Annotated in this window: 47 protein-coding genes (1 of these 47 cut by a window edge); 41 read left to right on the forward strand and 6 right to left on the reverse strand. The window is 34.0% G+C overall.

Translation table 11 applies throughout. The features are described 5' to 3' along the window. The 33 genes from EV196_RS10540 to EV196_RS10700 form a co-directional block, all read left to right on the forward strand. Positions 1–409 carry the 3' end of an arylsulfatase gene (locus tag EV196_RS10540; RefSeq protein WP_132217715.1) on the forward strand. 1469 nt of this gene lie to the left of the window's left edge, so 409 of the gene's 1878 nt are visible here — the last part of the coding sequence; its start codon lies off the left edge, out of view; it ends in the stop codon at positions 407–409. 188 nt (positions 410–597) lie between these two features. Then, positions 598–2502: a DUF1565 domain-containing protein gene (locus EV196_RS10545; protein WP_132217716.1), complete on the forward strand. Its 1905-nt coding sequence runs from the start codon at positions 598–600 to the stop codon at positions 2500–2502. Positions 2503–2735: 233 nt separating this feature from the next. Beyond that, positions 2736–4538 carry an arylsulfatase gene (locus EV196_RS10550; protein WP_132217717.1) on the forward strand — a complete coding sequence of 601 codons (1803 nt, stop codon included), beginning with the start codon at positions 2736–2738 and terminating at the stop codon, positions 4536–4538. 61 nt (positions 4539–4599) lie between these two features. Continuing rightward, a complete protein-coding gene (locus EV196_RS10555) occupies positions 4600–6108 on the forward strand; it encodes a sialate O-acetylesterase (protein ID WP_165876141.1) in 1509 nt (502 codons plus the stop codon). A 33-nt stretch (positions 6109–6141) separates the two neighbouring features. Next, entirely contained in the window at positions 6142–7707 is a 1566-nt protein-coding gene (locus EV196_RS10560) for a sulfatase-like hydrolase/transferase (RefSeq protein WP_207902856.1), read from the forward strand. Positions 7708–7741: 34 nt separating this feature from the next. Continuing rightward, positions 7742–8566 carry a 3-keto-disaccharide hydrolase gene (locus EV196_RS10565; RefSeq protein ID WP_132217720.1) on the forward strand — a complete coding sequence of 275 codons (825 nt, stop codon included), beginning with the start codon at positions 7742–7744 and terminating at the stop codon, positions 8564–8566. Between the two features lie 183 nt (positions 8567–8749). Next, positions 8750–10219, forward strand: coding sequence for a sulfatase-like hydrolase/transferase (locus EV196_RS10570; protein WP_132217721.1), 1470 nt, complete (start codon positions 8750–8752; stop codon positions 10217–10219). Between the two features lie 247 nt (positions 10220–10466). Next, entirely contained in the window at positions 10467–13415 is a 2949-nt protein-coding gene (locus tag EV196_RS10575) for a CBM96 family carbohydrate-binding protein (protein ID WP_132217722.1), read from the forward strand. Between the two features lie 239 nt (positions 13416–13654). After that, entirely contained in the window at positions 13655–16354 is a 2700-nt protein-coding gene (locus tag EV196_RS10580; RefSeq protein ID WP_132217723.1) for a carbohydrate-binding protein, read from the forward strand. 45 nt (positions 16355–16399) lie between these two features. Continuing rightward, a complete protein-coding gene (locus EV196_RS10585; protein WP_132217724.1) occupies positions 16400–18709 on the forward strand; it encodes a leucine-rich repeat domain-containing protein in 2310 nt (769 codons plus the stop codon). A gap of 212 nt (positions 18710–18921) precedes the next feature. Beyond that, the gene (locus tag EV196_RS10590; protein WP_132217725.1) at positions 18922–21375 is read left to right on the forward strand and encodes a leucine-rich repeat domain-containing protein; all 2454 of its coding nucleotides are present in this window, start codon (positions 18922–18924) and stop codon (positions 21373–21375) included. A gap of 4 nt (positions 21376–21379) precedes the next feature. Continuing rightward, entirely contained in the window at positions 21380–24337 is a 2958-nt protein-coding gene (locus tag EV196_RS10595) for a carbohydrate-binding protein (RefSeq protein WP_132217726.1), read from the forward strand. A gap of 160 nt (positions 24338–24497) precedes the next feature. After that, on the forward strand, positions 24498–25625 hold the full coding sequence (locus tag EV196_RS10600; protein ID WP_165876142.1) for a leucine-rich repeat domain-containing protein: 1128 nt from the start codon (positions 24498–24500) through the stop codon (positions 25623–25625). Positions 25626–25841: 216 nt separating this feature from the next. Next, on the forward strand, positions 25842–26723 hold the full coding sequence (locus tag EV196_RS10605; protein ID WP_165876143.1) for a leucine-rich repeat domain-containing protein: 882 nt from the start codon (positions 25842–25844) through the stop codon (positions 26721–26723). A 276-nt stretch (positions 26724–26999) separates the two neighbouring features. Continuing rightward, positions 27000–28676, forward strand: coding sequence for a leucine-rich repeat domain-containing protein (locus EV196_RS10610; protein WP_132217729.1), 1677 nt, complete (start codon positions 27000–27002; stop codon positions 28674–28676). 348 nt (positions 28677–29024) lie between these two features. Continuing rightward, positions 29025–30620: a sialate O-acetylesterase gene (locus tag EV196_RS10615; protein ID WP_132217730.1), complete on the forward strand. Its 1596-nt coding sequence runs from the start codon at positions 29025–29027 to the stop codon at positions 30618–30620. A 27-nt stretch (positions 30621–30647) separates the two neighbouring features. Continuing rightward, a complete protein-coding gene (locus tag EV196_RS10620; protein ID WP_207902857.1) occupies positions 30648–32099 on the forward strand; it encodes a glycoside hydrolase family 30 protein in 1452 nt (483 codons plus the stop codon). Between the two features lie 18 nt (positions 32100–32117). Continuing rightward, positions 32118–33752 carry a GH39 family glycosyl hydrolase gene (locus EV196_RS10625; protein WP_132217731.1) on the forward strand — a complete coding sequence of 545 codons (1635 nt, stop codon included), beginning with the start codon at positions 32118–32120 and terminating at the stop codon, positions 33750–33752. Then, entirely contained in the window at positions 33753–34502 is a 750-nt protein-coding gene (locus tag EV196_RS10630; protein WP_132217732.1) for a DUF6250 domain-containing protein, read from the forward strand. Between the two features lie 83 nt (positions 34503–34585). Beyond that, the gene (locus tag EV196_RS10635) at positions 34586–34915 is read left to right on the forward strand and encodes an L-rhamnose mutarotase (protein WP_132217733.1); all 330 of its coding nucleotides are present in this window, start codon (positions 34586–34588) and stop codon (positions 34913–34915) included. A gap of 143 nt (positions 34916–35058) precedes the next feature. After that, the gene (gene kduI, locus EV196_RS10640) at positions 35059–35901 is read left to right on the forward strand and encodes a 5-dehydro-4-deoxy-D-glucuronate isomerase (protein WP_132217734.1); all 843 of its coding nucleotides are present in this window, start codon (positions 35059–35061) and stop codon (positions 35899–35901) included. 4 nt (positions 35902–35905) lie between these two features. After that, a complete protein-coding gene (locus tag EV196_RS10645) occupies positions 35906–36700 on the forward strand; it encodes a gluconate 5-dehydrogenase (RefSeq protein ID WP_132217735.1) in 795 nt (264 codons plus the stop codon). Position 36701: 1 nt separating this feature from the next. Beyond that, complete coding sequence (locus tag EV196_RS10650) at positions 36702–37892, forward strand: DUF4861 domain-containing protein (RefSeq protein WP_132217736.1); 1191 nt, start codon at positions 36702–36704, stop codon at positions 37890–37892. A gap of 15 nt (positions 37893–37907) precedes the next feature. Then, complete coding sequence (locus tag EV196_RS10655; protein WP_132217737.1) at positions 37908–38879, forward strand: type I phosphomannose isomerase catalytic subunit; 972 nt, start codon at positions 37908–37910, stop codon at positions 38877–38879. 823 nt (positions 38880–39702) lie between these two features. Further along, complete coding sequence (locus EV196_RS10660) at positions 39703–41991, forward strand: fasciclin domain-containing protein (RefSeq protein WP_165876144.1); 2289 nt, start codon at positions 39703–39705, stop codon at positions 41989–41991. A 91-nt stretch (positions 41992–42082) separates the two neighbouring features. Further along, positions 42083–45253: a SusC/RagA family TonB-linked outer membrane protein gene (locus EV196_RS10665; protein WP_165876145.1), complete on the forward strand. Its 3171-nt coding sequence runs from the start codon at positions 42083–42085 to the stop codon at positions 45251–45253. Between the two features lie 22 nt (positions 45254–45275). Next, the gene (locus EV196_RS10670) at positions 45276–46736 is read left to right on the forward strand and encodes a RagB/SusD family nutrient uptake outer membrane protein (protein WP_132217740.1); all 1461 of its coding nucleotides are present in this window, start codon (positions 45276–45278) and stop codon (positions 46734–46736) included. 36 nt (positions 46737–46772) lie between these two features. Then, on the forward strand, positions 46773–48449 hold the full coding sequence (locus tag EV196_RS10675; protein ID WP_132217741.1) for a fasciclin domain-containing protein: 1677 nt from the start codon (positions 46773–46775) through the stop codon (positions 48447–48449). Positions 48450–48688: 239 nt separating this feature from the next. Then, a complete protein-coding gene (locus tag EV196_RS10680) occupies positions 48689–50353 on the forward strand; it encodes a fasciclin domain-containing protein (protein ID WP_132217742.1) in 1665 nt (554 codons plus the stop codon). Between the two features lie 83 nt (positions 50354–50436). Then, positions 50437–51963, forward strand: coding sequence for a fasciclin domain-containing protein (locus tag EV196_RS10685; RefSeq protein WP_132217743.1), 1527 nt, complete (start codon positions 50437–50439; stop codon positions 51961–51963). A gap of 34 nt (positions 51964–51997) precedes the next feature. Next, on the forward strand, positions 51998–55111 hold the full coding sequence (locus EV196_RS10690; protein WP_165876146.1) for a SusC/RagA family TonB-linked outer membrane protein: 3114 nt from the start codon (positions 51998–52000) through the stop codon (positions 55109–55111). Positions 55112–55153: 42 nt separating this feature from the next. Then, positions 55154–56776: a RagB/SusD family nutrient uptake outer membrane protein gene (locus tag EV196_RS10695; RefSeq protein ID WP_165876147.1), complete on the forward strand. Its 1623-nt coding sequence runs from the start codon at positions 55154–55156 to the stop codon at positions 56774–56776. A 111-nt stretch (positions 56777–56887) separates the two neighbouring features. Next, positions 56888–59299: a glycoside hydrolase family 3 N-terminal domain-containing protein gene (locus EV196_RS10700; RefSeq protein WP_132217746.1), complete on the forward strand. Its 2412-nt coding sequence runs from the start codon at positions 56888–56890 to the stop codon at positions 59297–59299. A 205-nt stretch (positions 59300–59504) separates the two neighbouring features. On the opposite strand, the gene EV196_RS10705 is transcribed toward EV196_RS10700, so the two are convergent. The 4 genes from EV196_RS10705 to EV196_RS10720 form a co-directional block, all read right to left on the reverse strand. After that, on the reverse strand, positions 59505–61340 hold the full coding sequence (locus tag EV196_RS10705; RefSeq protein ID WP_132217747.1) for an alpha-L-rhamnosidase-related protein: 1836 nt from the start codon (positions 61338–61340) through the stop codon (positions 59505–59507). An 80-nt stretch (positions 61341–61420) separates the two neighbouring features. After that, positions 61421–62605: a Gfo/Idh/MocA family protein gene (locus EV196_RS10710; protein ID WP_132217748.1), complete on the reverse strand. Its 1185-nt coding sequence runs from the start codon at positions 62603–62605 to the stop codon at positions 61421–61423. Between the two features lie 48 nt (positions 62606–62653). Continuing rightward, positions 62654–64003, reverse strand: a complete 1350-nt coding sequence (locus EV196_RS10715; RefSeq protein WP_132217749.1) for a Gfo/Idh/MocA family protein — start codon at positions 64001–64003, stop codon at positions 62654–62656. 16 nt (positions 64004–64019) lie between these two features. Beyond that, a complete protein-coding gene (locus EV196_RS10720; RefSeq protein ID WP_132217750.1) occupies positions 64020–65396 on the reverse strand; it encodes a 3-keto-disaccharide hydrolase in 1377 nt (458 codons plus the stop codon). Between the two features lie 280 nt (positions 65397–65676). On the opposite strand from EV196_RS10720, the gene EV196_RS10725 reads away from it, so the two are divergent. From EV196_RS10725 to EV196_RS10760, 8 genes are all read left to right on the forward strand, one after another. Further along, positions 65677–68754, forward strand: a complete 3078-nt coding sequence (locus EV196_RS10725) for a SusC/RagA family TonB-linked outer membrane protein (protein ID WP_132217751.1) — start codon at positions 65677–65679, stop codon at positions 68752–68754. A gap of 18 nt (positions 68755–68772) precedes the next feature. Next, entirely contained in the window at positions 68773–70416 is a 1644-nt protein-coding gene (locus EV196_RS10730) for a RagB/SusD family nutrient uptake outer membrane protein (RefSeq protein WP_132217752.1), read from the forward strand. 123 nt (positions 70417–70539) lie between these two features. Beyond that, positions 70540–72597, forward strand: coding sequence for a glycosyl hydrolase 115 family protein (locus EV196_RS10735; RefSeq protein WP_132217753.1), 2058 nt, complete (start codon positions 70540–70542; stop codon positions 72595–72597). A gap of 10 nt (positions 72598–72607) precedes the next feature. Beyond that, positions 72608–74938 carry a GH92 family glycosyl hydrolase gene (locus EV196_RS10740; RefSeq protein ID WP_132217754.1) on the forward strand — a complete coding sequence of 777 codons (2331 nt, stop codon included), beginning with the start codon at positions 72608–72610 and terminating at the stop codon, positions 74936–74938. Further along, a complete protein-coding gene (locus EV196_RS10745; protein ID WP_132217755.1) occupies positions 74938–76245 on the forward strand; it encodes an alpha-L-fucosidase in 1308 nt (435 codons plus the stop codon). Before EV196_RS10740 ends, EV196_RS10745 begins: the two co-directional genes overlap by 1 nt. 51 nt (positions 76246–76296) lie before the next feature. Beyond that, positions 76297–77598, forward strand: coding sequence for an alpha-L-fucosidase (locus EV196_RS10750; RefSeq protein WP_132217756.1), 1302 nt, complete (start codon positions 76297–76299; stop codon positions 77596–77598). A gap of 129 nt (positions 77599–77727) precedes the next feature. Beyond that, positions 77728–79062 carry an alpha-L-fucosidase gene (locus EV196_RS10755; protein ID WP_165876148.1) on the forward strand — a complete coding sequence of 445 codons (1335 nt, stop codon included), beginning with the start codon at positions 77728–77730 and terminating at the stop codon, positions 79060–79062. Positions 79063–79107: 45 nt separating this feature from the next. Next, a complete protein-coding gene (locus EV196_RS10760; RefSeq protein ID WP_132217758.1) occupies positions 79108–83136 on the forward strand; it encodes a hybrid sensor histidine kinase/response regulator transcription factor in 4029 nt (1342 codons plus the stop codon). Positions 83137–83161: 25 nt separating this feature from the next. Here the strand turns inward: EV196_RS10760 and EV196_RS10765 are convergent, their stop codons facing one another. Both EV196_RS10765 and EV196_RS10770 read right to left on the reverse strand, forming a co-directional pair. Continuing rightward, the gene (locus tag EV196_RS10765; RefSeq protein ID WP_132217759.1) at positions 83162–84484 is read right to left on the reverse strand and encodes a family 43 glycosylhydrolase; all 1323 of its coding nucleotides are present in this window, start codon (positions 84482–84484) and stop codon (positions 83162–83164) included. A gap of 103 nt (positions 84485–84587) precedes the next feature. Then, complete coding sequence (locus EV196_RS10770) at positions 84588–86036, reverse strand: MFS transporter (RefSeq protein WP_132217760.1); 1449 nt, start codon at positions 86034–86036, stop codon at positions 84588–84590. Positions 86037–86888 lie beyond the last annotated feature (852 nt).

Below are 86888 nucleotides of genomic sequence, written 5' to 3' on the forward strand. Positions count from 1 at the left end.
TCATGATTGGCATAGCGAAACCTTTACGCCTTGGCAACAGAATCATATACGGGAAGGACAAATAAATAATGGTTTTTGGCGTGTTAAGGTGGCAGAAACTGGAACTTACACGATAAAGCTTCGTCGTTGGCCAGTAGAAACACGTTTGGCTCTAAATGCCATAGCACCTCTGCGTCCCGCAATTCCAGGAACAAGTGTTACCGAAAGTAAAAAGAGCAAAGTTTTAACTATCAAAAAGGCTAAAATTAAAATTCAAAATATAGAGCTTGACAAAGATGTAAATCCGAATGATGAATATGTAGCATTTGAAGTCAATCTTGAAAAAGGAGAAACACATCTTGATACTTTGTTTACTTTAGATTCAAATGAAGAGTTAGGTGCATATTATGCAACTATCGAAAAAATATAGATTGAACCTAGCAGAGTTTCCTTTGAAATAAAGAATAATTGGTTGCTTGTTATGCATTCGTCGAAAAAATAAAACAAAAAAAATATAAACTGTTATTTTTGAAAATAACCACCCCATTCTAATTCTATAGCAATATGAAAAAAATCCAATTCTTTATCGCTTTTTTATGTATTCTAACTACGATGCTTATGCAAGCAAAAGAATATCATGTTGCTAAAACAGGAAACGATTTTAATACAGGAACTAAAGAGGCACCGTTTAAAACAATTTCAAAAGCAGCTAAAATTGCACAACCGGGCGATGTTATAACCGTTCACGAAGGCGTGTATAGAGAATGGGTTAACCCTGCGTATGCAGGTATGAATGATCTGAATCGAATAGTTTATCAGGCTGCCGAAAATGAAAATGTTTGGATTAAAGGGTCTGAAGAAATTAAGACTTGGAAAAAGCATAAAGGTACTGTTTGGAAAGTCGTTATAAATAACACGTTTTTTGGTGAATTTAATCCGTATCAAGAAATTCTTTATGGCGATTGGGTCACTAAAACCTATGGCAGAGACCATCACTTAGGCGAAGTATATGTAAATGGCAAAGCACTGTACGAAATTGATAGTTTATCGAAAGTGTTTTTAGAAAAGTCGTTGGATAGAGCAGAAGATACCGAAGGTTCAAAATATAAATGGTATTGTGAAAGTAATCAAGAAACAACTACTATCTACGCTAATTTTCAAGGCAAAAACCCCAATCAAGAATTAGTCGAAATAAATGTGCGTCCGACCGTATTTTTTCCTAGAAAAACAGGAATGGATTATATTACCGTTCGAGGTTTTAAAATGTGTCAGGCAGCCACACAATGGGCACCTCCAACAGCAGAACAAGAAGGTTTAATCGGGCCTAATTGGAGTAAAGGATGGATTATTGAAAACAACCTGATTTCCGATTCAAAATGTTCCGGAATTGTTATTGGTAAAGAAAGAGCTTCGGGTCAGAATTTATGGAAACGCGACCAGAAAAAACACGGAACTCAACGTGAACGCGAAGTCGTTTTTAAAGCTTTGCAATTAGGTTGGTCCAAAGAAACCATTGGCTCACATATCATTAGAAATAACACGATTAAAGACTGCGAACAAGGTGGTATTATTGGTCATTTAGGATGCGTTTTTAGTGAAATAAGTGGGAATCATATTTATAATATTAATGTAAAAAAACAGTTTGATGGCTGGGAAATTGCAGGCATTAAATTGCATGCAGCGATTGATGTGCTTATTAAAAATAACTTTATTCACGATAATCATAGAGGCATTTGGCTCGATTGGCAAGCACAAGGCGCCCGTGTATCTGGAAATCTTTTGATTAATAATAAAGATCAAGATTTATTTATAGAAGTAAATCATGGCCCCATGATTATCGATAACAATATTTTACTTTCTGAAAGAGGTATTCTTAATGCATCACAAGGAACTGCGTTTGTAAATAATTTAGTAGCAGGAAATATTCATATGCGAACAGCTTTGAATAGATTTACACATTATCATTTTCCGCATTCAACTCAAGTGCTTGGAATGATGACGGTTATATTGGGAGACGATCGTTTTTACAACAATATTTTTGCAGCTAATAACGATACCTTGGAAAAGGACCAATATTATGGATTAAATGCTTACGATAATTTTCCGTCGGCAACATACCAGTGGAAATCTCCGGGAGGGCTTAATAATTTTAACGAACAAAAATTTCCAGTTTTTATAGATGCAAATCTATATTTAAATAAAGCGTTGCCATCAAAAATTGAAACCAATTATGTTGAAAATAGAACGTTAAATCCAGAAATAAGTCTGAGTAAAGAAAATGATATCTATTATTTAAATATTACTACAGATGAAAGTTTTAAGAACGTCCAAACAAAACTGGCAACTACAGCGTTACTAGGAGCTGCTTTTCAATCTGAAACACCTTTTGAAAACCCAGATGGCTCTCCAGTAACCATCAATGAAGACTATTTTGGCAATAAAAGAGCCACCGATACGCCTTTTATTGGTCCGTTTGAAGACTTAAAAATAGGAAAAAACAAAATTAAGGTCTGGGGAAATTAATTGAGGCAGATAAACTTAAATAACCATAAAATTGAAACAGCAATAATTTATTCCAAATAATGGACTAAATATATAAAAACCATGTTTTAACTATATAAAGAAGAAGATTGGAGTTTTAATATGTGATTATACGATTTAAAATATCTCAAAATCAATAATTTAACTAAAAAGGAATAGAGCAAAGAAGTAATGAAAATAATTGCCAAAAACTATAGAAATCAAAATATATAAAAATGAAAAAATCAATTAGACTATTTTCAATATTGTTAATCACATTATTGTGTAATACTCATTTGTTATTGGCTCAAGCTAATAGTAAATCAACCCAAAAACCAAACGTCATTATCGTAATTACCGACGATCAAGGGAAAGGTGATTTAGCTTGTGAGGGTAATCAATATATTAAAACCCCAAATATTGATAAATTTAATGCAGATGCCGTGCGGTTTACGAATTACCATGTGTCAACCACTTGTGCACCAACACGAGGCGCGTTAATGTCGGGTAGACACAGTAACCGAGTTAACGTTTTCCATACCATAAATGGGCGCTCTATTTTGTTTGAGGATGAAGTGATTTTGCCGCAAATTTTTGCTCAAAATGGCTATACCAATGCTATGTTTGGAAAATGGCATTTAGGTGATAATTATCCGTACCGTCCAGAAGATAGAGGTTTTCACGAAGTGGTTCGCCATGGCGGTGGTGGTTTAGGTCAAGGACCCGATTATTGGGGGAACGATTATTTTGATGATACCTATTGGCATAACGGAAAATTACAGAAATACGAAGGGTATTGTACCGACGTTTTCTTTTCAGAGGCTTTAAATTTTATTGAAACAAATAAGGACAAACCATTTTTCTGTTACATATCTACCAATGCGCCACATTCGCCATACAACTTGCCAAAAAAATATTTTGATTTATACCAAGGTGCAAAGTTTAAGGATATAGACTCTAGAGCATTGAGATTTTACGGAATGATTACAAATCTGGATGATAACTTTAAGAAATTAGAAGATAAATTAAAAGCTTTAGGAATAGCCGATAATACCATATTGATTTTTACCACTGATAACGGAACCGCCGCAGGGCGCAGTGTTTACAATGCAGGTATGAAAGGTGGAAAAGGAAGTCAATACGAAGGTGGTCATCGCGTTCCGCTTTATATTAGATGGCCTAACGGACAGTTAACTGGCGGAAAAGATATTGATGCTTTGGTAGCGCATTACGATGTGTTACCAACATTTGTCGATCTACTTGGTTTGGATTTTAATCCCGTTAAAAAATTGGATGGGAAAAGCTTAAAACCATTGCTTAAAAATGGAAACGTAGCTTGGGAAAACAGGATTTTATACATGGATACCCAAAGAGAGCAAAACTTAATCAAATACAAAAAGTATACGGTTATGGATGATAACTGGCGTTTAATTGATGGTACTGAGCTTTATGATATGCGAACCGATTTAGGTCAAGAAAACAACGTTATTGCAACACATCAAGAAATAGCAGATCGTTTAGCGGTAGGGTATGAAACATGGTGGAAATCGTTTGTAGATGAAGGTGTGAATGAACGCTATGCGTATATAAAAGTGGGGTCGCCAAAAGAGAATCCAACACGAATTTCAGCACACGATATGATTATTGGAAAATACAGTGATGCATGGCATCAAAATGGCGCCATTCAAGGGGCTCAAGCAGCTGGAAAATGGAAAATAGAATTTGTTGAAGATGGCGACTATACCATAAGTCTTCGTAGGTTTCCAAGAGAAAGCAACTTAGCGATTAACGAGACCTTTCCAGCTCAAAAAGAAGCCATTGAATATGATAGAACTTCTCCAGCAAGTATAAAAACCGATTTTAAAGAGGCCTTTTTATATGTTGCCAATATTTCTAAAACCATGGAAATTAAAAAAGATCAAGATGAAGTAACCTTTACAGGAAAAATACCAGCAGGGAAATACGATATGGAAGCTCAATTAATTGATGAAGTTGGTAGGGTACATCCTGCATACTACGTTTATATTGAAAAAAAATAAGATGATTAAAACGTTGATTTATAGGCTAAAATCCAGTCGCTCAAAGTGTTTTTTATTCATTTTGTTTTTTTGCGCCTTTAATTTTAGTGATGCCCAAAACAGTATAAATGAAGGTGCTGTAAAATTAGCTTCTGTTTTTGGGAATTCTATGGTGTTACAACAAAACGAACCTATTAACATATGGGGTGAATCAACTCCCGGAACGACAATTAAAGCACAATTAGGTGTAGAAGAACAAGCAACAATTACTGATAGTAATGGGAAATGGCAAGTGACTTTTAAAGCATTAAAAGCATCATTCAGGCCAATTGTTCTCAATGTGAATAATTTAAAGATTGAAAACATTTTAATAGGCGAAGTGTGGCTTTGTTCAGGACAATCGAACATGGCATTTCAATTGAAAAACATGGCAGGTTATGATACCATTGCAAATCAGGTTCCTAATAAAAACATCCGATTTTTAAAACACAGTAACATTCGTATTGTAGCAAAAAACGGATACACCGAAGAAGAATTGGCACGATGTAATACACAAAATTTTTTTCAAGCCAAATGGGAAGAAAGCACTTTAGAAACTTCTGAAATGTTTTCAGCGGTTGCATGGGTATTCGCAAATGGTTTACATAAAAAATTAAAGGTTCCTATAGGAATTATACAAGTAGCTGTGGGAGGTTCCGCAATTAATAATTGGATACCAAAAGACGCTCTTCAATCCAATCCTTTAACAGCCCATTTATTTAAAACAGATTGGTTAAGTAATGAACATGTAAAAGTAGAACATCGCAACAGAGCCAAAGAGGCATTTCAAAAAGTATTAAATGCTAACGAACCTTATAGGGCGGGTCAGTTCAAATACCGTTGGCTATGCGAACCCAGTTTTTTGTTTGAAGCGGGCATTGCGCCTTTAAAAAACATGGCTTTTCGAGGTGTCTTGTGGTATCAAGGGGAATCTGATACTGATACTATGGAAACGGTTAATAATACTAAAACGCTTTTTCCGCTTATGGTTAATGAATGGCGGAAGTATTTTAATATAGGCGATTTTCCATTTTTGTATGTTCAATTGCCAGCATATAAAAGCCAATTTTGGCCAGAATTTAGAGAAATACAACAACAAACCTTAGAAGAAGTAGAAAATACAAGTATGGTGGTGACGATTGATTTAGGTTTAGAAACTAACATCCACCCTACGGATAAATATCCTGTGGGAGATAGAGCCTCTAAATTGGCATTAAAAAACGTTTATGGTTTTGATGAAATTATTGGTTTTCCTAAATTAAAAAAATGGACCTTAAATAATCAAGAAATTGCATTGACTTTTGAAGAATCTGGGAAAGGAATTTTTTCATCGTCAAATCATATTGCCGGTTTTGAAATAGGGAATCAATTAGGGGAATTTTATATGGCAGAAACAAAATTAGTTGATGGCAAGGTTATTGTAAAAAGCCCTATTGAAAATCCAGCTAGTTTACGTTATGGTTGGACTGGATTTCCCAAACCTGCGTTGAGTTTGTTCAATAGTGCAAATTTACCATTGGGACCTTTTTTTATTCAATTTAACAAGTTTTAAACGAAATAAATATCAACAAAAATGCATAAACAAATGAAAATTAACAGAATAACATTGTTTTTAATAAGCGGTTTTCTTCTTATTGGTCTTTCAGGGTTTGCTCAAAAAACCAAACCCAATATCGTAATTATTTACACAGACGATCAAGGGTATGGCGATGTAAGTGCCTTAAATCCGGAAGCAAAATTTAAAACACCAAACATGGACCGATTGGCCAATGAGGGGTTAATATTTACCGATGGCCACAGTAGCGATGCCGTTTGTACGCCTTCCAGATATAGTTTGTTGACTGGTAGATACAGTTGGAGAACCACATTAAAAGAAAATGTGTTGCATGCAGATGGTCCCTGTTTAATTGAAAAAAATAGAATGACCATAGCTTCGCTTCTTAAAGAAAACGGTTATAATACAGCCATGATTGGTAAGTGGCATTTGCAAATGGAGTTTGTTGGAGATGTTAAGGATGGTGATCGCGATTGGTCTAAACCATTTACCGATGGACCTATTGAAAAAGGGTTTGATTATTACTTCGGAATTGCCGCCTCCATGAATTATGGCATTTTGACTTTTTTGGAAAATGACCACGTAGTAGATCCTCCAACATTATACACCAAAAAGAAATTGGATGTTACTCCAAGAACTTACAGGATGACACCGCCTTATGAAACAGAACAAAAAAAAGGGTATGTGGAAGTAGCACCATCTTTTAATGATGAATTAGTGTTGGAAACATTAGCGAATAAAGCTGTTAATTATATTAATGATGTTTCAAAAGAAGCTAAAAGCGGCAAACCTTTCTTTTTGTACTTTCCATTAACGAGTCCGCATTTACCACATTGCACGCACCCCGATTTTCAAGGACGAAGCAACTGTGGAAATTATGGCGATTTTATGGAAGAAACCGATTATCGTGTTGGGCAAGTACTAGATGCTTTAAAAGCAAATGGTTTAGAAGATAACACTTTGGTTATTTTTTCTTCAGATAATGGTGCTGAAATCAACTATGTATATCAAAGAGATACCTATCAACATTACAGCTGCATGAATTTTAAAGGTGGTAAACGCGATATTTATGAAGGTGGCCACCGCGTGCCATTTTTAATGCGTTGGCCTCAAGTTATTAAAGCGGGAGGGAAAGTGAATGATCCAGTTTGTCAAACCGATTATTTAGCCACTATTGCCGATATTGTTGGCGCTAAACTTCCTGATGATGGAGGTGTAGATAGTTATAGCTTATACCCCATGATGAAAAATACAGAGGTTCGTCAAAAGGCTGATAGACCTGTAATTCATCATTCGTTTACAGGGCATTTTGCCATTCGTGAAGGAAAATGGAAATTGAATATGCTTAGAGGCTCAGGAGGTTCACTAGAACCCGTAATGATTGAGCCTAAGCCAGGTGAAGCTCTTTACGAGTTGTATGACATTGAAAACGACCCAGGTGAAACTACAAATCTTTATTTTCAACATCCAGAAATTGTAAATCGACTCAAAGATAAAATTTCTAAAATAATTTTAAATGGACGTTCAACAGAAGGCGAACCACAACCTTTTGTAATGGGCGATTGGGAACAATTAACGTGGATGACTCTAAATTAAGCGAACTAAATCAAAATAATCAAAACCAACTAAAATGAAATATCAACTAATGAATCTTTCAAAGCTTTTTATCTTCATATGTAGCTTTTCAACAATTATTTCAACAGCACAAGAAAAAAAATCAAAAGATGGTTTTGTGAAAATATTTAATGGTAAAAATTGGGATGGTTGGCATCTTAAATTGAAAAATGGCGATGAGGAATTAGCTAAAAAAGTATATGCCATAGAAGATGGGATAGTACATGTTTTTAAAGATTTTCCAGATGAATATGAATTGGGAACAGGTAAAAATGAAACCCATGGACTTTTTTATACAAACAAAAAATACAGTAAATATATTTTTAGATTTGAATATAAATGGGGTGAAAAAATAGCGAATAATTTTGAACAATGGCAATATGATGCAGGTGTTTACTATCATGTAATTGACGATAAAATATGGCCAGTTGGCATTGAATATCAAATACGATATGACCATACAAAATCGCGCAATCATACAGGGGATTTAATCCGACCAGGAGGTGTGAATTATGATTGGTTTACTTCTGATGATAATACATTTTTGCATCCTAATGAAGGGGGAAAACCAGAAAATAAAAAAGACTGGATGCACTTGGCAACACCTACAAAAAACTATAATGCCTTGAACGGTAAATGGAACCAATGTGAAATTATCGTTATGGGAGATCAATACACAATTCATAAATTGAATGGTGATATTGTTAACATGGCTTTTAACCTAAATCCAAGCGAAGGAATTATAGGTTTACAATCGGAAACAGCTGAAATATATTATAGAAATATAGAAATTAAGGAATTTGATGAAATTATTCCGATTGAAGAATTTTTGAAAAAATAAATTTAATTTTAAGCGAGATAAATTTTTAAGATTACAAACTTAGGTGACATTAAATTAAAGCTTCAGTATAAAAATGAGTTATAATTTATAATGAAAGTATCATAGTTTACAATTTTTAAAAGATTCTATTTATAAACTTGCATATGAAATCTATAAATCTTAATTATAAAATAAAACAAGTAAATGAAGCTCTTTAAAATTATCCCATTAGTATTAATTTTAATCACCGTTAGCTGTAAAAATGCTAAAAGTGAACCAAAAGAAGAAAAACGTCCTAATTTTTTATTTGTATTGGTTGATGATCAATCTCCATTCGATTTAAAGGTCTATGACGCCAAATCAATTTTGGAAACTCCAACCATTAGCAAATTAGCAAGTGAAGGTATGGTTTTTGACCAAGCGCGCCACATGGGTTCTATGAATGGCGCTGTTTGTACACCTTCTAGACACATGATCATGTCTGGACGTACGCTGTGGCATTTACCACCAAGTGCCGAATTTCAAAAACAAACAGAACCTCATGAAATAGACGATCAAACCATTGGAGCTGTTTTTAATAGAGCAGGCTATAAAACCATGCGTACTTGTAAAGCAGGTAATTCATACCCAGGCGCCAATAAGCAATTTACAGTGGTGCACGATGCGACTAAACGTGGCGGAACAGAAGAAAGTGGTAGCGCATGGCACTCTAAACAAGTATTAGAATATTTAGGTGAAAGAGAACAAGGAAAAGAAAAAGATCCGTTTTTTATCTATTTTGGTTTTTCACATCCACATGATACACGTAATGGAACTCCAGAACTTCTAGAAAAGTATGGTGCGGTAAATCATAAAGATCCTAATACACTTCCAGAACTAAATGAAAAACAGCCTCAGCTTCCTCCAAACTATTTGGAAAAACATCCGTTTTTTCATGGACATCCAGATCTTAGGGATGAAGAAAGAGTAAGTGGTGTATGGAAAAATAGAGATGAAAACACCATTAGAAATGAATTAGGTCGAGAATTTGCATGCTCTGAAAATATTGATATTCAATTAGCTAAAGTCCTTAAAAAGTTAGAGGCCATGGGCGAATTAGATAACACTTACATTATTTATACTGCAGACCATGGAATGGCCATAGGAAGACATGGTTTACAAGGGAAGCAAAATCTTTACGAGCATACATGGCGCGTTCCTTTCATCATAAAAGGTCCTGGCATTGAAGCAGGAAAACGAGTAAAAGGAAATATGTATCTTTTAGATGTATTACCAACCTTATGTGATTTGGCAGGTATTGATGCTCCTAAAACAGTAGATGGCAAAAGTTTTGTGCCTGTTCTTAAAGGAAAACAAGAAGTTATTAGAGATGTGATGTATGGAGTTTATGCTGGCGGAACAAAACCAGGTATGCGTACCGTGAAAAAAGGTGATTGGAAATTAATAAAATATGATGTTATGGATGGCACGATTCATGAAACGCAGCTTTTTAATTTAGCCGAAAACCCAAATGAGTATTTACCAGAGCATCATAAAACGGGCGCTATGGAAACCAATTTAGCAAACAACCCAAAATATGCCGATAAGTTAGCAGAAATGGAAGCGTTGTTGTTGGAACAAATGATAGCTAATGATGATCCTTATAGACTTTGGAATCAACCTAAAATAAAGTAAGAATAAAATTTTATTTGTATTGAAAAAGCGCTGTGCCTAAGTTGGGTACAGTGCTTTTTTGTGTTTAATAATACTTTGAAAATTTGTTTTTTATGAACGACAGAAAATCATCATGAAGTTAGTTTTTGGTTCAAAAAGTATTAAATCAATTAAATATGGGTAATAAGTTAAAGCTAAAGCATCATAATTTACATATTTTTTAGCAAACAAATTGTAAAATTACTTCTCAACTAAACTATAAATTTTTATGAATAAAAAAACTACTCAAAAGGAATTAGCAAATCCGAATTTAAACAAGAAAATAATAAGCATCATAGGTTTTCTGTTTTTTATAATCACTTCGGTTCATGCACAATTTGTGCATCCAGGAATTACACATAAAAAATCCGATTTAGACCGTATGAAATATATGGTGGAAGCTCAAATCGATCCGTGGTACACATCGTATCAAAATATGGTAGCCGATTCTAAATCGAGTTACGATTATGTAGTACTTGGCGACGCAAGTTTTACAGAACTAGGGAGAGATTCAGGAGTTAATGAAGGTGCATGGAATAGCGATATTAGAGCTGCCTATTATAATGCCGTTAGATGGTATATAACAGGAGATTCTAGGCATGCGGAAAAAGCGATTGAAATATTCAAAGCATGGAGTAATCTTACTTCTGTTACCAGTGGTGGAACCGATTCGTTAAGTGGAGGAATTGGTTATATCATGATTGAAGCCGCTGAAATTATTAAGAGTACCTATCCTAATTGGGCACCTGCCGATTTGCAAGCTTTTCAAGACATGTTGGTATATCCAGGCTATTCTGATACAACACCAGTAACAGGTGCAAATAAAACCTTTTATTGGATGTCTTACCAAGGCGATCCAGGGCGTCATGGAAATCAAGGGTTATCTGGCTGGCGTACCGTAATGGCCATGGGGATATTTTTAGATAATGAAAAAATGTATGACCGTGCACTTAAATATGTACAAGGCGATTTAGCTTCTCATTTAAATGATATAGCGTATCCCGCTGGCCCGCGCACCACTAAAGATTTAGTGTACGAAAATGATTACGAAATCACGTATAGTACCAATAACTTTACCACCATCCAAAATTATGGGTATAACGAAGTTATGACCAATTATATTTGGGAAAATGGTCAATGTCAAGAAAGTTCAAGAGACCAACAACACACGGCGTTTGGAATTGGTTTACTTACTTCCATGGCGGAAATGGCGTGGAATCAAGGAGTAGACTTATATAGTCATGAAAGTGATAGGTTGTTGCTGGGGTTAGAGTATAATTTGAGATATAACGTTTCAGCCATTCAATCGTACCCAGATCAAATGACACCTTGGGTTCCAACAGTAGGTTCTGGAGAATTCATTCAACGTTTGGATAGAACAGCCCGTTGGTATTCAAAAGCAATTGATCCAGATGGAATTGGCGATTATGCTGGAGTTAGAACCGTGTTTGAAATGCCGGTTGCCCACTATATTGGTAGAGGTCTAAAAACAGAAGCAGAAGTTAAGTGGACACAACGTGCACGTGATAAATATATTGAATTAAGCGGTTATGAAAAAGCAGGATGGACCAATGATGCAATTGGTTGGGGCGGACTTTCAGCACGCAGACCAGCATTTTGTTATGGCGACCCTATTAGTGGGTTTGATTCTAATAGTTTGCCTGTGTATGATATGCATGTTATTACAAACGTTATTGAAGCTGAAAATTTTGATTATGACCCGATTAATCAAGGTGAAGGTCGTGTGTATCACGATTTAAGCGGAAGTAATACTGGTGGTGCCTACCGTACTATGGATAATGTAGATGTTGAAGCTACTGCAGGTGGCGGTTATAACCTTACTTCTATAGAATCTGGTGAATGGCTTACATATACAGTTTCGGTTCCGGAAACAGCTGTATATGGTATTACTATTAAATATGCAGCATCTCAAACAGGAGGTACTATTAAATTTAGTGCAGGAGGTGTAGATATAACTACAGATTTAGCTGTGCCATTTGGTGCTCCAAATTCAACAGGGGATAGCGATTGGAAAGAATATGTCATTTCAAGTGATGTTATTCTAAATAAAGGTGTGCAAAGTTTAAAAATCACCTTCGGTGGTATTTCAGGATCATTCAAACTTGATAATTTTTCATTAGCACAGACGGGTATCGTTAAACAAGACCAAAGTATTAAGTTTTTTACCATTCCAGTTAAATTAATAAGTAGCACCGATTTTGATCCTGAAGCAACTGCAAGTTCTGGGTTACCTGTAAGTTACTCAAGTTCAAACACAGCAGTGGCAACCATTGTTAGTGGTAAAATACATATAGTAGGAGAAGGAAGCGCTACAATTACTGCTACACAAGCTGGTGATGCTTATAATAATGCCGCTAATAATGTTTCTCAAGAATTGCGTGTTGTAAGTGCTGTTGCTGGTACTATTAATTTAAATGTGGGTGCTGATACTTACGTAAGAGATGCGGGAAATGCTAATACTAATTATGGTTCTGATGAAAATATAGTAACAGTTGCAACAGGGCGTTATGGATATTTGAAATTTGATTTAAGCTCTGTTCCTGGACCAATAATATCTGCAAAACTAAGAATATATCAAAGAACAACTTTCAAATTTTATCGCAGTATTTATGATGTTGCTGACGATAATTGGACAGAATCAGAAATTACTTGGAACAACAAACCAGCGTTTGAAAACGAACGAGCTCGTATTACAACCAGTTCAGCTTGGAATGAATGGGATATTTCTTCATACACCGCCCAAGAATATAATAATGATAAAATAATAACTCTAGTTGTTAAAGACCCAATAGATCCCCTAGCTAGTGAAAAAGGTATTGATTTCCGTACTAAAGAATATGATTCTGGTAGTGTTGCACCTGTTCTAGTTATCGAATATTCTAGCGTACCATTAAGTGTTACTTCCGAAGAAGCTGTTAAAATAAAAATGTACCCTAATCCAGTTCAAAATGACCTTTATATGTCCTTGGAAGCTGCCAATTTAAGTTTAAAGGATACCAAAATAACCATTTATACTTTAAACGGACAAAAAGTGATGCAAACGAATCCTATTGAAACGAAGGTTAAAATGGATGTTTCTAAACTAAGTAGTGGCGTTTATATTTTAAAAATAAATGACTCATCTAAAAGCATCACTCGGAAAATAGTGAAATTATAATGTTATTTAAAAATAATCTATGACAATTAAGAAGTTCTGCATATCAAAATTTGTAGAACTTTTTTTCTAACATACATAGCGAAGAAATACGTTAAAATGATTTATAAGTTAAAGCCATAGCACGCTGGTTTACACTTTTTTTAATCAGTTTGGTAATATGGAATGCTATTGTTAACCTTTTTTCTAAAAAAAACTATTCAATTTATAAAATTTACCAACAACCAAAAATAGCATAGCACATGAAAACTAATAAAAATATACTTCAGTTTATTAAGAGTACTGTTTACATTGTATTATTGATGAGCGGTTATATAATTACAGCTCAGTCTATTACAGTAAATTCAACCAATTACAAGCAAATTATCGATATGATAGGGGGCGATATGGAACGCAGTTCTTCAGCTATTCAAAATGCTCAGAATAAAGCAGACATTATTCAATGGGGTTTTGGTGATATTAATTTTAACGTTTGTAGGGTTCAATATGATAAAAACCAAGAAATAACAGAGGGCGTTAAAAACTGGTCGTTTTACAATAAACAAGTGGCTACCATGCAGGCTATTAAAGCTATTAACCCCAATATTAAGTTTTTTGGAACCATGCGATCTGATTATGACGGGTATGGCGATGATAATAATATGCCAGATTGGATACAAACTTACAGCACAAAAGCAACCGATGTTGTAAAATATGGGAAGTTTTTAGCAGATTACTGCGAGTATATGAGTCAGCAAGGGGTGCCAATTTCTATTCTCTCAACGGCAAAAGAATGGATGTGGCATGTGAGAGCATCAGAAGCCAAAGACATTATTAATACATTATATACCGAATTAGATGCACGAGGTATTCAGAAGCCTTTAATTTCAGACCAAGGTTTTTGGAGTATTTCTCAAGGAATTACCTATTTAAACAATGTAGAAGACTTAGGGACTAAAGATTTATATGACTCTTTTTGTAGCCACAATTACGATAATGAAGCCCCTGAAAAGTGGGTAGAGATTATCCAGAAGTCGGTTGCTTTGGGTAAACCCATGTACGATGATGAAACCAGTACAGGTAGCGGGTCTCCAACCTATGGGGTAGAAAGAGAAATGTATAAACAAATAGATGAATATATTGAAAAAGCTGAAAGATATGAAGCTGGTTTAAGTGGTGAAGTTTATTTTGAAATATGGTCTAGAGGTATCGATAAAGAAACCAGAGCTATATATTTTCCTTCTTCGGGAGAAGGTAGAAGGCTTAGAGGGTACTATATGATGAAACAATTTTCTAATAATATTTTAAATCATACCTATATTACGTCTTCAGTAAATGCTGTTTCAAAGGTTTATACCATTACTTTTAGAAAAGATGATAAAATAGTACTTTGGGTTATAAATGAAGGCACCTCTGAATACACCATGCCAATAACTATGGATCAGTCTACCATTACAAGTGAGGTGGCTACACATTATTGGACCAATAACACACCTATTGAAGGTTCTACAACAACCTACACCGCTTCCGGCAATACGTTCATTCCAACGGTAAAAGGTGAAAGTATGAATTGCTATATTTTTAATGTGACTGAAGATGCTGTAGATACTTGTAATTTATCACAATCCTCTTTTATTGAAGCAGAGTGTTACGATGTGATGTTAGGCGTTGAAACAGAAGCAAGCAGTGAAGGAACAGCTAACGTAACCGCTATTGAAAATGGCGATTGGCTTAAATTTGAAGCTATAGATTTAGGTGCTGGTGCCACTCAATTGGGTGCCAGAGTGTCTAGTAATACAACAGGAGGAAGTATAGAACTTAGAACTGATAGCCCAACAGGAAATTTAATTGGAACTTTGGCTGTATCAAACACAGGAGGTTTGCAAAACTGGGAAACCGTTACGGTAGCTATCCCGAAACTTTCGGGTGTTAAAGATTTATATTTCGTTTTTACAGGAGCAACAGGCAGCCTTTTTAATGTGAATTGGTTTCAGCTTAAAGCAACACCGCCTAAGGTAGCTTTAAATGCTTCGACTGGTAACAAATCGGTAGCTTTAACCTGGACTTTAGATAACTTAGAATTAGGAACTCAAAATATCTACAGAAACGCCTATTTAAGTGAATCTGGCAAAACATTAATTGCTGAAAATGTAAGCGGTTTAAACTATTCAGATACGACTGTAAACAACGGTGAAACTTATTATTATTGGGTGGAGGTTACAGATGCAGCTTCTAAAATAACCAATTCTAATATTATTGAAGCAACACCAACAATTCCCAATCTTGCTCTGGCTTCACATGGTAGTATGGCTACACAATCATCAACTTATGCCACGGCTGTTGCAGGGTTAGCAATAGATGGTAACTCAGATGGTAATTATAATAGTGGGTCTGTAACACATACTTCAGCAGATGCTGTAGCAGATCCAGAACCATGGTGGCAAGTAGATTTACAAGCCAATTATAAGATAGAAACCATTAATATTTATAATAGAACAGGTAGTAATTATGGAGATAGATTAAATAATTTTACGGTTACAGTTAAAGATGCCAGTGGCAACATAACGTTTAGTAAGTTTTACACCGAGCAACCTGACCCTCCATTATTAAGTATTGAAACAGGAAGTGTTGTAGGTAGGGTTATAATAATTTCTAAAACATCATCTTCGGCTTTATCTCTTGCAGAAGTTGAGGTTTATGGTGTAGATACCGTACTATCTAATCAAAAGTTTGAAAAAAACAATGTTGAAATATATCCAAACCCTGTTACTAATAATTTCATTATTACCAATAGCATAAATGCAGTTGTTGAGGTTTATAATATTTTAGGTGAATTAGTGCTTAATAACAACATAGAAAACAACAAGCAATCTATTGACATTAAAAATCTATCTCAAGGACTTTATGTAGTAAAGATTGTTAAAGAGGGGCATACCACCACAAAAAAAATTATAAAAGATTAAACAAAGAATTGCTAACGACTTAATTAGTCAAAAACTTTATGAATTATGAAAAAGAAATTACCACAAATCAAATTACATAAAAATATGTTTTCGTTTAAAAGCATATTTTTTATTTTATCATTATTGTTCGCTTCGGCGTCTTATTCCCAGGTTGATGTTACAGTCAGTTCATTAGCTGAATTAAAGTCGCACCTTGCCGATAGCAATATAAATCTAACCATGACGCCGGGTGTATATAGAGTCACTTCTGCTGTTGGTGCTACGACGGTTACCTATGGAAGTAACGACCGAAAAGTGCTTTTTTATTTTGAAGGAAACAATAATACATTTGACTTTACTGATGTAACATTTATTGTAGAAACAGCCGTTTTTAGAGCATTTGGTAACTTTGATGTTTATGAGTTTAACATCGTTGGAAACAATAACGTGCTTAAAAACTTAACCTTGGTAGACGAAGGTGATTCAGTTCCAAGAGACAGTGCTATAAATTATGTTATTGATGGTAAGGAAAACCGATTAGAAGGTTTTCACTCAACTATTAGAGGATCATTTCCGTATGGTTATGGAGATGCTTTTGGAAAAGGAGGAGGTCCTGTTATTAAACATTATAAACATAGTGCTTGTTTAGTTCGTGGTAGAGATAACCAAGTAATAAACTCTACGTTTATTCATAGATCGTATGGGCATTGCATATTTTTTCAAGCTGCAGAACGTCCATATGTTGATGGGTGTTATGTGGAAGGAGAAATGCGTAGTACCGATGATATGCTTGCTGAAGCAGGAACAGGTTCTCCTGCAGATTTAGTTAATTTTGATACAGTATGGGGTTACAAACTACCTGCTGGATTTATGATGAGTCTTGGAGAAGCAGGAATACGAGCATATAATGGGGGTAATACCGTAATTGATGGGGTAGCGTATGCGCGTGAAACTAGTGATCCCACGGTAAAAAATTGTACTGTAAAATACATGAGAACCGCTTATGGTTTACACCAAGCATCAGGAACGGAAACTATTGAAAATTGCATATCCATAGGTAGTGAAAGTGCCTTTGATGGCGGGATTGTTAAAAACTGTACAGCAGATATATCATACGGACCTGCATTTAATGTATCTGAAAACAATCTAGATATGGAAGTTAAAATAATTCAGACGCTTTCAACAACTTATAACGGCGAGGGAAGAATTGCATCAATAGCAGGAAAAAACAGTACTTATAAGATTACTAGCGATGGTAGTATTATAGACCCATCTTTAAAAATCCAAATAGGTGGTGGTTTAAATTCCATTCGCCACCAACCGGGTTCAAATTTAGAATATCAAATTACATATACGGCTTCTGATAACTATGTTAGTAACGAAACCTCTTCAGACCTTGTTTTAGAAGCTCGAAGCTCAAACATTAGTGGGGTTTCCTGCGGAACCATATTTGATGATGGTTCTAATAATTCAGTCGTCGCAGTTTCAAATTGCGACTTTAGTAATGTAGGTTTAAAAGTAGGGGATACTTTTACCACTGGTGAAATTAGTTACGAAGTAATATCTGTAAATCCTAACGAGGTAACCGTAACAGGCAGTACTTTAGTAGCATTAAATATACCCGCTACAGCAGTAGATCCAATATATTCAGAAATATATACTGTCACTAAAATTAGAAGTGTTGCTTTTTTAAATAATAAAATTATTACATCATTAGTAACACCTAGTACACTAACAGAAATTGGAGCTCCTGTTGGTAATGATGGTACTTTTAGAGGTACAACTAACTTGAAGTCTGCCGATTTTTCTGCATCTACATCACTTATAGCGCTTCCTAATGTTTTGTTTAGAGGTTCTGCAATTCAATCAGTAATTCTTCCATCTTCTTTAACTACTTATGGACTTAATTGTTTTAGAGAATGTTTTAGCTTAACATCTGTAGAAGTTCAAAATTCTACACCAGTAGATATAGGAATTTTAGGTAATAATGTATTTAATGATGTAACGCTTTCAGGTGTCACATTAACAGTTCCTGCAACAACAAAAACAGCTTATCAAAGCGCTGCTGTATGGCAAAATTTTGCTCCAATAAATGAAGCTTCTGCATTAAGTACAAAAGAGATAGAACAAGAATTAGGTTTTAGCATGTATCCTAACCCGGTAAAAGATGAACTTCATGTATCTTTAAATAAGGCAGACCTTAATGACAAAGCAGTTATTACTTTGTATAACCTAACAGGCCAAGTAGTAAAAAAAGCAAATTTTAAAAATTCAACGGAAACTGTTTTAGAATTATCAGATTTAAGTAGTGGACTATATATTTTACGCTATAGCGATCAAAATAAAACAATTACTAAAAAAGTAATAAAGGAATAAAACAAATCCCTTTTAAGGCGCATTATATTTCATCAGATTAACAAAACCCTTGAATAAAAAAACTTTAATCAAGGGTTTTTTGTTTTGTATTATGACCAATATGCTAGCGTTTTTTCATTGAATTAACCTATAATTTATAGTGAATGCATTATAATTTATAATCTTCTATATTCTAATGGATTAATTTTACAATACAATTAAACTAAAAATTTATGATAACAAAACTACACACCTCAATTTGTAAAAAAGAGTTCAATTTTTCAAAGAGAAATTATTTTTTCTTTTGGACATTTTTCCTTTTAACATGCTTTAGTGTCTCAGCACAAGTAACAGTTACAAGTGTAGCAGAATTAGCTACAGTGGCGGCTCAATCAGATCAAACAGTTACTATGACCCCTGGTGTTTATAATATGACAGATTACCTATCGTCATCAACGGTTATAGCCAACGTTACACCTGCCGATGCTTATGACAGAAGAGCCATGATTCGTTTCAGCGGAAGTAATAATACATTTGTTTTTACCGGAGTAACCATCAATGTGGATACAGCTTTATTAAACGATTTAGGGGGAAATGTTATTGAATTTCACCTAACAGGTAATAACATAAATTTTAAAGGATTAACAGTTACAGATATAGGATATGAACCTACTGCCAGTGGCGGTCAGTCGTTCGTGGTATCTGGAGATGATACGGTTGTTGAAAACGTAACATTGAATATGAAAGGGTCTTCGCCTTATGGCTATGGAGATTTGCTTGGTAAAGGTGGCGGAAGTTTAGTGGCTATGCGAAAACACAGTGGCTTATTAGTAGGTGGCAAAAATGTAACTATTAAAGGTTGCTCTATATATTCCGAATCATTTGGGCATTTGTTTTTTGTTCAAGGTGGGCGTAATGTGCTTTTTGAAGATTGTTATGCAGAAGCGGTTACTAGAACTACCGATGCCATGTTAGCTGAAACTTCAGGGCCTGCTTTTAATTTGAACTTTGAAGCTGTATATAAAAATTATGAAGGGAATAGCGTTATTACCCCAGGTTACACAAAATCGCTAAGCGAAGTGGGCTTTCGTACCTATGGTTCAGGAGCAGAAGGTTTCGATACTGCAGGGGTAACACTTATAAATTGTACTGCTAGAAATGCACGTGTTGGTTTTGCTTTAGAAGTTGGTGGTCCCATATTAATTCAAAATTGTGAAGCAACCGGATGTGAATCAGGTTTTAATATCACGGAAGGTAAAGTTGAAAATAGCCGTGGCGATGCGGTTAACGGCCCCTTATTGTATTTAAGTGGTTCGGATACGGAGGTAGAATTGGAGTTAATGCCAACACTTCCAACAACTATCGTTCATGCTGTAGCAACTATTTCGGGAACTAACCATCAAGTGACTTTAACCAAGTGGAACGACGAAACCAGAACACAAGACCATAAAATTTTAGTAGGAGCCACCAGACCTGCTGGAACCAATCCGTTTTCGCCTTTAGGATCGGAAACAACTTCGGGTATTACTTTAAACAACTGTACCGAAATGCCCATAGAAATCCTTTCAACTACAAGTGCGAGTACAATTAATACAACAGGTTCGGTTATTAATGATGGCACCGGAAATACCGTTATCACCAATTCGTGTGTAGGTATAGCAAATTTAAATTTTGATGATGGCATGTATACGTACACTGTTTTAGGCACAAACCCCAATCAATGTAAAGTAACAGGATTTGTTTCTGGACAAGAAACTGCCACTGCAGTAATACCAGCGGTTGCCAATAATAACTCGATACCATTCAGTGTTGTTTCAGTTGGTGATTCGGCTTTTACTGCAAAGACGATTATGACATCGGTTTCACTTCCTAGTTCAGTCACTTCCGTAGGAAATGATGCTTTTTCTTTATGTACCAGTTTAGAAACTATAAACCTTACAAACATTGTAACCTACGGATCTAATAGTTTCAGTGGCTGTTCTGAGTTAGCCTTAGCACCATTAGATTTAACAAATGCCGTAAGTGTTGGCAATTATGCTTTTTATAACTGTGTTAAAATTACATCGGTAGTTGTTCCTGGTACGGTGACTTTTGGTGATGGTGTTTTAAGAAATACAGGAATCACATCTTTTACTATTCCTAGTGAATGGACTGTTTTACCAGTTCAAATGATAAGAGATTGTAAGTCCATCACCTCTATTAATATTCCGAGTACGGTAACAACCATGGGCATTGCAGCTTTTAGAGGGTGTACGGGTTTAACAGATGTACAAGTAAACTGGACAACATCTAGTGCTATTCCTAGCGCCACCGTAAGTAATTTGTTTACTGGTTTAACCTTAAGCAGTATAAATTTATTGGTGCCAACCAATACAGCAGCATTTTATGAGGCCGCAGCTGTTTGGACTGATTTTAATATTGGAGTTGGTACGCTAAGTAAAGGTGAGAACAAATTAACAAATAGCAATGTAAAACTATATCCTAATCCCGCCACTAATACCGTTAATATTAGTAATGCTTTTGATACATCTTTGGAAATTTATAATATTCAAGGTGTTTTAGAAATAACAGTTAAAATATCTGAAAACGAAAAAGTCATTTCTTTAGAAAAACTTAATTCTGGAGTTCACTTCCTAAAATTCACAAGTAATCAAGGTACCATAGTGAAAAAACTAATTAAATTGTAAGAAAATGAAAAAACTGATATTAATTTTTCCTGTCCTCTTTCTTTGGGTGGGTAATATACAAGCTCAAACAATATTAAACACATTACAGGAATTAGTGCCTTATTTGGATGATGACAATGCAAATGTAAAAGTAGCACCAGGCACTTATACCATTACCGCTGCCGATATTACTGCTGGAACTTATGGATCAGTAGTTCCAGGGGTACTTGCTTCAACACAATACGCCGTATTTCTTTTTTCAGGAAATAATAGCACGTATGATTTTACAGGAGTAACCATAAATTTTAAGACAGAAATTTTAAGCGCATTTGGCGTGAATGATACACGAGAAATTCAAATTATTGGAAATAATAACGTGCTATTGAACTTAACGATGGTTGATGATGGGTCTGTAAATGATGCGCCTGCTGATAGAGCCACTAACATTGTAATAGATGGTGCCAATAATCGTGTTGAAGGATTTCACGTTTCCGTAAAAGGTTCTTATCCTTATGGATACGGAGATATTTTTGGAAAAGGAGGAGGTTCTGTAATTAATCATCATAAACATAGTGCGTGTTTGGTAAGAGGAAACTCGAACCACCTTAAAAATTGTACATTTATCCATAGATCTTATGGTCATGGCATTTTCATGCAAGCGGCAAACGATGCTTTAATTGAAGGTTGTCATGTAGAAGGAGAATTAAGAACCATTGCCGAGGTATTAGCGGAAGAAGGAACAGGAAGTCCAGCAGATAATGTTAACTTTTTAACTGTTTGGGGTTACGATTTAAGAAATTTAACTAATAATTACAGATTTAGTCTACATGAAGATGGCATACGTGATTATAATGGAGGCACCACCATAATTGATGGAGTAGAGTACGAACGAACTGTTTATAATACAACCGTTATTAATTGTACTATTATAAAAATGCGAAGTGGTGTTACCTTAGGTTTAGGTAGAGGAACTCAAAATGTAACTAATTGTACGGCATTAGCTTGTGAATCTGGTTTTTGGGTAAGAGATAATGGAAACATTGTTAATAGCAGAGGGGATGCATCAGTTGGACCTTTGTATTCTGAAGATGCTTCACGAAGTGGTGTTACAGCAGATCTTACTTTGCTAGATAATTATGTGGACAAAATAGGTAATACCCCAAGTTTATACATGGGCGGTTCTAACCATAATTTTACGCTTCACGATGGCACAACGTCTTTTAATAACGAAATAGAAATTTTAATAGGTGGAAAAAGATACGCTCATCGGTTTTTAGAAGGCTCCGGAGAAGAGCCAGCATATCGCGACACAAATAATGTCACTCTTATTAACAACACACAATATCCTATTGTTTTAGGAGATAATGCCACTAATAATAATGTAACCACTTGTGGTATTGTTACTGATAATGGCTCTGGAAATACAATTACAAATTCAACCACTTGCGATTATGATAGGCCATGTGACAACACAGCAGATAACCTTCAGGCAGAATGTTATGATACGATGTTTGGTGTTGCCATACAAGATATAGCTGGAGGTTCTAATGAACGCGAGGTTTTTGATATCAATGCAGGAGATTGGTTAAGTTTTAATACTATCGATTTAACGGGTGTGGTCTCAATAGAGGTTAAAGCATCTGGGGTTAAAAACGATGTTTCATTAGAAGTGAGGCAAGGAAGCCAAACAGGAACATTATTAGCTACGATTCCTATTTCCAGCACAAGTAGTTACTCAACCTATCAAACATTTTCTGCGGATTTAAACCAGGCGGTTAATGGCTTATCCAATGTTTATTTTGTAGCAAATACAGGAAGTCAAACTGGGGAATTATTCAATATAGATATGCTTCGTTTTGCTGAAGATCCGTGTGGAAAAAGCATAGACAATCCTTTTGCTCGCGTAAATGCAGAAGATTTCTGCGATTCCTCAGGTGTTGTTGTTGAAGACCTTTCCGTTTTTAACAAAGTAGTTAGCAATATTGAAAATACAGACTATATAAAATTCCCTAATGTCAACTTTGGAACTGATACTGTTTACAACACGATTAACATTTTAGCTGCTTCGGCTACAACGGGTGGCACCCTTGAAATAAGAAGTGATGCCATTGATGGTAATATACTCGCAACGGTAACTATCGAAAATACGGGAGATTGGAACCAATATAATAGTTTTTCTGGCACGGTTTCAAATCCTATCACAGGAGTTCACGACTTATATTTTATATTTAAAGGAACAAGTGGGTATTTATTTAAGTTAGATTGGTTTCAATTTACTCAATATATTCCCGAATTAACCAATTTAGCCTTAGCTACAAACGGAGGTATTGCGTCGCAATCAACTACAGATTATAGTGGAGAAGCCAGTAGAGGTAACGATGGTAATACCAATGGTAATTTTGGTGGTAATTCCGTAACCCATACCGCGCACGGAACCAATGGATCTAACACCCTTAAATGGTGGCAAGTAGATTTAGGTGCAAACAAGGCCATTTGGGAGATTGTAATTTATGGTAGAACAGGTAGTAATTACATAAATGACTTAAACAACTTTACCGTAGAAGTTTTAAACGCTCATGGAGATGTTACATTCACCCAATTTTACGCAAACTATCCATCAGTCCGCCCATTAACCATAGATACTGGAAATATTACAGGTAAAATTGTAAGGGTATCAAAAACTTCAGATCGAGGCTTGTCCCTTGCCGAGGTTGAAGTTTATGGTACAAGCACTTTAAGTGTTAACAATGAAGTGGTAAACAATATTAAAATTTACCCAAACCCAGTTTCAGATGTATTCAGAATTACTGAAAGTGTAGGTGCTTCGGTTGAAATTTACAACATAGATGGTAAATTACTTTTGAAAAAAGCCATTGAAAACAACAATCAAGCACTTGATATAAGCAATTTTACAAGTGGATTGTACTTTGCCAAAATAGAAAATGAAGGTAAGGTTGTCATTAAAAAAATCATTAAACACTAACTTTGTTTTATTTTTAAAATAAAGTGTTTTAAGTACTTAATATTAAACGTTCATTTTTTTTAATATAAAATGAGCGTTTTTTTATACATTTTGGGTGATAGTTTACATGTTAACAATATGTTTTTACTACTTTAGAAGCATAACTAAAACTTTAAATATTATGAAAAAAACATTACAATTATTATGCATGGTTGTTTTTGCAACAGCTACAATTCAAGCTCAAGTAGTAGCAATTGGAGGTACAGTTAATATTAATGGTGTACTTTATACGGTTACCAATGACGCTGTAGGTTTAGAAACTGTGAATGCCGGGAATTATGCTAACGAAGGAGCTACCTCTGGCACAGACGGTACTGCTATTGGTGCTTTGGTAATACCTGCAAGTATAACGTCTGCAGGGATAACCTATAATGTAACGGGTCTTGAATGGCAAGCATTTGCAGGAAATACAAGCATAACTTCTGTAGATTTATCGGCATTAACAATTACCGAACTTCCTCAACAGGCTTTTTACGGAAACCCTATTACTTCTGTTATTTTGCCAAGTACAGTGACAAAAATCGGGCAATCTTGTTTCCAAAACTGTAGTGCAGTTAAATCTATAAATACAGGTAACATAACGGATCTTAGTTCACAAAGTGCCATGGGTGAAATGGCGGCTTTAACTTCTGTTGATTTTTCGAAAGTAACAACTATTGGTAAAAGATCATTTAGAAGTTCTAATGCTATAACTACGCTTGCACTTCCAAGTATTACTTCTCTTGGGGATAGTTCAATAAATAGTACGTCTTTGACTACTTTAAGTATAGGTTCAGGTCTTACTTCTGTGAATTCAAATACTTTTAATAGTTTACCTGCTTTAACAGCTTTATACTGGAATGTTGTCGATCCTACAACGCTTAGTCCTACTTTTACTGGTTCAACTTTGGGTAATGTAACTTTATATGTGCCAACAGAGGCAGATGTAACGGCTTATAAGGCAAATGCGTATTGGTTTGGTCTTGGTTTTAAAGCGATTGTAGCAGGCACATTAAGCACAAACAACCTAGAACAAGAATTAGGTTTCAGTTTCTATCCAAACCCAACCAATGGTGTTGTTTCAATAAAAAGCAAACAACTTAATAATGCAAGCGTTGGTGTTTACGACTTAAACGGTAGAGTAATATTAAATAAAACTATTAGTGGTACATCATCAGAAATTAATATGTCAAATTTAGCTTCAGGTATTTATTTATTTAAAGTTCAAGTTGAAGATGCTGCATTCACAAAACGTATTGTAAAACAATAGGTTTTAAAAATTAGTCATTCTTTAAAACCCGTTTCAACAATATATTGTTGAAACGGTTTTTTTTTATTTAGTAAAAACAATATTTAAATTTATTACATTATTTTAACGAAAATTCATGCAAAATGAACTTTTTTTTATAAAATTTGAATGATAATTTATATAATAAAGCCAGATAAAACACTAATTTTAAGCATTAACTTAAAAATTTTATTTATTATGAAAAAAACATTACAATTATTTGTTGCCTTAATGGTAACAGCAACAATGAGCGCGCAATTTACTGTTGATAATATTAGTTATTCGATAGTTTCTGGTACCGATGTTCAGGTAACAGGAAGTACTTTGGCAGCAGTATTAATTCCATCTACAGTAGATGATTCGGGAACAACTTATACAGTCACTACAATTGCCACAAGTGCTTTTCAGAATAATACTACAATTGCGTCAGTAGTGACACCTAGTACGTTAACAACAATTGGTGCCAATACTTTTAGAAGTACTACTAATTTAGTGTCTGTTGATTTTTCTGCATCTAATTTCACCGTACTTCCTGGAGTTACATTTAGACAGTCTGGAATTCAATCTATAAAACTCCCAGCTTCATTAACTACAATTGAAAATAATGCTTTTAGACAATGTACAAAATTAACATCTGTAACAGTTTTGAATGATACACCAATAACTATAAATCAATATGCGTTTAATAGTTTTGTAGATGATGGTGCTGCTGGTACAAATCTACCAGGTGCTACTTTAAATGTTCCTTCAGGTAAAACAGGTGCTTACGACTTAGCCGCATATTGGACAGAATTTGGTATAATTACTGATGGTGTAGTTACATTAAGCACAAACAAACTAGAACAAGAATTAGGTTTCAGTTTCTATCCAAACCCAACCAATGGTGTTGTTTCAATAAAAAGCAAACAACTTAATAATGCTAACGTAGGTGTTTACGATTTAAACGGCAGAGAATTATTAAATAAAACAATTAGTGGTACATCTTCAGAAATTAATATCTCAAACTTAGCTTCAGGTATTTATTTATTTAAAGTTCAAGTTGAAGATGCTGCATTCACAAAACGTATTGTAAAACAATAGGTTTTTAGTAAATCATTCATTTACAGAAGGCTGTCTGATAAGTATATATAATACACTTTTCAGATAGCCTCTTTTTTTTTAATAAACTTCTATTAGTAATAAACTTTCTTTAAATATACTTTTTTCTCCCTTTTAACTTAAATTAATAAGAAATGAGCGTTTTTTTATAGGGTTTGGGCTATAATTTATAGATTTTTTATAGTTTTTTTAAGATTTTAGCATAACAACTAAAACTTTTTTATTATGAAAAAAACATTATAATTATTTGTTGCCTTATTGGTAACAACAACGCTTAGTGCACAAACGGTAGGAGACGTTTTTACTGATGGCGATTATAGTTATGAGGTAACAAGTGTTGCGCCCAATGAAGCTGCAGTTACAGGAAGTACCTTAACGGCTGATATAGTGATACCAGATACGGCAACAGATGCTGCAACCACAACAACTTACAATGTTACTTCAATTGGAGGATCCGCTTTTGAGAGTTCAAGTATCACTACTGTAGTACTATCATCAAATGTCGTGAGATTAGAAATTAAAGCCTTTGCAGCTTGTGCCGCTTTAACGAGTATAGAAGGCACATCAAATGTAACTTATATAGGGAATTACTGTTTTAATAACTGTAAAGCTCTCACAAAGCTGGAATTTCCTTCTCTTATAGAAATAGGGACAGGTGCGATTTATAATTCAGTTATTGGGCCAGGAGGTATTAGTAGGTTTAATATTCCAAGTTCTGTAACAACGATTAGAAATATTTTATTAGGACGACTTCAAAACTTAACTGCAGTTCAAGTGAATTGGCAAGATCCTGCTACTGAAGTTACGGTAGACCCAGCAAATTTTTTTAGAAATATAGCTATTGGAACAGAAGGTACGGTAAAATTATATGTACCATCAGGAAAAAAATCAACTTATGAAACTACGGCGCCATGGAATCTATTTCATGTTAATAATATTATAGAAGGAACAATGCCACCAGAACCATTAGATCCAGTTGGAACCTTATTTACTATAGATGACATTGAGTATAGAGTAACAAGTGTTGATAATCTACAGGTAGAAGTAGCGTCTAGTACATTAACAGCTATAACAGTACCACCAACTGTTACAAAATTAGATGGTGATGCTAATACGTATAGTGTTACTGCCATTGGTAATGGTGCCTTTTTAGATAATACTACCGTAACATCTGTGGCACTTCCTACTTCGGTAACGGTGTTAAAAGGCGATGCGTTTAGTGGAGCTGTGAATTTAGAAACAATAAACCTTGAGAATATTGTCACCATTGAAACTCAAAATGTGTTTTTTAATTGTCCAAAACTTACAACTGCTAATCTTGCAGCAGCAACTTCTATAGGTAATTTTGCATTTCATGGTTTAGCAAATAGTACGTTATCATCAATTAGTATACCTAGTATGGTAACTATTGGTGGTTCTGCGTTTAGAACAAGTGTAATACCATCTATAGATATTCCAGCGACTGTTACTAGTATAGGAAATAACGCATTTCAGGATTGTACGTCTTTAACAGGCATTCAAGTTAACTGGGATACAGCTGGTGCTATTCCGGTAATTGATACTTCTGTATTTACAAATTTAACAGTTAGCGGTATTACATTATATGTGCCAACAGGTTCAAGTGCTTTGTATCAAGCAGCAGATGTTTGGAAAGATTTTACAATTGTAGAAGGCACATTAAGCACAAACAACCTAGAACAAGAATTAGGTTTCAGTATCTATCCAAACCCAACAAACAGTATTGTTTCAATAAAAAGCAAACAACTTAATAATGCAAGTGTAGGTGTTTACGATTTAAACGGTAGAGCTTTATTAAGCCAAACTATTAGTGGTACATCTTCAGAAGTTAATATTTCTAACTTAGCTTCTGGTATCTATTTATTTAAAGTTCAAGTGGAAGATGCTGCATTTACAAAACGTATTGTAAAACAATAGGTTTTTAAAAAATTAGTCATTCTTTTAAAAGAGTCTGTCTGAAAAGTGTTATTCTGAGTCATATTGAGCTCGTCGAAATATTTTATCTTATTGATATAAATATCGATTTCGACTAGCTCAACCAGACAAAGTAAATACAATACACTTTTCAGGCAGACTCTTTTTTTTATTTCGGCATAATTCTGTAAAAATTATCTCAAAAAAAAGAAATATAAATAGAAGTATAGCTAAATGAACCATCGTTTATAGTATATGGATAATTAGTTATACACTTAATCTAAATTTATTGCAAAATTGCATGGTAAATCAAATCATTCATAAAATCATTCAATTCTTAATTTAATTTTGATGAAGTTAAAAGTTAAAATATTACTTTTTATAGTAGCAGTCTTGCCAAAAGCATTGTTTGCCGATGTAAAAGTTAATGCCATATTTTCCAACCACATGGTAGTACAACGTGATACTAAAATTCCTGTTTGGGGTTGGGCAGATCCTAACGAAAAAGTTGAGGTTACAGGCAGTTGGGGTAAAACTGCTGCAGTAGTCACTGGAGCAAATGGTAGATGGCGCGTAGATTTACAAACACCCAAAGCTGGTGGCCCATATACCATTACTATTTCTGGGAAAAACAAAATAGTAATAAACGATGTGTTGTCGGGCGAAGTTTGGTTGTGCACAGGACAATCCAATATGGATTTTGCCTTAGGAAAATTCTTGAACGACTCCAGGGAACCGCAGTATCAGCCTTTAGTTGAACATATAAGAAACGAAGTTGCCAATGCGAATGATGACCAACTTCGGCATATAGAAGTGCTTCAAAACACCTCATTATTCGAAAAACAAACCGAATTTAAAGGAGAATGGATAAGTGCTGTTCCAAATCAAGTAAATAAAATTACGGCAACGGGTTATTTCTTTGCTAAAGAATTAAGGAAACGATTAAATGTGCCTATTGGTTTGGTGGAATGTTCTTGGGGTGGTACACGCGTGCAACCTTGGATTTCGGAAGAAACGTATATGTTAGACAAAGACCTGAAAGATTATTTTGAAGCCACTAGAAAGGAAATTAATGAAACCATAAAAAAAATGGATGCTAAAGATTACGTGGATGCCGATTATGAGCATGCTTTAGCCATTTGGAAAGAAAAAGGAGAGAAAGGCAACAAACCAAAACCTACCAAACACCCAAAGGATGATATGCAACTTCCTGCAACCTTATACAATGGTATGTTGAATTCGATAATCCCTTATGCTATAAAAGGTGCCATTTGGTACCAAGGTGAAAGTAATGGGGTGTATATGCCTAATGAATATGAAGATTATTTTACTGCCATGATAAACGGTTGGAGATCTGACTGGAATCAAGGTGATTTTTCATTTTACTGGGTGCAATTAGCAGGTTGTGAAAGAGCAAATGATGAAGCTGATAAAGGTTGGGCAACCGTAAACGATAAATTAAGAAGAAGCTTAAAACTACCAAATACAGGAATGGCTGTTTTGTACGATATTGGTGAAGCAAGTGATATACACCCACACAATAAAATGGATGCAGGGAAACGATTGGCACTTTGGGCTTTAGAAAAAGATTATAATAAAAAAGTGGATGCGGTAAGTGGTCCATTATACAAATCGAAAAAAGTAAAAGGAAACAAAATACAGTTACAATTTACCGAAGTTGGTTCTGGTTTAACCGTCGCCAATAAGCATCTTCTAAATGAAGCAGTTTCAGTTAACGAGCCATTAAAAACCTTTGAAATAGTTGGTGAAGATGGTAAATGGCAACCCGCCGAAGCCAAAATAATTTCAAAAAATAAAATTGAAGTTTGGAATGCAGCAGTTTCAAATCCAACTAACGTGCGTTATGCTTGGGCTGGCTATCCAGAAGGTGCTAATTTATACAATAAAGAAGGTTTGCCAGCGGCCGTATTTTCAACAGAAAAATAATTTTTTCAACAGAATAGATATTTAACCATGATGAATAACAAAACATTTAAAGCCATTTCAAAATCTTTTTTGTTGGCTGCTTTGTGCTTTTCTTTTAATACGCTTTTTGCTCAAAAAGTAGAGTTGGTTTACACTACAGCGTCTCTGCGTTGGGTAAATTCCAAAAAGTTTATTAAAAAAAACAATGGCACTGCTACGCCAGATATTACTGTATATACCGATAGTCCATTACAAAAAGTAGATGGTATTGGTGGCGCATTTAACGAGTTGGGCTGGGAAGCCATTAAAGCGCTAGACACAAAAGGGTCGCAAGAAGTTATGGATGCCTTATTTTCAAAAGAAGGCTGTAATTTTTCAATGTGCCGAATTCCGTTAGGTGCTTCAGATTACTCATTAAGTTATTATTCAAGTAACGATGTTCCTGAGGATTTCGAAATGCGCGATTTTAATATAGATAGAGATCGCTATATATTAATTCCGTATTTAAAAGAAGCCCTAAAAGTGCGACCAGATTTACAAATCTGGGCATCACCATGGTCGCCACCAGCATGGATGAAAGTAAACGAGCATTATGCCATGAGAAGTGGTGATTTTGAAAATGCTAAAGAGGGGAATAAAATGAATATTGGAGCTGAAATTAATAATAACGCTACGGCCTTCAAAATGCAAGAACGTTACTTAAAAGCTTATGCCTTATACTTTTCAAAATTTGTTCAGTCGTATGCCAAAGCGGGCGTTCCGTTGTTCGCCATCATGCCTCAAAACGAAATTGCTTTTCAACCAAACTGGCCAAGTTGTACTTGGAGACCAGAAGATATGGCTTATTTTATTGATGGATTTCTGGGACCTCAATTTAGAAATGATAAATTAGATACGGAGATTTGGCTGGGTACTGTTAATTCAAGTAATCCTAATTATGTAAAAACAATATTGGAATACAAAACGGCGGCTAAGCACATTTCAGGTGTAGGGTTTCAGTGGGGAGGCGCAAAAGCCATTCCAACCGTTCATAAAGAATTTCCAGATTTAAAATTGATGCAAACAGAAAATAAATGTGGTGAACATGAAAACGATTGGACTTCGGTTGAAAGATCATGGAGCGATTTGGTTCACTATTTCAATAATGGGGCTGGATCTTACATGTACTGGAACATGGTTTTAGACGAAACAGGAAAAAGTGCTTGGGGATGGCCTCAAAACTCGATGGTGGTTATCGATAAAAATTCAAAAGCCATAACCTATACCGATGAGTTTTATTTATTTAAACACCTATCGCATTTTGTACAACCAGGCGATCAGTTATTAAAATCTTCCGAAGGAAAAAACCATTTAGCGTTCCAGTTAAAAGATGGGCGTACGTTGGTTTTGCTTAATAACCCGGAGAAAGATTTAAAAACAGTAACTATAAAGGTAGGTAATCAACTAGTGAGTGTAGAGGTTCAACCCGTATCAATTAATACGATCATTTTAAACAATTAAGAATATATATAAAAAAGAATGAAAATTTTAAAGAAACTTATTTTAGGATTAATTTTCGGAAGCACTTTAATCACGAATGCGCAAAAAAGCATTCAAATTGATGTTCAAAAGCATGGCGAAAAATTCGACCATTACTGGAGTAAAATGGTGGGAGCAGGACGCGCTAATGAAGGCTTGCGTGCAGGTTGGTTAGAACAATTACAACAAGTTCAAGAAAATTGCGGATTTGAATACGTGCGTTTCCACGGGCTTTTTCATGATGATATGTTTCCTATTGTGGAAGAAAGAGGCAAGCTTATTTACAATTGGCAATATATTGACGATTTGTTCGATCGTATGCTAGATTTAAACGTAAAACCGTTTGTAGAATTGGCCTTTTTCCCATCAAGTATGGCTGCAGAAGGTGGTAAAACCCAGTTTTGGTGGAAAGCGAACATTACCCCGAACGACGCGTCTTTTGAGAAATTTCACGATTTGGTAAAAGCCTTCACACAGCACTGTGTAGACCGTTATGGCATTGATGAAGTATTGACTTGGTATTTTGAAGTTTGGAACGAGCCAAACCTTTATACCTTATTTTGGGATGGTACTAAATCACAATATTTTGAATTATATAAACAATCTGTAACAGCGGTTAGGTCTGTAGATAATAGGCTTAAAGTTGGTGGCCCATCAACAAGTAATTTTGTTCCAGATGCCCGTTTTGCTGGTGAAACAACCGATAATGAAGTGTCTGAAGCTGTTTTTAATACAGAGGACATCAATGCTTTGAAATGGCATGGCGTATGGATAGAAGATTTTCTTAAATATTGTAAAAAAGAAAATCTACCGGTCGATTTTATTAGTACACATCCTTATCCAACCGATTATGCCTTTAATCCTGAAACAGGAAAAGGAAAAGGGCTTACCCGTTATGTGCATTCTATTAAAGATGATTTAGAATGGTTAAAAAGTACCATTGCTAAAAGCAATTTTCCAAATGTGGAATTGCATCTTACGGAATGGCATACAAGCCCGAGTAGTAGAGATCCTATGCACGATAGACTTCCAGCTGCTACTTATATTGTAAAATCAAATTTAGATTGTATTGGGTTAACAAATTCATTAGCATTATGGACATTTACCGATATTTTTGAAGAAAAAGGGGGCGCATCAAGCATTTTTCACGGTGGTTTTGGGATGATTAATTTTCAAGGGTTGGTAAAACCATCCTACCACGCATACCGCATGTTGCATCAATTAGGTGATGAAAAATTGTATAAAGATGATTATCTTTTCGTTAGCAAAAATTCTAAGAATAATAACATTATTGCTTTAGCTTATAATTATCCTAAAGAATATGAAAATGCGGTACCCGCTGGTTCAGATAAACGTGAAACGGGAACTGCTAAAAAACTTAATTTCACTTTAAAAGGATTAAAAGCAGGAAGTAATTTTGTAGTAGAAATTTTAGATAAAGACCACGGGAATATTCATAACTTTTGGGAAGAAGTGGGTAAACCAGAACCACCTACAAGAGAAGAAATTAAAGTAATGAAAGATTATGCAAATACCATGAAAACCGTTTATTTGAAAGCAGATAAAAATGGTGTGTTAACCATCAATCAAGAACTTACCCCATGGAGTGTGGTATTAATTAAACAAATAAAATAAATGAATTTTTTAAAATTAAATAAAATTAAAGGAGCTGCTATATGTATGGTATCTCTTTTGTTGATTTTTTTAAGTGCTTGTTCCAGTAAAAAAAGTACAGTAAGTATTAAAGGCGAAACCTTAAAAACCGAGTTGATTTTTCAAGAAAATTTTGATAACGGTTTGGATAATTGGGTAGTTGAACAAATGCCAAAAGGAACTGTAGAAGTAAAAAACAGTAAGTTAGAAATTGATGATGTTTCTGGGTGTACCGTTTGGTTAAATAAAAAATTTGAAGGTCCGATTATGATTGAATACGATGTATTTATGATTAAAAACGGGGGTCCAAATGATCGTGTTTCCGATTTAAATTGTTTTTGGATGGCTACAGATCCTGAAAACCCAAATAACTTATTCGCTAATTCAGAAAAAAGAGGTGGTAAATTTTCAAATTATGACTCTTTGAAACTTTATTATATGGGAGTTGGTGGTAACGATAATGGAACAACTCGATTTAGAAGATATGTTGGTAATGGTGAACGCCCTTTGTTACCGCAACACGATTTAAAGGATTCTAAATACATGCTAGAGCCTAATAAAACCTATCACATCAAAATTATTGCGAACGACGGTATTATTCAGTATTTTAGAGATGACGTTTTGTTGGCAGAACTGGAAGACGCCAACCCTTATACATCTGGTTATTTCGGCTTTAGAACAGTTAACAACCACATGACGGCAGATAACTTTAAGGTGTATAAAATAAAATAGCATTAGAAATACAGGGGTTTTGTAATAGATTCATCAGTATCTATGTTATTTTTGTGTAATCAATGAATAATTATTTAGTTTAAATGAAACGCTATTGCTTTGCACTCGATCTTAAAAATGATCAAAATTTAATAAATGAATACGCTGGTTATCATAAAAATGTATGGCCAGAAATTCTAGAAAGTATTAAAGATTCTGGGATTATGGATGCTGAGATTTATTTAGTTCAAGATCGGTTGTTTATGATAGTGGAAGCTAAAGATTCCTTTTCATTAGAAAAAAAAGGAGAAATGGATTCTAAGAATGAAACCGTTCAAAAATGGGAAACCCTTATGTGGGACTATCAAAAAGCATTGCCAAACTCTAAACCAGGAGAAAAATGGAAGCTTATGGATTGCATATTTAAATTATAACCAAAATTTCACTTGCTAAATAATTTAAAATTTATGGTTGAAATGAAAAAGATGATTTAATTAGAAACATTTCTGAATGGAGGTATTTTCAATTAGAATCAAATCAATTAATAAAAAATATTAATAAATAAAAAACAATAAAAATGAGTACAATTTATGAAAGCCGTTATGCATCAAGTCCGCAAGCGGTAAAAAAGTACGATACTAAAGAGTTGCGCGATGAGTTTTTAATCGATAACTTAATGCAAACAGATAAAATTATTTTAACATATACTCATTACGATCGTTATATTGCTGGATCTGCAGTACCTGTTGCAGGAACATTAAAACTGGAAACCATCGATCCATTAAAAGCGCCTTATTTTTTAGAGCGTAGAGAGTTAGGTGTTATAAACGTAGGGGGCAATGGTACCATTACTGTTGATGGAACTGTGCATAAATTAGGTTTAAAAGATGCGCTTTATGTAGGTATGGGGAATAAAGAAGTTGTTTTTGCAAGTGAAGACGCTAAAAACCCTGCTAAATTCTATTTTAATTCGGCACCGGCACATACCAATTATCCAACAAAGAAAGTGAGTAAAGCAGAAGCGAACAAACTGGAATTAGGGTCTTTAGAAACTGCTAACCATCGTACGGTAAATCAAATGATTATTGGTGGTATTGTTACCACATGCCAATTACAAATGGGAATGACAGAATTAAAAACTGGTAGTGTATGGAATACGATGCCAGCACATGTTCACGACCGTAGAATGGAAATTTATTATTATCTGGATATTCCACAAGATCAAGCTGTTTGTCACTTTATGGGCGAACCACAAGAAACACGCCATATCTGGATGCAAAATGATCAAGCAGTTATTTCACCACCATGGTCTATTCATTCAGGATCAGGAACATCTAATTATACCTTTATTTGGGGAATGGCAGGAGAAAATTTAGATTATGGTGATATGGATGTTGCAAAAATAGTCGATCTAAGATAAATATATGAGCGTTAGTTTATTTGATGTAAAAGGAAAGGTAGCATTAATAACAGGAAGCACCCATGGCTTAGGAATGGCCATGTCAAGAGGCTTGGGGTTGGCGGGTGCCACTATTATTGTAAATGGCAATTCTTCTCAAGAGAAAATTGATGCAGCTGTTGCTGAACATCAAAGAGAAGGTATTAAAGCCGTAGGTTATAAATTTAATGTGACTGATGAAGCAGCAGTTATAGAAGCCATCGCTAAAATTGAAGCTGAAGTTGGTGCTATAGATATTTTAATCAATAACGCAGGAATTATTAAACGCACACCATTGTTGGAAATGGAAGTAGCCGATTTTAGAGATGTAATAGACATCGATTTGGTGAGTCCGTTTATCGTCTCTAAACATGTGGTTAAAAACATGGTGAAAAGAAAGCAAGGAAAAGTGATTAACATTTGTTCGATGATGAGCGAGTTAGGTAGAGATCGAGTTGGTGCTTATGCAGCAGCCAAAGGCGGGCTTAAAATGTTAACTAAAAATATGGCTACTGAATGGGCCAAATATAACATTCAAGTAAATGGTTTAGGTCCCGGTTATTTTGCAACTTCGCAAACAGAACCCATTCGGGTAGCGGGACACCCATTTAACGATTTCATTGTTAATAGAACCCCAGCAGCAAAATGGGGTGACCCAAACGATTTGGTTGGAGCAGCGATCTTTTTAAGTTCAAAAGCCAGCGATTTTGTAAACGGTCACGTTATGTATGTTGACGGTGGAATTTTAGCAACTATAGGAAAACCTTTAAACGAAAATTAAGATGAAAAAAAGTTTATTTTATGTATGTGCCTTAGTAATTACAACATTTTTGAGTTGTGGAGTAAAGCAAAAAGGAAATGCAGTTATTACTGTTAAAAATAATTTAGATATTCCGCGTGCTTTTGAAACGGTAGAAATTTTAAAAGCAGATTTAAATTTAACTGAAAACCAAAATTTTGAAGCCGTAGAGGTGCGAGATAAGTTAAAACAAGTGCTTGTTGTATCTCAATTTGTAGATCAGGATGGTGATGGAGCTGCAGATGTATTGTTGTTTCAACCTAAATTAGAACCTAATTCTGAAAAACAATACGAGTTAGTTTTGGTCGAAGCTGGCACAGCACCTGTGGCCAAGGAATACTGCTATTCGCGATTTGTTCCAGAACGTACAGATGATTACGCATGGGAAAATAACAAAGTAGCTTTTAGAACCTACGGGCCAACAGCACAGAAAATGATAGAAGATTCTGTTCCAGGTGGTACGTTATCTTCTGGAATTGATGCTTGGTTAAAAAAAGTAGACTATCCTATTATTAATAAATGGTATGCTGCAAATGTTAAAGAAATAGGATATTATCATAAAGACCACGGTGAAGGTTTAGATAATTTCCACGTAGGCTCAAGTAGGGGTGTGGGTGGAACCGCTGTAAAAAAAGATTCAACTTATTATATTTCAAAAAATTTCACCGAATGGAAAACCATTACTAATGGTCCCATTAGAACAAGTTTTGTTTTAAATTATGCAGATTGGGATGCAGATGGACAAAAAATTACTGAAGAAAAGCATATTTCATTGGATTATGGAAACAATTTTTCAAAATTTGAAATTCACGTTACAGGAACCGATGTGCTATCGGTAGGTTTAACACTTCATGAAAATGATGGTGAAATAACTGAAAACCCTGAGAAAGGTTGGATTTCTTATTGGGAACCTAATTACTTCGATTCAGAAATTGGAACCGCCATTGTTGCCAAAAAAGAGAACATGATAGCTTCAGAATATTATGTAACCTCAATGAAAGACAGAAGTAATTTATATTCACAATTAAAAGTAGATAACAATAAAGTGGTATATTACGCCGGTTTTGCTTGGAAAAAATCAAACCAATATCCTACTAAAGCATCATGGGAAAAATATTTAGACGAATTTGCACTTAAAATTAATAACCCTTTAGAAGTTGTTTTAAAAAAATAAAAAAAAAGCAATAGCATGACATTATATCCAATAAAATTCACACCTCTTTTTAAATATAGAATTTGGGGAGGAAATAAATTAAAAACAGTATTGAATAAAAACTATACTGAAGAAAACATAGGCGAATCCTGGGAGATTTCAGATGTGAAAGGCGATGAAACGCTGGTAAGCGAAGGTCCTTTAGCCGGAAAATCTTTAAGAGATTTAATTAAAGATTTTAAAGAAGAGGTTGTTGGAGCTCATGTTTACAAAACGTTTGGTGAAGAATTTCCATTGCTAATTAAGTTTATCGACGCTAAAACACCTTTATCCATTCAAGTGCATCCTAGTAATGAGATCGCTAAACAACGTCACAATTCGTTTGGTAAAAATGAAATGTGGTATGTTATGGAAGCTGAAAAAGATGCTGAATTGATAGTTGGATTTAATCAAAAAGTTGATAAAGCATCCTATATAAAAGCATTAGAAACGGGTAAAATTTTAGAAGTATTAAATAACGATACTGTTTCTAAGGGTGATACTTATTACATTCCAACGGGGCGTATTCATGCCATTGGTGCAGGTGTTATGTTAGCGGAAATTCAGCAAACATCTGATATTACCTATAGAATTTACGATTATGATCGTGTAGATGCAACCACAGGTAAAACTAGGGAATTGCATACCGATTTAGCGGTAGATGTGATAGATTATAGTTTTGATAGTAATTACAAAACTAATTATACAATAGCTGAAAACGCAACAAATACCTTAGTGCATTCTCCATATTTTAAAACCAATATTTTAAACATCCAAGGAGACATTAAAAAAGATTTTACAGATTTAGACTCTTTCGTTATCTACATATGTGTAGAAGGGTCTTTAGATTTGGTTTGTAGCGGTAAAACTTACACAGTGGCAAAAGGTGAAACCATCTTTTTACCAGCAGCTATAAATGATATTGTATTAAAAGCAAGTAATGCCGATGTATTAGAGGTTTATTATTAACTTCTTTAGGCATTAAATCATTAGATTTATAACACAAAACTTCTAATAAAATATAGTTAATCTTCAGAGGCTGTCTGAAAAGTGTAACTCTATGTTATATTGAGCTTGTCGAAATATTTTGACTTACTGATAATCAATATCAGTTTCGACAAGCTCAACCTGACAAAGTAAATACAATACACTTTTCATACAGCCTTTTTGTATTTTAATAACAAAGAGAATTTAATAGCCAACAATAGTATTTTTGAGGTAAAAATCTGTAATAAAAAAAAGAAATTACAATATTTTAACACGTTTATTGCTTAAGAATTATCCATCAAACGGTTTCAATATTTATAATGGAGAAGATGATGAATTTATTTGTCTGAAAATGTGCTATTTAGTTGGATTCGTATGATATATATCCTTTGAAATTTGCGGATAATTGCGTAATTTAACCTATAAAGAAAATGCTATAGGTTATATGTGGGATGCAAAGAGAATTATATTTCTTTTTTTAATTTTTAGTCAAAATTTTTTCTGAGTAAGAAAGTACATTAAAACCATCTCATTGCAGGTAAATATTAGGGAAATGCTATAAAAATGAAGTAAAAAGGGCGATAATTTATTATATAAGAACCATAATTTATTAAATAAGGCTGTAGTTTTTCCCAAATTGCATTAACAAAAATTAACATTTACAATAACCTAATGTTAAAATATTGCTAACTTTAATTAAACTAATATTAACAGTAAAAACAAAAACTAATTACATGAAATTTTTTACTAATCTCAATTACATTAAAATATGGTAAAAAGAATAACAAAAAGAACAAGTATAATTATGTTGCTCATAATTATGTCAACTTTTGGCTGTAAGCCTGATCCGCTAGAATATGCAAGACCAAGTGATTTGGCGGGTACTATTTATACACAGCTAGAATCGATGGGGAATTTTAATTACTATTTGCAATGCCTTGATAAAACAGAATATAAAGAGCCACTAGTAAAAGGAGGATCTTGGACTGTTTTTGCTCCTACGGATGAAGCTTTTGAAAAATTTATGCAAGAAGAAGGTTATACAACTGTTGATGATATTCCATCTAGCAGATTGTTGCATTTAGTACAGTATTCAATCATTATTAGTGGTTGGAACACAACGACCTTAACCTATGGGGTAAATAATACCGGTTTTTATGCTGGTAGTAATTTTAAGCGTGATACACAGTATAGAGATACTATTGTAGAAATAAATACAGCAGATTATAATTTACATCCAACTGAAAATAAATTTCCAGACGGTGTTTATAAAGTAGCAGAAAGTTATCTTAGAATTAAACCAACCGCTTTTTTTCTACAACCTTACTTTGATGCTAAACCACGTTTTCAAACCTCCGATTATTCATTTTTATTCCCAGGCGAAACGTTTACCGAAAATGGGATGAAAGTATTTGATGCTAACGTATCTCAAACTAATGTTGTGGCAGAAAACGGGATGATTTATGCTTTAGACAAGGTTATTGAACCAAGAAAAACTCAATATCAAAACCTTACTTCAGAAGAGTATGGTGAAAAATACACCACTTTTAAACGTTTATTAGAACGATTTGCATTTTTAAAAGAAAGAGGTGATGTTGTAAATGAAGTTACTGGTGAAACGGAAACAATTTATAATTTATTATTTTCAACAGGAATTACATTAAATAATTTACCCTTCAACCCTTATGATGAATCGTATCCCAAACTACTTAATAACGTAGATAGAACTTTAGCAAACGGAACAGGTTTAGCAGTACCAACTAATGATGCTTTAGAGCAATACTTATTAGGAGATAGCATACTTGGGCAGTTTTATAGCTCGTATGATGATATGCCGTTGGATGTTCTTGGTAAATTTCTTAGTACATTCTTCTTTACAGATTTTTGGGATTTATGCCCAAGTAATCAAGGCTCCGAAGTTTTAAACGTAGGTTTAAATCCGGTAAATTATAAAATAGAAGATGTTGTAGATCAAAAGTTTTGTAGTAATGGGTTTTTTGTAGGTGTTAATAAAGTTTATGAAAACGCCAATTTCTCAACCATTTTAGGCCCATTATTATTAGATCCTGAATATACCATCATGCTGAAAGCAGTACAAGATGCAGAAATTGATAACGCATTGCAAAGTGTTAGTACTCAATTTTCAATATTTGGTATTAAGAATGATCAATTTATCGACATAAAAGATCCAAATAGTGCGACAAGAACAATAACGGTAGTAGATTATCTTCCAGACTTATCTGTAATACAAATTGAAGTGAAAGAGAATGGAGTAGTTGATCGTCTTTATCCGTTAGATATGAATAGTCCTACTTCTGCAGATGTGAGCTATGTAACTACAACGTTGCAAGATATCGTTCTAAACCAAATAGTAGAAGCAAATGTAGATCTTACTGATAATAACTATTATCAAACAAAAAGTGGAGAATTTATTTATGGATCTCAAGGAAATCAAGTTGCTGGTGGAGGTGATATCTCTAGAAACGATCCTGCGTTAGTTGTATCTGTTAGAGATACAGACAATGGTAAGTTTTATGATATGTCTCATGCTATTGAAAGACCATTAGTATTTACATATGGTGCTTTAGTTGAAAACTCAACAACGTTTTCACGCTTTATCGAGGTACTTACAGCAGCTGATGCTTTAGTGGCAATACCTAACGTTTCTGATGACAAATTGATAAGTTTCCTAAACTTATCTCGTACATTTACTTTATTGGCACCAAATAATAGTGCCATTGAGCAAGCTATAGCAGATGGCGTTATTTTAGACCCAAATAATTTAAGTGGTTTAACGCCTCTAGAATTGGCTATTGCTAAGCAAGATCTTTTAAATTTTGCTAAAAAACATTTTATACAACAAGCAATTGCTACCAATGGTATCACTGCAGGAACATTTTCGTCCATGTACTTTGGTAAAGTAATAGACTTTGTGCCAGTTTATGATCAGTTTTTATTTGAAAACAGCCATGTTCCATCAAATTTAACAGTAAAAAATGCTACTACTGGAGCGGTAATTACCGAAACAGGCGCTTTGACTAATATATTGTCTAATAGAGTAGTCATTCACGAAATTGAAAATTATTTAAAATAGAAAACATAAAAGCTTGATTAATATGAAGGATATACACAAGTCATATTCATATGCCTTAATAATAGTGTTTGCATTGTTTTCAATGTACAACATGTCAGCACAGTCTAAAACAATTATAACAGGTGTAATTACCTCAGAATCAGACAATATGCCCTTGGCTGGAGCGACAATTGCTGAAAAAGATAAAAATAATCGTATCATTAATGGTGTGGTTGCAGATTTTAACGGTAATTATTCCTTAAGAGTCTCAGACCAAAATAATACCATAACCTTTTCTTATGTAGGTTTTGTCACTAAACAATTAGTTCCAGGAACAAAGACCCAATTTAATGTTGCATTAAAAGAGGATATCTCTGAATTGGATGCTATTGTAATACGAGGCACCAGAAAGGTTTCTACAGGTGATTTTGAAATAGATAAACGCCGTATAGCTACAGCTATTGAAACTGTAGATATGAAAGCGATTAGTGAAACGGCTTCTGCAGGTATTGTCGATCAGTTACAAGGACGCTTAAGTGGTGTTGATATTGTAGCGAGTTCTGGTGAGCCTGGTGCAGGAATGTCCATAAGAATTCGTGGAACTTCTTCCTTAAACGCATCTTCAGAACCTTTAATAGTTATTAATGGTGTGCCTTTTGAAACAGAAATTGATGCTCTTTTCGATTTTGGTTCTGCTGATGAACAACAATATGCAGCCATGATTGGGGTATCACCTGATGATATTGAGGAAATTTCAGTATTAAAAGATGCCGCAGCAACCGCTCAATATGGTTCGCGTGCAGCTAATGGTGTTTTACTTATTAAAACAAAAAGAGGTGCAAAAGGTAAAGCTAGATTTTCTTATAGTTACAGAGGTAGTGTGGGGTGGCAGCCAAAAGGTATACCAATGTTAAATGGTGACCAATACTCAACCTTAATAAAAGAAGAGCTTACTGCAGTGAACGATTTAGTGAGTCGTCCACAAATTGAGTACGATCCAAGTTACGAACAATACAACCTGTATAACAAAAATGTAGATTGGCTTGACGAAATTACCCAATTAGGTAATACACACGAAAACTTTTTAAGTGTATCTGGTGGTGGTGAAAAATCTGCTTACCGTGTTTCTGGAAGTTACAAAAGCCAACAAGGTACTACACTAGGGAGTAATTTGGAGCAATTTACAACCAGAACCGTTTTAGATTACAACATATCAGATAAAATTAAGATTTCTACTGAATTGTCTTATACGCATGGATCGTTAGATAAGTCCTTTACATTGAATAAAATAGGAATTAGGGAATTGGCTCTTAAAAAGATGCCTAATCAATCTATTTACGAAATAGATGAATTTGGAAACCCAACCGATGTGTATTTTACACCTTCAGATGCATTTCAAGGTAACGGATCTACTTATTATAATCCTGTAGCCATGGCAAAATTATCAAAAACGAATACAGAAAATAATAGAATATCACCATTATTTAGACTTAGATACACGCCAATGAAGCAATTAATGTTCGATGGCTATGTGGCATTCGATATTAATACAGATAAATCTTCAAGTTTTATTCCTGAAGCCGCTTTTGGTGCAGCATGGACAAATGCTAATGCTAACCAAGCTACATTTTCTGATGCAGAATTTTTTGTAATGCGTACGGAAAACAAGGTGGTTTGGAATCCAGAATTAGGTGAAAATCATTCTATTTTTGCAAGTGGACTGATTCAAACGTATGAAAAAACAAGTCAAGGATATGCTATAGAAACTAGTAATTCACCTAGTAGTTTAATACAAACACCTATTGCACAAACTAGAATAGAAGGTTCTGGAAATTCATTGCAATCTACATTCACACAAAACAGGTCTTTGGCTTATAACTTTGCGTTTAATTACCAATATTTAGATCGTTATATCTTAAGTGGAGGTGTGCGTTCCGAAGGAAACTCGAAATTTGGTAGTAGCTATAGATATGGAACGTTTCCTAGTATAGCAGCTAAATGGATATTTTCAGATGAACCTTTCATGAAATCTTTTGAATTTATTGATGAGTTAGGCCTTAGAGCTAGTTATGGTGTAAATGGTAACTCACCAAACTTTAACTACGGTCAATACAATACGTATTCTACTTATAATTATAATTATCTTGGCGAGCGTCCCGTATTACCAGATAATATGGAGTTAACCGATTTAAGATGGGAAACCATCATACAAAAAAACTTAGGGCTTACCTATTCCTTCTTGGATAACCGCATTAGTGGAGATTTAGAGTTTTATGAAAAAGAAACTAAAGATTTATTAGGTAAAAATACTAAGATACCTTCAACATCAGGTTTTTCAAGTGTACCTTATCTTAATCTAGGAAATATTACTAATAGAGGTTTCGAGTTAAGTGTAAGAACGCGAATAGTTCAAACCGAAGATTTTTCATTGGAGTTTAACTTCAACGTTGCCCGTAATGAAAACCTTATTACAAAAATTACGCAAGCAGATGATAATGAAGCTGGTGATTTTAGATCTACTGGTAAAGATGGTTACTTAAAACGAATTATAGAAGGAAACCCTATTGGCTCTTTCTATGGTTACCGTTATTTAGGTGTGTATAGCACAACTGATGAATTGGTTGCACGCGATGGAAGTGGGGAGATCATTTACGATTTAAATGGTGTGCCTAAAACAATGGTGTTCAATGAAAGTAGAGCGTTTCAAGCAGGTGAGGCTAAGTACGAAGATGTAAATAAAGATGGTAGTATAGATGGTTTAGATGTTGTTTATCTTGGTAATGCCAACCCTTTAATGTACGGTGGTTTCGGTCCAACAATTAGGTATAAAAACGTAAGTTTAAATGCATTCTTTAACTTTAGATATAACCAAAAAGTTATAAATATTGCTAGAATGGAAACTGAAAGTATGGATAGTTATGATAACCAAAGTACAGCAGTTTTACGCCGTTGGAGGTTTGAAGGAGATGTAACCGATATTCCTAGAGCTGTTTTAAATAGCCCAGTAAACACACTGGGGTCAGATCGTTTTCTTGAAGATGCTTCTTTCTTAAGAATGAAATATATTACCTTTAAATACGATTTGCCAAAAGCTTTTTTACAAAAAATTAACTTTAATAGTGCATCTGTATTTATTACAGGAAACGACTTGTTAACCTTTACAAAATATTCTGGACCAGATCCAGAAACAGGTAATAGTAGTAACTGGAAAGAAATTGGTTTTGATGACAGTCAAACACCAAGATCTCAACAAATAACTTTAGGGGTTAATTTGTCATTCTAAACTGAAACATTTAAAAAATATTATGAAACGAAACATAATTAAAATATACGCAATCATTCCAATACTTTTTATAACATTGTTTTCATGTGATACGTATTTGGAATTGGAACCACAAGATAGTTTAATACAACAAGAGTTTTGGAAAAACAAAGAACAGGTTTCTGCGGCTCTTGCAGGGTGTTATGCCTCAATGAACCAGTCCGCTTTTACTGAGAGAGTATTATTGTGGGGAGAATTAAGAGGTGAAATGCTGGTTTCTGCTAGAGCAGGAAACAACTATTTGAACATGCTAAAAAACTACATGTTCCCTGCTAATGGATTTGTTGATTGGAGTAGTTTTTACAAAACCATTAACCATTGTAATTTAGTTTTAACTTTTGCAGATGAGGCTCAAGCAAACGATTTGTCTTTTTCTGAACAAGAGTTAAGTAGAATTAAAGCTGAAGCCATAACCATTCGTGCTTTGGTATATTCTATACTTGTAAAAAACTTTAAAGAAGTACCATTGGTGTTAATTGCTACATCAAGTACAGAAGCAGATTTTTATCCTCCAAAAAACACAGAGGAAGAAATTATAGCACAAATTACAGCAGATCTTGAAGCAGCAGTAGATGGGCTTAGTTTAGGCTTTGCACAATCTACCGCACACGATAAAGGTAAAATGACTAAAGGAGCTGCATTAGCAATTTTAGCCGATATCTATTTATGGGATGAGCAGTACGATAAATGTATTGATGCTACTAACCGACTTGTAGCCTTAAATAAGTACAGTTTAGTGAATGGTGCAGATTGGTTTGATAGTATATTTTTCCAAGGCAATTCTCAGGAAGGCATTTTTGAACTTCAATTTAGTGATATCAATACTACTTTAAAAAATTCATTTTATTATGGGAATCCTACATATTTACCATATAACGGAATACAACAATTGTATAGCGATTTTCCAGATGATGTAAGAGGAAACCTTGGTACTTTTGATAGAGACTTTAACAGTGTATTTAAGTATGCAGGCGTAAATAATCTTGGTTTTTATAGAGCTGAAGATCAGTTTTATAACACACTGATATTTTTTAGATATGCCGATGTTTTATTAATGCAAGCAGAAGCCTATATTTTATCTACAGATAATAAAGATTTAGATAAAGCCTATACGCTTATAAACCAAGTACATGAACGTGCAACGGGAATTCCATTAGAAGCAGCTCAATCAGAGGGCGATTTGTTAAGTGCTTTATTAGTAGAGCGCCAAAAAGAATTCGCCTTTGAAGGTAAAAGATGGTACGATTTATTACGCTTTGCTAAGCGAAATAATTTTGAAAATCAGTATCTTATGCTAGATTTGGCATTTGAGAAAGCGGGTCCTGATGATTATGATCAAATTTTAAGTTATTATACAGATACAGAATCTTATTATTTACCAATTTATCAAAATGAGATTAATTTGAATCCTAATTTAATTCAAAATCCGTATTACGAAAACTAATACAAAAAAACTAAAACTAAATTAAAACTATATATTATGAGAACTAATAAATTTATTACTTGGCTAAGCATGGCCGTATTAATTATGGTCGTCAGTGTAGGGTGTAAAGACAAACTGGAAGATTCAACGTACTTTACATCAGATGATTTGAGTGTTATTCAAACGTTGGAAGCAAATCCAGAGGTGTTTTCGTCTTACGTTGAGATTCTATTAAAAACAGGATCTTATAATGCCCTTAAAAGTTATGGGAATTATACCTGCTTTGCACCAACAAATGAAGCTGTAAAAACCTTCTTAAAAGAAAAATTTAATGTAGAAACGGTTGCTGAAATTAGCAGTCCTGAAGATATTGAATATTTAAGAACAGTTGTGAAATTTCAAACCATACCAACTGGTAGAGGTACAAGTGGTTTTGTTGAAGGAAGAATTTCAGATACCACTTATACAGGAGATTTCCTTACAACCTCATTTTTAAAAGGTGGTGGTATCGCTAATGTTGAAATTAACAGAGAAGTTGGTTTGACGGAATACGATATAAAAGCTACTAACGGTATTATTCATGCTATTAATGGTGTATTACATCCTTATGTAGATCCGGTAACTGTTGTTATGGAAAAAGCAGGCAAGCATACTATTTTTGTTGAGGCCTTAAAGCAAACAGGTTATTTTGATAAACTTTCTGTTATTTATGATGAGACGGGTTCAAAAAATAGTTTTACCGTTTTAGCAGAATCAGACGAAGTTTATGCTCAAGAAGGTATTAATTCTTTTGATGATTTGGTAAATAGAATATCACCAGGTGCTTTAGATTTTAGCGACTCTGAAAACGAATTAAATAGATTTGTTGCTTATCATGTAGCCGAAAATTTCTTGTATTCAATAAATTTTCCTAATGAAGGTTTTATAACAACCATATTACCAAGAAATGCATGGAAAGTTTTTAAAACAGATAAAGAACTTAAAATAAATGAAACAGAAACTGGTGTTGATGATACCTGGACATCTTTAATAAGTGCAGGAAGCAACCTGCCGGCTAAAAATGGCGTTTATCATACAGTAGATAAATTAATGCCCATTTTTACACCAAAAGCGAAGTACCTTATTTTTGATTTGGTAACAGACCAACCTGAATATCAACAGGGAATAGTGAAAAGTGGTGGGCAATATACTAGCGATGTTTATTCGGGTGTAAGGTGGTATCCTGAAGGTACTAGACGTTTTTGGAAACGTGGTAAAGAACTTAACTATAAAAACTCATTTTTTGATGTTGGTGGTTATGCTTGGATTGAATTTGATACCCCAATAATACCTAAAGGAAAATATGAAATGTTGATATTAGGTAATGGAGGTAACAACGCCAGGGCTATAATACAAGTATATTGGGATGGTGAGCCAATAGGATCCCTTTTTGATATGACTAAAAAAGGAACAAGTATAGGCTGGCCAGATGAAGCCATAATGGAGTCTAATGGATGGCGTCATGGTTATAAATGTATTACAGATAACAAAGGTAATATCCAATATGACAATAGTAATAAAAACAGGTTTATTATAACCAAAGAGTTATTATGTCCAGAACAAAAAAGCCATGTTGTGAGGTTACAAGCGATTAAAGCAGGTAATGGAGGTTTAGATTTTATAGAGTTTATTCCTGTTATAGACAATGCGCCGGCCGATGATTCTTCTTGCCCTCCTAGTGGAGATGGAAGTTAGGAAATTAAGAATTTAAGATCCTGTAATTTAATAAGATAAATAATTAAAAATTTAAAATGAGTATTAGAAATATGGCAAAGTAAATTTCAAAAGCTTAAAGTAGTACCTAACCTTGTGAAGGAGAAAGCAAGGTTAGCAGTACTCCAAAACAATATAAGCAATTTTCAGCGCCTTATTTTATTCTCCATTGTATTAAAAAAAAACATTTAACCCTAATTTAATTCAAAACTCATATTGTTATGAAAACAAATAAATTTATTGCTTGGACAGGAGGGATTGTACTAATATTGCTTAGCATAGTTAGTTGCGATGATAAACTGGATGGAACTACGTTCTTTACCAGTGATGATATGACAATTATTCAAACATTAGAAGCTAACCCAGAGAAGTTTTCTTCTTATATAGAAATTTTAGAAAAAACAGACTTTTACAATGCTTTTAAAAGCTACGGAAATTATACTTGTTTTGCACCAACTAACGAGGCTGTTAAAGCCTATATAAAAGAAAAATTTAATGTAGAATCTGTAAGCGAAATAACGAACCCAGAAGATATTGAATTTTTAAAACTAGTTGTAAAATTTCAAACCATAAAAACCGCTAGAGGAACTAGTGGCTTTACAGAAGGAAGGCTTGCAGATACAACGTATACTGGCGATTATCTTACCACATCCTTTTTAAAAGGAGGCGGTATAGCTAACGTAGAAATTAACCGTACTGTAGGACTGGAAGAGTACGACATAAGTGCTAGTAATGGTATTATTCATACTATAAACGGTGTGTTAGATCCTTATGTAGATCCAGTACCTGTCGTTTTGGATAAAGCTGGTAAACACACCATTTTTGTTGAAGCGTTAAAACAAACAGGTTATTATGATACGTTTTCGGTTATTTTTAATGAGTTTGGTTCAAAAACAAACTTTACCATTTTAGCTGAATCTGATGTTATTTACGCTCAAGAAGGTATCAATTCGTTTAATGATTTGGTAGAGAGATTTTCACCTAATGATACTGATTTTACCAATCCAGAAAATGAATTGAACAGGTTTGTTGCATACCATGCCACTCAAAACTTCTTGTATTCTAGGAATTTTCCGGATGATGCGTTTATAAATACCGTATTAACAAGAAATGCTTGGAAATCATTTAAAACAGATACAGAACTTAAAATAAATGAAAGCGAAACAGGAGAGAATGATACCTGGACGTCATTAATTATTAGTGAAAGTAACTATCCTGCTAAAAACGGGGTTTACCATTCTGTAAACAGATTACTTACCGTATTTACACCAAAAGCAAAGCACATTATTTTTGATGTGGTTAGCGACCAACCCGAATACCAATCTAAATTAGTTAAAGCAGGCACAGGATATCCAGGTGGGACCTATGCAGGTATAAGATGGTATCCAGAAGCTAATAGACGCTATTTACAACAATCAAACAGGATAAACTTAAACAATAACGTTTTAGATGTTGGTGGTTATTCTTGGATAGAATTTGATACACCAGTAATACCTAAAGGAAAATATGAAATGTTAGTATCTAGTAATGGTGGGAACAATGCTAGAGCAATTCTTCAAGTATATTGGGATGGTGAACCAATTGGTTCTCTGTATGATTTAACAAAAAATGATGCTAAAAAAGGATTTCCAGATGAAACACTTATGGAAGCTAATGGATGGAGACATGGTTACAAATGTATTACCAATAATGCAGGTGTAAGTCAATATGATACTGGTGCAGCAAGTAGGTTTATTATTACTAAAGAGTTACTATGCCCAGAACAAAAGAGTCACGTTATTAGGTTTACAGCTGTTAAGGCAGGAGGTAGCCCTTTAGATTATATAGAATGGATACCTGTGGTTGATAATGCACCAGCTGACGATTCAAACTGTTATAATGATTAGAAACTATTAAACTAGAAGGAATCCAATTTGGATAACCCATTGGATTCCTTCATATTAAGAAAAGAATAATTAAACAATTTATAATGAAGAACAAAAACATTTGCATATTTAATTTCAGTCGATTACTGGTAATCGTTTGTATTTTCCTTACAGTTAGCTGTAAAGAAGAAGCTTGGGATGACCATTACGACCAGCAAGACTCAAGATTGGAAAAGAGTATATTAACTGTACTGTCTGAAAACCCAGAATATTCAACATTTGTTACCTATTTAGAGCAAACCGGGTACAGTAGTCAATTACAAACATCGCAGGCGTTTACTGTTTGGGCACCAACTAATGCTGCTTTTGCAGAAGTGTCTAGTACCATATTAAACAATCCAGATTTATTAAAAGAACTCATTGGGAATCATGTAAGCTCATTCTCTTATAACACATCAAGTAATCCAGATGTACTGGTAAAGATGTTTAATAATAAATATGTTCAGTTTATCAATGCAAATGGAACCTCAACTTTTGGTGGTCTAAATTTAAAGGATAAAGACATGTTAACTGCCAATGGTGTTTTGCATACTATTAACGAAGTTTTGCTAGTTAGTCCAAATATTTGGGGATACCTTAATAATAATGCTAGTGAATTTCCTTCATTAATGGAATTTCTTACACAATACAACGAAACGATTTTCGATGAACAAAATAGTGTTAAAACAGGAACAAACTCATTAGGGCAATCTGTTTACGATTCTATTTTTATACCATCAAACACCTTCTTTAAAACCATTGGGGATTTAAGTTCTGAAGAAAGACGTTATACCTTTATTGGTTTAACAGAACCTGCTTATACGGGTATTTATGATACGTTTAAAGATTTCTATAACTATCCTGTTGCCGATTCTATAAAAGCAAATACGGATAGAACCATATTTAGTAATTTGAATTTTTTAGGTACAGCAGAAGAAATTAACGATTTAAGTGGCACACCAATATATACCACGACAGGAGGTTTAGTAACCCTAGACCCAAGTAGTATTACAGAAAATGTAGCTTTAAGTAATGGTAATGTATTTGTTGTTAATCAATTAAATTATGATCCAAAAAGTTTAATTTATAAAAATATACGTTATGAAATTGAAAATGCTGAAAGAAGAACCATTGGTGATATAGTCGCTTTAACAATTCAGAAAAAATTCAGTACATCTTCATCAGGTTTATTTTATAATACGGTTAGTTTAGACCAAAATCCAAATGCTGGATCAACTAATAACTATTTCGAAATAGCTTTTACCAATGTATTATCAGCGAGTTACACCTTACACTTAAAATTTGTACCTGTAGGAGCTTCTAAAAAGACTAAATTAAGATTTGAGTTTAGTTATACAGATGCTAATAAAAACAAAGTGGTTAAACAAATACCCGCTATAGAAGTTGGCAATCAAGAAGATGGTGTTATACAAATAGGGGATGTATTCGATATACCAGTATATATAAATAAGGAAGTAAACAATAATTATTCTGTAAAATTAAAAGTGTTTGTTGATGTTAGTGAGCCAGAGTTAATACTATACGATCGCAGATTTGGCATTGATTACGCAGAATTAAAACCTGTAGAATAAACCAACAAAAATTAATATGAATTATTATTTGACTATGATGAAATTAAAAAATACATATACCCTGTTTTGCATTTTATTTTTAGGGATTACTTTGGCATTACAAGCACAAGTTAAATCTGGGAATATTGTAACAGGATCGGTGGTAGATGCAGCCAGTAAACAAAAATTAGCAGGGATTAATGTTAGGATAGGTTCTTTTGCATCTGTACTAACCGATACAGATGGTAAGTTTTCAATAAAAATTCCAGATTCTAGAGCAACACTTATAATAAGCAGTCCTAATCACCAAACCAAAGAAGTTGCATTAAAAGGACGTAAAAATGTGGAGATTGCAATTTATAACAACGATTTTAACTCGTATTATAAAGCAGTTGATATGCCTGTGGGACAACAATCAAACGCATCTATTGTGAGCGCTGTAGCGACTAAAAAAGTGGATATTTCTACACCTAAAGAATCGGTAGCGAATATACTAAATGGAGAAATAAGCGGTACCAGAGCTATCATGCGTTCGGGTGTTCCTGGTATTGGAGCCAATATATTTATTAGAGGATATAATACTTTAAACGGTGCTACACAACCTTTAATTATAGTTGATGGGATGATGCTTGAAACAAATACCTTTACTAATAACTCTTTAATAAACGGTTATAGTTATGATCCTTTATCGGATATGAATCCAAAAGATATTGCTAATATTACAGTTATTAAAGATGCAGCATCTATTTATGGATCTAGAGGTGCCAATGGAGTTATATTAATTGAAACCAATAAAACCACAGATGTATCTACCAAAATAGATTTCTATGTTCAAGGAGGGTTAAATTTTGCACCTAAAAACCTTCCAATGATGAATAATAACCAATACCGTTCTTATTTATCAGATCAAGTAAAGAACTCGGGTCGTTATACAAGCAGTCAAATAAGCAACTTACCGTATTTTAACGAAAATCCTGCTTTTCAAGATTATCAAAAATATCATAACGCCACAGATTGGCAAAATGAAGTATTTAACAACGATTTTGTAAATGAGTATTACCTACGTGTAACAGGAGGAGATGAAGTTGCAAAATATGGATTATCTATAGGGTATTCATCTAACCAAGGGGTGGTTTCTAATGCGGATTTTAACAGGTTTACAACCCGTTTTAATGCTGAAACAAACATTACTGAAAGATTGTCGTTAAAAACAAACTTAAGTGTAAGTTATACAACACGTAATTTATTTGATGATGGTTTATTAAGTACATCACCAATTTATTCAGCGCTTAATAAATCACCATTTTTAGCGCCATTTATTCCAAATGCAGATGGTATTATAACAGAATCTTATGAAGATATTGATAATATAGGTGGTTTTAGTAACCCTAGAGCTATTACAGATAATGCTACGTTTCAAGCTAAAGATTATAACTTATATGGTCATTTAGATTTTGGATACAAAATATCAAATAATATGAATATACATTCTTTGATAGGTGTTAACTATATTAAAAACAGACAAAATGTGTTTTTACCAAATTTAGGGCTTTCTACCGAATATAATGAGTATGGAGATGCACAGGTAAGAACCTCGAAAGTAAATGCAGAAAGTTTGTTTGCTATTTATAACGATACAAGATTAAACTACAAATTAAATGTAGATCATATTCATGATTTCTCTTTTAATGTAGGGTTCCGTTTTAATTCAAATCAATATGAAAATTCATATTCAACAAGTGGTAACTCTGGAGATGATCAATTTACTTCTCTAGGAGATGGTGATAAATTAACAAATGTTACTTCAGGAAGTATAGGTAACTGGAAATATGGTTCTATGTACGGTAATGCAAATTATTCGTTTTTAAATAAATATTTTGTAAGTTATAATATTTCTGCCGATGCTTCTTCACGTTTTGGAGACGATAAATCGGTAGGTATATTTCCAGCAGTTAGTGCTGGTTGGTTAATTTCTTCCGAGGGTTTTATGGCAAACAACGCAACTGTAGATATGCTTAAATTGCGTGCTAGCTATGGTTTAACTGGTAACGATGGTATTGGAAACAACAATGCAGAATCTTACTTTGTTTCTACTAGATTTCTAGAAGGTGCAGGTCTTGTAAACGGCAATATTGGAAATAGCTCTCTTAGTTGGGAAGAAACAGCTAAAACAAATTTAGGTTTAGACATAGGTTTATTTAACGAACGTTTATCTTTTAACATCGATTATTTTAACAATGTAACCGAAGGATTGATTAACTTCAATCAAACAGATCCTGTTTTTGGGGGAGGAAGTTACATGTCGAATGATGGAAGACTTAAAAATATTGGATTAGAATTTAGTATGAATGCTCGTATATTCAATACCCCTAGTTTTACTTGGGATATTGGAGGTAACATTTCTACTTATAAAAATGAAATTACATCACTTCCTGGTGATAGACAAATTATTGATATAGAAGGTATAAATGCTACAATTTTAAATGAGGAATTTAGTCCATTAGGGTTGTTTTACGGTTATAAAACAGACGGAATTTATAACAATGCTGCCGAAGCTTCTGCAGATGGTTTAGTATGGAGAGATTTTGCAGGGTTTAATCAACCTTTTGTTGCTGGTGATGTTCGTTTTGTAAATACAAATGGCTCTGATAATGTTATTAATGAAGATGATAGAGTAGTAATAGGTAATCCTAATCCAGATTTTACTGGAATGTTTTACAATACATTCACTTATAAAAAACTGACACTATCAACTGTGTTCTCATTCAGTCAAGGTAACGATGTGTACAATGCTTTAAGATGGAAAACGGAATCTATGTCAGGTTTCTCTAACCAAAGTTTAGCGACGGTAAATCGTTGGACGGTCGATAATCAAGACACAAACATCCCACGTGCCGTATATGGAGATGCTGTTGGAAATTCAAGATTTTCAGACAGATGGATAGAAGATGGTTCTTACATCCGTCTTAAAACAATATCATTATCATACAGTCCAGAAATTTATAACGTAACGTTTTATGTTACCGCAAATAACATATTTACAATTACAGATTATTTAGGATACGATCCAGAAGTAAGTACTTCACAAACAAGTTATTTACAAGGTATCGATGCAGGGTTTACACCGCAATACAGTTCTGTATTAGTTGGTATTAGATTAGGACTATAATTTTTATTGAATATGAAAATTGAAATCATTAAAAAACAACAAATGAAACAGTATATAAATATTTTTTTAAGCCTATTTTTAATTTTAATATTATTTTCTTCTTGCGAAAGCCTTTTAGAGGTTGAACCCGAAGAAGTATTGTTAGAAGAAGACTATTTAGGCGATAATAAGTTAGATGCAAGATCTGCACTATTTGGAGTTCTATCACAATTGCAAGATGTTGTAGAGCAATATGTGGTGCTAGGTGAGATGAGAGCCGATTTAGTAGATGTAACCACGCAATCTGGAGACGATATCAGACAAATTAGTAATCATAACATAACAGCAAATAATAGTTATGTAAATCCCACAAATTTATTTTCTATCATCAACAATTGTAATTTTGCGTTAGCAGGTATAGATACTGCTGCTTACGATGGTATTTTAGAAGATGATTATGCGTCTATTATGCGTATTAGAACATGGGCACAAATGCAAATTTTAATAAATTACGGTAAGTTGCCTTATGTAACAAAACCAATTTCAACTACAGAGAATTTGGATGAAGAATATCCATTACTTACTTACGAGCAAGGGATCGATCAATTAATTCAAAATTTAGAATCTGTTGCAGGCATTGAAAATGTTACTAAATATGATGGCTCTTTAGGATACACCATATTTAATATGATACCAGATAATGATGTGCTTTTAGGTGATTTGCACCTTTGGAAAAAGAACTATGTAACAGCGGCCACTTATTACAAAGCTTTTTTAGATAAAAATGTAGCGAACGTTGGTTCTCTTTATAATTTATCGGCTTACACTGCAAATACAACACTTAGTGGAGGTAATTACACAGTAACAAACAGTTGGATATCTATTTTTGTTAACACAGCCCCAGCTTCGGCAGAAATAATTAATTATGTAGCATTTAGCGAAGATTATAGACAGCCAAATAGTGGTTATGATGTTTTAAGAACTCAAACAAAACCTTCAGCTTTAATAATAAATAACTGGCTATCTCAAGAGAGAAGTTATGAAGGAGTTGCTTATGTGTCTGAAATTCCAGGAGATAATAGACTTACAAGTTCTGTTATAGGGTACACCTATGAAACTCCTATAATCCGTAAGTATAATTATGAATATTTTTCATGGAACAGAGCGGCTAGAATTTATCTTCGTTTTGCAGAAGCAATTAATTATGCGGGATATCCACAACAAGCTTTAGCTATTGTTAATGGAATTTTTAATACTACCGATTCACCAAAAGATGCGCCTTTATTTTTAAATCCTGAAAGCTATTTGAACTTTCCGATAAATAAATATTATACAGCTAATTCTAGTGGGGTGCCAACTGCAGGTAACCAAGGGATTAGAGGTCGAGTTGATATGGCACCTGTAAGTGTAGATGCTACTTTAAATGAAGCTGATACTATTGAAGCTGTTGGGCAATTAATTCTTGAAGAAGCAGCTTTAGAGTTGGCTTTTGAAGGAACTAGATGGGAAGATTTATTGCGTTTTGCTATGCGTAATAATAACCCAAGTATATTGGCAGATGCTGTGGCAAGTAAATTCGCAGCAGCAGAAGATTTTGGAACAGCTAGCCAAGTTCAACAAAAATTAATGAATCCGGAAAATTGGTTTTTACCATTAACCATTCCAGAAAATTTTAAGTCTAACTAAACATAATTAGTTTACTTAATTAAATATGAACGTCACTCTTAAGTAAATTTTGAGTGACGTTTTTTTTAAGCCCAATTGAATTTCGTTAAAACTACATAATCAATAATAAAAATGAAGGCATTTAAAATCATATTCATTATTTCTTTTCTGTCTATAGGAATGAAAACCGATGCACAATCTATTTACAAAAAAGGTTGGATAGATTTCAATAAAAACGGTATTAAAGATGTTTTTGAAGATCCCAAAGCAGCTATGGATGCAAGGGTTTCTAATCTGTTATCCTTAATGAATGTTGAAGAAAAAACATGTCAATTAACCACACTGTATGGTTTTGCACGTGTTTTAGAAGATGAATTTCCCACACCAAACTGGAAAAACCGGGTTTGGAAAGATGGTATTGCGAATATTGACGAACATTTAAACACTATTTGGAATCAAGAAAAAACACATACACCCTACGCATATCCGTATAGTGTACATGCTGAATCTATAAATAAAGTTCAAAAATGGTTTATTGAAGAAACCAGAATGGGAATTCCAGTCGATTTCACCAACGAAGGCGTGCACGGTTTATGCCATGAAAAAGCAACCCCTTTACCAGCACCTATTGGTATTGGCAGTACTTGGAATAAAGCCTTGGTTTACAAAGCTGGAACCGTTGTTGGGCGTGAAGCAAAGGCTTTGGGTTACACCAACGTGTATGCACCCATTTTAGATGTAGCACGCGACCAACGTTGGGGACGCGTTTTAGAATGCTATGGCGAAGAACCGTATCACATTGCGGAAATGGGAAAACAAATGGTGTCAGGCATTCAGTCACAAGGCGTAGCTTCCACCATAAAACATTTTGCGGTTTATAGCATTCCAAAAGGTGCTAGAGATGGTGATGCTAGAACCGATCCGCATGTGGCTCCGCACGAAATGCATCAATTGCATTTGTACCCTTTTAAACGTGTTATTGAAGAAGCTTCTCCCATGGGAGTTATGAGTAGTTATAACGATTATGATGGCGTACCAGTAACGGCAAGTCATTATTTTTTAACCGAATTGTTGCGAGAACAATATGGTTTTGATGGGTATGTCGTGTCCGATAGTGAAGCCGTAGAATATGTTTCAGAAAAGCACCATGTGGCTAAAGATTATAAAGAAGCCGTGCGTCAAGTTATTGAAGCTGGTTTGAATGTACGTACTACGTTTAGAACACCAGAATCGTTTATAGAACCTTTACGTGAGTTAATTGCTGAAGGTAAACTTTCTATGAAAACCATAGATGCTCGTGTTGCCGATGTGTTGCGAGTGAAATTTAGATTAGGGTTATTTAATAATCCTTATGTTGAAAATCCAAAAGAAGCCGATAAATTGGTACATACTAAAGCCGATGAAGATTTCTCTAAACAGATAAATAGAGAATCGTTGGTGCTTCTAAAAAACGAAAATAATTTATTGCCGCTTGATATCAATAAAGTGAAAAACATATTGGTAACAGGACCTTTAGCAGACGAATTGAATTTTACTTTTAGTCGTTATGGACCCGCATTCAATCCCTCAACATCCGTATATCAAGGTATAAAAAAATATGCTGGAAGTAAAGCACAGGTCAATTACGAAAAAGGCTGTGATATTGTAGATCCCGATTGGCCTGGTAGCGAGATTATTCCAACACCACTTTCAAAAGATGAACAAGCGAGTATTGATGCAGCTGTTGAAAAAGCAAAACAATCGGATGTTATTATTGCTGTAGTTGGTGAAGATGAAAAGCGCGTGGGCGAAACCAAATCACGAACCAGTTTAGGACTTCCGGGACGTCAATTTCAATTAGTTCAAGCGTTATACGCTACAGGGAAACCAGTCGTTTTAGTACTTATAAATGGACAACCCTTAACCATTAATTGGGAGAATAAATTTTTACCAGCTATTTTAGAAGCATGGTTTCCAAGTACCGAAGCAGGGAACGTCATTGCTGAAACCTTGTTTGGTGATTATAACCCTGGTGGAAAATTATCGGTAACATTTCCTAAATCTGTTGGTCAAATTCCTTTAAACTTCCCATTCAAACCGGGTTCGCAAGCAGGACAACCAGGTGCAGGACCTAATGGATATGGAAACACACGTGTCTTAGGATCGTTGTATCCGTTTGGCTATGGTTTGAGTTATACTACTTTTGAATACAGTGATTTGGTTGTAAGCCAAAAAACAAAACAAGCACAGAGTACTATCGACGTATCATTTAAAGTAAAAAATACAGGAAAAAGAGCAGGGGATGAAGTGGTGCAACTGTATTTAAAAGATAAAGTGAGTAGTGTAACTACTTATGAATCCCAACTTCGTGGTTTCGAGCGTGTGCCTTTATTGCCAGGAGAAACGAAAACCATAAACATGACTCTAACCCCAGATGATTTAAAAATTCTTGACATTAATATGAATTGGACAGTAGAACCGGGAATTTTTGAGGTTTTAATAGGAAGTTCTTCAGAAGCTATTCATTTGCAAAAAGAGTTTGAAATATTGCCTTTGAATGATTAAAAAAATAGTTTGATTTGTTTCTTAAATGAAGCTCTATTTTTTAGATAGAGATAAGGCTGTCTGAAAAGTGTATTATATTTACTACCTCAGGTTGAGCTTGTCGAAACCGATATTTATTATCAATAAGGCTAAATATTTCGACAAGCTCAATATGACACTGAATGGCACTTTTCAGTCAGCCTCATTTATTAAATCGCTTATTTTTTTAGAGAAATACTTCTATGATATGCAAGCCACTTTCAAGCATCAAAGAAGTTGATTTCTTTTTCACTTTCTTCATGTTTAAAGTAATTCTTGAAGCTGTTTTTGGTAGCATAAATTCAGCTTGCATCCCTTCAGGAATCGTTATTTTATAAGTGGTTTTGTTATTTTCTTTTACATGTTCAGCATAAATAAAGCCCATTTTTGTTGGAACTTTTATTTTAGAAAATCTTAAATCACCCAATTTCGGATTTATTTCAGCAACAGCAAATCCTGGTGTTTTTGGTTTTATACCCCACATATATCGGGTCATGGTATTAAGTGGCGCCGTTCCCCAGGCATGGTTCCAATCGGAGTTTGGTTTGTATTTCATGTCCCAAGCTTCCATGGTCATGGTAGAGCCTACTTTAATCATATTCCACCAATTACGATCACCCATAGTGTCGCTTATTAATGCAGAGGCATAGCGTTCTTCATTATTCTTATATAAACCTTCTAATAAATATTGAGCACCGTAAACACTACAAGCCATACCTCTAGATTTTATAAATTCGGTAACAGTTTTTATATGTTCTTCAGGAACCAAATCGAAGGCCAATGGTAGCATGTTAGCATGTAATGAAGCGTGCGTGGAAGTTTCTCCATCTAAATAATAACCTTTTGAATGATTAAATAGTTTTGAATTGATAGAAGCTTTAACTGTTTCTGCTTTATTTTTAAAGAAAATAGCATCGTCTGTTTTATTAATAGCTTTAGCAATATCGCCCATTAATTTTAAATTGTAGTAGTAAAATGAATTAACGGCAGTGTTCACAGGTACAATATCGTAGCCATCGCGTTCGCCTTCTGGGGTTGCTAGTTTCCAGCCCGTATCTTTTTGGGCTGGTGGCCAATCGATGATATCTTTTATTTTAGTATTTGCTTTTTCAAAACCTAATTTCAAAACTAATGCTTCATTTAAATTAGGGGATTTTGAACTTATTAATCCATCTTCGCGCTCTAAATCCATTAATGTTTTTAGTTTCAAGTTTTCGTAATGGTCTTTTAAAGGTTCAACATCACCTGTATACATATAATCTTCATAAAACATTAAAACGGTATGTAGTAGCCATTCGGTTGGCCATGTAGGGTTATCTATAAAATAGGCATTGGTTCTTCTGGCCATGGTGTACTCATTGTCTACGCTGTAATGGCTTAATTGGTTAATGTAAGCATCTGCTTCATACGGAATGCGTTCTCTGTCGCCATCTACATAATACCCCATAAAACTGGTTGCTTTAATAGTATGTTTACATAGTTGCCAAATAGAATCCATCACTTTATTGGATGATGAAAAATAACTGGCATCGTCATTAAACTTATAATGAATAGCTTTTTGTGAAATATTGAGATCCTCAATAGGAATTTTTAAGTTTTCAATTTCCAAATATCTGAAAGGCATAATAATACCTATACTTTCGGGAAGTTTTATAGCGGCAGGACCTGTGTTACGTTTATCGGGTGTAAGATGTAATGATACTGTTTGATTTGCTGTTAAATTTTGAAGTGTAACTTCTTGATAGCGAATGGTGCCTTCAGGTTTTCGGTCTATTTTATTAGGAAGCTCTAATTTTTCACCTAAACGGAAAAAAAGGGAATCCGTTTGATTTGTTTTAGAAGTGATTTCTACATTTCCAAAATAGGCTTTTCCGAAATCTATAAAATAATGCCCGTTACCTAGTTTTGTGATTTTTTGCGGACTTATTAAAGATGTTTCTAAGCTTAAATCCTCTGTTTTATTTTGAGATTGAGTTACTGCATAAGTGACTATTAAACAGAGTAATAGAATTTGTTTTTTCATAAAAATTAGTGTTTAAATAAGAACAGCTTGCTATAAAATAAGCAAGCTGTTTCTTAAATGATGCCATGCAATTTTTTTGTTTAATAAAATTCAGGGCTACTTACTATTTTGTTTTCGTACATCGCATCTAGTCCCATTTGAATACAAATAGCAGTATTAGCTCCTGTAATAACATCTGAAATAGGTTTTTTGTTATTTAAGATACTATCTTTAAAATCAATTAAAGCCTGTTCGCTAGGTTCTGTATGCTCTAATTCAATAGGATAACCTAGATCTTTATTAAATTTAGAAGTTGCTCCCGAAACACCATCAACAATACCTAATTCTTTTTTATTACCACCTTCGGGATAAAACCAAGCTTTGGTGTATTCTAAAATAATGGTGCCTTTATCTCCTTGTACTTTTATTTGATAGCCATCTTTGGCATTACTTGTAAGGCAGGTAAATTTAGCTTTAACTCCGCTTGGGTAATTGTATATTAAGTGGATATTGTCGTAAGTTTCACGACCGTCCTTGTAATAATCAACTCCACCAGTTCCCATAACTTGATTTGGTTTTTCACCTAAAACCCAATTAGCAAAATCTATTTGATGCGAGCAAAGTTCTGCAATTAAGCCACCAGAGAATTCGCGGTACATTCTCCAATTTATTTGTTTTTCTAATTCAGGACTTGGTACAGAGCGCCTCCAGTTTCCATGACGATTCCATTGACATTCAAAAGCAACTATTTTGCCTATTTTGCCATCTTTTATGAGGTCTACAACATGGGTGTACAATCTAGAACTATGGTATTGATGTCCTGTTTGAAATATTGTTTTAGATTGATTAACTTTATTTGTTAGGTTATGAATACCATCAAAACCTTTAGCCATGGTTTTTTCGCAATATACATGTTTGCCAGCATCAACGGCATCTATGGCAACTTGTGAGTGCAAATGGAAAGGCGTTGATACCAATATGGCATCAATGTTTTTATTGTCTAATAATTTGCGATAATCATTATAACCTTTCGCTTTTCCATTTGCAGCTTTTAATCCGTTTTCCAATCTAAAAGGCAAAATATCGCAACAACCAATAACATTAAAGTTTTCAATTTTATTGATATTTGACATCATACCGGTACCTCTATCACCAGTACCAATAATGCCTATGTTTAAAGTGCTATTTGCATGTTTAAAATCAAAAACATTTCCAAATGCTAAAGCAGATGTTGTAACTGCTGCGGTAGCTACGGAGCTTTTGATTATAAATTCTCTTCTTTTCATTTATTTTTTGTGATTTTTATTGAACTAAGATACGAGAAAATCTAAGTTTTAAACAGGTTTAATTTCCCAACCTGGTTCGTATGTTCTAGACCATAATTTCATAGCTTCTCTGTTATAGATGCGTCCTGTGTTTTCATCCACATCGAAAGAATCATCAATTCTAGAAGCAATGTTTGCATAATGTGTTAAAGTTTGGCTAATAGCTCCCTGTTCAATAGGAGAAGTTAGTTCCGCTTTTCCTCTAATAGCATCAAAAAAGTTAAGAGTATGTGCCGCAGAAAGTTGGCCGCCACCACCAAGGGCATTGCCATCTTCTATACCAGGAACTACATTTTCTTTTATAAGTTTTCCTTGAAGATCATATAATTTATACCCATCGCGATCTATCATAGTTGATCCTTTAGAACCATAAATAAGCGTGCCTCTACCAGCTCCGTATTTGTCATAACCGTTTCTACTGCGCCCATCCCATTGAATGGTTCTGTTTCCTGCAAAACGGAAGGTAGCTTCCATAGTATCATACATTTCCCAACCATCATCTTTATACTGGAATTTCCCAGCTTTTACATCTACATGCTCTGGAAATTTAACATCCAAAGCCCAACGTGCAATGTCTAATTCGTGGGTCGCATTGTTGCCCATTTCGGCAGTTCCGTAATCCCAACCGTACCAATGCCAGTTGTAATCCCAAGTGTTATCGGTGTAATCTCTTCTTGGTGCGGGCCCTTGAAAAAGTTCCCAATCCAATCCTTCTGGTGGTGCTGTTTTAGTTTGGTGCGGTACAGAACCACGTTTACTGGTGTAAAAAGCAATGGCATTGTAAACATCGCCAATAACGCCGTTGTGAATGTCTTTTATAATTTCCTGCGATTGTAATGAGGAACGTTGTTGGTTACCCATTTGCACCACTTTATTATATTTTTTTTGGTAAGCAACTAATAATTCGCCCTCTTCAAGGTTGTGGCTACATGGTTTTTCTAGGTAAACATGTTTTCCAGCTTGCATCGCCATACAGGCTCCAGGTGCGTGCCAATGGTCTGGTGTTGCCATAATTATAGCATCAACATTTTTGTCGTTTATGATGTTCCGAATGTCGTTTTCTAATTTAGGTTTGTTACTAATTTTAGAAGCGAGGTTACCAGCAGCTTTATCGCGCTGGCTTTTCATGACATCGCATAAATGACTTATTTCTATATTGTTTTTTTTGTCTATAATGGGGGGTAGATAGGCACCATAACGTCTGCCTAAACCTTGAAGTGCCACATGTATTCTATCGTTAGATCCAATTATTTTCGAATAACTTTTAGCTGTCATGGCATTGGCACTATTGGAAACAATGGTAGCACCTATAGCACCTAAAGCTGTTTTTTTTATAAAATCTCTTCTGTTTGAACTCATTATGTAGTCTTTAGTATTAATTAATTGGGCGAATTTTTACGTTTTTGAACGAAACTAAATCACCATGATCTTGCAACAAGATTTGTCCTTTATCTAATTCACCAAAATTAGGCCATATTTTATATTTACTTTCTGAAACTAATTTTTTGTAATCATCACTTTTTCTTTCATATTCCAAAACTTTCACACCGTTTAACCAATGCTCTACATGATTGTTTTTCGAAATAATATAAGCCGTATTCCATTCGCCAATAGGGTTTATTGGTTTATTTACATCGGCTTTAATTAAATCGTAAAGCGAACTAACGGTTCTACTGCCTTCATGGTTACCTAATTTAGCATCTGGATGGATATCATCATCTAAAATTTGATATTCTAATCCAATTGAAGAGCCTTCACCTTTATTTATGTTGGAATCTACATAATATTTTATACCGCTATTGGCACCAGGAGTTAATTTAAAATCTACTGATAATTCAAAATCACCAAATAATTCGGTAGTTACAATATCGCCACCATTTCTTGCTTCTCCTCCGCCAGATGATAAAACACTCAGTATGCCATCTTCCATTTTCCAGCCTTCAGTAGGGAATTCATCTAATTTAGCACCACGCCAACCATTGGTGGTTTTTCCATCCCATAATAATTTCCAACCATTTTTAGCTTCATCAACAGTTAATTGATTTTTAGTGTTAATTGGTTTTAATGTAGATTTTTGAGAATATTTAGAAAGACTATCTGTAAGAATGTTTATGTTTTTCCAGATAATTTCAGTGCCCGCTTTTTTATCAGCATGTATGGAATGCACTTGTAAACAAATAAATCCACTCGCTGTTTTATCATCTATCAAGTATGCAGCAGGTACATTGTTAATCCAAGTTTTAATGGTGTCTCCAATAGCTTCAATGCGGTAATGGTTCCAATCGTTTTGTTTAAACGCTTTTTGAGCTTCAGGGTTATTATCTAAAGTGCTTAACCAACCACGTCTTGCTTCATCATAAATACCGGCACTCCAAGCACGCTCTGAAGGGTCGATTTCTACTTGATATCCATGAACACGACCTTCTTTGTAATATGGAAAACTGTTACTGCGTATTTGAATACCGGAATTCATAGTAGAATCTACTTTATAATCCAATTCTAAAATAAAATCACCATACATGTTATCGGTAGTTAAGAACGAGTTTGGTGTATCATGAACGGTGCTTCCAACTATGGTACCGTCTCTTACGGTGTATTTAGCTTCACCACCTTTTTGGTGCCATCCATTTAAGGTTTTACCATCAAATAACGGAGTCCAAGGCGTTGTGTCTTTTGGTTTTTCTGCACAGCTAAAAAATAAAGAGATACTAAATAATAGTATTACTTTATTAAGGAAAATAGATTTTTTCATTTTAAAATTTAAGTTAATTAATATTCTACTAATATACTTTTTTTAGAGGTTTTTTGCATGGATTTTTAGCTCAAAAGTATGGATTGTTTTATGTTAAAATTTATCAGTTATCATGCGATTCTCAATTTGTTTAAGCAGTTCGTTATTTAACTTTTATTAAAAACTAAAGTTTAATGAATTTTTATAATTAAATAAAATGTCCATATATAAGAATAAATAGTCCATTCATTAAGAAATCTTTAACATTAGATTAGCGAACAATTAACTAAACAATTTAAATATGGAAAAAATTAAACTTTTATTATTTGCCTTATTAATAGGTTGTATTGGCACATCGTGGGCACAATCTAAAGTGTCTGGTGTAGTTACAGATAATCAGAATATTCCTGTTCCAGGGGTAAATGTTATTATTAAAGGGACATCTTCGGGTGCTGCTACAGATTTTGATGGTAAATATCAAATTAGTGCTAAAAAAGGAGATGTTTTAGTGTTTTCTTTTCTTGGTTTTCAAACTAAGGAAGTTGCCTATAACGGTCAGTCATCTTTAAATGTAAAGTTGACTGAAGATACCTCTCTACTAGATGAAGTGGTGGTTATTGGTTATGGTTCTGTTAAAAGAACAGATTTAACAGGTGCTGTAGAATCACTAGATACTAAGACGTTAACAGAACAAAAGAAAACCGATTTGGGTCAAGCATTGCAAGGGCGTATAGCAGGTGTAGATGTTAAAACAATCAATAATAAACCAGGTGCTCCTATGTCTATTGATATTAGAGGAAATACGGTTATTCAAAACAATAATGAAACACGTGACGGTTTAACAGAGAGTCTTGATGACGATTTATCTGCGCCATTGTTTGTTGTAGACGGTGTGTTTTTTGATGATATTAATATATTGAATCCAGCTGATATTCAACAAATGGATATTTTAAAAGATGCTTCTGCAACAGCTATTTATGGAGCTAGAGGTGCCAATGGGGTGGTTATTATTACCACTAAAAATGGTATAGAAGGAAAAACGGTATTCACTTACGAAGCTACTTTGGGGGTGAATTCAGCTACCAACGTGCCAGATATGTACAACGGCGATGAGTATGTAGATTTTGTAGATAAAGCTCTAAGAAGTAATGCTTGGAGAGGGTTATTTAAACCTACAGCAAGTCCTGCTGTTTATCCAACTGTTGCCGACTATAATAATTTAACTGTTAATATGGCAAGTGAAATTATGCCAGGCACTGAGGCAGATAATGTAGCTAACCGTCGTTATACAGATTGGCAGAATGACTATTTAAAATCAGGTATTCAAACCAGTCATAACTTAGGAATGTCGGGTGGGTCCAATGGATTAACATACAATGGTTCTATTGGTTACTTGAGCAATGAAGGTATTATGGGAATTGAAGGCTTTGAGCGCTATAATTTAAGTATGTCTTTAACCAAAAAGGTGTCAGATAAATTTACAGTGGGTCTAAAATCTTATTTAGCATTGTCTGAACGTGAAACAGGAAGTAATGAATTATTTAGAAGCACCTTGCGTTTAGCCCCTACGCTAAGTTCACGAGATGAAGATGGTAACCTTATTATGTTTCCAGATGCTTCAGATGGACGTTTTACAAATCCTTATTATGAAGCTAACGAAAATGCTTGGTTAAACAATACCAGAACATTAAATGTTATAGCGAACGTGTTTTTAAATTATAAGCCTGCAGAATGGGTTAGTTTTAAAACCCAATTTTCACCAAATATTGGAAATAGACGCCAAGGGCAACAATTTGGTTTGTTAACAAAATCGGCATATAATCTTCCAAGCAGAACAAGAGCTTATTATGATACGTATTTTGATACCTCTTATACATGGGATAACACGGTAGATTTTAATTTTGATCTAGCAGAAGGTCATAATTTAAAAACAACGTTAATATCTTCAGTATACTATAATCAAAATGAAGGTTCTAAAACTGAAGTTTGGGGGTTTGATACCGATGCGTTTAAGTACTACAATACAATGGCCAGTACAGATGTGAGAGCTTATAGTACTGCTTTTCAGAAAGAAACCTTAGCATCTTTTGCGGGAAGGTTAAATTATAACTTATTAGATAAATACTTATTCACCTTTACGGGAAGATATGATGGGGCATCCATGTTGGCAGTAGGTCATAAGTGGGCTTTCTTTCCATCAGCAGCATTTGCATGGAAAGCCAGCGAAGAATCCTTTTTACAAGATACCAATTGGTTAAGCAATCTTAAATTACGCTTAAGTTATGGTGAATCTGGAAATAAAGGTTCAGTAGAACCATATGATACTTTAGCATATTTAGAAGGATCCGGTTATGTGTTCGGAGACACGCATACCAATGGGGTGAAAGTAATTGGGTTACCTAATTACGATTTAACATGGGAACGTTCAAAAGAGTTTAATATAGGTTTAGATTTAGCGGTATTAGAAAATAGAATTCGTTTAGGGTTAGAATTATATAACAAAAAAACAGTGGATGCTATTTTAGATAAAACATTATCTTCTATTACAGGGTATAGTGGTGCTGTAGGAAACTTTGGGTCTGTAAGAAATAGTGGTGTAGAGATTACATTAAACACGGTAAACATTCAAACCAATAATTTTAAATGGACAACAAATTTAAATTATGCTAGAAACAAAAATGAAATTTTAGAGCTAGATGGTTTAGATAAAATACCTTATGGAAATCATGGTGTGCGTCAGGTAGGGAAACCTGTAGATGCTATTTATGCGAGACAAATAGAAGGTATCTGGCAATTGGATGAAGCTGCGGCAGCGTATGCTTTTGATGGTAGCTACCCTGGTATGTATAAATATAAAGATATAGACGGTAACGGTAAGGGAGATAACAATGATAAAACTGTAATAGGACAACTATCACCAGACTGGATTGGAGGTATGACTAATACTTTTACATATAAAAACTTCGATTTTTCAGTTCAAATGTATACAAGACAAGGGTCGTATGGACATTCAGAATTCTATAACAACTTTGTGCCTTGGCAAAACGATGTCTCTAAATTCAATAAAGTAGATTTAGATTATTGGACACCAAATAATCCTGATGCTAAATATCCAGCATTAAACTATGGAAGAACAGGAGATAACTACTATACCAGTTACGACTTTGTAAAAATTGGGAATATAGGTTTGGGGTATCAATTTTCAAAACCAATGTTGGAAAAACTAAAAATGTCTAGTTTAAGATTGACTTTGGATATCCAAAACCCATTTACATTTACCGATTATGCAGGGCCAGACCCAGAAACAGGGATGCAGAATACGTACAATGCAGGTTATATGATGAAAACAGTATTGTTTGGACTTAAATTATCTTACTAATTATAAATTTATTAAAAGATGAAAATATTTAAAAATATAAAACAAGTTGTAGCATTATTGGCTTTGCCATTATTATTTAATGCTTGTAACGACTATATTGAAGAAGAATTTTACTCTGGTGTAACCAGTGAAAACTTTCTAAACGAAGATACTGCCGATCAACTTATTGTAGGTGTATATGCAGCTACTAGGGCAGCTTATAATAACCACAGTTACAGATATGCAGGAACCGATGTTTTTACCGTACAGTCTGAGATTTTCTCGGTATCGAGTGAAAATGATTACACGAGCTTTAATGCACCTGAAACCAATGGACTTTGGACTACTAACTATCAAGTAATTGCAAAAGCAAATACCGCTATAAACAGATATGAAAACCAAATTAATTGGAGTGCAGGCAAGCAAACAGAGAAAGCATATGGCATAGCGCAGGCTAGAGCATTAAGAGCTTTTGCTTACTACAATTTAGTACAACAATATGGAGGTGTGCCTTTAGAGTTGGTCGAGCCATTAAGTATTAGAAATGATTATACACGTGAAACCGAGGAGGCTATATACAAGGTAGTAATTGAAGAATTAGAAGCGGCTATTCCAAATCTGATAGATGCGCCGGAAACGGGACGTTTTTCAAAACGCGCCGCACAACATTTACTTTCTGAAGTGTATTTAACCAGAGCGTATAAAACTTATGCACTTGCTACCGATTTTCAAACAGCCGCCAATTTAGCAGTACAAGCTATTGGGACTTATGATATTAGAAGCCAATCCTTTGCTAGAGTATTTGACTATGATAATCAAGTAAACCCAGAAGTTCTTTTTGCGGCTCAATGGGATGGTGCTATTGATGCGGATAGAGGTAATAATATGCATTCTTTATTTATGACAGCCGTACAAGTATTGCCAGGTATGAGTGTAATAAATAAATATGGTAAGCCAGGTAATAATTTAATGCCTACACCTTATTTTTATTCGTTATTTGCAGCTAATGATACCAGAGAAGACGTAACAGTTCATAGAGTTTTATATGCTGATAAAACAGATATAGTAGGAACTGATAATATTGTAGCGGGAGATACTTTGGTTTATTTTCCAAAACAAGCTCTTGATATAACGAAACTTACAGATAAATTAAATCGTTATTGGGTTTATCAACCAGATCAATATTTATATGGAAGACCTGACGATATTCCAGGTGTTAACTATTTATATTCAAAAAATAACTTGTTTACAAACTTTCCGATATTCAAAAAGTTTGATGATGAAATCTTTTTTGAAGAAGGAAGTGGTGCAAGAGATGCATTTATTTTTAGAGTAGCAGAAACCCATCTACTTGCTGCCGAAGCATTTCTAGGAGCAGGAAACGCAACTCAAGCTTTATTTCATATAAATAGAGTTAGAGAACGAGCTACTGGCGTGGCAGATTACTATACTACCATTAATTTAGATGCTATTCTGGTAGAACGTGCATTGGAATTGGCAGGTGAAGAAAATAGATGGGCTGTTTTAAAACGTATGGGGAAATTGGAAGAACGCATCGAACTTTACAACCCTCACGTTATTGACCATGGTGATTTTGATGCCACTAAACATTTATTGCGACCAATTCCAACTAGAGAAATAGAGCTTTCTCCAACCACAATGACACAAAACCCTAAATATTAATAGCACAATTAAAATAGTTAGTTTTGAGTTAGTTTTAGTTTGAATTATAGGCAGGTTAGTATCAATACCTGCCTATATTTTTAAATAATAAAACTTTATTTTTAGTGTTTAAACACTCCATAAATGATGAAAAAATATAAAAAAAAATTAGTATTTCTATTCAGTCTTATATTAGGGTTTATAACTGTTATCTTCTCATGTTCAAGTCAAATTGATCCCGAAAATTGTTACTTAATTGTAAGTGCTTCTGCATCAAATGTTGAAATAAACACTATTAATGATTTAAAAAATGATTTATCAAAAGTTATAACCAACAACGTTCATGTAATTTCAGAAAAAGATAAATTACCAGAAGTTGGAACGTTTTTTATTTTAGGAACAACAAAATCTAATAGCTTAATAAAAGAATTAGCAACACAAAGAAAAATAAATTTATCTACCGAATTGCCAGGTTCAAGAGGCGGCATTTGGGAAAAAATCACATTGCCAAACGGTAAAAATGCCATTGTGATAGGGGGTTCAGACACTCAAGGTCTGCAATATGCCATTTATGACTATTCAAAAGAAGTTTTAGGAGTTGATCCCTTTGAATATTGGACAGGTAAACTGCCAAATAAAAAATCAAAAGAAGATTTATTCAACTTTACTCCAAAAACAATAGCACCACCAAAAGTACCTATATTAACCTATTTTGAAAATGATGTAGACGAGTTAGCAAACTACAGAGGACAATTACTGGAATACGATTGGGAAAGTTATACCGAAATGATTAATTCATTGGTACGATTACGCTATAATGCCATTCAATTATTCGATATGTTAGGTAGACCAGAGTTTTTTATTCGTCCAGAATACAAAACATTAAAACCAGACTACCAAGTGGATATTGCTTATGTTGAAAAAATGATAGATTACGCCCACGAAAAAGGTATGAAAGTAGCCATCGATTTTGCCTTAGGCTATCAAATTCACCCTATGGATGCAGCAAAAGCCGATTGCTGGAAAACCTATAACGAAGATTGGTTAAAAGCGTGGAGATACTATTTTGAAAACACACCGTTATCAAAAACCGATATTTTTATTTTGAGACCACGCCATCAAGTATGGGACTGGAAATATGAAAGTAGTTGTGGTGAAAATAAAATAGAAGTATTTAATGAGGTTTATGAAGCCTTCGGTAAGTTGGTAGATGAATATAAACCAAATTCACCAAAAGTTTTAGTTTGTTATTCGGATGGGATGGACATGTGGAATGAGGGTTTTCGTCCACCAAAAGACTGGACAGTACTTTGGTCTGATCATGGATTTGGAGAATTTAACAATTTACCAAACACCACCGATAATTACAATTTTGGAACCTATATGCATGCAGGTTATTGGTTAAACCATACTGTACATGATCCTTATCCAAATGTAGTGGAATCGGTTATGAAAGATATGTTTGAAACATATAATGCCGATAAATTTTGTTTAGTAAACGGACAAAATTTTAGACCATTTTTATTTAATCTAGAAGCATATAGTGAAGTTTGCAACAACCCAGAAACCTTTAAAGGGGAAGCTTTTTATAAATCTTGGACAGAACGTTATTTCTCAAAAGAAGTTGCAGAACATGCGGTTGCTTCCATGAAATGGTTACACAATGCCCAAGAAGGCAGAAAAGGTTATGTAGAACATTTAGGTGGATTACGCGAAGTAATTGCTTATTTATCTAATAAACCACTTACAAGACCAGGCAAACCCTCAATTCCTTTCGATTATAAAAGAGTTGAAGTTAATTATGAAACAACGGCCCGTTGCGCTAAAAATTTAAACAACGCGTTAGTTGAAGCAGAAAAAGGATGGCATATAGAACAAAGTAATTTTTACCATAGTTACATTTTGCTACCAGTACAATTGTTTTCAGATTTAATTACTTTTGAAACCACACTCCAAAATATGTCTAAATTAAAGAAGGAATTTGAAGAAACAAAAAATGAAAAGTTTTTAGTAGAAGCTAAAAAAATGATTCCAGAAGCCAAAAATCAACTTGAAAAAATATTAGAACGAAGAGATTCAGGTGATTTGGATGCGAAATGGAAAGGCTGGTATGCCATAAAAAACAGAAGACAAAACAATGGTTTCCCTACTACAGAAATGTTAGAGGATATCGAAGCCAACTTAAATAAAATAACACTTTAAGAAAACAAGTATGAAGCTAACCCAAAGTATTATAAACAGAGTTGCAGGAATAGGTTTTGTAACACTTTCTTTAATATCATGTAAAAATGACGATAAAAGAATAGCATTAGCTGAAAAAGATGTATTAATCGATTATACTGAAAAGGTTTATCCTCAATTAGATACCGAAAACTCCAGATGGTTTTTCTTTTCATCGGCTTGTCGTCCGTTTGGTATGGTAAACTTAAGTCCCGATACCGAAATAAATGGTGCTTGGGGTAGTGGGTATCGTTATAAAGTGGATACCATCAAAGGGTTTAGTCATATTCACGCGTGGCAAATGTCGGGTGTTTCAGTAATGCCTATTACTGTTTCAAAAGAAAAGTCTGAAAATATATTTAAAGATTTTTATTCAAAATTCAGTCATGAAAAAGAAACAATAAAACCAGGTTATCATGCTGTAGAATTAGAAAAATATCAAATTAAAGCAGAATTAACAAGTACAAAACGTGTTGGTTTTCATCAATATACATTTCCTGAAAATCAACAAGCCGCTATACTATTCAACTTAAATACAGTATTAGGTCCGTGTGAAAATTCAGGTGGTGTATTAGAAAAAAACGCATCCAATGAGCTTTCAGGAACACTTACTATGGAGCCTACAGGCAGACGCCCAAAACCTGTAACTGTGTATTTTAAAGCCATTTTAAACACCGATATTTCTTCCGTTGAAAAAGATGAAAAAACAGGTAACTATTTAATCAATTTAGCCAATAATAGCGAGAAGGTTTTAATGAAACTTGGTATTTCATACACTTCCGTGGAAAATGCCACTAATAATATAAATGAAGAAGTACCTCATTGGGATTTTGATGAGGTGGTGTCTCAATCTCATACCGAGTGGAATGATTTATTAGGAAGAATAGATGTAAAAGGTGGCACAGAACAAGACCAAAGAAGATTTTATACCGATTTGTGGCATGCACTACAAGGACGTAGGACAATTAATGATGCTAACGGTGCGTATCCAGACAATACAGGAGCTACGTTTAGAGTTGGTCAATTGCCTTTAGATGAAAATGGAAAACCTAAATTTAATCATTTTAATTCCGATTCTTTTTGGGGTGCACAATGGACCATCAATACCCTTTGGGGATTGGTGTATCCAGAAATCATGCACGATTTTACACAATCGTTAATGCAATATTATAAAGATGGCGGACTCATTCCACGTGGACCTTCAGGAGGAAACTATACGTATGTGATGACGGGAGCTTCCTCAACACCATTTATTGTGTCGGCTATTCAAAAAGGTATTGCTAAAGATAATTTAGAGGAAATTTACCAAGCCTTAAAAAAGAACCACATGCCGAGAGGTATTATGGAAAAAGCAGGATACGAACACACCACCTTTTTAGGTGGCGGTTTAAAGTATTATATAAATAACGGTTATGTGCCGTACCCAATTCCTGAAAAAGTAAAAGGAATTCACAAAGATGGTGCAAGCTTAACTATGGAATATGCGTATCAAGATTGGACCTTGGCACAATTGGCTAAAAAACTGAACCATAGGGATGATTATGATTATTTCATGAAGCGTTCCCAAAATTATAAAAACGTGTTTGATGCGCAAGTGGGTTGGATGCGACCTAAAAATGTGGATGGGGTTTGGAAAAAAGATTTCGATCCATATCAAGTAGAAAATGGGTTTATAGAATCAAACGGCGCACAAGCTACATGGTTTGTACCTCAAGATTTACAAGGCTTAGCGGCATTAATGGGTGGTGAGGAAAAAGCAGTTGAGAAATTAAACAATCAATTCATGGAAGCTGAAAAACTGGGTTTTGCTGCCGGAAATTCGCATGCACAGGAATTACATCCAGAGTATAGTAGAATCCCTGTTAATTTTGGAAATCAGCCATCCATACAAACATCTTTCGTGTTTAACCAGTTGAACAGACCCGATTTAACCCAATTTTGGACAAGAAATGTTGTTAAGAAAACCTTTAGTGGTTTATCGCCTGCTACAGGTTATAACGGGGATGAAGATCAAGGTTTAATGGGAAGTTTAGCTGTTTTGATGAAAATAGGATTGTTTCAAATGAATGGTGGCACCGATGAAAATCCAGAATACCAAATAGGAAGTCCTATTTTTGATGAAGTAGTTATAAAACTGAATCCAGAGTATTATTCAAATAGTACATTTACAATAAAAGCAAATAATAATAGTGATGCTAATGTTTACTTTAACAAAGTAACTTTAAATGGTAAAGCTGTTGAAGGCTATAAAATAGAACAAAGTGATATTATTAAAGGTGGTGAATTAACATTGGAAATGACTAATAAAGCAAACAACAAATAATGAATTCAAAATTAAAATTTACTATTACGCTACTGTTAGCAATAAGTTTTTCAACCTTTGGACAACTTAAAAACAAACCCGAACTCAACGAAAAATTCATGGATATGGGTTTCGGTATTTTTATTCATTGGAGCGTAGATTCTCAATTAGGTAGTGTTATTAGTCATTCGATGGTCGGTGCTTCGGAAGATTATGTGAAAAGATACATGGAAGAACTTCCAAAAACCTTCTATCCAGATAAATTTGATCCAGATGAATGGGCAAGATTATTTAAATTAACAGGAGCAGAATACGTGGTGTTCACCACCAAACACCATAACGGTTTTTGTATGTGGGATACCAAAACTACCGATTTCAATATCATGAATACACCGTATGGTAAAGATATTACGGGCGAACTTTTTAAAGCACTGCGTAAGCAAGGTTTGAAAATTGGCGTGTATTTTTCCCCAGAAGATTTTAGTTTTCTTGATAAACAAGGCGAGCTTATTTCACGAAATAGTACCATGAGCCAAATTACCGAAAATGCAGAATTATTAGAATATGATAAAAAGCAGGTAAAAGAATTGGTTACCAATTACGGTCAAATTGATGTCATCTTTTTTGATGCTTTTAAAACAGGACCCATAGTTCAGTATGTTCATTCTTTAGATCCAAATATTGTGGTGACTCGTGGCGAAATGGAAACTCCAGAACAAAAAATTCCAGACGTAGCCTTACCAGGACCTTGGGAAACTTGTATGACCATGGGCACGCAATGGGCATATAAACCCACAAATGAAACTTATAAAAGTGGGGAAGAACTTATCAATAAACTTATTGAAATAAGAGCTAAAGGCGGCAATTTTTTAATGAATGTAGGCCCTAAACCAAATGGTGAAATTCCGATTGAACAAGAAGAACGTTTACGTGAAATTGCGCTTTGGATGTTTGTAAACAACGAAGGCGTGAAAAATGTAAGAACGGTGCCAACAGCTATTAAAGATGGCGACATATGGTTTACAAAAGCCAAAGATAAAAACACAGCCTATGCTTTTATTACTAATCAACCTGATTGGTTTAAAGGCAAAAGAAAACTTTTTTACATTCACAATATAAAAACTACAAAGGATACAGAAATTTCAGTTTTAGGACAAAATGATTTGGTGGTGGAATATTCACCAAATAACGTTCCAAAATCGCGTTTCACGCAACAGGACCATAATGTGGAAATTTCAATCACACGAGCTCAACGTCTTTACAATGACAAAATTTGGCCCAATGCCATTGTTGTTAAATTAACCAATGTAGAGTTCGTTAATAAATAATCATTCTGTTTTTATAGAATAGACATTCATCATATAAATTAAACTAAAACAATGAATTCAAAATTTAAAATAACGCTTGTACTATTATTAGCTATAAGTTTTTCAAGCTTTGCGCAACTAAAAAACAAACCCAATCTTGTTGAAGATTATATGGATATGGGCTTTGGAATTTTTATACATTGGAGTTTAGACTCTCAATTGGGAAGTGTCATCAGTCATTCCATGGTTGGTGCTTCGGAAGATTATGTAAAAAGATACATGGAAGAACTTCCAAAAACATTCTATCCAGATAAATTCGATCCAGATGAATGGGCACGGTTATTCAAAATTACAGGAGCAGAATATGTTGTTTTAACCACAAAGCACCATAACGGTTTTTGTATGTGGGATACAAAAACAACCAAATTCAACATTATGAATACCCCTTACGGAAAAGACATAACTGGCATGTTGGCTAATTCTTTAAGAAAATACGGTATGAAAGTAGGCTTCTATTTTTCGCCAGAAGATTTTAGTGTGTTGCACAAGCAAGGGCATTTAATTTCCCGTAATAGCGACATGAGTGGAGTTGACAAAAACCCAGAATTATTGGCGTATGATAAGAAACAAATAAGCGAATTAATCGATAAATATAAACCAGATATTATGTTTTTCGATTCGTTTAAAAAAGCAGATATCGTTCAATTTGTACATAAAAAAGACCCAAATATTATTGTAACCCGTGGTGAAATGCAAACACCGGAACAAAAAATTCCGGATGCCGCTATGCCTGGACCTTGGGAAACTTGTATGACTATGGGCACACAATGGGCTTACAAACCTACCAACGAAACGTACAAAGATGGAGGCGAATTAATTAAAAAATTAATAGAAATTAGAGCCAAGGGCGGTAATTTTTTAATGAATGTGGGACCAAAACCAAATGGCGAAATTCCTATTGAACAAGAAGAACGTTTACGTGAAATTGCCCTTTGGATGTTTGTAAACAATGAAGGTGTAAAAAATGTGCGTTCCGTACCGGGTATGATTAAAGATGGCGATTTATGGTTTACAAAAGCTAAAGATGAAAATACAGCTTATGTGTTTATTGCCAATCAACAACATTGGTTTAAAGGGTTTAGACGGAATTTTTTACTTCAAAATATTAAAGCCACAGAAAATACACAGGTTTCTGTATTAGGTCAGAATGATTTGGTGGTTGAATATTGGCCAGATAACACACCAATCACGACTTTTACTCAACACGAAAAATTATTGGAATTATCAGTTAGTAGAGCGCAACGTTTGTATAACGATAAAATTTGGCCCAATCCTATTGTAGTTAAAGTGACCAATGTTGAATTCATAAAATAAATAATATATTTATAGTGAAATTTTTAATTCCATAATCAAATAATGAATATGCTATCAAAAAAGAAATTATACATTTTAGTATTCGTATGTGCCTTTTTAACTCATAGTTTTGCCCAAACAGTAGATAAAATGGACTGGTGGAAAGATGCCAAATTTGGTATGTTTATGCATTGGGGTCTGTACTCGCAAACTGCTGGGTATTGGGATGGACATATTGCAAAAGGGAATGAGCATTTTATGATTCATGAGAAAATTTCTTTAGCTGACTATGGAAAAATTGCAAACGATTTTAACCCTATAAATTTTAATGCTGAAAAATGGGTGCTTACCGCAAAAGAAGCAGGCATGAAATATATTGTTATTACTTCAAAGCATCATGATGGTTTTGCCATGTTTGATTCACCTTCAAGTGATTATAATATCGTAAAAAGAACACCATATTCTAAAGATCCTATGAAAGAATTGGTAGCAACTTGCCATAAACACAACATGAAATTTGGGTTCTATTATTCATTGGGTCGTGATTGGGAGGATCCAGATGTTCCTACCGATTGGCCAACTAAAGGAGGAAGAAGCAATCTTGTAGATTATCCAGATGAAGACATAAAAGTATTCCATAAATATTTTGAAAGGAAGGTTAAACCTCAGGTAGAAGAATTGCTCACCCAATACGGAAAAATTGACATTATGTGGTTTGATACGCCACACGATATTAGTGTGGCAGAAAGTCAGGAATTAAGGGATTTGATTTTAAAGTTACAACCAGATTGTATAATAAATAGCCGAATTGGTAATGAATTAGGCGATTATAAAGTTACCGAACAAGAAATAGTAAAAGGTTTAGAAAAGAAGCCTTGGGAAGCATGTATCACCATGGGTAAAAACTGGGGGTATATTGAATACGATACTATTTATAAATCATCGGAATTAATGACGCGCCAATTACTGGAAATAGTTAGTAAAGGTGGAAATTTATTGCTGAATAATGGACCTACAGCCAAAGGTGAAATTACTGATTTAGCTAAAGAACGATTAGCCAAAATAGGTATTTGGATGAATAAAAATTCAGAGGGCATTTACGGTTCCAGTCCATGGAAAATTCAAAGTGAATTACTTTCCAAAGCAAAAAAAGTAGATGTTGTTCAAATTAAAGATGATAAAAACACCTTGAAAAACACATTAAAAGACACAGAAAATGATGCTACTTCAAAAGAAATTATTCCAGAAGTACAGTTTACTTTAAAGAATAATAACATATACGCTTATGTGTGTAGCTATCATGAAAAACAAGTGCTTATTAAATCGCTTTCAACTGAAAATGGTTTAAAAATTAAATCGGTTATTCAACTAGATCACTCACAAAAAACAAAATGGAAACAAACTAAAGAAGGATTAGAAATAGAGATGCCATCTTATGTAGAAAATGAAATTCCTATTTCAGGTTTCAGAATAGAATTATACTAAAAATTGCGTATTTTTATAAATAATTCCATTTACAACAAAACTTTAATGAGACACCATTTTATCATTACATTTTTAAGTGTCTTGTCGTTTTACACTGCTGTATCACAGACTATTAACTTTGAACACTATAATGAAGATAGTGGGTTGTCTCAAAACTCAATTCGTCATATTGTACAAGATAAACATGGTTTTTTGTGGCTGGGTACGTTTTCTGGTTTAAATAGGTTTGATGGTTACGAGTTTAAATCTTATTTAAGTACTTCAGAAGGGAATACTCTTAAAAACGATGATATAACCGATTTAGAACTTGATGAAGATTCGAATCATTTATGGATAGGCACCAGAAAAGGCTTAACACTTTTAGAATTAGATACTTATAAATTTACTACTTTTTTAACTAAAAAAGGAAACCGCAATAGCTTACAAGATGAAGAAATACGTTCCGTATATGTCGATAAACATAAGCGTATTTGGGTAGGTACTAAAAGTAAAGGTCTTTTTATTTTTTATTTGAATGAAAATAGATTTGAAAAAATTGATTTAGAAGGTTTCAGCTATGTCAAAGAAATTTTTGAAGATACATCGGGACATATTTGGATAGGTAGTTATGGTACAGCTTCAGTTGCAAAAATTTCACTTGATAAAAAAGGAGCCATTCAGCACAAAGCCTTTTACACGTTAAACATTCCTAAGGCATCAGAAATAAATCCGTATTTGAATTTCATTTATGAAGATGCTAAACAAGATATTTTTATAGGTACCCGAAGTGGTTTGTATAAATTGAACAAAATAAAAAATGAATTTGAAAACCTTTATATTCAAGATAGTGAAATAAGGGATGCTTTAGGGCCTTATTTTGTATCGATAAAACAAGCACCCGATGGGAAATATTGGGTTGGTACTTTAGGCGGACTTATTGTTTGTAAACATTTAGAAGACATCAGTATAGGTGATTTTAAATGGTATTATTCCGTATTAACAGATCAAACATCGCTGGTAGATAATTTGGTATCAGCATTATATTTTGATACTTCTGGAATTTTATGGATAGGAACAGAAGATGGTTTGGACAAATACGATCCTTTTGAAAACCAGTTCAGTCTTAATAAAGATATTTCACGATTCATTGGAAACCAAGCTCCAAGAATCCGTGGGTTTTCAAAAACACACAATGATCAAGTTATAGTGGCGACACGGCATAACGGACTTTTCATATCCAATGAAGAACATTTTATTCCCTTATACAATAATCAAAAGGATATTGCGAGTATCTATTCCGTTGATGGTAAAATTTTCTATTGTGGTTTATGGAATGGAAAATTATTGATTTATAATTATGAAAAAAATCAATCTAAAGAGATTGATATTGGCATTCTTCAAAATCCAATTTCAGCTTTTGAAAATTTAGGTGAAAACAAACTGATGGTGGGTTCATTTGGAGAAGGTGCTGTAATATTGGATATTACACATTCTGAGGCACCCATAGTTAAAGAAAAGCTATTAGGCATAAGAGCCATTAATAAAATTACTACCGATACCTACAAAAATGTATGGCTTGCTACAGAAACAGGTGTGGTAAAATATGCCTTAAAAACAAAAACGGTGGTTGTATATAATGCATCAACCAATGGAGAAGGAGGATTGCCCCATGATAATGTAAGTGACATCATTTTTGATAGAAAAGGTAAACTTTGGGCAGCTACCCGAAATGGATTGAGCTTTTTTGATAAAGAAAAAAATAATTTTTCACCCTTAAAAAAGCCTGAAGAATTAGCAGGTAAATGGGTTACAGATTTACTTACAGATACCAATGGAAATTTATGGCTTAATTTAAACAACAACAGTGTTGCTATATTGAGAGAGAATGGTAAAGACTATAATATTTATCATGTGAATAGCGGAAATAGGTTAGATTATTTTAGTTCTAAAGGGTTTTATAATTTTGGAAATTCAAATATTTACTTAGGGAGTAAAAATGGTATTATACACTTTTCGCCATACACTATACAAGAAAATCAATCAACACCTAAGCCCATGATTACTGAAATTAAAATTCAGAATGAAATACTATATCCAGGGAAAGAAATAAACGGAGAGATACCATTAAATAAGGATTTTAACCAAACCAAGTCTATTCAGCTTAAATATAAAAACAGGAATTTTTCTTTACAGTTTTCAACACCTTCTTATGCAAACGAACGTTTAAATAAATTTGAATATAAATTAGAAGGTTTTGATGATAATTGGATAGCAACAAGTAGTAACTCCAGAACGGTTCAATACACCAACTTGTTTCCAGATAATTATGTCTTTAAAATAAAATCGAGTAATAGTGACGGGCATTGGAGTGAAGTAGTTTCATATAACATAAAAATTGAACGTCCGTTTTGGTTAACCTATCAGGCATTGGCGCTTTTTATATTGCTTAATTTGTTGGTTTTTTATTTAATTAGGCGCGAGGTGAAAAACCGGATGCACCTAAAACAAGAATTAGTTACAGAAAAGGTAAATAGAGAACGCGATATTAAATTGAATAACGAGAAACTTAGGTTTTTTACCAACATTTCGCATGAGTTAAGAACCCCGTTAACGCTTATTTTAGGACCTGCAAAACAGTTGATAGAAGAAGAGAAAGAAACGAGTACCGAATATCAAAAAAGTAGGTACAATCTTATTTACCAAAACGCCAACAGACTTTTAAATTTAGTGAATCAAGTATTGGATTTTAGAAAAGCACAAACGGGTGAATTAAAACTGAAAGTCTCAAAAACTGATATTTTAGATTACGCAAAAAACACCTTCGATTCTTTCAAGGAATTTGCATACAATAAACAAATACAACTAAATTTCAACTCGGAAGACGAGCAACTTTCTGGATGGATAGATAAGGATAAGTTTGATAAAATTCTTTATAATTTACTTTCAAATGCCCTAAAATTCACCAATAAATATGGACATGTAGATTTATATGTTGGGTTAAAAGATGAGGCTGGTGGTCATTTAGTAATAGAAGTGAGTGATGATGGAATTGGTATTCCTTTAAAAAGTCAAGAAAAAATATTTACCAGGTTTTACCAAGCCACAAATAGTATAGAAAATAACACGGGGTCGGGTATCGGTTTGTCTTTAGTAAAATCATTGGTTGAACTTCATAAGGGCAGCATTAAAGTTAAAAGCGCACCTCACAAAGGAAGTGTGTTTACTGTTGAAATTCCTGTAAAACGAGAATTTTATAAAAATAAAGAAGTTTTTGAGTTAGCAACAAGTAATGAAAATCAAGAAATTATCGTTAAAGCACCAGTTAAAAAAATAACAAGTAATACTGACATTAAAGAGAAAATTTTAGTTGTGGAAGATAATTTAGAACTTCGAAACTATTTAATAGACTACTTGTCTGATTATTATAAAGTTTATGAAGCTGAAAATGGTGAAGAGGGACTTCAAATTTGTCGTCAAGTGAAGCCTATTTTATGTGTTGTAGATGTGATGATGCCTATAAAAAGTGGACTCGAATTTTGTAAAGAACTGAAGAATGATGAATTTATAAGTCACATTCCTGTGATATTACTTACCGCACTTTCTGAAAATGAAGATAAAGTTAAAGGGTATGATGTGGGCGCCGATGGGTATTTGGTAAAACCATTCGATCCGTCGTTGCTAAAGGCAAGAATAGTAAATATTATTAAGAACAGAATGGAGCTGAAATCTAAATTTTCGGGTGAGGTTGAAAGCGACATTGGTTTGTTAACACATTCCCCGATTGATAAAGATTTGATGGAAAAAATAACAAATCTTATTGAAGAAAACTTAAATAATATCGATTTAACCACAAGCTTTTTATGTAGTGAATTAGGTATGAGTTCTTCAAAATTATATCGGAAAGTAAAAGAGTTGACAGATTTAGCCCCAAACGAATTTATTAGAACCGTCCGATTAAAAAAATCAGCACAACTTCTAAAATCAAAAAAGCACAACGTATCCGAGGTTACTAACTTAGTAGGTTTTAACGACCCATTATATTTTAGTAGATGTTTTAAAAAGCAATTCGGATTTCCACCTAGTAAGTTGTTGTAGAAGAATTAATAACTGTATTTGCTCATTATTCTTTTTCAAATTTAAACCAATCCAATTTCATACGGCTTCCGTTTGCGCCTCTAAACTTTATGAAAATATCTCTCTTTCCCATGAAACCTTTCAATTTACATGAAACTTCTTGAAGCGAATCAGATTGAGATAAGTCTGTTTTTCCAATTATATTTCCTATAATGCTATCTGTTCTAATTTCTAAAAAACCTTTTTCACCTTTGAGCGAAAGGTTTGCTGTAATTTTTTTATAAATAGAATTGGAGTTTACGTTTGAAAACCGAATCCAACCGCCATCGTTGATGTTGGTTAGAGAAAACCCATCAGTTTTATTCCCTTGTTTTGTAATGCCTTCTGAAATTTCATAATACCATTCAGCTTCAATCTTATCCCAAGACGCATCGTATTGTCCAACACCATTCTTAAAGTGTTTTTCTAAAAATCGAGTATCTGTAACTAGGTTACCTTCATCATCAAAATGGCAATAACTTATAATCGTTTCTCGGTATTTGTACCCAGATTTTTGATAGTAACACCACATATGATAAAATTGACCTTTCCACCAGAAAAAACTTCCGTGAGCAAATTCATTTAAATTGAAACCACTACCAACAGAACCAACATATTGGTAGGGACCATAAATATTTTTAGAAATGGCATATTGCTGCCCCCAACTAAGGTAATATGTGTTTTTATGTTTAAAAATATAATTTTTGTCCATCCAAATAGGAGCATTGCGCCATCCTTCACCATGAATTGTAATGGGTTTGGGGGTATCAGCTAAAGAAATCATGTTGTCATTCAATTTTGCAACATGAAAGCCACCACCTTCTTTATCACCATAAATGATATATGGCGTTTTTTCAACATCATCATCCACTAAAATGGTTGGGTCGTGCATTGGAGATACCAATGGTTTCCCAAGTGGGTCTTTATATGGACCAGAAGGTGAATCTGCAACCATCACACCAACACCGCGTTTTCTGTCTGAAAAATAAAAATAATAAGAACCGTTTCTACTTGCAGCATCACTTGCCCAACAATCGGTGCTATTATTATCCATGTAATTATCTTTCGGATGGATGGTTTCTCTTAAATCCCAATGGACCAAATCGGTTGTAGAGAATATGCGCCAGTTTTTCATAATCCAAGTTTTATCATCTGGTGTATCATCATGACCACTGAAAAGAAAAATGGTGTCGTTAAATATCCTTACGTGCGGATCGGAGATGCCAATGTTTCCAATTATAGGATTTTGTGAAAATATTAAAGGATTGTAAATAAGATTCACTAGAAAGAAATAGAAACTGATTTTTTTAAATTGACTGAAATTAGTCATGTTGTTATTGCTGAATTATGGATTAACAAAAAACTCTGTATCAAGATACAGAGTTTTTAGATAAATTATTTAAATATTTGAATTGAAAAATGATCTCAAACTTTTACAAATCTGTTATTGGTCTGTAATGTGGAACTAAAGTCTTCATAACCACCCAACCAATTAAATAACAAACGGCACATATTGAAAAAACAATAAAATATCCTGCTTCAATTCCTTGGAATCCCATGAAAGCCATATTAGTGTTTTCACTAAAATCAAATAAAAGTCCAGAACCTTTATTAATAAATGTTGAACCTAATCCTCCTGCTAATCCTCCAATACCAGTAACAGTTGCAATGGCTTTTTTAGGAAACATATCGCCTACGGTCGTAAAAATATTTGCAGACCAAGCTTGGTGTGCAGCACCTGCAATTCCAATAATTATTACGGGAATCCAATAAGTATAATGTCCTAAAGGTTGCGCAACTAAGGCCAATAATGGAAAAAATGCAAAAATTAACATGGCTCTCATTCTCCCTTCATAAGGGTTCATTCCTTTTTTATCAACAAAATAAGTGGGTAACCAACCGCCTATAATTGAAAGCAATGTAATGGCATATAAAATAAATAATGGGAAAGCGGCTTGTGCAGAGTCCATGCCATAAACCGAACTTAAATAAGCTGGTGTCCAGAATAAGAAAAACCACCAAACACCATCGGTCATGAATTTTCCAAAGGCAAACGCCCACGTTTGTTTGTATCTAAAACAGTCTAATAAGGAAACTTTTTTAGTGCTTTCAGGAACATATCCTTCTATTTTGCTATCTGAAATGATGTCTTGCTGAATGTATTCTAATTCTGCAGCATTTACTTTAGAGTGTTTTTCTGGTTTTTCATACATAAATACCCAAAAGCCCATCCATACAAAACCTAATGCCCCAATAATGATGAAGGACATTTCCCAACCATAAGCTTTTGCAATAAAAGGAATTGAAATGGGTGCAGCTAATGCGCCAACAGTCGCTCCTGCATTGAAGATACTTGTAGAGAAAGCTCGGTCTTTTTTAGGGAAGTATTCCGCCGTAGTTTTAATGGCGGCTGGAAAATTTCCAGCTTCTCCTAAAGCCAAAACGAAACGAGCGAAAATAAACAAGGTAACACTTACAGAAATTACTAAACCAGTATCATTCACTGTACTAATAATTTCTTTCGCTTCCGCAAAACCAACAAACCATTCTCCTGCTAAATAACCTGAGGTTGCAATACCAGCGAAAGCATGCAAACAAGCACCAACCGACCAAATACCGATTGCCCAAAGAAAGCCTTTTTTGGTATCCATAATATCCACAAAACGACCAGCAAATAATAAAGAAACAGCATAAAAAATAGAGAACAAGGCTGTTATGTTTCCGTAATCATTGTTTGTCCAATGAAATTCAGGAGCTATAAAATCTTTCCATGTTAAAGAAAGGACCTGCCTGTCTAGATAATTGATGGTTGTTGCCATGAATAGAAGACCACAGATGGTCCATCTATACTTCGTTGCTTTTGTTGTTGTGTTATTATTCATAATTATAGTTTTAATAGCTTCAAATATACACTTATCCTAAATATTTATTTAATCGTAGTTTAAAAAAGAAGTGTTAAAAATTAAATATTATTTAGCTTTTTTGTGGCTAATATCTGAATACATTTTGCCAATCTATTTCATCTCGTTAGTGAATTCATCTTTTTTAATTTTATCACTCAATAGGTTACATAAAACACATCGAAAATATTAGTGTCTTGTGAAGAAAAAATAGGCTTCTTGAATCTGTTAATATTTAAGAAAGCTGATAGGTTTGTGCCTGTAGATAAACACAAATAGTGATCCTCTTTAACCATGTCACATCAAATCTTTCCAAAAGCAAAAAACCTTGCTAATTTTAAAATTAACAAGGTTTTTTTTGTGACCGGGCTGGGGTCAGAACTTTTCTTTTAATCAATTAATATTCAAAAAGTTATAAATATTGTTTTATTTGCACGCACCGATTAGCGAACCAAATAATTGCTTTAATATAAAATGAACTTATATGAATGCAAACGCGTACACTTGCATTCAATTTATAAAGATACTATAATAATACCTAAGAAATATTCATAAATATTGATTTTTTCAGCAGGCCTATAATGAAGGTTGGATGGGACGGATGATGAGAACCATTAAAAGCGGATAATTTGAACCAGATCATTTACGGCTTTAAACTAATAAAACATAATGAGTTATTGATAATTTAACTATGCTCACTTTTTCCGCCGAGGGTGGTATTATCTTGCCGTTTTTTGCAGTTAGGCAACGTTTTTATTTTCGTAGTGTTTTATCTCGTTCAGTTCCGATTCTTTCGATTCCTTTTCTTCCTCAATGTCAAAATCGTCTTGAAGT

This window comes from Mariniflexile fucanivorans, from assembly GCF_004341235.1.
Classification (GTDB): Bacteria; Bacteroidota; Bacteroidia; order Flavobacteriales; family Flavobacteriaceae; genus Mariniflexile; species Mariniflexile fucanivorans.

What these genes read in the sequence shown, in the direction of transcription:
- EV196_RS10545 (WP_132217716.1), top strand. Translation starts at nt 598, where the DNA reads ATGCAAGCAAAAGAATATCATGTTGCTAAAACAGGAAACGATTTTAAT.
- EV196_RS10550 (WP_132217717.1), top strand. Translation starts at nt 2,736, where the DNA reads ATGAAAAAATCAATTAGACTATTTTCAATATTGTTAATCACATTATTG.
- EV196_RS10560 (WP_207902856.1), top strand. Translation starts at nt 6,142, where the DNA reads ATGAAAATTAACAGAATAACATTGTTTTTAATAAGCGGTTTTCTTCTT.
- EV196_RS10565 (WP_132217720.1), top strand. Translation starts at nt 7,742, where the DNA reads ATGAAATATCAACTAATGAATCTTTCAAAGCTTTTTATCTTCATATGT.
- EV196_RS10570 (WP_132217721.1), top strand. Translation starts at nt 8,750, where the DNA reads ATGAAGCTCTTTAAAATTATCCCATTAGTATTAATTTTAATCACCGTT.
- EV196_RS10575 (WP_132217722.1), top strand. Translation starts at nt 10,467, where the DNA reads ATGAATAAAAAAACTACTCAAAAGGAATTAGCAAATCCGAATTTAAAC.
- EV196_RS10580 (WP_132217723.1), top strand. Translation starts at nt 13,655, where the DNA reads ATGAAAACTAATAAAAATATACTTCAGTTTATTAAGAGTACTGTTTAC.
- EV196_RS10585 (WP_132217724.1), top strand. Translation starts at nt 16,400, where the DNA reads ATGAAAAAGAAATTACCACAAATCAAATTACATAAAAATATGTTTTCG.
- EV196_RS10590 (WP_132217725.1), top strand. Translation starts at nt 18,922, where the DNA reads ATGATAACAAAACTACACACCTCAATTTGTAAAAAAGAGTTCAATTTT.
- EV196_RS10595 (WP_132217726.1), top strand. Translation starts at nt 21,380, where the DNA reads ATGAAAAAACTGATATTAATTTTTCCTGTCCTCTTTCTTTGGGTGGGT.
- EV196_RS10600 (WP_165876142.1), top strand. Translation starts at nt 24,498, where the DNA reads ATGAAAAAAACATTACAATTATTATGCATGGTTGTTTTTGCAACAGCT.
- EV196_RS10605 (WP_165876143.1), top strand. Translation starts at nt 25,842, where the DNA reads ATGAAAAAAACATTACAATTATTTGTTGCCTTAATGGTAACAGCAACA.
- EV196_RS10615 (WP_132217730.1), top strand. Translation starts at nt 29,025, where the DNA reads ATGAAGTTAAAAGTTAAAATATTACTTTTTATAGTAGCAGTCTTGCCA.
- EV196_RS10620 (WP_207902857.1), top strand. Translation starts at nt 30,648, where the DNA reads ATGATGAATAACAAAACATTTAAAGCCATTTCAAAATCTTTTTTGTTG.
- EV196_RS10625 (WP_132217731.1), top strand. Translation starts at nt 32,118, where the DNA reads ATGAAAATTTTAAAGAAACTTATTTTAGGATTAATTTTCGGAAGCACT.
- EV196_RS10630 (WP_132217732.1), top strand. Translation starts at nt 33,753, where the DNA reads ATGAATTTTTTAAAATTAAATAAAATTAAAGGAGCTGCTATATGTATG.
- EV196_RS10635 (WP_132217733.1), top strand. Translation starts at nt 34,586, where the DNA reads ATGAAACGCTATTGCTTTGCACTCGATCTTAAAAATGATCAAAATTTA.
- kduI (WP_132217734.1), top strand. Translation starts at nt 35,059, where the DNA reads ATGAGTACAATTTATGAAAGCCGTTATGCATCAAGTCCGCAAGCGGTA.
- EV196_RS10645 (WP_132217735.1), top strand. Translation starts at nt 35,906, where the DNA reads ATGAGCGTTAGTTTATTTGATGTAAAAGGAAAGGTAGCATTAATAACA.
- EV196_RS10650 (WP_132217736.1), top strand. Translation starts at nt 36,702, where the DNA reads ATGAAAAAAAGTTTATTTTATGTATGTGCCTTAGTAATTACAACATTT.
- EV196_RS10655 (WP_132217737.1), top strand. Translation starts at nt 37,908, where the DNA reads ATGACATTATATCCAATAAAATTCACACCTCTTTTTAAATATAGAATT.
- EV196_RS10660 (WP_165876144.1), top strand. Translation starts at nt 39,703, where the DNA reads ATGTTGCTCATAATTATGTCAACTTTTGGCTGTAAGCCTGATCCGCTA.
- EV196_RS10665 (WP_165876145.1), top strand. Translation starts at nt 42,083, where the DNA reads ATGTCAGCACAGTCTAAAACAATTATAACAGGTGTAATTACCTCAGAA.
- EV196_RS10670 (WP_132217740.1), top strand. Translation starts at nt 45,276, where the DNA reads ATGAAACGAAACATAATTAAAATATACGCAATCATTCCAATACTTTTT.
- EV196_RS10675 (WP_132217741.1), top strand. Translation starts at nt 46,773, where the DNA reads ATGAGAACTAATAAATTTATTACTTGGCTAAGCATGGCCGTATTAATT.
- EV196_RS10680 (WP_132217742.1), top strand. Translation starts at nt 48,689, where the DNA reads ATGAAAACAAATAAATTTATTGCTTGGACAGGAGGGATTGTACTAATA.
- EV196_RS10685 (WP_132217743.1), top strand. Translation starts at nt 50,437, where the DNA reads ATGAAGAACAAAAACATTTGCATATTTAATTTCAGTCGATTACTGGTA.
- EV196_RS10690 (WP_165876146.1), top strand. Translation starts at nt 51,998, where the DNA reads ATGATGAAATTAAAAAATACATATACCCTGTTTTGCATTTTATTTTTA.
- EV196_RS10695 (WP_165876147.1), top strand. Translation starts at nt 55,154, where the DNA reads ATGAAACAGTATATAAATATTTTTTTAAGCCTATTTTTAATTTTAATA.
- EV196_RS10700 (WP_132217746.1), top strand. Translation starts at nt 56,888, where the DNA reads ATGAAGGCATTTAAAATCATATTCATTATTTCTTTTCTGTCTATAGGA.
- EV196_RS10705 (WP_132217747.1), bottom strand. Translation starts at nt 61,340, where the DNA reads ATGAAAAAACAAATTCTATTACTCTGTTTAATAGTCACTTATGCAGTA.
- EV196_RS10710 (WP_132217748.1), bottom strand. Translation starts at nt 62,605, where the DNA reads ATGAAAAGAAGAGAATTTATAATCAAAAGCTCCGTAGCTACCGCAGCA.
- EV196_RS10715 (WP_132217749.1), bottom strand. Translation starts at nt 64,003, where the DNA reads ATGAGTTCAAACAGAAGAGATTTTATAAAAAAAACAGCTTTAGGTGCT.
- EV196_RS10720 (WP_132217750.1), bottom strand. Translation starts at nt 65,396, where the DNA reads ATGAAAAAATCTATTTTCCTTAATAAAGTAATACTATTATTTAGTATC.
- EV196_RS10725 (WP_132217751.1), top strand. Translation starts at nt 65,677, where the DNA reads ATGGAAAAAATTAAACTTTTATTATTTGCCTTATTAATAGGTTGTATT.
- EV196_RS10730 (WP_132217752.1), top strand. Translation starts at nt 68,773, where the DNA reads ATGAAAATATTTAAAAATATAAAACAAGTTGTAGCATTATTGGCTTTG.
- EV196_RS10735 (WP_132217753.1), top strand. Translation starts at nt 70,540, where the DNA reads ATGATGAAAAAATATAAAAAAAAATTAGTATTTCTATTCAGTCTTATA.
- EV196_RS10740 (WP_132217754.1), top strand. Translation starts at nt 72,608, where the DNA reads ATGAAGCTAACCCAAAGTATTATAAACAGAGTTGCAGGAATAGGTTTT.
- EV196_RS10745 (WP_132217755.1), top strand. Translation starts at nt 74,938, where the DNA reads ATGAATTCAAAATTAAAATTTACTATTACGCTACTGTTAGCAATAAGT.
- EV196_RS10750 (WP_132217756.1), top strand. Translation starts at nt 76,297, where the DNA reads ATGAATTCAAAATTTAAAATAACGCTTGTACTATTATTAGCTATAAGT.
- EV196_RS10755 (WP_165876148.1), top strand. Translation starts at nt 77,728, where the DNA reads ATGGACTGGTGGAAAGATGCCAAATTTGGTATGTTTATGCATTGGGGT.
- EV196_RS10760 (WP_132217758.1), top strand. Translation starts at nt 79,108, where the DNA reads ATGAGACACCATTTTATCATTACATTTTTAAGTGTCTTGTCGTTTTAC.
- EV196_RS10765 (WP_132217759.1), bottom strand. Translation starts at nt 84,484, where the DNA reads ATGACTAATTTCAGTCAATTTAAAAAAATCAGTTTCTATTTCTTTCTA.
- EV196_RS10770 (WP_132217760.1), bottom strand. Translation starts at nt 86,036, where the DNA reads ATGAATAATAACACAACAACAAAAGCAACGAAGTATAGATGGACCATC.